The sequence below is a fragment of the Martinezella tropici genome (assembly GCF_003287875.1).
In the GTDB taxonomy this organism is placed as follows: domain Bacteria; phylum Pseudomonadota; class Alphaproteobacteria; order Rhizobiales; family Rhizobiaceae; genus Rhizobium; species Rhizobium tropici_C.
Window position 1 is genome coordinate 234,023 of record NZ_QMKK01000025.1, and the last position, 115,343, is coordinate 349,365.

Here is a 115,343-nt window from a genome sequence, read left to right on the forward strand (position 1 = left end):
GATGACCAGATGTGGTCGAGGCGGCGGCCGCGATCGGCAGCCTCCCAATCCTTGGCGCGGTAGCTCCACCACGTATAGAGCTTTTCGTTTTCCGGCACGTGCTGGCGCATGAGATCGAGCCAGGCGCCGCGCTTCATCACCTCGATCAGCCCGTCGGTTTCCACTGGCGTATGGCTGACGATCTTCAGCAGCTGCTTATGCGACCAGACGTCATGCTCCAGCGGCGCGATATTGAGATCGCCGACGAGGATCGCGGAGGTATTCTGTTCGGCATTGGCATGCAGCCGCTTCATTTCCTCGATGAAATCGAGCTTGTGGCCGAACTTCGGATTGATGGTCCGATCCGGCTCGTCGCCACCGGCCGGGACGTAGAAATTATGCAGGCGCACGCGCCGGCCGCCACGCTCGAAGATCGCCGAGATATGCCTGCTGTCACCGACATTGCAATAATCCTGCCGATGATCCTCGCTCAACGGGATGCGCGAGGCGATCGCGACGCCATGATAGCCCTTCTGGCCGTGGACGATGATGTGTTCATAGCCGAGGGCGCGTAAGGGAGCATAGGGGAAAAGCTCGTTCGGAACCTTGGTTTCCTGCAGGCAGAGGATGTCGGGCCGGGCCTGCATGACGAACTGCTCGACGATGGGCATGCGCAGCCGCACCGAGTTGATGTTCCACGTCGCAATCGACAATCCCATGCCCGAACCTTTCCCCAAGAACAATTCCAGGAAAAGTGCGCAGCGGTTTTCCGTCCGGAATTGCGTCAAAACAGACAGCCGGAACAGCCGGGCGATTCGGTGAAACGCTAGGCCCTCCAGTCAGGTCTAAGGCTTTAGACCGGCCGCCACGGAAAGGAAAGCGCCATTCGGCACTTACCCTGCGGCCGAATGTGGAGAGGGCGATCAGCGGGTATAATCGATGCGGAAAACACTGTCGTCGAAGGCGACATTGGTCTTCACATTGTTGATGATGACGTCGGTCGTCTTGCCCTGCGGATCGATCACGGTCCATTGGCGCAGATCGTAGCTCTTCGAATCGAAAATCATCGTGATGGTGGAATCACCGAAGACGGTACGGTTGCCGAGCGTGATCTTGGTGAGATCCGGTTTGGAATCGACATCGCGCACCATATCGGCGGAAAGGTCGATCTTATTGGCCAGCAGCAGGCTCAGCGGCGTCTTCGACAGCTGATACATGTTTCTGGTTTGCGTCTGGTCGTTGATGACCTGCACGTTATTGCCATCGCAGATGACGCGCATGCGGGACGGCGGATCGTAGTTGAAACGCATCTTGCCGGGGCGCTGGATGAAAAAAGAGCCGCTCATCTGATCGCCGCGCGGGCCGATCTGCAGGAAACCGCCCTTCATCGTCTTGATGGACGAGAAGTGATCGGCAATGGCCTGGGCGATACCGGGATTGAGGGCGGCTGTCGCCGGCTGTGCCTGTGTTTGCGCCTGCGCCTGTGCAAAAGCCGAAACCGGCAGCGTGCCCGCCGCGCCGACCGCGACCACGACGCCGAGGAAATGCCGGCGGGTCAGGGAAAGTCGGCTGGACGGCTGCGCATCAAACTTGGTCATCGAATTCTCCTTCATGCTTTGTCCATGGCGCGCAAAATCGGCGTCTTCATGGCGCGGCGGCCCATGTGCGGTTGTTGGGCCACAATCAAATTTTCCTGAGCATAGCCCGGATATGCGACGCGGAAAGGGCCTGCGGCCCTCAGCGATCCAGAATATCGGCTTTAGTGGGAACGAGAATCTCGCGCTTGCCGGCATGATTGGCCGGGCCGATCACGCCCTCCTCCTCCATCCGCTCGATAAGCGAGGCGGCACGGTTGTAGCCGATGCCGAGACGGCGCTGGATGTATGAGGTCGAAGCCTTGCCGTCGTTGAGAACAATCGCGACCGCCTGATCGTAGGGGTCTTCCGAATCGGCAAGATTGGATGTGCCCGCCGGACCATGGCCGTCATCGTCATCCTCGTCGTCATCGGCAGTGATCGCATCGAGATATTGCGGTGCGCCCTGCGTCTTCAGATAGGCGACGATATCTTCCACCTCGCCATCGGAGACGAAGGGGCCGTGGACGCGCTGGATGCGTCCGCCGCCGGCCATGTAGAGCATGTCGCCCATGCCGAGCAGCTGTTCCGCTCCCTGTTCGCCGAGAATGGTGCGGCTGTCGATCTTCGAGGTCACCTGGAAGGAAATGCGGGTCGGGAAGTTCGCCTTGATCGTGCCGGTGATGACGTCGACGGAGGGACGCTGCGTCGCCATGATGACGTGGATGCCGGCGGCACGCGCCATCTGCGCCAAGCGCTGCACCGCGCCTTCGATATCCTTGCCGGCGACCATCATCAGATCGGCCATCTCGTCGATGATGACGACGATATAGGGCATCGGCTTCAGGTCGAATTCTTCCGTCTCATAGATCGCCTCGCCGGTTTGGCGGTCGAAGCCGGTCTGCACCGTGCGGCTGATCGCCTCGCCCTTGGCGACGGCCTGCTCGACGCGGCTGTTGAAGCCGTCGATGTTGCGCACGCCGATCTTCGACATCTTCTTATAGCGCTCTTCCATCTCGCGGACGGTCCATTTGAGCGCGACGACAGCCTTCTTGGGGTCGGTGACGACAGGCGACAGGAGGTGCGGGATACCGTCATAGACGGAGAGTTCGAGCATCTTGGGATCGATCATGATCAGGCGGCATTGCTCGGGCGTCATGCGGTAGAGCAGCGACAGGATCATGGTATTGATGGCAACGGATTTACCCGAGCCGGTGGTGCCGGCAACAAGCAGATGCGGCATCTTGGCGAGATCGGCAATCACGGGCTCGCCGCCGATCGTCTTGCCGAGCGACATGGCAAGCTTGGCCTTGGAGGTCTCGAAATCGCGGCTGGCGATGAGCTCGCGCAGATAGACCGTCTCGCGCGTCGAATTCGGCAGCTCGATGCCGATCGCATTGCGACCGGGAACGACGGCGACGCGGGCGGCGATCGCGCTCATCGAGCGGGCGATATCGTCGGCAAGGCCGATGACGCGAGACGACTTGATGCCGGGCGCCGGCTCCAGCTCGTAAAGTGTTACGACGGGGCCGGGACGGACATGGATAATTTCGCCTTTGACGCCGAAATCCTCCAGCACCCCTTCGAGCATGCGGGCATTCTGCTCCAGCGCATCGGCGGAGAGCGTCGCATCGCGGGCGACCGCCTTCGGCTCGGCGAGCAGATGGACGGCCGGAAGCTGGAAGCCATAGGGGCGGATGAAGGAGGTCTGTGCCTCGCGCTCGGCCCGCGCGCCGGGCTTCGGGCGCGGCGCGGCCGGCGTGACGCGGTGGCCGGCAGCAGCTCCCCTCGGTGAGGCCGGGGTCAACGGCCAGTCCTCGTCATCGTCATCGGGCAGGATGCCGGCCGGACGCGGCGGATCACGATCATAGATCGAATCATCGTCCTCATCCTCATCATCGCCGAGGCTGATCGACGGCGCGGATACGACCCGGCGTGCTGCTGGACCATCCATGGACGGCTCAAGGCGATCGCCGCGGGCAACCGGCGCCTTGGCGCGCACGGGTTCGTTCAGGGTGCCGAATTCGTCGTCGTTGAAATCATAAGGCGCATCGAAGGCGTGGTCGCGACGCTTGCGCGGACCCATGCCGAACAGACGGCGAAGGCGGGCCTGGGCATTGTACCATGCATGCATGACGGCACCGAAGGCGAGGAAATTGCCAAGGAAACCGCCGCGGTCGTCATCCTCGTCTTCATCGCCCACCCGGCGGGCGCGGCTGCGCGTTTCTTCGTAATCCTCGTCGCCCTCCTCATCCTCGACCAGGCTTTCGCCGATCACGCCGGAGGCAAAGAGCATGAGCCAGATGGCCGGAATGGCGAGAAGCGAGCCGATGATGGTGGCGACGACGCCGCTCGGATAGGTGCCGATGAACAAGGCGGGAAAGCGCAGGAGAAGGTCGCCGACCACGCCGCCGATGCCGTTCGGGATCGGCCAGGTCGGCGGCGCCGGAAAGCAGGCGATGGAGCCGGCCGCAACAATGCAGCCGCCGAACCAGGCGCCGAGCCGCGAGGGTACGCGATGAAGCTTGCGATTGGAAATCAAAGCGAAGGCCCAGGCGACGATCGGCAGCAGCGCCAGCACCGAGGCAAGGCCGAGCGACTGCATCATGATGTCGGCAAAGGCAGCACCAGGAAAACCGAGAAGATTGGTCGGCGCATTGGCCGTTGCGTAGGAATAGCTGGGATCCATGACGTTCCACGTCGCCAGCGCTGCCACGGCGAGCGCCAACAGGAACAGCAATGCGAAGCCCGTCAGGCCCTTGACTTGACGCCAAACGACACTCGATAGCGATAAACGGTCTGGCCGACCGCTCAACGCCGCCGAATTGCTTCTGCCCATGATATCCAGCCCCGTTCCTTGTCGATAGCGCAAGCGAATCGGTCTATGCCCACTCGCCGGCAGGTTAGCCCTACCTAATCAGAGGAGGGTTAATGGCATGTTAACCATGCGCCGCAGCCCCACGAATCGCCGATTTTACAGCCCGCTCAGTTGTACAAACAAAAAGGGCCCGAACCGGGGTTCGGGCCAAAAGCGGCCTATTTGCAATGAAACAGGTCGCGACGGGACGTTCAGCGATGCCGGAGGTCTTGCCCCGGCATCGCAAGCTCCAATCAGGAATTGTGGTATGCGGCTTCGCCGTGGGAGGCGAGGTCGAGACCTTCGCGCTCGGCTTCCGGAGCAACCCGCAGGCCGATGATGACGTCGACGACCTTGTAGAGGATGGCGGAGCCGATGCCGCACCACAGGATGGTGGTGACGACGGCGGTCAGCTGCACGACGACCTGGCTGCTCATGGTGACGCCTTCGGCATAGCCGACACCGCCGAGCGAGGCGCTGGCGAAGATGCCGGTTGCAATGGCGCCAAAGATACCGCCGATGCAGTGTACGCCGAAGACGTCGGCCGTATCGTCGTAGCCGAACTTGTTCTTCACGACCGAGACGAAGAAGTAGCACAGCGGCGAAACAATGAGGCCCATGACGATCGCGCCCATCGGGCCGGCGATACCGGCGGCAGGCGTGATGGCGACGAGACCGGCGACCATGCCCGAGGCGCCGCCGAGCATGGAAGCCTTGCCGCGGGTGAAGGTTTCAACCAGCGACCAGGAGATGATGGCGGCTGCCGTTGCGATGAAGGTGTTGACGGTTGCGAGCATTGCGCCGCCGGATGCTTCAAGGTTCGAACCGGCATTAAAGCCGAACCAGCCAACCCAGAGCATGGATGCGCCGACCATGGTCAGCGTCATGGAATGCGGAGCCATCATGTCCTTGCCGAAACCGACGCGCTTGCCGACGAGAATGGCGCCGACGATGCCCGCGACACCGGCATTGATGTGAACGACGGTACCGCCAGCGAAGTCGAGAGCGCCCATCTTGAAGAGCATGCCGTTGGAATCCCAGACCATGTGAGCGATCGGGAAGTAGACGAAGGTCGCCCACAGCGCGCAGAAGAGCACGGCCGCGCCGAACTTGATGCGCTCGGCAAAGGCGCCGATGATCAGGGCCGGCGTGATGGCGGCAAAGGTCATCTGGAACAGCATGAAGATGAATTCAGGGATGACCACGCCCTTGGAGAAGGTTGCAGCCGTCGTCGAGGTCGAAACGCCCGAGAGGAACATCTTGGCCGTGCCGCCCCAATAGGGGCTGGTGCCGCCGCCGAAGGCGAAAGAATAGCCGTAGAGAACCCAGAGGATCATCACGACCGCGCCGATCATCGTGCACTGCATCAGAACCGAGAGCATGTTCTTGGCGCGGACGAGACCGCCGTAGAACAGCGCAAGACCCGGCACGAGCATGAAGAGCACGAGAATGGTGGAGATGAACATGAAGGCGGTATCGCCCTTGTCCGGAACCGGAGCTGCAGCGGTCGCAGCGGCGGCGGCCGGCGCGGCCTCCTGCGCGAGAGCGATCGCCGGCGCAAGCAGCGCCGCAGAAAGCGCGCCCACCCGTGCAAAGGTGGAGGAAAGCTTGGAAAATGACATGCAAATAACTCCCTGATCGGCCGTGTCTTACAGCGCTTCTGAATCGGTTTCGCCAGTACGGATGCGCACGGCATGGTCAATGGAATAGACAAAGATCTTGCCGTCGCCGATCTGGCCGGTCTTGGCGGCAGACGCGATTGCCTCGACGGCCTTGTCGACGATTTCGGATGCGACTGCGACTTCGATCTTCAGCTTCGGCAGGAAGCTGACGGCATATTCGGTGCCGCGATAGATTTCAGTGTGCCCCTTCTGGCGCCCGTAGCCCTTCACTTCGGTCACAGTCAGGCCCTGGATGCCGACAGCCGTGAGGGCCTCACGGACCTCATCGAGCTTGAACGGCTTGATAATGGCCATCACAATTTTCATCTGGTTTCCCATCCTTTGTTTACCCTCGGCACGGAGCCGACTCTCCTTGCCGCCGACGAGTGTTTCTGCAGCGACTGGCCATACACATTCAAAGGACGTGCCAGATTCGTGACACATTTATAACTTATTGAAATTTAAAGGATTTATCGCACAAAGCCAATAAAGCGGCAATTTATGCCGCGCGGGTTGCGCAAATAAAGTGCAAATTTATAAATTTGCACTTTATTTAATCATTTGCCTTTTTACGAATCAGGCCTTCCTGCGCCACGGACGCAATCAGAACACCGGATCGCGTAAACAGACTGCCGCGGGTAAAGCCGCGCGCGCCGGATGCGCTGGGGCTTTCCTGGCTGTAGAGCAGCCAGTCATCGAGCTGGAACGGACGATGGAACCACATGGCGTGGTCGAGGCTCGCCACCTGGACGTTCGGGTCGAGAACCGACGTGCCATGCGCATTCAGGGAGACATCGAGCAGCGTCATGTCGGAGAGATAGGCGAGCACGGCGTTCCGGTAGAGCCGGTCGTCGGGAACAGGCCCGGTCAGACGGATCCAGATATTCTGCCGCTGGCTTGGCTGCGCGCGCGAGAAATAGCTCTCGATCGAGACGGGCCGAATCTCGATCGCCCGCTTGCGCTCCCAGTAGCGGCGCACATTCTCGGGCGCATGCGCGAGATAGCGCTGTTTCACCTGCTCCTCGTCCATCAGCTCCTCCGGCATCGGCACGTCAGGCATGCCGCCCTGATGATCGAAGCCGGGCTCATCGACCTGGAAGGATGCGGTCAGCGCAAAGATCGCCTTACCATGTTGGACGGCTAGCACGCGCCGCGTATTGAAGCTCGAACCATCGCGCAGGCGGTCGACCTGATAGAGGATCGGAACGGAAGGGTCGCCCGGCAGCATGAAATAGGCATGCAGCGAATGCGCGAAGCGATCGCCATCCACGGTCCTCTGCGCCGCCATCAGCGCCTGGCCGATGACCTGCCCGCCGAAAACGCGCTGCCAGCCGACCTGCGGGCTGTTGCCGCGAAACAGGTTCATCTCGATCGTTTCCAGATCGAGCGTCGCAAGCACGGTTTCCATCGGGGTGGGCTTCTCGGTCTCTCGCGACATTTTGCTTGAACTCCAATGGTAGGAACCACGAACGGGATGTTCTATATAGAGCAGGAAGTGACAGTAAGACACGGGGAAGCGTTATGTTGGACATGCTGGTAGTGGGTGGCGGATATGTAGGTCTTGCCGCAGCGGTCGCAGTCAAGCAGGCAGCGCCACACCTCGAGGTCATGATCGTGGAAGCGGCCCCCGAAACCGCCTGGAAGAAGGATATGCGGGCCTCGGCGATCATCGCGGCTGCCTCGAAGATGCTTGAAGTCCTCGGCGTCTGGAACGAGATCGCGCCGGAGGCCGAGCCGATCACCCGCATGATCGTCACCGATTCGCGCACCAGCGACCCGGTCCGCCCGGTCTTCCTCACCTTCGACAGCGAAGTCGCCGAAGGCCAGCCCTTCGCCCATATGGTGCCGAACCTGACCATGGTCGGGGCGCTCCGCGGCGCCTGCGAGCGTCTCGGCATCACGATCAAGCATGGGCTCAGCGCCACCGGCTTCGTCACAGACGATGCCAAGACCACCCTCACCCTCTCGGATGGCAGCACGCTGGAAACGCGGCTCCTGGTCGCCTGTGACGGCGTGCGCTCCAAGCTGCGCGACATGGCTGGCATCAAGACGGTCAATTGGGAGTACGGCCAGTCCGGCATCGTCGTCACCGTTGAGCATGAGCGGCCGCATGGCGGCTGCGCCGAGGAGCATTTCCTTCCCTCCGGCCCCTTCGCCATCCTGCCGCTGAAGAACAACCGCTCCTCGCTCGTCTGGACGGAGCGCACCTCCGACGCCGAGCGGCTGGTCGCCTCCGACGACCTGCTCTTCGAAGAGGAACTGGAGCGCCGCTTCGGCCATAAGCTCGGTGCGCTGCGCGCGGTCGGCGAGCGCCGCGCCTTCCCGCTCGGCCTGACGCTTGCCCGCGCCTTCGTCGCGCCGCGCTTCGCGCTGGCGGGCGACGCCGCCCACGGCATCCATCCGATCTCCGGCCAGGGACTCAATCTTGGTTTCAAGGATGTGGCGGCCCTGGCCGAAACCATCGTCGAGGCCGACCGTCTCGGCCTCGATATCGGCTCGATCAATATCCTCGAGCGCTACCAGACCTGGCGTCGCTTCGACACCTTCCGCATGGGGGTGACAACCGACGTGCTGAACCGGCTGTTCTCCAACGATATCTCGCCGCTTCGCATCGCCCGCGACTTCGGGCTAGGGATCGTCGACCGCCTGCCGAACCTCAAATCCTTCTTCATCGGCCAGGCGGCTGGCACCACGGCAAAGCACAATCCGCGGCTGCTGGCTGGCGAGGCGATTTGAGCGCGGGAAATTGGAAGGGGTGTAATTCGTCGCAGATGTCTGCCAAGGGGCGGGCATCAGACGGCCCCGTTTCAGCGTACATCTGCGATTAGCGGCCGCTCCGCAGTCGACCTACAGTGAACAACGTGTTGGTAGAAGTCGCTGCGGCGTACGGCCAATTATGGCTGCGGTCAGTAAGTTTCTCCATCCCTCCTCCGCAACAGCAATAAAAAAACGCAAATGCCTCAGTTCCACCGGGGTCCTCGCTATACCTTTAGGGCATAGCTCGAACGTACAAGGTATTTGTCCCTGATAAAAGGGAGATTTAGTGTCCAAAATTGGGGTATGATCAAACGCGCCTCACCGGAGGTATTTCCCAAGTAACTGTGTCCAATCGAAGAAGGAGCGACCGATGCCTACAATTACTACCGCGGACGGCGTAAACATCTTCTACAAGGACTGGGGCTCGGGCCAGCCGATCGTTTTCAGCCACGGCTGGCCGCTGTCGGCGGACGACTGGGACGCCCAGATGACCTTCTTCCTTCGCCACGGCTACCGGGTGATCGCCCACGACCGGCGCGGCCATGGCCGGTCCGACCAGCCCGCCACCGGCAACGACATGGACCACTGGGTTGCCGACCTCGCGGCCCTGACCGAGCACCTCAACCTACGCGACGCAATCCACATCGGCCACTCCACAGGTGGCGGTGAGGTAGCTCGCTATGTCGCGCGCCACCCAGAGCGCGTCGCGAAGGCGGTACTGGTCGCTTCCCTGACGCCGAACATGTACCGGAGCGAGGAAAACCCGTCCGGTCAGTCGCCGGAGTGGTTCGAGGTGATCCGCGCGGGCGTGCTGGGCAACCGGTCGGAATTCTACCGTTTCGTCCCTGAGAACCCGTTCTACGGCTACAACCTCGATGGGGCGAACCCTTCGGAGGCGATCATTGCGAACTGGTGGCGCCAAGGCATGGCCGGCGGTGCCCTCGCTCATTACGCAACCGTCGACTCTTGGCTGGAGGATTATACCGAAGACCTCAAGAAAATCACCGTGCCGGTGCTGGTAATGCATGGCGAGGCCGATCAAGTCGTCCCGTTTGCAAGTTCCGTGCCGCGTGCGGTCGACCTGCTCGAGAACGGGTCGCTGAAAACCTATCCGGGCTACCCCCATGGTATGTTGACCACGCATGCGGATGTCCTCAACCCCGACCTGCTCTCGTTCATCAAGTCTTAACCACATCGACCGGACCGCGGGCGTCACCCAGCGTCGGCCGGACGATCTGTCACCCGGCAGTGCCGGGTGACACCTGTTGGTGCTGGTCCGTGGAGCGTTCCCGGAGGGTGCTCCGATAGTGACAATTTGCTTGGTGCGTAGTGAAAGACGCAATTTGTCGCGCTTAAATTTTTCGTTGCGGTGGCCGATTACTCCACCGGCCGAAATGGCTCGGCGTCTCGGCTTCAACATCTAGGAATTAAGAGCGGGGGATGTCCGTCCATTTAATGTCGGAAGTACCACCAGCTTTCGAAGTGCTTATTATAGGTTCGTTTTTCGGCTTCTCGCCTTTAGGTAACTTTAGGCTGGCGTTGCTGTCGTCTTTGAGTTTTATGGCGCTCAGCTCGATGGCAGCTTTTAGGACACTGACCATAGTGTTTGAACGGCCGACATGGTGAAGGCGCAAAGCTGCCATTCCATTGATCCCTGAGAGGAACGGCCGGCCTCTAATCCACAATCCCGAAAGAAATAGACCTCAATCCTCGATTCGTCTTGCTTCCGAGATCAGCATGATCGGAATGCCGTCGCGGATCGGATAGGCGAGGCGTCCCGTTTCCGAGACCAGTTCGTTCTTTTCCCGGTCATAGCTCAACCGCCCCTTGGTGAGCGGGCAGACGAGCAGGTCGAGCAGTTTCGGATCCACCTTGCTGACCGTGACATCCATCGGCAGGCTCCTATTGCATCATGGAATCGGTGTCGCCGGCGCCGGCCAGCACGATCTTGACGATGGCGATGAAGGTTTCGGCGCGGGTCTTCAGATCAGGCGCCTCCAGAAGAGCCTGCTTCTCGGCCGGATCGAAGGGCGCCATGATCGACAGCGAATTGACCAGCATCATGTTGTCGGCACGCTCAACGCTTTCCCAATCCGCTTCGAGCTTGTTGGCCTCTAGATAGGCGCGGAAAGCCGAAAGCAGCGCCGCGCGATCGACCGTGCCTTCCTCATGATGGGACTTGAGGTCGGAGATGAAGGGCGTGATGCGGAATGTGCGATAGGGCTGATGTCCGGTGATTTCATCCATCAGCCGGAAGCGGCATATGCCGGTCAGCGCGGCGATGTAGCGCCCGTCTCCGGTCTCGGCGATGGACGTGATGCGCCCGAGACAACCGACATGCGAGAGATTGGTGGATTCGGCCGGTTCGGAAAGAGCGGGCTGCACGATGCCGATCAGCCTGTTGCCGGCGATGGCGTCATCGAACATGGCAAGATAGCGCGGCTCGAAGACATTGAGGGGAAGCTGCGCACCTGGCAGCAAAAGCGCGCCGGAAAGCGGAAATATAGCCACCGATTCAGGTAGATCGCCCGGCTTCAAATATCTGGCATTACCGACTTGCATCTCTTCCATCCCGCTAGATCACTGCGCTGCCGGCCGCAGTGGGCCGCACAGGAACGACACACTCGCGGTCGCGCCATCCCGCGCCGCGTTATCAGACAATGTGGGCTCATCTGCCGAAAACACAAGGACATTCTAGCCGCCGTGCGACCGGCTGCGTCTCCCGGTCGCCTTCGTCTAACAAACGACCGCGCGAAAGGTTTCGCGCGACCGTCCTCGCGCGACCGTCGCGGCCATCAGGAGAAAAGGATCGAAGACAGCTTACGGCGAGCCGCGATCGTGGCCGCATCCTTCGGCCCCCACACTTCGAAAAACTCCAGGAGCTGGCGGCGTGCGCCATCATCATCGTAGCTGCGGTCCTTACGCATGACGGTCAGAAGGTGATCGGCCGCCTCTTCCCGCTTGCCTTCGACATTGCGGATCTTGGCGAGCTTGATGCGCTGCTCATGATTGTCGGGATTGGCGGCCAGTTCTCGCTCGATCGCAACGGGATCGCCGAGCTTGCGGGCCTCGTCGATCTGGTCGAGCTTCTTGACCACGGCCAGGATGCCGGCATCGTTGGCGAGCGTTTCCGGCAGGTCGGCAAGCGCCTCGCGGGCGCGCTGGCTCTGGCCGGCGGCGATCATGCATTCCGCCATGCCGGCGAGCGCTTTGGCATTTTCGGGGTCGGCCTGCAGCACCGCACCGAAGAGTTCGGCAGCGCCATTGACGTCACCGGCGGCCAGCAGACCACTTGCCTCTTCGAGAACGGCGGCAATTTCAGCCGCCTGATCGTCCGCACCGCCGGCAGGACCGCCGAGACGATCGATGAACTGGCGGACCTGGCTCTCGGGAACCGCACCCATGAAGCCATCGGCCGGGCGGCCATCGACAAAGGCGATGACGGCCGGGATCGACTGGATGCCGAGCTGGCCGGCGATCGACGGATGGTCATCGATGTTCATTTTGACCAGCTTGACGCGGCCCTGGGCTTCCGTGACCACCTTTTCGAGAACCGGCGTCAGCTGCTTGCACGGGCCGCACCACGGCGCCCAGAAATCGACCAGCACCGGCTGCTTGCGCGACTCTTCGATAACATCCTTGGCGAAGTTGGCAGTCGTCGTATCCTTGATCGGCGAGGCGGTGCCCGCAGCCGGCGCGCCGCCGTAGGATGCCGTGGCCGACATCTGTCCGCCGAAGGAAGCGTTGTAGGGATTGTTCGAACCGCTCATGAGTGTCTCCCGCCTGCCGGCATCCTTGATTTTATGAGGAGCATGATTTCCAAACGAACCTATGAAATTCGTCTGGCAGCACGCCGAATGAAATGTTCAAAGCACGCGGACAGCTCGAAGAGAAACCGCCTGCCATATCTTAGCGCTAAAATCGTACGTTAGCTCGTGACTTTCAAGACTAGCGGCGCATGACCCGTCGCCTCCATGAAGCGCAGGAGGTCGCCGCTGCCGATCGATGTCGTCGCATCGTTCGACAGCGGATGGCAATTGACGATGTCATGCGCCATCAGATCGGCATCGAGGACGAAGGTGACATTCTTGCCCGCGTCGTTGATCGCTCCGAAAGCAGTGACCGAACCGGGAATGACGCCGAGATATTCCATCAGCTTTTCCGGCTTGCCGAAGGAGACCTTGCTCGCTGCACCGATCAGCGTGTGCACGGTCTTCAGATCGACGGTCGCGTTTTCCTCGACGGTCAGCAGGAAGAAATTGTCCTTCTTGTCCTTCACGAACAGGTTCTTCGTATGGCCGCCGGGAATCTCGTCGCGCAGCGACACCGATTCGGCAACGGTGAAGACGGGAGCGTGGTCCTTGGTCGTATGGGCAATGCCGAGCCCATCCAGGAATCGGAAAAGATCGTCGCGGGTTTTCGGTCTGGTCTCGGTCATGACGTCTCGCAATCGAAAATGGTTCGCCCCTGATACGTCGCCCACAATTTCATTGCAATCTTCGAGACGACAAAGCCCGGCGTTTCCGGGGTTTCCGCCAATCGCGGCAAGGGTATTGAAATTTTTCTTCGCGAACTCGTCATTTCCCTGTTGCATTTGAAAAATGGTTAGGCCATATAGCGCCCGTCGCCGCAAGACGACGCCCAGCGGTCCAACACACTACCCCGGATCGCGACGGGAATGAGCGGGTGTAGCTCAGGGGTAGAGCACAACCTTGCCAAGGTTGGGGTCGAGGGTTCGAATCCCTTCGCCCGCTCCAGTTTTCCAAATTTTTCTCCGATGAGATGAAGTCACGGCGTACGCCGAGGCTGGTATTTTGCCGAAAAGGCAAGTTTCCTTATTTCCGTTTCCTTCCCTTGTATCTATGCCTTGCCCACGCGCCCAGGGTCTCAAATCAGTCCCATTTGACGTGCAGGTCTGCGCGTCGGATAGACGGACGGAACGCGGTATTGCTCGCATGAAAACAAAGATTTCCCTGCCGATTGCGATGCTGTCGCTTCTGCCGGTTCCCGCATTGGCCCATCCGCACATCTTCATCGACGCCAAATTCGAGGTCGTCTCGGCGCCCGACGGCTCCATCAGCGAATTGCGCAATGTCTGGAGCTTCGACGAGGTCTTCACCTCCTCCGTGCTCATGGACTACGGCAAGGGAGACAACCAGTCGCTGACGCCGGGCGAGCTGAAGGCCGTGGGCAAGACGGTCCGGGATTCCCTGGCGCAATACGGTTACTACACGAACGTCACCAGCAACGGCAAACCGGTGCCGATGGCCAAGCCGGATACGATAGAGGCGAATTACAAGGACGGCTCCCTGACCCTGACCTTTTCGCTGAAGCCGGAGCAGAAGACCTTCCTCAAGGGAACGACGATCTTCGGGATTTACGACAAGACGCTCTATACAGCGGTCGATTTCGCCACCGATAACGATTTGAGCACATCGGGACCGGCCTTTGGCCGCTGCAAGCGCAAGGTGATCAGGCCTAATCCCAAGGAAGTCATGGCGGAGAATCAGGCCGCTCTGACAAGTATGTTCTTCAGCGATCCGAAGGGCACGGATTATTCGCTGCTCGTGGCGACGCGGCTGGAGGTCGATTGCTGATTCCGTGCTGGGCGCGCCCGAATCGACGCCGTCCTTCACTGTCCTTCACTCTGGCGGCGGAGCGTCGTTTCGCACACCCTCATCGTTTCGCGAGGGCGATATATAGCGCCGGGCGATGATCCAGCAGCCGAGCGCCCAGGTCGCGCCGGCGCACCAGCCACCGAGAACGTCGGTCGGATAATGCACGCCGAGATAGACCCGGCTCGCGCCGATCATCAATGTCAGCAGGATGCCGCCCGCGACGGTGAAGACGCGCGTCGAGCGATAGGTGCGCGTGCTTGAGATCAGCGCGGCGAGGGTCAGATAGGTCACCGCCGAAACCATCGCATGGCCGCTCGGAAAACTCAGATCCTGCACCTCGACCAGATGCGGCACGATATCGGGCCGAGGCCGTGCGACGCCGATCTTCAAGGCCGTGCTCAATGCCCATCCGCCAAGCACCGAAACGAGGATGAAAATGGCGATCGCCCGCTGGCGGTCCAGCAGCAGGTAGATCGTCACCAAAGCGGTCATCAGCGCGAGCACGGTTGTGCCGCCGAGGCTCGTGATGTCTCTGACGGCATGGGTCAGCCATCCCGGCCCGAGCGGCACGGAGAGGCTCGCAGGCTGGCGAAGCGCCAGCAATATCGCCTCGTCGAACCCCCTCGTGCTTCCTTCGAGAACCTCGCCCGTCAGATAGATGAACAGGAGAATTCCGCCCGAAAGGGCAGCGAACATAAACAGCAGGAAAGGCTCGTAGCGGTTCAACCATCCAGGGATACCCGACGTGTCAATCGGCCGATTCTTCATGCGCTGAAACCTGCCTGTCGTGCGTTCACATCGCCTCTTTCACTGATCGAAGCGGAAAATGAGATAAAGCCTATCTAGGGATAAATTCGCCGCTTCCAACCGTGGTGAGAGCGACCGTCGTGCGTTTGGCGCGCCAAGCGCTTCAGGTTCATGACATGTTTTTCATCTATTCCAGAGCGTATTTCTCGCTCACGCAGCAGCGGGTCGAAGGCGCACTGCACCACGCTTGCACAAGCGGTGCAAGAGCCCTCGGGCCGTAAGCTGAGCGCAATAATTACTCGTTAATTTTCTGCTGTTTTCGGAAGCTTGAGCTATGCTAGTAATACGGCAAAGGCGATCAGAGATCGGGTGTTATCAGAGTGTTAAGTGTTGGGACATCTTTCTCCGCCCGCTTATCGATGCTGGCTGGAATCGGGCTTCTGGCCGCCTTCGCAGCCGGCGCTTTTCCCACATCGTCCAGGGCGGAAGACGCCGCGAAATCCTCATCCGATACATGGGTCGTCACCCTTGGGGCAACGGTGGAATACGGCCCCAGCTATGAGGGATCGAAGCGCTATTCCTTCAGCGCCCTGCCTTCCTTCGATATTCATCGCCTCGGAGAAGCCCAGGAATACAGCGCTCCGGATGATAATTTCGATTATCAGCTGCTCGATCTCGGTGGCCTCGAACTCGGTCCCGTGGTGGGCCTGCGCGATGACCGTTTCGATATCAACGACCTGCACCTGCAGAGCCAGCGCAAAGTGCGCTGGAATTTCGATGCGGGCGGCTTTGCCCAATATTGGCTGGCGGAAAACAAGCTGCGGTTTCGCACCGAGCTGCGCCAGTCGCTTTGGGGCGGAGACGGCCTGGTCGGTGATTTCGCGCTCGACTGGTTTCAGCCTGTCGGCGACAAATGGCTCTTGTCGGCCGGACCGCGCCTGTCGATGGCAAACGACATCTATATGCGCACCAATTTCGGCATCTCGGAGAGCGAGGCCGCAAGACATGGCCATATCGGTGCCTTCGATGCCGGCGCCGGTGTGAAGTCGCTCGGCTTCACGGTGGCCGCGACCTACACCATCTCGCCTGAATGGAACGTGCAGGTCTATGAGAAATACAATCGCCTGGTCGGCGATGCCGCTGATAGCCCGATCACCTCGCGCTTCGGCTCACCCAATCAGAACATCATCGGCTTCACGCTGAACCGAAGCTTCAACGTCAATTTCTAAGGCGCTGCGCGCTTCGCTTTCGGCAATGTAGTTGCGCGTCAGCGGAATGATGTCGTTTCGCTTGGTCATCTGGATCTGGAAGACGACGAGATCCTCATAGCGGAAGGCAGCCTCCGCCGTCGAAAGATAATATTCCCACATCCGGCAAAAGCGTTCGTCGTAAAGCCTGACGGCATCGTCCCAGCGCGCCATGAAGCGGGCCCGCCAGTGCTCCAGCGTCATCGCGTAATGCAGCCTGAGCACCTCGACATCGGTGATGGCGAGCCCCGCCGCTTCGATCTCCGGCACGATTTCGGACAGTGCCGGAATATAGCCGCCGGGAAAGATATATTTGTCGAGCCACGGCGTCGTGAAGCCGGGCGTCGCCGAACAGCCGATCGTATGCAGCACCATGATGCCGTCATCCTCGAGCAATTCAGCGCATTTGCGGAAGAAGGTGCGATAGGACGCCAGCCCGACATGCTCGAACATGCCGACGGAAACAATCCTGTCGAAGCGACCGGTGAGGCTGCGATAATCCCTCAGCGCGAACTGAACCTCCGCCGGCGTTCCCCCGGCCTTGTCGGCAACCCGCTTCGAGGCATAGTCGTGCTGTTCCTCGGAAAGGGTGACGCCAAGCACATAGCCGCCCGGCGCCTGCTCGGCCATATGCAGCGCCAGTCCGCCCCAGCCGCAGCCGATGTCGAGGATGCTGTTGTTCGGCTTAATCTGGAGCTTAGCGGCGAGATGCCGCTTCTTGGCAACCTGCGCATCATCGAGCGATTGGCCGGCATGCTCGAAATAGGCGCAGGAATATTGCCGGTCCGGATCGAGAAATAGCTCATAGAGCCGGCCATCGAGATCATAGTGATGGGCGACATTGGCCTTGGAACGTCCCGGCAGATTGCGGTGGCGAAAAATCCGCAGCTTCGTTCGGGCATGATCGATGATGCGGGCGATCAGCGGGTGAGTGCTGTTCTGCGCCTCGCGCAGCATCATCGCCACAAAATCGTAGAGCGTGCCCCGCTCGACGATGAAGCGCTCGTCCATATAGAGCTCACCGAGCCGCATATCGGCATCGATGAGGAATGCCCATTGCGCGCGGTCGTCGGCAAAGCGGACTCGAACAGGCTCGCCGGTGCCGTCACCGAATGCCAGCACCCGGCCGCTCGCCGTCATCACGGTCAGATTGCCCCGCGTGACGATCGACGACAGCGCGCGCTTTACGCACCAGTCCGCCAGGCCGGAGAAAACAGCATTACCCCTGGGGCGTTTTTCAGCGTGAGAACCGGGCATCATCCATCCTTGCCGACGCTACTGCGCAGACCATCGCGCTTGACGTGCCAGTCATCCTGCTCTCCCGGCGCCACATTGGCACCCGCAATCAGCCAGACCCCCAGCAGGATCAAGCCGCTGCCGATCACCTGCAGGGCGACGATCCGCTCGCCAAAGACGAACCATCCCGTCGCGATGATCAGCACATAGCTGACGCCGGAAAGTGGAAAGGCACGGCTGAGGTCGAGCTCCGCAAGCACGTTCATCCAGATGAAAAAGCAGGCGATCTCGACGGCGATAGCCGCCAGAATCCAATAGGACGAGAGCGCCTGCCAGAGCCAGCCCTCGATGCTGCCGTCGCTAAGTTGCTCCGCCCCATGCTTGATGAAGAATTGAAACAGGGTGTTGAGCACCGGCACAGCAAGCCAGGAAAAGCGCATCGGCATCACGCATCCGCCTCGTCTGTCGAGAACATCGGTGACACCAGCCGCAGCAATCCCTGGAGGAAGGGATTGCGATGGCGGAAATACATCGCATTGGCGGTCAGCTTGCTGCCGAGACGCACCTTGTTCTCATAATAGGCCTGGCCGCTCTGGTAGCGGCTGAGGCCGTTGTCCAGGCAATATCGCAGATTGGTGAACCAACTCAGGAAATAGAGATTGTAAGGCCGGCCTTTTTCTCCATCCATGCAGAAGAACTTGTCGATTGCCACCTGCTCATCATGCACGATCAGATTGGCGGCCAGCAGTCTGTCTTCGACGAAGTAAAAGGCGCAGAAGGAACGACCGCTCATGCCGCGGAGAATGCCCTGGAAATAGTCCTGCGTCAGCTCTTCGAACTGCCATTCGCTGCGATTGCGGGTGTCGTGATAAAGCGCCATAACCTCAGGCAGGAACTCGCCGAAATCCGTGCGGATCTCCACCCGCACCTGCTCGAAGGATTTCATCTTGCGGCGCATATCCTTGCGGGTGCCGGAGGAGAGCCTGGCGAGGTATTCGTCGATCGTCTTGAAATCGATATCGAGCCAGGCCGTCGGAAGGCTGCCGATCGAGGCATAGCCGCGGGCGGCGAACAGCGCGTCGAATTCGGCAGAGGTCGGTTCGGGAATATCCTTGAGGCCGATCAGCCCGCAATGCTCCGTCGCGGCGACCTGCTCGAAAAAGGACAGCAACTCCGCCAGCAAGGCGCTGCGGCGCTCGCCTTCGACATCGGGATGAAAGCCGATCGAGCCGGTTTCGGTGCACGGCGACCCGAGGCAGGCAAGGCGCAGCTTCAGGAACTTCGGAAAATAGCGCTGGACCTTGCGCACGGATCTGCGCAGAAGTCCCTCCTCCAGCGTCGTATCGAGCGCATAGAGGCAGAGAAAGGCCGGCATAGCGGCACTGACCCGTCCGTCTTCGGCGATGGTGATATAGCGCCATTCGAAGCCTTCGAGGCCAGCCTCTTCGATGGCGAGCAGGCAATCATAATCCTCGACCTGGCCTTGGAAGCAGGCATTCCATGCATCCCGGCCGATGGCGCGGATGCTGAAATGAACCTCGGCCACCGGCTTGCCGGCCGGCTGCGGCATCACTTTAAGCAGCGGCTGCGACATGGCGCGCCTCGAAGAAATCTGCGGTGTAATCGGCCACCTGGCGATGCTGCCGGTCGACATGGATCATGTGATAGCTGTCCGTGATCCACTTCAACTCGTGCGGAGCGCCGATATGCTCCGAAATGTAACGGGCATGTTTCGGACTGGCGAGATCGTCCTCCTCGGCATGCAGGATCAGCGTCGGCGTCTGCATCTTCGGCAGCATGCCGCGAAGGGTCTGACCCAGCCGATGCATCTCGACCAGGCCCTTGCCGGGGAACTTTTCCAACACGCCTTCGCTCGCCATGCCTTCGATCAGCCGGCGCATGCGCTCGTCCTTGATCCCGAGCGAGGTCGTTTCGCTGAAGCTCAGTCGGTCGAGGAAGGGAATGCGCGACAGCCAGCCGATCTGGGAGGCCAGCAGCGGATAGTAGAAGGGAACATCCCACCCGTCATAACTGAAGCAGGGAGAGTAGATCGCTACGGCACTGATCGCCTGCTTCCGTTCGGCAGCGAGCATCGCCAGCTTGCCGCCGACGCAGATACCGGCGGCAAAGACCTCCTGCGTTCTCGCCCCGAGAAACTCCGATGCGCTGACGACGGAGTCCAGCCAGTCTTCCCAGCGTGTCCCGCGCAGCGTTTTCGCATCCGCGCCATGGCCGGCGAGCAACGGCGCATAGATGCTGTAGCCCCTGCGGTTGAGGTGACGGGCAACCAGCTTCATCTCGGCCGGCGCGCCCGTCAGGCCGTGAATCAGAAGAACGCCTTTACCGTTTGAGCCCTCCATGAAGAAGCTCAATTCGTCATGCTTCATGAGTGAGCTCCGACGGCCGGTTTTCCTTGGCCATGAAGCCAAGCGCATGGCAGGTGCTGATCACATGCGTGCCGTTCTTCTCCTGCTCGTCCTTGATCTGTTCGTGCAGCGCCTGCAGCTTTGTCCAATGCGTACGCGGGCGATAATGGTGCTCCGCATGATAGCCGTTGCCGAACCAGAGCCAGTTGTAGAAGGATTTATGGCTCGAAACGCCCCAGGCAATCGGCTCGTCGGGATCGCCGTTCAGATGCTCGTAATAGCCGTTCAGCGACGACAGGCAGTTGCCGATATAGTAGAACGGCACGAAGAACAGCACCGCCTTCCAGTCGTAAAGCAGCGCAAGCGCCGCAAGCCCCAGGAAGAAATAGAGCTCGAATCGGCCCCAGGCCGCATCGAACGGACGGTTGCGGGCAATGGCCTTGTGAATGTCGCCGAGGCTATCGCGGAAGAAGCTGAGGAACGTGTAGGACCAGACGTTTTCCGGTTCGCCGTCACGCCCATAGCGATAGATCGACAGGAGATCGACGGTCTCGCCCTTTTCGTTGGGACGGTCGCTGTTGCCGGAGTGATGGCGCATATGCACCCAATGATAATAGGTCTGCGAAAAGCCGATCGCGACCGACTCCAGCAGGCTGAAACCGTAGTTCATCCAGCGCGGTTTGAAATAGGGCGTATGGATGAAATTGTGCGATATGCTGTTGATGTTCCAGGAGATCGAAACGGCATAAAGGCAGCCGAGAACGGCCGAGAGCCAAAGCGGCCGGCTTTCGAAGCCGATGATCAGATAGACATCGAAGGCGAGATGAGCGACGGCCGCCAGAACCGGCGCGAGATCCCATCGGGTGTGCGCAAAGATTTTCATAGTCCGGTAACTCCCACACAAGCCACGCCGGCGGTCACGAGAAACACGCCGGTCGCATGGCGCAGGTTGATGTTTTCCTTGAAGATGACAGCGCCGGCGAGCACGATGACGACATAGCTCAGCGCCATCAGCGGGAAGGCGATGGTCAAGGGGACGCGCTCCAGAACGGCCGTCCAGGCGAAAAGCTCCACGGCCCAGAACAGAATGCCGAGCCAGGCGATCGGCTTGGCCAGCGCCGAAAGCAGAGCGCTCTCGCTGGCCGATTGCTTGAAGCAGACCTCACGGGCGGTCTCCGCGAGCACGCAAAACAGGATGAGCCCAAGCATGGGAAACGTCAGGCTGCCGGTCATTGCATATACTCCGCCAGCACTTCCAGCAGCGCATGGTTGGCGGCGCTGTTGATGTTCCTCGTCGTTTCCGCGCCCTGACGCATGCGCGGCTGATCGATCAAGATCTCGGCGCGCTTCATGAACTGGGTCCGCAGGCTGCCAGCATAGCTCGGGGTCGAATAATCCCCGATGACATCGGCGCCGATGATGCGGTGACGGCTGCCGATTTCGCTGATCAGGGAGAGGAGATAGGGTAACCGCATGCGGCCCTGATCCCAATTGGTCACGGCGTCGTCGGCCGCCAGCACATCCTTGTCGATGGTGACGTAGACGGCCTCGGTGCGAATGCGGCTGAGCATGCGGTCGATGAAGTTCTCCTCGCCGATCTCGGCGATCGATTTCCAATGCAGCGCGCCCTTTTCCTGCTGGTAGCTGGCGCCGTTGCCGTAATCGGCCAGCACACGGCTCGGTGGATGTTCGTAAGGGTAGAGTTCCAGCTTGCCTTCACCGAGCCAGTGCAGGTTCGCTCCCTTGCGCTCCGGGCTGCGAAGATCGCTGCTGCAGACGCCGATCGTGATGACCTTCTGGATATTGCGATTGGCAAGCGCCCTGTTGACCCAGGAGCCGCAATGCATGCCGCCATCGAATTTCACCCAATCCGGATGGTTGTCGAAATGGATCAGCGTCGCCGGGCCGGGGTGACGCTCCAGCGCACCTTCGAGCAGCAGTGCCGTGATGTGATGGAAATCACCGGACCCCATGAAGCATAGCTGCGGATCCTTGCTCATCGCCGGCCCGTTCCTGACGATCTCTCGGCTGAGGTCGTCAAGGGCGCCCTGCTTGCCCCACAGCCGAACGAGCTGCCCCGCATCCTTGCCGAAATACTGGTGCGCGCCCGCGAATTTGCAGGCACGCACGAAGTCTGGCTGCAACTCCAATGCATCGTCGAGATGGAGAAGCAGGAGCTGCACCGTCTTATCTCCGGGCAGCGCGCGTCAGGAGCTGGTCGAGAAGCGCAAGCGCCAGATCGATCTCCTCGCGGGTGATGAGTAGGTTGGGCGCGAAGGTGATGACGTTCTTGTGATAGCCGCCGACGTCGAGTACGAGGCCGTAGGTCTTGGAGCCGACCTGCATATCGCCCTTCATGCCTTCGTCGCACATCCAGTCCATCGTCGCCTTGTCGGGCGTATAGCTGTCGTCCTTGCAGATTTCCATGCGCAGCGCCAGGCCGAGACCATCGACTTCGCCGACAATGGCATGGCGCTTCTGCAGCTGCTTCAGCCCGTCGAGGAAATGCGCGCCCTTTTCCATGATCGCAGCGCCAAAATCCTGCTCTTCCAGCATCTTCATCGTTTCGAGCGCAACGGCGGTTCCCATCGGGTTGCTGGCGAAGGTCGAATGCGTGGAGCCGGGCGGGAAGATCTCCGGATTGATCATCTCTTCGCGGGCCCAGACGCCGGAAAGCGGATTGAGGCCATTGGTGATCGCCTTGCCGAAGATCAGCGCATCCGGCGAAACGCCGAAATGCTCGATCGACCAGAGCTTGCCGGTGCGGTAGACGCCCATCTGGATTTCATCGACGATGAGAAGGATACCGTGATCGTCTAGCACCTTCTTCAGTTCGACAAAGAAGTTCATCGGCGGAATGACGTAGCCACCGGTGCCCTGGATCGGCTCGATATAGAAAGCGGCATATTCGGACTTGCCGGCCTTCGGATCCCAGACGCCGTTGTATTCGCTTTCGAACAGGCGGGCGAACTTCTGGACGCAATAGTGCCCGTATTCTTCCTTCGACATCCCCTTCGGGCCGCGGAAATAGTAGGGAAATTCGACGAACTGAGCGCGGTCGCCGAAATGGCCATAGCGGCGGCGGTAGCGATAGCTCGATGTGATCGCCGAGGCGCCGAGCGTGCGGCCGTGATAGCCGCCCTCGAAGGCGAACATCAGGCTCTTGCCACCTGTGTAATTGCGCACGAGCTTCAGGGAATCCTCGACAGCCTGAGAACCGCCGACGTTGAAGTGAACGCGGCCCTTGCGGCCGAACTTGCGCTCGGCGTCCTGGGCGATCATCGCGGCAAGCTCCACCTTTTCACGGTGTAGATACTGCGAGGCGACCTGCGGGAGACGGTCGAGCTGGCGATGAGCCGCCTCGTTCAGGCGCTCGTTGCGATAGCCGAAATTGACAGCGGAGTACCACATCTGCAGATCGAGGAACGGCGTGCCGGTCCGGTCGTAGACGAAGGAGCCTTCGCATTCCTCGAAGAATTTGGGCTTGTCCGTATAGTGAACCGTATCGCCATGGGAGCAATAGAGCTCTTCGAGGGCGCGCAGTTCCTCTTCCGAGCGGACGGACTCGGTCTCGCCGTTGAAGGCTTCGGCTAGATTCGTTTTCATTCAATGCCTCTTGGTCTGGTTCACGCCGTCTTGACTTGCGGCAGTGTACGGGAGCGTCGCTCGACGCTCGGGAGAACGGCTTCCATCTTTGGAAGCAGGTCGGAAAAATCGTTGAAACCGACATAGGGGATGCCGTTTTCCTCGCAGTAATCGACAAGCTTGGCCTTGGCGAAAACGAGGTCGACCTTGTCGGAAACACAGAAGTCGCTGCGCCCGTCGCCGATGTAGACCTGCAGGCCGTGGCTATCGACGACGCGGCATTTGCAGACACCGGCACCCGATACGCAGCCGATTGCCGTAAATGGTGGAAACAGCGAATAGGATTCGCGGCCCTGGGAGACGCTGCAGGTGAGCACATTGGCAATGATCGGCAGGCCGTCCATGCCGTGGCGTGCCAGAATGCGGCGGATGAAATAGTCGACACCATCGCTGACGATGGTGACGGGCAGATCGCCACGGCGGCAGAAGGACAGGAAGGCTTCGAAGCCCGGATCGATCGCCAGCGTATCGAGAAACCGGTCAAGCTCGCCCCGGCTTGCCTGGATGAGAGCGATCTGCCGGCGCATGCATTCGCCGGAGCCGATCAGCCCCTGCTTCCATAGCCGCTCGATATCTTCCCACTCGGGGCCGGCGAAACGGGACAGCACCATATCCGTCGCGTCTTCGATGGATATGGTTCCATCAAAATCGCAAAACACCCGCATGAAATACCCTTTCGCCTTATCGTGAGTTGCGTCTAACAACCTCAGATGAGCCGTGCATGAGGGGAAAATGATGCGAAAATGAAAACCGGGGTTGTGTTGGCTTTTAGCTCAAGGGCAATCTTAGATCGACCTGAAGGCCATTTCCCCAACGCGGCGTGGAAAGCTCCACGGCGGCCGCAAGGCGGTCGGCGGTATCCGCGACAATCGCAAGGCCGAGTCCTGCCCCTTCCGTATGAAGCGTGTTGAGGCGATAGAAGCGCTGGAACACCGCCTCCCTCTCATGGGGTGGAATGCCAGGTCCGCTGTCGCTGATCGAGATGCGGCCGAAGCTTTCCTCCGACGAAATCGAAACTCTGATCTCACCGCCGACCGGCGTATACTTGATGGCATTATCAAGCAGATTCGTCACCATCATGCGCATCAGCGATTCATCTGTCCTGATCTGGATCTTTTCGTCGCCTTCCAACACCACGTCGAGGTCGCGATCGGTGATGATATTGCCGAATTCGGCGATCAGCGACGCGACCCAATGATAAAGCGTCACGGAGGTCAGATTAAGGGGATGATGGCTGACCCTGGCAAGCCGCAGCAACTGCTCGATCAGGTGGATGGTGCGGTTGTTGCTGGCGACGAGATCCGAAATGATCGCCTGCCGTTCATGGTCGCTATCGCTGTTTTCTAGCATGCGCAGCAGAAGCTTCACGCTTGCCTGCGGGGTGCGCAGCTGATGCGCGGCAAGATCGGAAAAACGGCGCTCCAGTGTCAGCGACTGGCCGAGTTTTTCCAATAGCTGGTTGATCGAGCGGCCGAGCGGCAGCAGATCGCGCGGCAGGCCTTCCACGGGAATGGCCGAGAGATCGTCCGGCGACCGCGTGCGGATCTGCCGCACCAGGCCGTGAATCGTGCGCAGGCCGCTATTGATGCCGAGCCAGATGAGAAAGCCGATGACAGGCACCAGCATCAGCAGCGGAAAGAAGAGATTTAGCAGGATGTTGGAGACGAGCGTTTCGCGAAGCGCGATCTTCTCGCCAAGCTCGATAACGATGGTGGTGTTCGGGATCGGCAGCGAATAGACGCGCCATTCGTCGCCGCCATAGGTCAGCGTCGTAAATCCCACCTTCTGCTGCGGAACATCGGACAGGAAGGCCGTGCTGCTGTAGAAGCGGATCTTGCCGTCGACCCAGGCGCGGAACATATGCGCATCGGCATAATCGTCGGCGTCTTCGTTGAAGGCCAGCTGATTGTCCATGTTGAAGTCGATATCGTCGATCTGCTTGGCACTATGGTCCGGATTCTTCTCCAGCGGCCGGCGCAGCAGGCTCCAGATCACATTGGCATCATCGATCAGCTGGGCATCGTAGATATTGTTGATTTCCCGCGTCGCGCTGTTGAAGGCGAAGGCGGCGATCACGACGATCGTCACCACGACGACAGGCGCGATGCGCAGGAACAGTTTGCGGGTCAGCGTGGAATTGTTCATCGCTCGATCATGTAGCCGACGCCGCGGATCGACTTGATGAAATCGGTGCCGAGTTTCTTACGCAGATTGTAGATTGTCACTTCGATTGTGTTGCTCTCGACAGTATTTTCGGCATCGTAAAGCGCATATTCGATGTCATTCTTCGTCACGTAGCGGCCGCTGCGCTCCATCAGCAGCTTCAGCAGATGGAATTCCTTCGCCGTGGTATGCACCTGAACACTGCCCTTGCGGGCGACCATGGCGGACGGATCGACCTCGACCTCGCCGCAGCGAATGACGCTCTCGGTGCGTCCGTCCCGCCGACGGATGAGCGCGCGCAGCCGCGCCAGCAGCTCATCGAGATCGAAGGGCTTCACCAGATAATCATCGGCGCCTTCATCGAGACCTTCGACCTTCTGGCGTACGGAATCCATCGCCGTCAGCAAAAGCACGGGCACGGAATTTCCCCGCTGCCGGATGCGCCGCAAAACTTCCATGCCGCTCAGTTGCGGCAGATTGATATCGAGGACGATCGCCGCGAAATGCGAATTCTCCGCCGCCTCCAGACCGGATTCGCCGTCGCGCATCCAGTCGACGCCGTAGGCATGCTTTTCCAAGGCCTTCTTGAGCGATGATCCGAGGATATTGTCGTCTTCAACAAGCAGAACCCGCACGACCAACCTCACTTAGCCGAATTTATAGCCGATGTGAGCCGCAATGAAGCGGCCATGTGGCAAAGCTATGACGGATCATTTCCACCTGGCAAGAGCTGTGAGAAAAGCCCACCGGCCCGTCGGTCAACGCGCCGGCAAGCCGGAGGGACGAGACCAACCGGCCGGCAGCGTCAAAGCCGTGCATCGATCAGGCATTCGGCAAGGTGCTTTTTGGCAGGATTTCGATCGGGCGACTGCAATATCCCGATCTCGCGATAGAAGGTTTCCTCGGCGAGCGACACCATACGCACCGGCGCAGCGGTAGGCGGGCTGCCATCGACGATCGGCAGCAGCGCCACGCCCAACCCGCATGCGACGAGGGCCGACATCCCCGCTACGTCGTCGATCTCGATTGCCTCGTTGGGCTCGATCGAATGTGCCCGCAGAAACCGGTCGACCTGCCGTCCTCCGAAGGAGCCACGGTCATAACGGATGAACGGCTGTTCGCGCAGCAATATCCGCCAATCGTCGCCCTCCAGCCATTCGGGAACGGCCAGCGCATAAGGCTCACGCAGCAGCGGCTGCCATACGAGGTTCTTCGGCAGGCCGAAAGGAGGCTCGATGAGTACCGCGAGATCGAGCTCGCCTGCATCGATCAAATCGAGCAGATGAAGAGAGACGCCGGGAACGATACGAACGCGGGTGTTCCCAAACCGCTGCCGAAACGGCGCGAGCGCACGCGCCAGTATCGCCGACTGAACCGAGGCGATGGCGCCGATGCGGAGCTGGCCGCCCGATGCGTCATCGGCGGGATCGGCGATATGGTCGAACATCGCGATGATGGTCTTGGCGCGCTCGAGCGTTCTCAAGCCGGCGGCGTTCAACACTGCGGAACGGCCCGTCCGCTCGAACAGCGCTGTCCCGAGCCTTTCCTCCAGCCGTTTCATCTGGCCGCTGACCGCAGCCTGGGTAAGCCCGATCCGCTCTCCCGCGGCGGCAAATGTCCCAAAGCGGGCGACTGCGACCAAGGTTTTAAGTTCAGGAATCATGATTCATAATTTTTCCTATGTCTCAGCATCATGATATCCAGTTTTTCATAGAAAAAAATGTACCTTATCCATGACTGCATCGAGTTCGCACGTCAGGAGACGATCATGAGCGCAGCACCCCTCCATCCGTTTCATCTCGCATTCCCCGTCAACGATCTTGCCGCGGCGCGTACTTTCTATGGCGGCCTTCTCGGCTGCCCCGAGGGTCGAAGCTCACCCGACTGGATCGATTTCAATTTCTACGGCCATCAGATCGTCGCCCATCTGGCGCCGGACGAAACCGGGGAAGTGGCCGCCAATGCCGTCGATGGCCACGGCGTCCCCGTCCGCCATTTCGGCGTGGTTCTGTCGATGGAGGAATGGGAGGCAGCGGCCGAGAAGCTGACGAAGGCCAACATCGATTTCGTCATCAAGCCATATATCCGCTTCCGCGGCGAGCCAGGGGAACAGGCGACCATGTTCTTCAAGGACCCCAGCGGCAACGCCATCGAGATGAAGGCCTTTGCCGACATCAACAACTTGTTTGCCAAATAGACGCACAGCGCTCGCGATATGAGCATCCGCGGCCTTGGCATAGTGCGATGCTCATATCCTTCGCCAGTCGCCTAGACTGCGGTCGAACCAATGGCATCGACCGCCCGATCACGCATCCCCAGCTTGCCCATGGCCGCCTCCAGCACAGCGAAGATCCGTGCATCGGTCGCCTGCGCCACATTGAAGCGCATGAAACGGCCTGCTGTGTCGGAAACGCTGAAGGCATTGCCAGGCGCTAGAATAATGCCCTCGGCAAGGCAGGCACGGGCGACATCGGCCGCATCCAGCCCTTCGGGCAGCCGGCACCAGAGAAACATGCCTGCCTGCGGCTTGAGCCAGGGCACGATGCCGATAGCCTCGAGACGTGCCGCCACCTCGGCCATGGTCTTTGCAAGCCGCACGCGCAGCGCTTCGACATGCTTGCGATAGCCGCCGTCCTTCAATGCCAGATAAACGAGCTCCGCCGACAATTGCCCGCAGCTGAAACTGCTTGCGACCTTGAGATCGACGAGACCGTCGATCCAGTCGGGCTTGGTGGCAATGAAGCCGCAGCGCACGGAGGCCGAGAGCGTCTTCGAAAAACTGCCGATATGAATCACCCGGTCGAGCCCGTCATAGGCGGCGAGACGCGGGGCTGGAACAGTCTCGAAATCGGCGAAGATATCGTCCTCGATGATGATCAGCCCGAAAGCATCCGCAAGCTTCAGCAGCCGATGCGCCGTCACGGGCGAAATCGCGGCGCCGGTCGGGTTATGAATGGCCGAATTGGTGATGTAGAGCCGCGGCTTATGCCGTTCGAGGGCCTGACCGAACAGCTCGATATCCGGCCCCGTGGGCGTGAATGGCACCGAGACGACATTGGCGCGGTGCGCCCGCAGCAGCGCATGGAAATTGAAATAGCAGGGATCGTCCACCAGTACGGTATCGCCGGGCTCGAGCAGAAAGCGGCAAAGGAGGTCAATCGCCTGCGTGCCGGACTCCGTCAACATAATCTGGTCCGGAGGCGCATTGATGCCATGTTCGCCAAGACGCCTGGCAAGCAGCTGCCGCAGAGGCGGCAGGCCGAGCGGCGTCCCATAATTGGCGAGCGTCCCGATATCGCCGCGCGCCAATGTCCGCATCGCGCGGCGCAAGGCCGTCTGCGGCAGCCAGGACGGGGGGAGCCAGCCGCAGCCGGGCTTCAAGACATCGTCGCTGACCTCTAGGGATTGCCGCGAGATCCACAGCGGATCGACATTGCGGTCCGATCTCGCTCCAGTCTCGGTGAGCGACAACGGCGGCAATGATCCGCAGACGTAAAAACCCGAGCCGGGGCGCGAACGGATCATACCCTCGGCAGCGAGCCGCTCATAGGCCTCGACCACGGTGGAAACCGAAACCTGCATCGTCTTGGCAAAACCGCGCACGGAGGGGAGCCGCGCACCCGGCACCAGGCTGCGGCTGGCGATCCGATCGGAAATCGCCGCCATCACCCCTTCGATCCGCGTATTTCCGCCAATGCCGGCTGTCGAGATATTATCCATCCGTACTGCACCTTCAACCATAACAGTTCGCATAAATTGTACTGTACCGTCTCTGGCTTGAGCAGGCAAATGCGCCGATACCCGCGAATATCAAGAAGGAGCATGTGCAATGGACAAGACGACGACAGGATGGATCTGCGGTTTGACGGGAGTGGTCATCTTTAGCGGCTCGCTACCGGCGACGCGGGTGGCCGTGATGGATTTCGATCCGCTGTTCCTGACCGTTGCCCGAGCCGTAATTGCCGGCCTGCTGGGTCTTGGCCTATTGCTCGCCTTTCGCGAAAAGCGCCCTAGCCGCGGCGATATCACCGCGCTTGCCATCGTTGCTCTCGGCTGCGTGGTCGGATTTCCGCTCTTGACGGCGCTGGCGCTGAAGCACGTCACCTCGGCGCATTCGATCGTCTTCATCGGCCTGCTGCCGCTGGCAACGGCAATCTTCGGCGTGCTGCGCGGCGGCGAGCGGCCACGCCCGGCCTTCTGGATCTTCTCCGCTGTCGGCAGCGCACTGGTCAGCGGCTATGCCCTGGCACAGGGCGTATCGGCCTCGCCGGTCGGAGATCTCCTGATGCTTGCAGCCGTTCTCGTCTGCGGACTTGGCTATGCCGAGGGTGCGGTGCTCTCGCGCCGGCTCGGCGGCTGGCAGGTCATCTGCTGGGCTCTCGTCCTGTCGCTGCCCGTCACCATTGCGCTCTGCCTCATGACCATGCCGCACAGCATCGACGGCATTGGCCGCCCGGCCTGGCTCGGCCTTACCTATGTCTCGCTCTTCAGCATGCTGATCGGCTTCATCTTCTGGTATCGGGGGCTCGCGCAGGGCGGCATCGCAGCCGTCGGCCAGCTGCAATTCCTCCAGCCCTTCTTCGGCTTCGCGCTTGCAGCGGCGCTGCTCAAGGAAAGCGTCAGCTGGTCGATGCTCGTTGTGACGATCGCCGTTGTCGGCTGTGTCGCCGGTGCCCGAAAATTCGCGCGCTGAACCATCGAGCCGAGCAAAGTCTTGCCGCTTGACCCTCTAAACCAAACAGTCTACTAAAAACATATCGGTTTAGAAGGAGCCAATCATGTCAACCCTACTGGTCCCGCCTTTCACCCGCGAAACCGCCATCGCCAAGGTCCGCATGGCCGAAGACGGCTGGAACAGCCGTGATCCGGAGCGCGTCTCCAAAGTCTATACGGAAGACAGCCAATGGCGGAACCGCGCCGAATTTCCGCGCGGCCGCAAGGAGATCGTCGAGTTCCTGACGCGCAAATGGGCAAAAGAACTCGACTATCGGTTGATCAAGGAACTCTGGGCCTTCGAGGGTAATCACATCGCCGTGCGCTTTGCCTATGAATGGCATGACGACAGCGGCCACTGGTTCCGCTCCTACGGTAACGAGAATTGGGAATTCGATGCCGACGGCTTGATGCAGCGCCGTTTTGCTTCCATCAACGACATGCCGATCAGGCAAGAAGACCGGAAGTTCCACTGGCCACTCGGTCGGCGGCCGGACGATCATCCGGGTCTTTCCGACCTCGGCCTTTGAGATGGTGCGTATTGTCTTCGAAAAACCCGACGCCATCGCCCTCGTCGCCGAAGTCTTTCGCGAACTCGGCTACGAAGGGGCGTCGATGAGTGAGATCACCGCCCGCACGAAACTGTCGAAAGGCAGCCTCTATCACTTCTTCCCCGGCGGTAAGGAGCAGATGGCGGCCGAGATCATGGCCCATATCGACGCCTGGTTCGTCAAGGAAATGTTCGAACCGCTCGAAGGGGGTGAGCCGCGCGCTGCCATTGGCCGCATGTGGGAGACGACGGACAGCTATTTCCGTTCCGGCCGCCGCGTCTGCCTGATCGGCGCTTTTGCATTGGATGAAACACGCGACCGTTTTTCCACCACCATCCGAGGTTATTTCCAGCGCTGGATCGAAGCGCTCGCCGGCGCTCTGCGCAAGGCGGGGCTGCCGGGCGCAGAGGCAAAAGCGCTTGCAGAAGAAGCCGTCGTCGGCATTCAGGGCGCATTGACACTTGCTAGGGCACTTGGCGATGAGACGATTTTCGGCAGGTCCCTTGCGCGGCTGAAGCAAAGACTGGAAACTGCAACCGATTAGCCCGTTCGGCCGATGCGAATCGCCGGCGGCCGCCCCGGCGGCACCAACGGGGTGATTCGTTTGCCTCGACGACGGAAAGTCGCCGAAACCGAACTTCGGAATCGCGGGAGTGTGGACAACCGGCATCATAAGGCCCTGATCTTAAACAATCCTCCATAAATGCATGGCAATATTAACCATGTTTGATTTGCAACTATCCAGGCTCCTGTGCTCAGCAGGGAACGGGAGCGCCGAGGAGACGGATAGAAGATGCTGCAACAGGTACACGACATCGACGATGCGCTGATCGATCAACTGCAACGTTCGGCGTTCGACTATTTCATGCTCTACACCAATCCGGAAAACGGACTGGTGGCGGATACCTCCATCAAGACGAGCCATTGCAGCATCGCCGCGGTCGGCTTTGCGCTATCGAGCTATCCGGTCGCTGTCGAGCGCGGCTGGATCAGCCGCGCCGATGCGGCCAAACGGGTGCTGGCCGCTCTGGATTTCTTCGCCAATAGCGATCAGGGCACCGAGCGTGGCGCGACCGGCCATCGCGGCTTCTACTATCACTTCCTCTATATGGAGACCGGCAACCGCGCCTGGAACAGCGAGCTTTCGACCATCGATACCGGTCTGTTGCTACTCGGCGTCCTGACGGCTGCCGCCTATTTCAATGGTGCCAACCAGGCCGAACGCGATATCCGCAAGCAGGCGAAATTCCTTTACGAACGGTGCGACTGGCACTGGGCGCTGAACAAGGGCCAGACCATCAGCATGGGCTGGAAGCCCGCAAGCGGCTTCCTGCGCTGGCGCTACCAGGGCTATGACGAGGCGATTTTCCTCTATGTGCTGGCGCTCGCCTCGCCCACGCATGCGATCCCGCCCTCGAGCTATGATGCCTTCGCCTCGACCTATACCTGGATGATGTTCAAGGACACGCCCTTCCTCTATGCGGGGCCGCTCTTCATCCACCTCTTCTCGCATGCCTGGATCGATTTCCGCGGCATCCGCGACAAGCATGTGGCCGACAAGGACACTGATTACTTCCGCAACACGCAGACGGCGATATCAGTGCAGCGCGATTACACGGAACGTAATCCCGGCCATTTTACCGGCTATACGAAGGATGTCTGGGGTCTTTCGGCCTGCGATGGTCCGAACCCCACCGGCACCAAACATAGCCTCCGCTATGCTCCAAAGGTCTTCGGCTATGCTGCGCGCGGCGCTCCGCTCGGCCCAGATGACGGCACCATCGCCCCTTGGGGACCCTTGTCCTGCCTGGCATTCGATCGTCAGGCCGCTCTCGACGGCACAAGGGCGCTGCTGTCATCCTACCCAAACCTTCTGCTCGACGGCCGTTTTCCCGGCGGCTTCAATCCGAGCGTCATGGGATCCGGCCCGGAAGGCTGGGTGGACGACCGTTCGGTCGCCATCGACCAGGGCCTGCTGGTCATGATGATCGAAAACGCCCGCACGGGCATGATCTGGGACCTGATGCGAAAATCGCCGATTCTCCGCCGCGGCCTGGAACGCGCCGGCTTCACCGGCGGATGGCTTGATGAAAAGCCGGCCGTCGCGTGATCTGTAAATCGTGAGCGGCCGTGTTTGAAAGCGCGGCAAATACACACTCATCTGACCTGCGCCTTTGACACCTCAAAGCCTCTCGATCGCCGCAATCACTTCATCCTCGACGATAATCCCCTCCGTCAGCGCGAGGCGCCGTGACGTCTGTCCGCGCCGGCCCGGCAGGCGGACATTGGGATCCCGCGTGATCTCGCTTGCCAGCAGTGCCAAGCGCCGCGCCGTATCGGCGGCACTCATCGCTGCCGGGTTGATCGCAATGATTGTGTGGCCAAGTGCCGGCGGCGCGCCCTTGTCGTCGAAGAGCGAGGAAGACTCGAAGGCATAATTGGCGCCAGTCAGGCCCGCGGCCAGGATTTCGACCATGAGAGCCAGCGCCGCACCCTTTGAATCGCCGGCGGGAACCATCGTGCCGGCCAGAGCCTCCTCGGCGTTTGTCGTCGGCCTTCCCTCGCGGTCGAAAGCCCAGTCGGCGGGGATCGAAGCGCCTTGCTGCCGCGCCGCCATCACCTTGCCGCGTGCCACTTTCGAAAGAGCCAGATCGATCACCATCGGCTCCTCATCGGGAAGCGGCGCAGCGAAAGCGATGGGGTTGGTGCCGAAAACAGGCGTCTTTCCGCCCCAAGGCGCCATGGAAGCCGGCGCATTGGCCACCATCAGCGCCACCAGCCCCTGATCGGCAAAACGCTCCACCGTCAGACCCATGACGCCAGCATGATGGGAACGGCTGATGGCGGCAAGCGCGATACCCTGCTCGCGGGCGACAGCCGAAAGCTCGGCAACTGCAAGGTCGAGCGCCGGATAGGCATAGCCGTTGCCGGCATCGATGCGCAGCACGGCAGGAAAGGGCCGGCTCAGCTGCGGCGAGGCAAAACCATCGACCTTGCCGACCTTGGCCTGTCCGGCATAGGCGGGCACGCGGCGCAAGCCGTGACCACCCTGCCCTGCCGCTTCCGCCTCGACGAGTGCGACCGCCACCGAGCGGGCATTCGCATCACTCACCTTGCTTCGCTGCAGCGCCTCCACGACCAGCGTTTCGGCTTCGGCGAGCGACAGGTGCATGAGACAAGATCCTGAACAACATGAGGCAGATAAAGACCTTCTACGCCCTCATCTGCCCTATCGCAATGCAGCAAGGCTCTCGCACTACGCCACGTCGAACTTGACGCCCTGGGCAAGCGGCAGGGTACGGCCGTAATTGATCGTGTTGGTCGCCCGGCGCATATAGGCTTTCCAGGCATCCGAACCGGATTCGCGGCCGCCCCCGGTTTCCTTCTCGCCGCCGAATGCGCCACCGATCTCGGCGCCGGAGGGACCGAGATTGACGTTGGCGATGCCGCAATCCGAACCGCGCGCGGACACGAAGGTCTCAGCTTCGCGCATGTCATTGGTGAAGATCGACGACGACAGGCCTTGCGACACGGCATTATGCAGCGCCAGCGCCTTATCGAAATCACTGTACCTCATCACATAAAGGATCGGCGCGAAGGTTTCCTGCTCGACTGGGCCGGTCTGCTCCGGCATTTCGACGAGAGCAGGACGGACATAGAAGGCGTCGGCAGAGCCGCTTTCGATGCGTTCGCCGCCCGTCACCGTGCCGCCGGCCGCCTTCGCAGCCGCAAGCGCTGCCTGCATGCGGTCGAAGGCCTGTTTGTCGATCAGCGGGCCAACCAGAGTACCGGCTTCGAGCGGATTGCCGATCGTCACCGAACCATAGGCCTTCTGCAGGCGCGGAATGAGCTGGTCATAGACGCTGTCATGAACGAAAAGCCGACGTAGCGTCGTGCAGCGCTGGCCGGCCGTGCCCATGGCGGAAAAGGCAACGCCACGCAGGGTGAGATCTAGATCGGCCGTCGGGCAGACGATGGCGGCATTGTTGCCGCCGAGCTCGAGGATGGCGCGGGCGAAGCGGCCGGCAAGACGCGGGCCGACCGCTCGGCCCATGGCCGTCGATCCGGTTGCCGAAACCAACGGCACTTGGCGATGATCGACCAGCAACTCGCCAAGATCGCGGCCGCCGATCAGCAGCGTCGAAAGATTGGCCGGCGCTTGGCCGCCTTCGGCAACGTAGCGCTTCAAGGCCTTTTCGAACAGCGCCTGCACGGCAAGCGCCGTCAGCGGCGTCTTCTCCGACGGTTTCCAGATGGTGGAATTGCCGCAGACGATGGCAAGTGCTGCATTCCACGACCAGACGGCAACGGGGAAGTTGAAGGCCGAGATGATGCCGATCGCCCCCAGCGGATGCCAGCTTTCCATCATCCGGTGCTCGGAGCGCTCCGTGGCGATGGTGAGGCCATAAAGCTGGCGCGAGAGTCCCACAGCGAAATCGCAGATATCGATCATCTCCTGCACTTCGCCGAGGCCCTCGGAGGTGATCTTGCCCACTTCAATGGAAACGAGACGGCCAAGGGCCATCTTGCCGGCGCGCAGCTCCTCACCAAGCAGGCGGATCAGCTCGCCGCGCTTCGGCGCCGGCACGTTGCGCCAGGACAGAAACGCCTCGTGCGCCAACGCGATCGCAGCCTTCGCCTCATCCGTCGAATGCTCCTTGAGCCGGCCGATTTCGGCGCCGGTCACAGGAGAAGTGACGGCAAGCGTTCCGCCGGTATAGCGATCGGCCGACACACCGATTTCAGTCAGAATGGCCTTGGTTTCGGCAGCAAGATCCGATGTCGCGCTCATCTTGTTTCCTCTTCCCGTAATCCTCGTTCCCGGAATTGCCCTAGAGCCGGATGATTTCAGGTCGAGTCGACCTAAAATCTGAATCCGCTCTAGAATCAGAGTGTGATGTCGTCCGAAAACCGCCTACACTTTTCGGCATCACGCTCTAGACTCTGGCCCCGACGAAATGCGCGGCCTGAGCACCGGCCTCGTACCACATTTCCTTTGCCGCCCTGAAGCTCGGCTCGACGATATCGGTCACCGGCAGCGGCAGATCGGCCTCGGAAATCTGCCCAAGAATATGGCCGGCAAGCACCTTGCCGAACACGGTGCCGGGCGCGATGCCGCGGCCATTGTAGCCGGAGAAGCCGACAACGTTCTGATCCAGCTTATGGAAACGCGGCAGCGCATTGTCGGTCATGCCGATCTTGCCATACCATTCGCATTCGAAGGGAATATCGCCCAACTGCGGAAAGAGCTTTCTGATCGAGCGCCGAGCCCAGTTCTTGTGAATGGCGAGACCGGTGTTGCGCAGCGCCCCGACGCTGCCGAAGACGAGCCGGCCGGCCTGATCCATGCGGAAGGACGAGAGCACTTCCTTCGTATCCCAGGCCCCCTCGCGCCCCGGCAGCACGGACTTGCGCAAGTTGTCGCCAAGCGGCACGGTGGCGAAATTGAAATAGGGCAGGTGCACCTGCTCGTTCCGAACCTTTTCCCAGGGGCCAGTGCTATAGGCGTCCGTCGCCACCACGATCCAGTCGGCGCTCACCTTGCCGCGCTCGGTCGAAACCACCCATTTCGCACCGCTTCTTTCCGTCGATGTCACGCGGCTGCCGGTGTGGATTGTAACGCCCGCTTTCACTACGACATGGGCAAGGCCGCGCGCATAGGCAAGCGGCTGCAGCGTACCGGCGCGCATGTCGAGCAGCGCTCCGGCATAGGCCGAGCTGCCGACCCGACGCTCCGTCTCGCGCGCATCGAGCACCGTGACCGGCGCACCGCGCTTTTCCCATTGCCGGGCGCGCTCCTCGATTTCCTTCAACCCTTCGGGACCGACGGCGCAATGCAGCGTACCGTTGCGCTCGAGTTCGCAGGCGATGCCATGCTTGTCGATCAGCTCCATGACCAGTTTTGGGCCATTGCCGAGCAGATCGAGAAGCCGTTCGCCATGGACGGCACCGAGTTCACCCGGCAGATCATCCGGCATCACCCACATGCCGGCATTAATGAGGCCAACATTGCGGCCGGCGCCGCCGAAGCCGATTTCATTGGCTTCCAGCAGCACGACATTCGTGCCGGCTTCGGCCAGATGCAGCGCCGTCGAAAGACCGGTATAGCCACCGCCAACCACCACGACATCGGCGGACACTTCACCCGAAAGCAGCTTCGTTGCCGGCGGTGGCGGGGCGGTCTTTTCCCAAAGACCATGGGAGCGTGGGTCATTCAGCATGAAATCGGTCCAATCGAGAGAGCTAATGGCGCCAATCTAGCGCCATGCTCGAAATTGCGGAAGCGGCAAGAGCGACATCCGATGGACATGGCATGATGCCAAAAAATCATCGGCTCTGGAGAAAAACTTGCATGGCGGCGGCGCTTTCGACCATGATAGAGAAAAGCCGGCCGCTATGGCGGCGGCAGACAGAAGCAGGACATTCTCATGAAGCCCATTTTCGTTCAGCTCCAATGCGCCCCTGGCAAGACCTATGAGGTCGCCGATGCGATCTACCAGACGGAGCTGGTTTCGGAACTGTATTCCACTAGCGGCGACTACGATCTGCTGATGAAGGTCTACATTGCCGAAGAGCAGGATATCGGCAAGTTCATCAACGACCACATCGCCAATATCCCCGGCATCGTCCGCTCGCTGACGACGCTGACCTTCCGAGCGTTCTGAGAGATCTGGATTTCGGGTCGGTACTTATTGTGATTCGGGCTGTTTTCAAAAAACGCCCCTCACCCCCCTGCCAGACGCCTCACCATTAACCCTCTTGCCCGAAACATGACGCACGCCAACCGGCGATTAAGCCTTTTTTAACCGACCCGATGATCTGTTTTGCCGACTGATCAACGGGCGGCGCGCTGCAGCGCCGGATTGCCGGTGCATAGCGCGGCATAGGGGTCGAGGGTGGATCGATGACATCGGCTGTTGCGGATATTCAGGCAAACAAGCAGGCCGGGCCGCTGATCGTGCATGTCGTGCGCCAGTTCCTGCCGAACAAGGGCGGCCTGGAAGATGTCGTTGCCAATCTCTGCCGCCAGCTGGTTTCCCGCGGCTATCGCGTGCGCGTCGTTACCTGCAACAGCCTGTTTTCCGATCCCGGCCGGGAACTTGCCGAAAGCGAAACCATCGATGGCATCGAGATCGTGCGCATCCCCTGGTCCGGCTCCAGCCGCTATCCGCTCGCGCCCAAGGTCTTCCGCCATCTGGCCGATGCCGACCTCGTTCATGTTCACGCCGTCGATTTCTTCTTCGATGCACTCGCCTGGGGCAAACTGATGCATGGGCGTCCCATGGTCGCCACCACGCATGGCGGTTTCTTCCACACGCAGAAATATGCCGCGATCAAGAAGGTCTGGTTCAATACGGCAACACGGCTTTCGGCTCTCGGCTACAACTATCTGATCTGTTGCAGCCAGTCCGACGCGCGGCTCTTTTCACAGATCGCCGACAGCCGCGTGCGCCTGATCGAAAACGGCGCCGATGTCAGCAAGTTCTCCAACTGCGCTGCCCTGGAGGCCCGCCGCCGCATCGTCACCATCGGCCGCTTCTCGGTCAACAAGCGGCTCGACCACCTGCTCGATGTCATGACGGTGCTGGCCGCCCGCGACGCAGAGTGGCATCTCGATATCATCGGCGCCGAATCGGATCTCGATCGCGCGACGCTGGAAAAGGAAATCGCCGCCCGCGACCTCGAACGCAATGTTGCGCTGCATGTCTCGATCGACGACGGCTCTATCCGCAATATTATCGCACGCGCCTCGCTCTTTACCTCGGCCTCTGAATATGAAGGCTTCGGCCTGGTGGCGATCGAGGCCATGAGCGCTGGCCTGCTGCCGGTGCTGAACGCCAACGAGGCCTACAAGGCGATGGCGGAGACGCATCCTGCCCTGATGCTGTCGGATTTCTCCGATCCGGAAGTGGCCGCCGATACCCTGACCGCAGCGTTCGAGCGCCTGGAGGCTGACGACCTGACCTTGCGGCAGGAGCTGCTGCGCGATGCCCGCGCTTACGCGTGGGACGAAGTGGCCCAGCGCTACATGGATGTCTATGCCGAAACCCTAACCCCGAAGGGCAAGTCGCCTCAGTTCCTGCGCCACCGTGGCCAGGTGGCATAACCTTCCAGAATGCCCATCAGCCAGGCCCGCTTGTAGCGGGCGGCATCGCGGTTGAAGCGCACCAGTGCCGCCAGCCAGCCGGCAACCGGCCGCAGCAGACGATAACAGACATAGGGGAGGGGAAAGGCCTGCTTGCGCATCAGCGCGCCGAAGCCGCGCCCATATTTGCGTGCCCGCTCCACCTGCCGCGGGCCATATTCGCTGGTGACCTGATCGTGATGGACGATGAGGTCGGGAAAGAACATCGCTCGTCTGCCGGCAGCAAGGGCGCGCAGCAGAAAATCCGCCTCTTCGCCGCTCTGGAACGGTGATTCCGAACCGACGCCGAGATCCTCGTCGAAGCCACCGATATCGGTTAATGCGGCGCGGCACACGAAGATGCCGTTGGAATTGCCGCATTTCAGATAATTCCAGCGCGTCAGCGCCAACCGCCTCTCGCCCGTCGGGCTGACCGAGGCGAGACCTTCGGCATCAAGCGTGCGTCCCGTGACGATCGCGAGGTCCGGATGGGCTGAAAACAGCGCCGCAGCCGTCGAAAGCGTATCAGACTCGTACCAGCAATCGTCGTCGGGAAAGCAGACGTAATCGCCCTCCGCGACCGCCATGCCGTTGTTGCGTGCCCGCGAAAGTCCCTTCGGCGAACGGACGTGCCGAATGAGGAAAGAGGAGGAAAAGCGGTGGATGAGCTCGTGCAGCCGGTCGTCGAGGTTCTGATCGACGACGACGACCTCGAAATCGCGGTGACGCTGTTCGACAAGCGAGCGGAACAGCCGCTCCAGCTGATCGAACCGATCGATCGTGCAGACGATGAGGCTGAACAATGAAACCCTCCGGACAAGCCCCAGGCGGCCAATATCAGAAGGAATGAATATTAGCCGAAGTAAAAAATGAACTTAGCGCAGCATTAAACCCTAAATATTAAGGCATATGAAATAGAGCTGACGGTATCCCCACGAAGAGCCGGATATATGCGGTTAGTTCCGGCAATTTGAGGAACGGTCTATCTTCATGACCAAGGGCATAATGGCAAATTCGGTGTTGAACGCGGCGGCGGGATTGACCCTGCTCGCGACCGGTTTTGCCTGTTCGATCATCGCGGCCCGCCTGCTCGGCCCGGAAGCCAACGGTGTGATCGCCTTTTCCCTGTGGCTGACGACAACCGGCGCGCTGATCGCCGAGCTTGGCGCCGGCGTCACGCTGCTGCGCATCCTGCCGCAGTTGAAGGGGAACGGCTATTCGGCCGAAGAACGGCGTGGCTTTGCCGCCTATCTCCTGCAGCCGACGATCCTCGCAACCGTGATCCTGCTTGCCGGCTATGCCACCTATTACTGGGATGCGGAGCGGCTGCATTGGGCGGGCGATGCATCTGAAGTCATTGCCATAACAGGCGTGTTCTTCGTACTTCAGTCTCTCGGCGCCTACAGCAAGAACTATCTGATCGGCGAGCAGCAGGTCGGCGCCTTCCTGCGCATCACCGTGGCAAGTTCGGTGCTGCAGCTTGCGACCGTCCTCGTGGGCGCCATTGTCTTCGGCGTCAGCGGCGCGCTTGCCGGCTATGCGATCGGCCAGCTGCCTATGTTTATCGCGACACTCCGGATCGCGATTGCCCGCAAGAACAGCTGCGGCGTCGGCCTTTCCGCGCTCATCAGCTCATCGCTCATTCTTTCGATCGAACTCATCAACAGCTCGATCTTCCTCAACCGCATCGAGCTTTTGTTCCTGCAGCGCTACTGGGGCATCGAAGCGGTAGGCTTTTATGCCGTCGGCCTGTCGCTCGCCAATCTGGCGCTGCAGCTGCCCGTGCAACTGAGCGGCAGCCTGCTGCCCTATTACTCCGAACAGATGCATGCGCGCGCATCGGACAAGCTGCCCGTCGAGGTCTTCGCCGGCGTGGCGCGCAGCATCGCTTATATCACGCTGCCGATGAGCTTCGGCCTCGCGGCGATCGCGCCCGAGCTTGTCGTGACGATCTTTGGCCAGCCCTTCGCTCCGAGCGGCGGCATGGTTGCGTTGCTGTCGCTGACGGCGGCACCATACGTCTTTATGCAGATCTGCACGCAATATCTCTATTCGCTCGATCGCGTGCGCGAGCGCACTGTCATCGGAGTCATTGCCAGCTTTGTCATGGTCATCGGCTGCCTGGCCGCAGTGCCCTTTTACGGCGGTGAAGGGGCAGCGCTGGTGCGCTTCCTGGCCTTTACGGCCATGTGCCTTCTGATGGTGCGCCGGATGGAATTCGAAGGCTCGACGCGCGGTATGCTCATCAACCTTGCAAAAGTCACGGTTGCTGCCATTCTCTGCGCGATTGCAGCCTATGGTTTCGTTCAGGCGTTGACCGGCGTTGCGGGCCTCGCAAGCGCCATCATTGCCGGCGCCCTGGCCTACGGTGTCGCGCTCAGACTGCTGAAAGCCGTTCCAGCCGAGGATATCGAGGTCATGCAGAAGATCGCGGCGCGGCTGCCTGCCCGTGTCAATCCGATTGCCACGCAGGCTCTGGCTCTATTGGCGCCACGCCGAATGTGAGGAGACTATCATGGCTGGTTGGGGAGCCGCCGAAAAACAGGACAAGGAAGGGCAGACAAGATCAGCAGCCATCCCGGTAACCTTCGCCGGCACGGTCGGCCTGTTTACTCCGGCCGTTGCATCTTCGCGCGACACCGCCGTGCTGTTTCTCAGCCCCTGGGGTTTCGAGGAAATGTGCGTCCGCAAGTTCTGGCGCATTCTGGCGGAAGATCTCGCCGATATCGGGATATCAAGTCTTCGTTTCGACTATGCCGGCACGGGCGACGCGCTTGACATCGCCGACAAAGGCAATGGCCTGACACCGTGGCAGGAAACCGCGCTTGCCGCTGCCGCCAAACTGAGAGCGCTTTCCGGCTGCGAGCGCCTGATCCTCGTCAGCCAAGGGCTTGGCGGCACCATTGCCGCCACGCTCGCCGAACACCTGTCCAACATCGACGGCATCGCCTTCCTTGCGCCCGTCATCTCCGGCCGGGCCTATCTGCGCGAACTGACCGTCTGGTCCAAGATGATCGATGAAAGCATGGGGCTCGCCGAAGCGCAGCGCCAGACCGAAGGCGTCACGGTCGCCAGCCTGCGCATGCCCGATAGCGCCGCCGACGCAGTCAGGAAACTGAACCTGATGACGCTCGACCGGATCGCCGCGCCGAACTGCCTTGTGCTGGCGCGACCCGGCCGCCCGGGAGATGCAGACTTCGCGCGTCATCTCGAAACGCTCGGTCCTCATGTCGAACAGTCCGCCTATGAGGGCTATGACGATCTCGTATCGAACCCCACCATCGCCATCATGCCGACCGCGGCCGGCCGAAAAATCATCGCCTGGGTGCAATCGATCGCCGCCCGGCCTGGCACGGCTGCATCGGCGGGGCTCGTCTCCCCCGTTGCGGAACCCCTCGCCGGCGACGGTTTTCAGGAAACGCCGCTGCGTTTCGGCACGGGAAACCGTTTGTTCGGCATTCTCTGCGAACCCGAAGGTGCCCGCACCGGCGCAACCGCGCTGCTGCTGACGACCGCTTATGACAGACACGCCGGCTGGGGCCGGATGTCTGTCATCATGGCGCGGGCGCTCGCTCGCGATGGCATCGCGTCACTGCGCTTCGATACGGCCAATGTCGGCGACAGCCCGCCGCTTTCCGGCGCTCCCGAGCAGGTGCTCTATTCCCGCGAACAGCATCGGGATGTCGAAGAGGCATTGACCCTTCTGGAGCAGCGGAATCTGCTGCCGGCCTATATCGTGGGACGTTGCAGCGGCGGCTATCTTGCCTTCCAGGCGGCACTGCGCGATGCGCGCTGCAGCGGCCTCATCACGGTCAATCCCTACAGCTTTCATTGGGATGAGAGCCGATCGGTCGATGAGGCGCTACGCTTTGCTCCCCGTTCGCTGGAAACCTATGGGCGCAAACTCCTGCAGATGGAGACGCTGAAGCGGCTCTTCAGCGGCCAGATCGATGCGAAGAGCGCCATCCTCAACATGGCGACGGGCATCGGCCGGCGCGCAGCGCGAGCGGGCCGCCGGCTGCTTGGTGCGTTCCCCATCTTCGCTGCGGCTCAGGGACCCGTGTTGGGTGGCTTCCGCACACTCGCCAAGCGCGGTGTCGATATGTCGCTGATCTACAGCGCCCACGATATCGGCCTGGATCATCTGCATGACCAGTTCGGGGAGAACGGCGCCGGCTTGAAGCACTTCCCGGACATACGCCTGACCATCATTCCGGAAGCGGACCATAACCTGACCCCGCCCTATGCGCGCAAGGTGTATCTCCGAGAGGTCAGGGAGATGGGTATGAGGCTCGCCAACCGATGACGCACTGGCCGGAAAGCCGCCGGAAATGTTCGCCCCATCCGATACTTGCTGTATAGTTGCTTCATGAGGCTCCTGATCGTCGAAGACAATCGCGAACTGGCGTCCTGGCTCGGCAAGGCGCTGCGTCAGGCGCAATATGCCGTCGACATCGCCTATGATGGCGAGGATGCCGAGCATATGCTGAAGGTTGCCGGCTATGCCGTCGTCATTCTGGATCTGTCGCTGCCGAAGATGGATGGTTTGACGCTGCTGAAACGCCTGCGCCAGAGCGGCAATAAGGTGCCGGTCATCATTCTGACGGCCAATGCCAGCCTCGACGGGCGGGTCGCCGGGCTCGACAGCGGCGCTGACGATTATCTCGCCAAGCCTTTCGAGATCGCCGAACTCGAGGCGCGCATTCGGGCCGCCGTCCGCCGCGGCCATGACCGTGCCGCTCCCGAAATCGCCGTTGGCGATCTGCTGTTCGATGGCGGAACGCGGCAGTTCTATCTGGCCGGCGAATCCCTGGCGCTGACGCCGCGCGAACATGCCGTGCTCGAACATCTCATCATGAAGGCGGGCACGACCGTCACCAAGACGACGCTGTCGGAGAGCGTCTTCGGTTTCGACGATCTCGCCGATACCAGCGCCATCGAAATCTATGTGCATCGCGTGCGCAAGAAGCTCGAAGGCAGCACGGTACAGATCGCGACACTGCGCGGCCTGGGTTATCTCCTTCGCCATGCGCAGTGAAGCCTCCCCACCGACAGGGCTCCCGGGCCGCCTTGTCGGCGCGCTGACAACAAGCCTCCGGGCGCAATTGTTCGCCTGGGTGGTGCTGACGCTGATCGGCGCGATCTGCATCAACCTTTATCTCAGTTTCCGCTCAGCGGATGCGACGGCCGATCTCGTCACCGATCGCACGCTGCTTGCCTCGGCCCGTGTGATCGCCGAGGCCGTGCATGTCGATGCCAGCGGCACGGTGCAGATCGACATTCCGCCCGCTGCCTTGGAAATGTTCGACACGGGCTATGGCGACCGCGTCTTCTATCAGGTCGTTACCGCATGGGGAAATCTCGTCGCCGGTTTCCCGGACCTGCCGCGGCCGAAGCGGGATCTGATCGGCGAAGACAGGACGTTTCGCTCGGACGGCGTCCGCGTGCTCATGTTGAGCCATCCCGTCGTCGGCCTCGATCAGGACAGCACGATCTCCGTGGCGGTCGCCGTCACACACAACAGCCAATACGCCATGCGTCGCAGGCTGTGGCTCTCGGATTTCACCAAGCAGCTCGCCCTCGTCCTTCTTGCCGGCGTCGTGACCATTATCGGCCTGCAGCGGGGCCTGGCGCCCGTACTCCGGCTGCGTGACGCGGTGCGCGCACGCGGCCGTCAGCGCCTGGATCCGCTGGATCCCCATATGGTGCAGAACGAGCTTCGCCCGCTCGTCCATGCGCTGAACGATCACATGGAGCGGGTGCAGAACCAGATGGCGGCGCAACGCCGCTTCGTCTCGAACGCCGCCCATCAGCTGCGCACGCCGCTGGCGCTGATTTCGACGCAGGCGAGCGTGGCCGCGCGTGAAGCCGATACCGCCAGGCGCGACGAGGCGCTGACGGCATTGCGTTCCAGCACGCGGCAGGTGACGCGCCTTGCAAGCCAGCTTCTGACGCTTTCGCGCGCCGAGCCCGGCAGCCGCCGGCCGCGCAACGACACCATCGATCTCGCGGAAACCGCCCGGCGCGTGCTGGAAACGCTCGCCGAAGAAGCCTTGCGTCGCGACATCGATCTCGGTCTGGAAGCGGACGAAAAGCCGGTACATATCGAAGGCGACGGCACCATGCTGCGCGAGATGCTGGTTAATCTCGTCGACAATGCGCTGCGCTACACGCAGGCGGGCGGCCGCGTGACGGTCGGCGTCGGCCGCGAAGGCGATACGGCCCTGCTATGGGTCGAGGACAACGGCCCGGGCATCCCGGAGGCCGAACGCTCGCAAGTCTTCGAACGCTTCTATCGCATCATGGGCACGGAGCCGGAGGGCAGCGGCCTCGGCCTCGCCATCGTCCGCGAAGTGGTCGATGGCGCCGGCGGCTCGGTCACGCTTGGCGAAGCGACGGGCGGCGGCCTGTTGGTCCGCGTGCGGCTGCCGGCCGTTTGAGAGTGTGGACGGCGCTGATGGAGGGATAGTCCCCTCTCCCGCCCGCGCAGTAGGACAATCGCATATGGGGTGGATCAGCACGGGAAATTCCTTCTCCCCAGCGGGGAGAAGGTGGCCCGAAGGGTCGGATGAGGGGGCTGGCTGAGTTGAATTCATTGATTTTCGTAGTCGTGGTGGACACCCCCTCATCCGCCTGACGGCACCTTCTCCCTGAGGGGAGAAGGAGGGCGGCGACGACTTCAGTTCATATGCGATACCCCTGACCTGCGGTGAAAAAGCCTTCGACACGAAAAAAGGCCGGGCGAAACGCCCGGCCCCTGGCCTTGGGAGGTGCCAGTAATTGGCTGCTTAATGCGTGTCGAGGCTCTGCTGCGGACGCCAGCGGGTGATGCGGTTCTCGATGAGCGTCATCACATATTCGGCGCCGAGCGTGACAATCATCACCAGGATGATCGCGGCATAGAGGCCGGCGGCATCATAGGTGCCCTTGGCGATCGAGATCAGGTAGCCGATACCGGCCAGCGACCCGACGAACTCGCCGACGATGGCGCCGATGATGGCGAAGGAGAAGGAAATGTGCAGGCTTGCAAAAATCCAGCTCATCGCCGAGGGCAGGATGACGTTGCGGGTGACCCGCCAGTTCGAAGCGCCAAGAATGCGGGCATTGGCAATCATGTTGCGGTCGGCTTCGCGAACGCCCTGGAAGGCATTGGCGAACACGACGAAGAATACCATGATGAAGGCGAGCGCCACCTTCGACGCCAGGCCGAGACCCATGATCATGACGAAGATCGGCGCGAGAACGACGCGCGGGATCGAATTGATGGCCTTGATGTAGATCGAGAGGATGTCGGAAGCGAGCTTGTTGCGGCCAAGGGCGACACCGACAAGGACACCGGTCACCGAGCCGATGATAAAGCCGATCAGGGCTTCTTCCATGGTGACGCCGAGATGATACCAGAGCGAGCCGCTCTCGGTGCCATCGACGATCCACTCCCAGAGGCGCAGTGCGATGCCGTAAGGGCTCGAATAGAAGAACGGATCGATCCAGTGCAGGTCGGAGGCGAGCTGCCAGAGGCCGAGGATGGCAAGCAGAATGCCGACCTGCCATGCCTTGACGACATACTTGCGACGAGCGAGCGCCTTCAACGCTGCGGCTTCGATTTCCGCGTCCGAGGTGCCGGCGCGGAAGATCGGGGCATTGCCTGCTTCGAGAGCTGTGTTTGCCATGATCAATCCTCCCTTATGCCGCTTCCGCGGCACGGCGATAGCTGGTTTCGACCTCTTCGCGCAGGTCGTCCCAGATCGTCTTGCAATAATCGATGAAGTTCTGCTCGTAACGGATTTCCGAGACGATGCGCGGGCGCGGCAGGTCGATCGTATAGACCGATTTGACCGTCGCGGGGCCGGCCGTCAGGACATAGACCTTGTCGGCCAGCGCGACGGCTTCCTCGAGATCATGTGTCACGAAGACAACGGACGCCTGGCGCTCGGCCCAGAGCTTCAGCAGTTCTTCGTGCATCACCGTGCGGGTCTGTACGTCGAGCGCCGAGAAAGGCTCGTCCATCAGCAGGATTTCCGGCTCGTTGATAAAGGTCTGCGCCAGCGAGACGCGCTTGCGCATGCCGCCCGACAGCTGATGCGGATAGTGATGCAGGAACTTCGAAAGGCCGACGCGGGCAAGCCAGTCCTTGGCCATCTTCTCAGCCTCGGCCTTCGACTTGCCGCGAAACAGCGGGCCGGCCATGACGTTTTCAATGACATTCTGCCAGGGGAATAGCGCATCCGTCTGGAAGGCGAAGCCGACGCGCCGGTCGATGCCGTCGACCGGGCCGCCCATCAGGCGGACCTCGCCGGCGCTCGGCTTGGCAAGGCCGGTGACGAGATTGAGCGTCGTCGACTTGCCGCAGCCCGTCGGCCCGACAACGGCGACGAATTCGCCGCGCTCGACGGTCATGTTGAAATCGCGCAGTGCGGTCAGCGACTTTCCGGTCGGCGATACGAAACGGCGGCTGACATTGATGAGTTCGATCGCCGGGGTACGGCGTTCATCCTGTTGCATGGTGCTGATCCTGACGCGTGCCTTCAGGGCGTGCACGCAAAGCCCAGTGAACTGCAAAGTCTCTTGAACCGCCGCTTCCGGAACCTGTCGGAAAACTGGCCGGAAGCGGCGTCATGACTGCTTACTTGACGTTCTTCACGAATTCCGTCGTGTAGGTCTTCGACAGATCGATCGTCTTGCCCTTCACATTCTTGGAGAACTGCGAGAGCACGGCGAGAACCGTCTTCGGACCATCTTCCGGCATCACGCCGTCGGCCGTGAACATTTCCTTGCCGGCGTCGAGAGCCTTGATGTAGCCCTCCTTGTCGCCGACGTAGAAGTCCTTCGGCATCTTGTCCGCGATCTCGGCGCCGGAGTGGGTATTGATGAAGCGCAGCGTCTTGACGAAGGCGTTCGCAAGCTTCTGCACTTCTTCCTTATGGGCGTCGACCCATGCGGCATCCATATAGAGAGAAGCGGCCGGATAGGTACCGCCGAGCGCTTCCTCGGTGCCCTTCAGCGTGCGCAGATCGACGAGAATCTTGGCTTCGCCGGTCTTTAGCAGGCGCGAGATCGTCGGCTCGGTGGTCATGCCCACCTGGATGGCATCCTGCTGCATGGCGGCGATGAAGGTCTGGCCGGCGCCGACCGGAACCGGCGTGATGTCGGCCGGGGAGAGGCCCGCCTTCGACGCCATGTAGAGCGTCAGGAAGTTCGTCGACGAGCCGAGGCCGGTGACGCCGGCGCGCTTGCCCTTCAGGTCAGCGAAGGACTTGATATCCGGATATTTGGCCGAAACGAGCTCGACTTCGCCCGGTGCCTGGCTGAACTGCACGACGGACTTGATGAACTTGCCCTTGGCCTGCAGGTCGACGCAGTGGTCGTAGAAGCCGACGACACCCTGAACGGCGCCGGCCAGCAGCTGGTTTTCGGCGTCGACGCCGGCGGATTCGTTGAGAAGCTCGACCTCGAGGCCTTCATCCTTGAAGTAGCCGAGGGATTCGGCGAGCTTGGCCGGCAGGTAGATCTGCTTTTCGTAGCCGCCCACCATGATGGAAATCTTGTCGGCAGCATTGGCGGCCGTGGCTGCAAGCGAAGCAGCTGTCATGACGAGGGAAAGGGCTACGGTATGAAAAAAGGTGCGCGATGGACGCATCAATGTCTCCTCCTGTTTTATTCTTGCGCCATACGACGCGCGGGAAAGGCGCTTCCTCCACGAAGCTCAGCAAACCTAGCCTGGGCAACCTTTCAGTCAGCTTTCAGTCCGGAATCTTCCAATACAAAGCTCGACTTTTGTTTCAGCGCCGCCGGCAAGGCAAATCGGGTGGGCGATGCCCGCTTACGCAACCAGGATGGATGTGAAGGGAAAACAGGCCTTCCTGGAATGTCGCCGGCAACTGGCGTACCTTTCAGAAAGGCACCGTTTTCAGCCTGCATCCGTCGAAAGCACTCGCGCGACCTTGGCGATTCCCTTCAGGCAACTACTTATGATTGATCGTCGCAAGGAGGTGCGATCCATGAAAGCAGCAGCCGCAGTCCTGATTCTGACAACGATAGCGACAGCCGAGCCGGCAACGGCCATCTCGCGCTACGAGTCGTCGAGCAAAACGTGCGCGTCCGTGCAGCAACTGATCGCCAGCGAGCGCGCCGCAATATTTCGCTATCCTTCCCGAGGCGGCCGTATCGTGCTGTATGACCGGTACGTTGCCGATGACGGCCAATGTGGTTCGGGAGACTATGCCGCTCGCGCCTACGTCCCGACGAAAGACAATCCGCTCTGCCCGGTGCATAACTGCAAATCGTCTTCCATTTTCAATCCGCATTAGCGCGCTGATACGCATTGATGCTTCGGATTTTCTGTGGGTATGTGACGATGGGATTACAAAATATTACAGAAAATGACTCTCGGTTGAATTCTACCCATATTTAACGCACATTTTGCGGGCAGATAGAGCACCCGAATCCTACTTCCGGGTCTCGCGAAGTAAGGTGATATCCGCTAGGTCCCCTGTTTGATAAGGAGATTGCGCAGTGAGTGCAAAAGTACCAAACCCGATCGATGCCTATGTTGGCTCTCGCGTGCGCACGCGTCGACTTATGCTCGGCATGAGTCAGGAGCGGCTCGCTGAGCAAATTGGCGTTACCTTTCAGCAGGTCCAGAAATACGAAAAGGGCACCAATCGCATCGGTGCCAGCCGGCTGCAGGCGATAGCTGGCGTGCTGGCCGTGCCGGTTGCCTTCTTCTTCCAGCAGGACAATACGCAGCCGCTGAACACGGACGGCCTCGGCGCGATCAACGGCCTTGAGGATCTGTCGGAGTTCCTGACCTCGAAAGAGGGCCTGAATCTCAACAAGGCATTCATGAAGATCAACGATCCCAGCGTCCGCCAGTCGGTGCTGACGTTGATCAAGTCGCTGGCGAATGCGTCCGATTCCCTGACGGACCATGTGCCTCGGACGGCGAACATGTCGGCAAGCCTTCGCAACTGACCTCCGGCCTCCCGGCAAACGGGCCGCGGGCATGTGCCTGCGCCAGCCTGAAACATGCTGTGAGACCTCGCATCCAGGCCCGCTGCCGAACCGTCCCGTGGACGGCGGCGGCGGCCGAGGTCATGCCGCATTAGGCTTCCGGCACCAGGATATTGCTTGCCGTGCTTTTCGCCGGTCCGCGCTTCAAACCGTTTCACTCCCTGAAATTGCAAAGTCAAGATTTTGCCGCAATCAGGCCTCGTGTCACGCTGCGTGTCACGCGCCAAGCTGCAAAACATCCGTTACGCTTTGCTCATGTTCCCGGACCAGACACGATTCGTCTGCCGGGAACGGCGGCAATAGAGGGCATGAAATGACAGCATTACTTCCGATCGGAGCAGCGCAGCAGGATCCAGACTCGCTCAAGGAACTGGCATCAATCGCTCGGCTCATCACCTATGCAAGGCAGAGCGCCAAGAACCTGAATGCGGAATTCCCGGTCTGGTGCCTGGATTTGGCACTGGGGGCCGTGTTGCAGGAAATGTATGCAAATGGCTTGCCGAATCCCTTGTTCGACGAGGGTACGGAGACAGCAAACGTGGTGGCACACTGAGCTGATCGATTCCGGCTTCCACCGGGATCTCGAACAATGCCGATATGGTTTCAACCAGCCATATCGGCATTGTTGCTTTGAGCAGGAAGGCTGCCGGGCGGACGGGATAAAACAACACCAGAAAAATGCGCAGCGGCTTTCCGTCCGGAATTGCGATAAATTGATGAGATGGAACGGCTCGGAAATTCCGTGAAAAACTGAACCGCTCTAACGAGCATCCTTGCGCGGCTGCACGCCCGCGACGAAAATCGAAATGCATTGGCGCAAATGGCGCAGCCGCGTTTCGCGGTCCGGCCAGTCGCTCGGATGGCCAGGTTTGGAAATCATGGCACCGAAGATCATGTTCATCAGCATGCGCGCGCCGCTGGCCACATCGGCAATCTCGATCAGGCCGCGTCTTTGCTGCTGACTGAGCCAGTCGGCAAGCATCTGCTGCGATTGCTTGGCGCCATACGTGTGCAACAGCGTCGCAATCTCCGGGAATTGCTGCGCTTCGCTGATGGAAAGATGGATGAAAGCCTCGCGTTCGCGCTCCTGGGCTTCATCCATATCGATCATGAAGATCTGCTCGAGCGCCTCGACGAGGGGTAGATTCTCGTCGGGATCGCGCGGAAGGGCCAGCATGGATGCCCGGTGTTCGGCAATGATCGCCTTGAACAAGTCAGCCTTGCTCGGAAACAACTTGTAGAGGGTCTGTTTTGAAATCCTGCATCTGGCGGCAACGAGATCCATCGTCGTACTGCCGTAACCAAGTTCATAGAAGGTGGCACGCGCCACCCCGACGATCTCCGCGCGGCGCGCGTCGTCATTTGCGGTTTTCGGGCGGCCGCGCGGTCGTCGCCTGGCGGCCTGATCTGCCTTGCCTGCTCGTTCTTTTGTCAGCACTTCCGTCTTGGCCCCAACAGCCGAATGCGATTGACATTTGAAGCAGTATAAATATTTTCGGTACGACTTGGTACTGTAAATAAGGCAACAGGAAATAGCAACGTGCGAAAGCCCGCCAATCCCACTTCTGCGCCCACATATGCGATGGTATCCAACCGCTTTTCAGCCGGCCGCACCTCGACGACCGTCGCGGGGATTGCCCTCGCGATGTTGCTGGCCGGCTGCAACCAGCAGAATACGGCCCAAAACAACGCACCGGCCGTCAAGACGGAAGTCAGCGCGATGTCGCTGCATCCGCAATCCGTCGCAATCACCGCCGAGCTGCCTGGCCGCACCAGCGCCTATCTCGTTGCCGAAGTGCGGCCGCAGGTCGGCGGCATCATTCGCAGCCGCAATTTCAAGGAAGGCAGCGAGGTCAAGGCGGGCGATGTGCTCTATGAAATCGATCCCGCCTCGTATCAGGCATCCTATGACAGCGCCACCGCCGCCTTGCAGAAAGCGGAAGGGGCCGTGCCGAGCGCGCAGTCGAAAGTGGATCGTTATAAGAGCCTCACCGCACAGGACGCCGTCAGCAAACAAAATCTGGACGATGCACTTTCCGCTTTGGCTCAGGCGAACGCCGACGTGGCATCGGCGAAAGCGGCCCTCGAAACGGCACGCATCAATCTAGACTACACCAAGATGCGCGCGCCGATCGGCGGCCGCGTCGATGCGTCCGCGGTAACGGTCGGCGCTCTCGTCACAGCCGAGCAAACGACTGCGCTGACCACCATTCGCCAGCTCGATCCCATCAATGTCGACGTTACCCAGTCGAGCACGAACCTGCTCGAATTCCGGCGTGCCGTCGCCGAGGGCCGATTGAAGACCAGCGGCGACAACGTTTCCGTGCATCTCACGCTCGAAGATGGCAGCCAGTATAAGGAAACCGGCAAGCTGGAATTCGCCGAATCCTCCGTCGCGGAAACCGTCGGCACAATTACGGTGCGCGCCGTCTTCCCCAATCCGGATCGCGTGCTGCTGCCCGGCATGTATGTTCGCGCGACCATTCAGGAAGGCATCGCCGAAAACAGCTTCCTGGTGCCGCAACGCGCTGTGACGCGCAACACCAAGGGCGAACCGATCGCCATGTTCGTAACCGCCGACGGCAAGGTGCACCAGCGGGTTCTGAAGGTGCAGCGCAGCATCGGCAACAGCTGGCTGGTGAACGAAGGTTTGGCCGATGGCGATCGCGTGATCGTGGAAGGCACGCAGCGTGTCCGCGACGGCCAGGAGGTCACCGTCTCGCCAGTGACCATCGACGATGCGACCGGTGAAGTGAAGCAGGCCGCCGCCGACAGCAAGCCTGCCGAACAGGCCGCATTGGAAAAGACCGACACCAAGAACGCCTCCGGCGCTCAGAAGTGAGGTAGATGATGTCTCGTTTTTTCATCGACAGGCCGATCTTTGCCTGGGTCATCGCCATCGTCATCATGCTCGCCGGCGCGCTTTCGATCCTCACCTTGTCGATCTCGCAATATCCGCAGATCGCGCCGACCACGGTCAGCATTTCCGCCACCTATTCCGGTGCCGATGCCGCAACCGTCGAAAACTCGGTGACCAAGGTCATCGAACAGGGCATGACCGGTATCGACAATCTCGACTATATGACATCGACATCGACATCGACCGGCCAGGCGTCGATCTCGCTGACCTTCACCAACAAGGCCGATCCCGACGTCGCGCAGATGCAGGTGCAGAACAAGCTGCAGCTCGTCACCGCCCAGCTGCCGACGACCGTGCAGTCGACCGGGATCATCGTTTCCAAGTCGACATCGAACTTCCTGATGGTTGTCGGTTTCGTGTCGACCGACGGCAAGCTCAACTCCAATGACCTCGCCGACTATGTTTCCAGCACGCTCAACGATACGCTCAAGCGCATCGAAGGCGTCGGCAACACACAGATTTTCGGCTCCGGCTATGCGATGCGCATATGGGTGGATCCGGACAAGCTTGCCAAATATCAGCTGATGGTGAGCGACGTCACCAGCGCGATCCAGTCGCAGAATTCGCAGGTTTCGGCTGGTCAGATCGGTGCCCTGCCGCAGCGCAAGGGTCAGCAGCTCAACGCGACCGTAACGGCCAAGAGCCGCCTGCAGACGCCGGAGCAGTTCGAAAACATCATCCTCAAGAGCCAGCCCAATGGCTCGCTGGTCCGTCTCAACGATGTCGCCACCGTCGAGCTCGGAGCTGAAAGCTATACGACCTCGAGCACCTATAACGGCCATCCCTCGGCCGGTCTTGCCGTCATGCTCGCGTCCGGCGCCAATGCCATCAATACGGCGGAAGCCGTGCGGACGACCATCGACAATCTGAAGCAGACGCTGCCGCCGAATGTCGAGGTGGTCTATCCTTACGACACGACGCCCTTCGTGAAGCTGTCGATCGAGGACGTGGTCAAGACGCTGTTCGAGGCCATCGTGCTCGTCTTCATCGTCATGTTCGTCTTCCTGCAGAACATCCGCGCCACGCTGATCCCGACACTCGCTGTTCCGGTCGTCCTGCTCGGTACTTTCGGCGTGCTCTCGCTCTTCGGCTATTCCATCAACACATTGACCATGTTCGGCATGGTGCTCGCCATCGGCCTTCTGGTCGACGACGCCATCGTCGTCGTCGAAAACGTCGAGCGCGTGATGGAGGAAGAAGGATTGTCGCCGCGCGAGGCGACAATCAAATCGATGCAGGAGATCACCGGTGCCTTGATCGGCATCGCCACGGTATTGTCGGCCGTGTTCATCCCGATGGCCTTCTTCTCCGGTTCGGTCGGCGTCATCTACCGCCAGTTCTCGGTGACGATCGTCTCGGCGATGATCCTCTCGGTCATCGTCGCCCTGATCCTGACGCCGGCCCTTTGCGCCACCATCCTGAAAAAACCCAAACACGGGGCGAAGGAAAAGGGCGTCTTCGGCTGGTTCAACCGCAATTTCGAGCGCGCGACGCATCGCTACCAACGCAGCGTCCACGGCATGATCCGCCTCACCATCGTCTTCCTGCTGGTATTCGTCGCAATCGGCGGTGCGGTGGCTTACCTGTTCAACCGGCTGCCGAGCTCCTTCCTTCCGGATGAGGATCAAGGCATCCTGCTGACAGCCATCCAGCTCCCCCCAGGCGCTACGAATTCGCGCACATGGACCGTGCTCGATCGGGTGAAGGACTATTATCTCAACAACGAGAAAGACTATGTCGAAGGTGCATTCGCGGTCGCCGGTTTCGGCTTCAGCGGCCAGGGCCAGAATGTCGGTATCGTCTTCGTCCGGTTGAAGGACTTCGACCAGCGCAAGACGCCGCAGTCGAAGGCGCAGGCAATTGCCGGCCGCGCCATGGGTGCCTTCTCGAAGATCAAGGACGGCAACGTCTTCGCGCTGGCGCCTCCGGCGATCCCCGGTTTCGGCAGTTCGAGCGGCTTCGACTTCTTCATCAAGGATATCAACGGTGCCGGCCATGCCGCATTGATCCAGGCCCGCAACCAGTTGCTCGGCGCCGCGGCAAAGAACCCAAAGCTGTTCGGCACCCGTCCGAACGGCCAGGAAGATACGCCGCAATATTCCTTGAACATCGATCAGGAAAAGGCGAGTGCGCTCAATATCGCCCTTTCCGACATCGACACGACCTTGTCGACGGCTTGGGGCGGCACCTATGTCAACGACTTCATCGACCGCGGTCGCGTGAAGAAGGTTTACGTACAGGCCGACAAGAATTTCCGCATGCAGCCGGAGGATTTCGGCCGCTGGTACGTGCGCAACTCCGGTGGCGACATGGTACCCTTCTCGGCCTTCTCGAACGGCCAATGGAACTATGGTTCGCCGCGCCTCGAGCGTTATAACGGCTCGTCCGCCGTCGAAATCCAGGGGTCAGCAGCGCCGGGCGTTTCCTCGGGAGACGCCATGAACGAGATCGACAAGATCATGGCCAGCCTGCCGCCGGGCTTCAGCCACGAATGGACCAGCCTCTCCGCCCAGGAAAAGCTCTCCGGCAACCAGGCAAGCCAGCTTTATGCCATCTCCATCCTGGTCGTCTTCCTGGCGCTCGCCGCCCTTTATGAGAGCTGGTCGATCCCGCTTGCCGTCATGCTGTCGGTGCCGATCGGCATCTTCGGCGCCTTGTTGGCTGCAACCCTGTTCGGTCAGTCGAATGACGTCTACTTCAAGGTCGGCCTGCTGACGACCATCGGTCTGGCGGCCAAGAACGCCATCCTGATCGTCGAATTCGCCATCGAGCAGCAGAACCAGGGCAAGAACCTGATCGATGCGACGCTGGTGGCAGCCCGCCAGCGCCTGCGGCCGATCCTGATGACCTCGCTCGCCTTCATCCTCGGCGTCATGCCGCTGGCGATCGCCAACGGTGCCGGCTCAGGCAGCCAGAACTCGATCGGCATCGGCGTCATGGGCGGCATGATCTCGGCGACCGTGCTCGGCATCTTCTTCATCCCGCTGCTCTTCGTCTCGGTGCGCCGCATCTTCAAGGGCAAAGTCGTGCCGACGGCAGCGGACACTCCCGCGACCGATACCGGGAGCACGCACTAACGAAACATAGCTCGCCATCGGTATCGAGAAGCGGCTTGAACCAAAAAGGGCTCCCGTCGGCAATGCGGGAGCCCTTTTATTTTGATAGCACGTACTCCGAAAGAGTTTCCTGCTGTGCGTGAGGAGCGTGGGCACCATAGATCCTTCTCTCTCGGAGAGAATGGGCAAGAACTATATGTCTGGCCTCAAAGCCCTACACGGGCATCCTCTATCTCCACCAATGATCAGTGAAACAGCGCCCGTCAGTTCGACGAAGCCGGAACCGCCGCCGCAGTCTGCGGCTTCGGAGACCATCTCGCATGCAGCTTGGCAAGCATCAGGTAGATGATCGGCGTGGTATAGAGCGTCAGCACCTGCGACACGACAAGACCGCCGACGATGGTGATGCCGAGCGGCCGGCGCAGCTCCGAGCCTGGGCCGGTGGCGATGATCAGCGGGATCGCGCCCATCAGCGCCGCCAGCGTCGTCATCAGGATCGGCCGGAAACGCTTGAGGCACGCCTGATAGATGGCCTCCTCCGAAGACAGGCCGAGCGTTCGCTCGCCCTGCAGGGCGAAATCCACCATCATGATGCCGTTCTTCTTGACGATGCCGATCAGGAGGATGATGCCGATGAAGGCGATCAGCGTCAGCTCCGTACCGCTGACGGCGAGCGCCAGCAGCGCACCGAGACCGGCCGACGGCAACGTCGAGATGATCGTCAGCGGATGCGCCAGGCTCTCATAGAGGATACCGAGGACGATATAGACCGTCAGCAAAGCTGCCAGCAGCAAGAGCGGCTGGCTGCCGGACGATTGTGTGACGCTCGCGGCATCGCCGGCAAAATCCGCATGCAGCGTATCGGGCAGATGCATGTCGAGCACGGCTTTCTGTATGGCATCGTTGGCCACCTGCAGCGGGATATTGAGCGCCAGATTGTAGGAGATCGTCACGGCAGGATACTGTCCCTGGTGGTTGACCACCAGCGGCGCGAGCGTTCGATCGATCGATGCGACGGCGCTCAGCGGTACTTGCGTGCCGCCGGAGGCCGGCACATAGAGCTTAGAAATATCATGTGGGTCGAGCGCATAATTCGGATCCGCTTCCAGCACGACGCGATACTGGTTGCGCTGCGTGTAGATTGTCGAGATCTGCCGCTGCGCGAAAGCGTTGTTCAGCGCGGCATCGATGGACTGGATGTTGACGCCGAGCTGCGAGGCCATGCTGCGGTCGATATTGACGGTCGCCTGCAAGCCGTTGGGCTGCCTGTCGGTCGCGACATCGGTCAGTTCGTGAAGGGCCTGGAGGCGCTGCAACACCTTGGGTGCCCATTCGACCAGCTCGTCATAATTCGCGCCCCAGACGGTGAATTGATACTGCGATTGCGACTGGCGCGCCCCGGCGCGGATATCGCCGGGCGAAAACAGGAAGGTGCTGAGGCCTGGAACGGCCATCAACTGCTTACGGAGCCGGTCTATGACGTCGGCCGTTGGCGCACGCTCCGATTCCGGCTTCAGCGAGATAAAGAGCTGCCCGCGATTGATGGAGCTGGAGAAGCCTCCACCACCCACGGAGGAGCCAATACCGGAAACGGCGGGGTCCTTCGAGGCGATATCGGCGGCCTGCTGCTGCAGCTTCACCATGGCCGGATAGGAAATATCGGTCGCCGCCTGCGTTCCGCCCTGGATGAAACCGTTATCGTCCTGCGGAATAAAGCCCTTGGGAACCTTGACGTAGAGATAGCCCGACATGACCACGCAGGCGATGATGACAAGTACGGAAAGAACTCGATGGTGCAGCACGGCCTTCAGCGTGCGGCCGTAAAATCCGATAATCGCAGCCAACGTGCCCTCGACGAGGCGGCCGAACGGACCGGGCCGTGCATCGATATCATGCGGACGCAGGCGATGGCCGCAGATCATCGGCGTCAGCGTCAGCGATACCAACGTCGAAACGACGATCGTAAAGCCGAGCGTCAGCGAAAAGGTCTGAAAGAAGCGGCCGACGATGCCGCCCATGAAGAACAGCGGTATGAAGGCGGCAAGCAGCGATAGGCTGATCGAGATGACAGTGAAGCCGATCTGCTTGGCGCCCTCGAGCGCCGCCCGCATGGGCTTCATGCCGGTTTCCAGATTGGCATAGATGTTCTCGATCATGACGATGGCGTCGTCGACGACGAAGCCGACGGAGACGGCGAGCGCCATGAGGGAGAGATTGTCGATCGACAGCCCGAAGAGCCACATCGCGGCAAAGGTCCCGGCAAGCGACAGCGGCACGGTGACGCCGGCGGCAAAGGTCGGCGTGGCGCGCCGCAGGAAGATAAAGACCACGGCCATGACAAGGCAGATCGTGGCAAGCAGCGTCCATTGCATGTCGTTGACGCTGGCATGGATCGTCGTGGTGCGGTCGGAAAGAATGGAGACGTTCACCCCGGCGGGGATGAGCCGCTGCAGCTCGGGGATCAGTTGCTTGACGCCATCGACAGTGGCGATGACATTCGCATCCGCCTGCTTGGTGATGTTGAGCAGCACGGCCGGCTTGCCATCATACCAGGCATCGGAGCGACTGTTGCGCACGCCCGGCTCGACTGTGGCGATATCGGAGAGACGAACGGCTGTGCCGTCGCCGCTCTGCACGATGATCCTTCCATAGGCTTCCGGCGTGCGCAGCTGGCTGTTCATGGCAACGGAAAACGCGCCGCCTGCTCCATCGATGGAGCCGAAGGGACCGAGCACATTGGCGTTGACGATTGCCGTGCGCACGGCATCGAGCGATAGGCCCATGGCCGCGAGCCTGTCGGGATCCAGGCGAACACGTATCGCCGGCTGATCGGCACCGCTCACCGTTACACCGCCGACGCCATCCACCTGCGAGATGCGCTGCACCACCACGGTATCCGCCGCATCATAGATGGCGCTCGGAGAGACGTTGTCTGAAGTCAGCGCCAGAATAAGAACGGGGGCCGCAGCCGGATTGATCTTGCGGAAGGACGGCAAGGTCGGCAGATCGCCCGGCAGGTCGGTCGCCGCCGCGTTCAGCGCCGCCTGCACGTCTTGGGCGGCGCCATCAACGCTGCGCGAGAGGTCGAATTGGGCAATGATGGTGCTCGATCCGAGCGAGCTCACCGATGTCAGCTGCGTCACGCCGGCGATCGTGCCGAGATGGCGCTCAAGCGGGGCTGCAACGCTCGCCGCCATGCTGGCGGGATCGGCGCCGGGACGGCTGGCGGAGACGACGATGGTGGGAAGGTCGACGGTCGGCAGGCTTGCGACGGGCAAAAAGCGATAGGCAACGATGCCGAGGATCACCAACCCGATCGCCAGAAGCGTCGTCCCGACCGGGCGTTTGACGAACGGCTCGGAGATATTCATGTCTCGTCACCCGCCAATTCGTTCATTTCGGTGCTTGGCATGCCGCTGGTGCGGCCGACGATCCGGGCGCGCAGGCGCTCGAAAGCCAGATAGATCACCGGCGTCGTATAAAGCGTCAGGAGCTGCGAAAGCACGAGCCCGCCGATGATGGTGATCCCGAGCGGAATGCGCAGCTCGGCACCCGTGCCCTGCGCCAGCGCCAGCGGCAGGGCGCCGAAGAGCGCTGCCAGCGTCGTCATCATGATCGGCCGGAAACGCAGGATCGAGGCCTTGAGGATGGCCTCGCGCGGCTCGAGACCTTCCTTGCGCTCCGCTTCCAGCGCAAAGTCGATCATCATGATCGCGTTCTTCTTGACGATGCCCATCAGGAGCACGATGCCGATCAGCGCGATGATCGACAGATCCTGCCCGAACAGCATCAGCGCCAGTAGGGCGCCGACACCGGCCGAAGGCAGCGTCGAAAGGATCGTAACGGGATGAACGGCACTCTCATAGAGCAGGCCGAGCACGATGTAGATCGTCACGACCGCCGCCAGGATCAGCCAGGGCTCGCCGGCGAGTGACGAGGCGAATTCCTCGGCATCGCCGGAATATTTGCGCTGAATATTGTCGGGCATGCCGATATTCAGCTCCGCCGCCTTGATCTCGGCGACGGCATCGCTGAGCGACGCACTCTTGGCGAGATCGAAGCTGAGCGTCACGGCCGGAAACTGCTCATCATGGCTGATGACCAGCGGCGCTGTCGTGAAGCTCGCCGTCGTGAAGGCGTTGAGCGGCACCTGCGTGTCGCTGGCGCCGGCGACATATAGCTTGTCGAGCGATTTCGGATCCGACTGGTATTCTGGTGCAGCCTCCAGAATGACGCGATACTGATTGGCCTGGCCGTAGATCGTCGCGATCTGACGCTGACCGAAGGCATCATTCAAAGTATCGCCGACGGCCTGCATCGAAACGCCGAGCCGCGAGGCGGTCTCACGGTCGACATCGACGAAGATGCGGCCGCCGCCCATTTCGACTTCGGAGGCGACATCGATGAGCTTCGGGCTTTGCTGCAGACGCTGCGCCAGCTTTGCGGCCCAACCGACCACAGTCGCCGTATCCGTCGCCGTCAACGTGTACTGATAGGGCGCGCGGCTCGCCCGGGTGCTGATCGAGATGTCACGCACGCTCTGGAAGGTGACATGGATGCCCGGCATGCCGGCGACCTCTTCGCGCATGCGGTCGATAATCTGATCGGCGGAAGCGTCACGCTGGTTCCTCGGCTTCAGCACAAGGCTGAGATTGCCCGTGTTCAGTGTCAGATTGCTGGCGCTGGTGCCGATGACGGAGACGACGCCACTGACATCGGGATCCTTGCGCAGCCGGCCGGCGACATCGGCCTGTATCTGCTTCATCGTTTCGAAAGACGTGGTTGGCTCGGCCTCGATGACGGCGGTGATCAACCCCGTATCCTGAGCCGGCAGAAAACCCTTGGGGATGACGACATAGAGCGCGATCGTCGCGGCCAGCGTCACGACCGTGATCATGAGCATCAGGGCGCTGCGATCCACCGTCCAGACGAGGCTGCGGCGATAGCCTTCGATCAGCCACTCCGTAAAGCGATCGGCGCCGGCCAGGAAACCGCCCTGCCGCTCCTTGGGTTTGCGCAGGATACGCGCGCACATCATCGGGGTCAGCGTCAGCGAAACGACGGCCGACACGACGACGGCAATGGTCAGAGTCAGCGCGAATTCGCGGAACATGCGACCGACGATCCCGGTCATGAACAGCAGCGGGATAAAAACAGCAACCAGCGAGACGGTCAGCGAAATGATGGTGAAACCGATCTCGCCGGCGCCCTTCAGCGCCGCCTGCATCGGGTTTTCACCTTCTTCTATGTGGCGAGCGATGTTCTCGATCATCACGATGGCGTCGTCGACGACGAAGCCGGTGCCGATCGTCAGCGCCATCAGCGAGAGATTGTCGAGGCTGAAGCCGGCAAACCACATGACGCCGAAAGTGGCAATCAGCGACAGCGGCAGCGCGACGCCTGCAATGAAGGTCGCAGTCATCGTTCGTAAGAACAGCAGAACCACCAAGATGACGAGGCCGATACTGATGACCAGCGTCCATTGTACATCATGGATCGAAGCCCGGATGGTCTCGGTGCGGTCATTGACGATATCGAGCGAAATGCCGGCCGGCATCGCCTGCTTCAGCTTCGGAAGCTGCTTCAGCACGTTCTCGACCGTCTGGATGACATTGGCGCCCGGCTGGCGCATGATGTCGAGAATGACCGCGGGCTGTCCCTGATACCAGGCACCGACGCGGTTGTTTTCCAGTCCTTCGACGACGGTTGCCACGTCCTTCAACTGCACGGGCGCGCTGTTGCGATAGGCGACGATGACCGATTTGTAGACGTTCGGATCGACGATCTGGTCGTTGGCGGCAAGCGTGAAACTCTGCTGCGTGCCGTCGAGCGCACCCTTGGCGCCGGCGACGCTGGCATTGGTGATGGCGGTACGGATATCTTCAAGGGCCAGGCCATAGGAAGCGAGACGCGGCAGGTCCACCTGGATGCGGATGGCAGGCTTGACGCCGCCCTGGATGTTGACGTCGCCGACGCCTGAGACTTCGCTCAGGCGCTGCGCCATCATCGTATCGGCGAAATCGCTGAGCTCACGGATCGAATAGCTGTTGGAGCGTAGCGCCAGCGTCACGATCGGCGTATCCGCCGGGTTCACTTTCGAATAGGTCGGCGGATAGGGAAGCGTACGCGGCAAGGTCGAGCCGGCGGCATTGATCGCCGCCTGCACATCCTGCGCGGCGCCATCGATATCCCGGCCGAGATCGAATTGCAGCGTGATCTGGCTGATGCCGAAGGCACTCGACGAAGTCATGGAGGCGAGCGACGGGATCTGGCCGAGCGGCCGCTCCAGGGGCGCGGTCACCAGCGCCGCCATCGTATCGGGATCGGCGCCTGGAAGCTGCGTCGTCACCTGGATCGTCGGAAAATCGACTTGCGGCAGCGGCGCGACTGGCAGGAAGAGAAAGCCGAGAATGCCGCCCAGCAGCACGGCTACCCCGAGGAGCGAGGTGGCAATGGGCCTGGAGATGAAGAGCGACGAAACGTTCATTGTTGCTGCGTCGGCGCGGCGGATGAATTGTTGGATACGGAGTTGCCACCCGTATCCGCGCCCTGCCCCTCACTCGCGGCAGGCTGACCGTCCTGACCGCGATGGCCACCTTGGCCGTTGTGCCGACGGTGCGGCCGCTCGCCGCCATTGCCGTTGTCCTGGCTCGTCTGCGGATCGTTCTCCGCAACGGGCTGTCCCTGATCCTTCGATGCAGGGGCATTTGGCGCCACTTCATCCGGATTGGCCGAAATCTGAACTTTCGACCCGTCCTGCAGCCGCGCGAAACCCGTGGTCACCACCTTGTCGCCGGGGGATACGCCCTCGGCGATGACGGCCTGCGTGTCGTCCTGCTGGCGTACCTTCACCGGCTTCATGGCAACGGTCTGGTCCTGGCTGACGATATAGACGAAGGTGCCGTTCGGCCCGCGCTGCACGGCGCCGCTTGGAATGACAGTGACGCCCTTCAGCGTCTCCACTAGCAGGCGGGCATTGACGAAAGCGCCCGGCCACAGCGCCAGCTTCTCGTTGGGGAAATTCGCCTTCAGCTTGACCGTGCCCGTGGTCGGGTCGACCTGGTTGTCGACCACCGCCAGCGTGCCATTGTCGACCACCGTCTGGCCATCGCTTCCCATGGCCTGCACAGCAAGCGTTCCGGCCGCGCTTGCCGCATTGATGCGGGCTAGCTGCTGCTGCGGAATGGAAAACAGTACGGAGATCGGCCGGATCTGCGACAGCGTCACGATGCCGGTCGCATCCGACGAGCTGACGAGGTTGCCGACATCGACGTTGCGGATGCCTGTGCGCCCGTCGATGGGCGCCTTGATCGTCGTATAGTCCAGCGTTGCCTGCGCGCTTTCGATGGCTGCCACATCGACCTGGACCTGTGCCGTATACTGCGCCACCAGCGAGGTCTGGGTGTCGACCTGCTGCTGCGTGCCAGACGCGCTCTTCACCATCAGCTGAAAGCGGGCGAGATCGCGTTGAGCGCCGGCAAGCAGCGCTTCGTCCTGTGCCTTCTTGGCAACCGCCTGATCACGCTGGGCCTTGTAGACTCCATCGTCGATGCGGGCGATGACATCGCCCTTCTTGATATCCTGGCCTTCCACGAAATCAATTTCGACGATCTTGCCGCTGACCTGCGCCCGCACGGTGACGGTGTTCAACGCCTTTACCGAACCCACGCCATCGATATAGACGGGCACATCGGCGGTCTTAGCGTCGGCGGCCAGCACCGGAACAGGGCCGCTGAACTGTGAAAGGCTACGCCGCCCTCCGCCACCGCCTTGACTTCGTCCGCCGCCCCGGCGTTCGCCTTGCGCCTGCTCGGCTGGCGCTGCGGCATTCTGATAGCCGAGCAGCTTCTCCGCCGGGCCAAGCCAGCGATCGCGGGTCGCATAGGCGCCGTATCCAACCGCGCCGATGATCGCCAACCATACCGCGACCCGAAATGTCCGAGCCATCAACACACCTTCCTTCAAAACCTTCGGCGATCTGCGATCGCCGATAAGATGGCGCGACTCTAGCTTGCATCGAGCCGCTTAGGAATTTGGTATGGCCATTAAATTTTGTCCATTTTAGCGCGACTTAGCGTAACAAACTGTTACATTAGACAAAAACCAGGGTTGTAGTTGCAAGGACGAGATATGCCCACGTGTTGGCCGGTTGAACCGGTCAAAGCACGCCCCAGCCGCGATAACGCCCGCGACCTGTCATCTCGCGCAAGCCGAGTTCGGCCACCAGATTGAGCGCGCCTCTCGAGGTAACACCGACATGCCGTGCGATCATCTTCGCCGAAACAATCGGTCGCGACAGCACGATATCGATGACCTCCGGCAGGCTGCTGTTCGAGCGCCGGTCCTTGAGCCTCAATTCCATCTGCAGCTTGGCGAGCGACAGACGGTCGAGCTCCTTCAGGCCCGATTCGGCCGAAAGCGCCATGGCCTCCAGAAAGGCCGTCAGGCGCGTGATGCGGTCCGACGCGCGCCGCCGATCGTGCCGGACCGCTTTCAGGCCGACATTCAGGCAGAAGAGATGTGAGGTGATCTTGCCGCGGCTGCGCAGATAGGCACTCGCCAGCAAGCCGCCAAGCCAGTGCTGCCGGCGCAGCGGTTCGATCCGCTCCCAGGCGTCGAAAAGCACGGCAGCACCAAGAACCGGCGGCAGCCGATCCGCATCGCGAAGGGTGGCGCGCCAGTGCTCCAGTCGCTCGTCTTCATCCCAATCCTCGTCGCGAACGAGCGCAAGCGGATCATGGACATCGACCGTCGCCGGCCGGGCTTCCGGGACACCGCCATTTAGGACCTTGTCAGATCGGGCGAGAATGGCGTCGATCTCGGCAAAATCGACGCCGAAATCGTCATCCTCATCCTCCGACACCTCGGGCTCCGATGCTTCGGCAAGTGTCGGACGCACCACGATCGCCTCGTCGGCCTCCCCCGCGTCACCACGCAGGACCGCAAGGCCGGTCGCCTCAAGTCCCCAGGAAGGATCGGCGGTCCAAAGACGGCGTCTCGTCCGCAGCACGGCGTGAGCGATGGTCAATTCATGGGTCGGCGTGCGTGTATCCATGCGCGCATCGTGCAGGACCAGATCCTCCACATGCACCAGCTCACCGCTAACCCAGAGGGCACCCGCGGCATCGAAAAAATGCCCGCGCTCGCGAAAACCGTCCGCCACGGCATGCCGCAGAACGCGCTCGTCCAGACGCGCCAGCATGTCTTCCGCCTTGATGATGGCGGGCAGAAGTGTCGGAATCGGGAGCGTGGTCAAATCATATCGCATTGGAATCGCTTTATTGAATCGGCCTTACGGAACTTATCACCGCCCTGTGTGATGCGATAGGAAAGGAGTTCTGTGAACTGTGGACGACAATCACTATTTTTCATCTTGACCTTCCAGTAACAGGAAGGTTCATAAACCTATCCAACGTCCGATTCCGGGCAATGGAGTTTGATATGACATTGCATGACGAACATGATCACAGCCATCACGGCCATGGTCATCACCATCATCACGATCACCCGCAAGAGGCGGTGACACGCGATCCCGTCTGCGGCATGACGGTCGATCCGAACGCTGGCAAACCATCGCTGGACTATCAAGGCCGCACCTTCCATTTCTGCTGCAATGGCTGCCGCGCGAAGTTCGAGGCTGCGCCGGAAAGCTATCTCACCGCCAACGATCCCGTCTGCGGCATGACGGTCGACCGCGCCACGGCGCCCCATTTCCTGAAGCACGAGGGCGAGAAATTCTATTTCTGCTCGGCCGGCTGCAGGACAAAGTTCGAGGCGGATCCATCGGCCTACCTCAACGGCAACAAGCCTGCACCGAAGCCGGTACCGAAGGGCACGCTCTATACCTGCCCGATGCACCCCGAAGTCGTCAGCGACCATCCCGGCGATTGCCCGAAATGCGGCATGGCCCTGGAGCCCATGGGCGTGCCCTCGGTCGATGAAGGCCCGAACCCGGAATTGATCGATTTCACGCGCCGTCTCTGGATCAGTGCCGCGCTGTCGCTGCCGCTGCTCATCATCAGCATGGGTCCGATGATCGGCCTACCCATCCGTGATTGGATCGGAGAACCGATCGCCACATGGTTCGAACTCGTGCTTGCGACGCCGGTCGTGCTGTGGGCGGCCCTGCCCTTCTTCCGCCGTGCCTGGAACTCGCTCGTCAACAGAAGCCCGAATATGTGGACGCTAATCGGCCTCGGCGTCGGCACCGCCTATGTTTATAGCGTCATCGCCACGCTTGCCCCCGGCCTGTTTCCGATGAGCTTCCGCGGGCATAGCGAGAGCGTGCCCGTCTATTTCGAGGCAGCTTCCGTCATCGTTGCGCTGGTCTTCGTCGGTCAGGTGCTGGAACTAAAGGCCCGCGAACGCACCGGCTCGGCCATCCGCGCGCTTCTCGACCTCGCGCCGAAAACGGCGAGGCGCATCGGCGCCGACGGCAGCGAAACCGATGTGCCCGTCGACGAAATCCAGGCCGGCGACCGGCTGCGTGTGCGCCCCGGCGAGCGCATCCCCGTGGACGGCTCCGTCATCGAGGGCCAATCCACCGTCGATGAATCGATGATCACAGGCGAGCCCCTGCCGGTCGAAAAGGCTAAGGGTGATGCTTTGACCGGCGGGACGATCAACAGGAACGGCACGCTCATCATGCAGGCCGAGAAGGTCGGCGCCGAGACGACGCTGTCACGCATCGTCGAGCTCGTTGCCAAGGCGCAGCGCTCGCGCGCACCGATCCAGACGATGGTCGACCGCGTCTCCGCCGTCTTCGTGCCAGCCGTCGTCGCGGCCGCTATCATCGCCTTCGCCGTATGGGCCTTTGTCGGGCCGGAGCCGCGGCTGGCGCATGCGCTGCTTGCCGCCGTCGCCGTGCTGATCATCGCCTGCCCCTGCGCGCTAGGCCTGGCAACGCCGATGTCCATCATGATCGCCACCGGGCGCGGCGCCCATGAGGGCGTGCTGGTGCGCGATGCCGAGGCGCTGGAACGCTTTGCGAAAGTGGACACATTGATCGTCGACAAGACCGGCACGCTGACCGAGGGCAAGCCGAACCTGACCGACATCGTCACCGCGCCAGGTACCGATGAAGCCAGCCTCCTCTCGCTCGCCGCCAGCCTGGAGCGCGGCTCCGAGCACCCGCTGGCGGAGGCGATCGTTGCCGGCGCCGAGGCGCGGGGAGCGCATTTCGTCGACATTTCCGGCTTCTCGGCAGTGACCGGCAAGGGCGTCGAGGGCCGCACCGGCGAAACCGCGATCGCGCTCGGCAATGCCGCGATGATGACCGATCTTGGCGTTTCGGCTAACTCCCTGAAGGCCGAGACCGAACGCCTGCGCGGCGAAGGCAAGACCGTGATGTTCGTCGCCATCGACAGGAAGCTGGCCGGCCTTGTCGCTGTCGCCGATCGGATCAAGCCGACCACGGCCGCCGCGATCAAGGCGCTGCATGAGAGTGGCTTGAAGATCGTCATGGCGACGGGCGATAACGGCAAGACCGCCGCCGCCGTCGCGAAGCAGCTTGGCATCGACGAGGTGCGCGCCGACATGCTGCCGGAAGGCAAGAAGGCGCTGATCGACGAACTGCGGGCCAAGGGCAGCATCGTTGCCATGGCCGGCGACGGCGTCAATGATGCTCCGGCACTTGCATCAGCCGATGTCGGCATCGCCATGGGCACCGGCGCCGACGTCGCCATGGAAAGCGCCGGCATTACGCTGGTGAAGGGCGATCTCAACGGCATCGTGCGGGCGCGCCATCTGTCGGAGGCGACCATCCGTAACATCAAGCAGAACCTTGCCTTCGCCTTCGGTTACAACGCGCTCGGCGTGCCGCTGGCAGCCGGCGTGCTCTACCCGGTCTTCGGCCTGCTTCTGTCGCCGATGATCGCGGCAGCCGCCATGAGCCTGTCCTCGGTCTCAGTCATCGGCAATGCGCTGAGGCTGCGGCTGGCGAAATAGGAGAACAAAAATGAATATCGGCGAAGCATCGGGCCGCTCCGGCCTGCCGGCCAAGACCATCCGCTACTACGAGGATATCGGCCTTATCCGCCCCGACCGCGGCGACAATGGCTACCGCGATTATGGCGCCGATGACGTGCACAAGCTGCGCTTCCTGCACCGCTCGCGCAGCCTCGGCTTCTCGGTGGAGGAGTGCCGGCAGCTGCTGGCGCTCTACGAGGACAAGAGCCGCGCCAGCGCCGACGTCAAGGACATCGCCACCGCAAAACTCATCGAGATCGACCGCAAGATCCGGGAACTGACGGAGCTACGCCGCACGCTGGAACATCTCGTCCACGCCTGCCACGGCAATGAGCGGCCGGACTGCCCGATTTTGGAAGAGTTGTCGGAGGAGTGAGGATGCCGCCTCGGCAGGTCAATCGAATGGCTTGATGTCGGAATGATGTGCCTGGCCCCTCACCCCAGCCCTCTCCCCGCAAGCGGGGCGAGGGAGCTCTTAAAGCACCCTGCGCGGCTCGACCCAAATGAGGAGGCTGGCTGTTTGCACGGTCGTCGCTTCTCCCCGCATCAGCGGGGAGAAGGTTGGGATGAGGGGCCATGCCCACGGCGGCGGCATCAATAGGCATGCCTGACCAGTCTCCATATCACTCCAGTCAGCCAACGCGCTCTACCGCAATCGCCGTCGCCTCGCCGCCGCCGATGCAGAGCGCCGCGATGCCTTTTCTCGCACCCTGACGCTCCAGCGCATGCAGCAGCGTCACGATCAACCGTGCCCCGGTGGCACCGATCGGATGGCCGAGGGCGCAGGCGCCACCATTGATATTGAGCCGATCGCGCGCAATGCCGAGCTCTTTCGCGGCCGCCATGGCGACGACGGCGAAGGCCTCGTTGATCTCGAAAAGATCGACATCGCCGATCTTCCACCCGGTCTTGTCGAGCACCTTGCGGATCGCCGGGATCGGCGCGGTGGTATACCAGGCCGGCTCCTGGGAGTGCGTGGCATGCGCCTTGATTTCGGCGAGGATGGGCAATCCCTCACGCTCGGCGAGCGAGCGGCGCGTCAGGATCAGGGCGGCAGCGCCATCGGCGTTGGCCGACGCACTGGCAGCGGTAATCGTGCCATCCTTGCGGAAGGCGGGCTTGAGCGTCGGGATCTTTTCAGGTGAAACCTTCTGCGGATGCTCATCCTTGGCGACTGTTACCGGACCGCCTTTCGCCATCACTGACACCGGGGTGATTTCGGCTTCGAAAGCGCCGGTTTCGAGCGCCTTGCGAGCGCGAGACAGGGTCTCCACTGCATAGGCATCCTGATCGTCGCGGCTGAACTGATAGGCCTCGACCGCCATCTCGCCGAAATCGCCCATCGAGCGGCCTTTCTCATAGGCGTCCTCGAGCCCGTCGAGCATCATATGGTCGAAGATGCGGTCATGGCCCATGCGATAGCCGCCGCGGGCCTTGGCGAGCAGATAGGGCGCATTCGACATGGATTCCATGCCGCCGGCAACCGCGATGGAGGCCGAACCGGCGAGAAGCAGGTCATGCGCGAGCATGGTCGCCTTCATGCCGGAGCCGCATACCTTGTTGACGGTGGTGGCACCGACGGCATCCGGCAAGCCAGCCCCGCGAGCAGCCTGGCGAGCGGGTGCCTGTCCCTGCCCTGCGGGCAGGACGCAGCCGAAGAGAACCTCATCCACCCTTTCTGCCGAAAGACCGGCACGCTCCAAAGCCGCGCGAATGACATGCGCGCCGAGTTCCGGCGCCTGCAATGACGAGAGTTCGCCCTGGAAACGACCAAGCGGCGTGCGCGTGGCGGAAACGATAACGACGGGATCGATAGCGGGCATGACATCTCCTCACGGTCAGCAAACGGTATCTTCAGTTGTCATTGCTAGCACGTTAGATGATGTCCGTCATCTAAATATCGCAAGAGGAGGAGCGCAAAGTGATCCGCAAGACGCGATTGCCCTGGAGACTGATACACCCTAAGGATATCCAGAAAACTGAGAAGGATATTCCATGCCGCTTTACATCAAGGACGATGCCATCGATAGGCTGGCACGGCGCTACCAGGCGCTGACCAAGGCTTCCACCAAGACCGAGGCAGTGCGGCTCGCGCTGCAGAAGGCGCTGGATGAAGAGCTGACCAAGCCGGCCTTGGCCGATGTCGCCGTCGCCTTCTGCCGCAATCTCAAGCAGAAAGCCACTGGCAAAGGTGCAAGTGCCGGCACCGCGGGAGAGGCCTGATGTTTATCGACGCGACGGTACTGTCGGCGATGATGACCGACGAAGAGGAGGCGCGTGCCTTTGCCATCCGCATGCAGCCGGCAACGGCGCGAATGACCTCGCCGCTTTCCGCAGCGAATGCCGCTATCCTGGTCTCAGATATTTTGGGATTGTCGCCGACCGAGGCCGGCGAAGCTGTCCGCACATTTCTGCAGCTCATGAACATTCAGTTGCTTGCGGTGCCGCCCCGCGCCGCCGCCTTGGCGACGGAAGCTTATCAGCGTTATGGCCAAGGCGACCATCGGGCGCGCCTCAGCCTTGACGATTGCATGACCTATGCCTGCGCCCGCTATTATCGCCAGCCGCTATTGTCGAAAAGCGACCGATTCAGCCAAACGGATATCGAGCTGGCCTAAGGCCAGCGCGAGCCATCACGCCATTACGGGCAAAGAGAAGCGGAGCCTGCACTATAGGTGCTCGAACGAGCGCCGACGGAGTTCGGGGCAGCGGCGCATTGCAGGCGGGAAATGGAGTCGCCGGCGCGGATCGGGCCGGTTACCGACGGGTCGGTGTTGATGGTGCCGTCCGGGAGAATTGCGTCCTTGGAATGGTCGACATTGCCGACATCCGCCTGGAACGCCTCGACATTGACGCGCTTGGGATGATGCTTATGAGCTTGTTCCGCCATGGCGGCGCTGGACATGCCGAGGACGAGAGCGGAGATGGCGAGGGTTCTGAGCAGCATAAGACTGCCTCCTATGGGAGTTGAAGCAACATTGATATGGGAACGGACGAGCCATTTTTACAGCGGCTTGCGTCTCAATATCGTTAAGAATTCTAAGGTTTTGATCAGGTCTTCACTTTATGGCGGGACACCTCTGCGCCGGCATCGTGCGGCAGGCTGATAAAGCGCAATGCGGAGATGGCACCGATAAGCCCAACGACAAGGAAAGCCCAGCGAAAATCGACAAGCGAGAGCGTTTCCCCACCATGAATCATGCGCGAGAGATTAAGAACGGCGGCAGCGACGGCAACGCCGAGCAGCAGCGAAACCTGCTGCAGCATGCTCGACAATGTCGAGGCCGAACTGCGCTGCGCGGCATGGATATCGGCAAAGCCAAGCGTATTCAGCGCCGTGAAGTTCATAGACCGCGAAAGGCCGGCGATGAATAGCAGGCAATATATCAGTGGGTCCGGCGTCGCCGGCGACAGGAACGCACAGCCGCCGATGCTGGCCGACGAGATCAGGCCATTGACGACGAGCACATTGCGGAAGCCAAAGACTCTCAACGTCTGCGTGGTGATCGCCTTCATGCCGAGATTGCCGGCAAAGTAGAACAGCAGATAGGTGCCGGCATCGATCGCCGTGCGCCCGAACCCGACCTGGAAGAGCAAGGGAATTAGAAAGGGCGTGGCGTTGATCGCGACCCGGCTCGCCGTACCGGCCGAAAGCGTGGACATGGCGAAGGTCTGCACCTTGAAGGCGGAGAGATCGAGCAGGGGCGCATCGACCGTCATGAAATGCCGGGTGGCGATGACGGAGAAGACCACGCCCACGGCAATGAGCCCGATGCTGGGTGCCAAGCCCGCGGTTCCCTGGACCACGAATTCCAGACCGGCGAGCAGGAAGGTCAACCCCGCCGCCGATTGCAGGAAACCGATGAAATCGAGCCGCGCAGCCTTTTCCTCCCGTTGATCCGGCACAAAGCGCAGGACGAGACCGAGCCCGATGATGCCGATCGGGATATTGATCAGGAAGTTCCAGTGCCAGCTGAGATAGGTGGTGATGAAGCTGCCGAGCACCGGACCGATGACGGGAGCCGTCAGCGCCGGCCAGGTGATCATCGAGATGGCATGCACCAGATCGGACTTGCGCGCGTTTTTCAGGACGATGATGCGTCCCACGGGCGTCATCAGCGCGCTGCCGACGCCCTGTATGGCGCGGGCAGTGATGAACTCGGTCAGACGGCCCGAAAGACCGCAGAACAGTGATGCCACGGTGAAGATGATGATCGATGCCAGGAATACACGCCGCGCGCCATAGCGATCGCCGGCCCAGCCGGCCAGCGGGACGAAGGCCGCCATGGTTAGCAGATAGACCGTGATGCCGATGCTCATCGACACCGGCTCGACGCCGAAGGTCATCGCCATCTGCGGCAGCGACGTGGTGACGATGGTGCCATCCAGGATTTGCATGAAGAAGGAGACGGCGACCACCAAGGCGATGATACGGGACTGCCGGCCGAAGCTTGCTTCGGAAGGTTCTTCTGTGGTCCGGGCAACGGTCATGGGATGAAATTTCGGAGATTGGCGTTCAAGGAGGCCGTGCATTACCGGCAGCAATCATATGATCATTGAATACGCCCATCATGGTGGCTTGCAAAGTCACAAATCCAAGCTGTTGCCATTAAAAATTGACAGGGTGACATAGAACCGCGGTTCGAGAGAGCCAATCCAAAGACATCCCACCCGCAAGATTCATCAATCGTCCGAATAGCGCTGCTCGCGCCAGGGATCGCCATACATGTGATAGCCGTTCTTCTCCCAGAAACCGGCCCTGTCCGCACCGATGAACTCAATACGGTTCAGCCACTTGGCGCTCTTCCAGAAGTAAAGATGCGGCACGACGAGGCGCATTGGGCCGCCATGCTCGCCGGTCAACGGCTGGCCCTCCCAAGCGGTGGCCAGAATCGCATCTTCGGCAGCGAAATCCGCAAGCGGCAAGTTTGTGGTGTAGCCGTCATAGCTCGTCAGCAGCACATGCTGCGTCTCCGCTGTCGGCATGGCAAGATCGAGGAGATCGCGCGTCGAAACCCCTTCCCAGCGATTGTCATAGCGCGACCAGGTCGTCACGCAGTGAATATCGCTGACGCGGGTGCTTTGCTCGATCGCCCGGAAAGCGGCCCAATCGAGGCTGAGTCGATTTTCCACGAAGCCGATCACATCGAGCCGCCAACTCGGCAAAGAAATCTGCGGCTGCACGCCGAGATCGAGCACCGGCCAGTTCTTGACAAGATGCTGCCCGGGCGGCAGCCGCTCTGTTTCGGGCCGGCTGACGCGCCCCGTCAGAAACTTGCCTTCCGCCGCCCAGCGGCGCTTGGAAGTCGTAAGCTTGCTATCGGCGGGGATCTGGTCGTCGCTCATGCCGGTATCCTCTTTCTAGTAGATAGAAATAGGATGACCGAGCTGGGCAGGTGTCAAGTCAAGGAACAGCAGATAGCTGGCTATATTGCCGCAATGGCGATATGGAATAGCTGCGCCTTGCCCGAGATCGAGTGCCGCCCGGCGCTGTCGTCGGAAATCAAAAGGCAATCGCCCGCATCAAGCGCCATGCCATCGATTTCGGCATTGCCGCGATGGCAAAGAACAAGAATGGTCCCGTCCCCGAAAGCGACTTCGCTAGGTCCATCGACCAAAACGCGCCGCACGGAATGCGTAAAACGGCCCCGCCGCGTCATGACATTGAGATCGGTAATCGTCCCGTCGATCAATGTCGCCGAAGTCGGCGCGTCGGCAGCGAAGGCCAGCGGCTCGCTTGCCTGTGTGAGGCGTTTGGGTGAGCGCCCCTCGATGAAAAGGGTCATGCCCTCACCATTGAGAATGGATAGCGTACGATCGATGCCGGGAAAGACCGAGAACGGCCCGTCCGTGGCAACGGTCGCCATGCTGACGCGCCAGTCGAAGTCGGCAAGCCCGGCGCCCTCAGGCGAAACGGCGATCTCCACCGTTTCCCCGCCGCCGTTTTTCCAAGGCATGCGCTTATGGTCACTGGCGCGCAGCAGCTTCATCTCAGTTCCCCAGGATGGCCGGCAGGCGCAGGCCCTGCTTCTTGGCCCAGTCGAGGGCGATGTCGTAGCCGGCATCGGCATGGCGCATGACGCCAGTCGCCGGGTCGTTCCAGAGAACGCGCTCCAGGCGCTTGGCCGCATCATCCGTGCCGTCGGCGCAGATGACCATGCCGGAGTGCTGGGAAAAGCCCATGCCGACGCCGCCGCCGTGATGCAGCGATACCCAGGTGGCGCCCGATGCTGTGTTGAGCAGGGCATTCAAGAGCGGCCAGTCGGACACGGCATCCGAGCCGTCCTTCATGGCTTCCGTTTCGCGGTTCGGCGAAGCGACCGAGCCGGAGTCGAGATGATCGCGGCCGATGACGACGGGCGCTTTCAGCTCGCCGTTCCTGACCATTTCGTTGAAGGCAAGTCCGAGGCGGTGGCGATCGCCGAGACCGACCCAGCAAATGCGCGCCGGCAGGCCCTGGAAGGCGATGCGCTCGCGTGCCATGTCGAGCCAGTTGTGCAGGTGCTTGTTGTCGGGCAGCAGCTCCTTCACCTTGGCGTCGGTCTTGTAGATATCTTCCGGATCGCCCGAGAGGGCAGCCCAGCGGAACGGACCGATACCGCGGCAGAAGAGCGGGCGGATATAGGCCGGCACGAAGCCCGGGAAAGCGAAGGCGTTTTCGAAACCCTCTTCCTTGGCAACCTGGCGGATATTGTTGCCATAGTCGAGCGTCGGCACGCCGGCATCCCAGAAGGCGACCATGGCTTCGACATGCACCTTCATGGAGGTACGGGCGGCGGCTTCGACGGCCTTCGGATCGCTCTCGCGCTTGGCCCGGTGTTCGGCCACCGTCCAGCCGATCGGCAGATAGCCGTTCAGCGGGTCGTGGGCGGAGGTCTGGTCGGTGACGATATCCGGACGCAGTCCGCCGGCCTTCATGCGCTTTACGAGTTCCGGGAAGATTTCTGCAGCGTTGCCGAGCAGGCCGACGGACTTGGCTTCGCCAGCCTTCGTCCACTTGTCGATCAAAGCAAGCGCTTCATCGAGCGTCTTTGCTTTCTCGTCGACATAACGGGTGCGCAGGCGGAAATCGATGCGGGTTTCGTCGCTTTCGACGGCGAGGCAGCAGGCGCCGGCCATGACAGCCGCCAGCGGCTGTGCGCCGCCCATGCCGCCGAGACCGCCGGTCAGGATCCACTTGCCCTTGAGGTTGCCGTTGTAGTGCTGTCGACCGGCTTCGACGAAGGTCTCGTAGGTGCCCTGCACGATACCCTGCGTGCCGATGTAGATCCACGAGCCGGCCGTCATCTGGCCGTACATGGCAAGACCCTTCTTATCCAGCTCATTGAAGTGATCCCAGGTTGCCCAATGCGGCACGAGGTTGGAGTTGGCGATCAGCACGCGCGGCGCATCCTTGTGGGTGCGGAACACGGCGACCGGCTTGCCGGACTGCACAAGCAGCGTCTCGTCTTCGTTGAGCGTCTTCAGCGTCGCGGCGATACGGTCGAAATCATCCCAGGTGCGGGCGGCGCGACCAATGCCGCCATAAACGACCAGCTCGTTCGGGTTCTCGGCAACGTCCGGGTCGAGGTTGTTCATCAGCATGCGCAGCGGCGCTTCAGTCAGCCAGCTCTTGGCATTGAGCTCCGGACCACGAGGCGCGCGGATCTCGCGGATATTATGGCGTGGGTTGGTCATGTCACATCTCCAAGGAGGGCAGGATGTTGGTTGAAATCGAGGCATTGAGCGCGCCGGAGCCGATAAGCTCGCTGGCGGCTTTCAGGTCGTTCGCCATGTAGCGGTCCTCTTCCAGCGACGGCACGGCGGCGCGGATCGAAGCAATGGCAAGGGTCAGTTCCGGGCTGGTCGTCAGCGGCGCGCGCAGCTCGACGCCCTGGGCAGCCGTCAGCGCCTCAATGCCGATGATACCGAAGAGGTTTTCGGTCATTTGCAGCAGGCGGCGGGCGCCATGGCAGGCCATAGAAACATGGTCTTCCTGGTTGGCCGAGGTCGGCGTCGAATCGACAGAGGCCGGGTGCGACATCTGCTTGTTTTCCGACATCAGCGCAGCCGAGGTCACTTCGGCAATCATTAGGCCGGAGTTCAGGCCGGGCTTCTTGGCGAGGAAGGCCGGCAGGCCGTAGCTGAGCGCAGGATCGACGAGCAGCGCGATGCGGCGCTGGGCGATTGCGCCGATTTCGCAGACAGCGATGGCAATCTGGTCGGCGGCGAAAGCGACAGGCTCGGCATGGAAATTGCCGCCGGAAACGACGGAATTATCCGAAAGTACCAGCGGATTGTCGGTGACGGCATTGGCCTCGATTTCAAGGGTACGGCCGACGGAGCGCAGAAGGTCGAGGCAGGCGCCATCCACCTGCGGCTGGCAACGAATGCAATAAGGGTCCTGCACGCGCTCGTCGCCTTCGATATGGCTTTCGCGGATCACGGAACCGGCCAATAGGCCGCGAAGGGCGGCGGCGGTATCGATCTGACCCTTATGGCCGCGCAGAGTATGAATATCGGGATGGAACGGGGCGGAGGAACCCATCGCCGCATCCGTCGACATCGCGCCGGTAATGAGCGCGGCCTGGGCGGCACGATGAGCACGGAAGAGGCCCGCAAGCGCAAGACCGGTCGAGACCTGCGTGCCGTTGATCAGCGCCAGCCCTTCCTTTGCAGCGAGCACGACCGGCTTCAAACCAGCCTTTTCGAGCGCTGCCGCGCCGGAAAGCCGCTCGCCGGCATAGAAGGCCTCGCCGTGCCCCATCATGACCGCAGTCATATGCGCCAGCGGCGCAAGATCGCCCGAAGCGCCGACCGAACCCTTTTCGGGAATGACGGGCACGACGCCCCCTTCGAGCATGCCTTCGATCAGCCGCACCAGCTCCAGCCGCACGCCGGACGCGCCGCGTCCGAGCGAAACCAGCTTCAGCGACATGATGAGGCGAACGACATTCTCAGGCAGCGGCTGGCCGACGCCGCAGCAATGCGAGAGAATGAGATTGCGCTGCAGCGTTGCGACATCCGCACTGTCGATCTTGATCGATGCGAGTTTGCCGAAGCCGGTGTTGATGCCGTAAACCGGCGCATTGCCGGCAGCGATTTCGGCAATACGGGCGGCCGCCTTGGCGATGCCGGCATCGAAGGACGCATCGAGCTTAGCCGGCTCACCGCTCCAATAGATCGTCGCCAGCTGCTGCAGCGAGACGGAACCCGGATGGAGAACGACAGTCATCGGTTGAACCTCTTTCCCTTGAAAACATGTGCATGGAGGGGATTGAAGCCGATGCGGTAGACAAGCTCCGCCAGGCTTTCGACATCCCAAATGGCAAAATCGGCCGACTTGCCGGCTTCGAGCGTCCCCGTCTCGGAGAGCAGCCCAAGGGCGCGAGCGCCTTCGCGCGTCGCGCCGGCAATGCATTCTTCGACCGTCAGGCGGAAAAGGGTGGCCGCCATGTTCATGGTCAGCAGCAGCGAGGTCAGCGGTGAGGTACCGGGATTGGAGTCCGTGGCAATGGCGATCGAGACGCCTGCATCACGCAGGGCCTGAACCGGCGGCTTCTGCTTCTCGTTGATGGCATAGAAGGCGCCTGGCAGCAGCACGGCAACCGTGCCAGCCGCAGCCATCGCCTTGACGCCGTCCTCATCGAGATATTCGACGTGATCGGCTGATAAAGCACCATAGGAAGCGGCAAGCTTGGCACCGCCGAGATTGGAAAGTTGTTCGGCATGCAGCTTCACCGGAATACCGAGCGACTTGGCAAGATCGAAGACGCGGGCGATTTCGGCCGTCGAAAAGGCAATGCCCTCGCAGAAGCCGTCGACGGCATCGACAAGGCCTTCGGCCTGGGCTTGCTTCAAACCGGGCAGCACGACATCATCGATATAATCGCCGTTACGCCCCTTGTATTCAGCCGGGGTCGCGTGCGCACCGAGATAAGAAGTCACGACGCGAACCGGGCGGACTGTCTCCAGCTTGCGCGCGGCCCGCAGCATCTTCAATTCGGATTCAATATTGAGGCCGTAGCCCGATTTCACCTCGATTGTCGTTACGCCTTCGGACAACAGCGTATCGAGACGCGGCAAGGCGACGGCGACAAGCTCATCCACCGACAGTGCCCGCGTTGCGTTGACGGAGGAAACGATGCCGCCGCCGGCACGCGCGATCTCTTCGTAGCTCGCGCCTTCCAGCCGCATCTCGAATTCGCGGGCGCGGTTGCCGCCATAGACGATATGTGTGTGGCAATCGACGAGGCCAGGGGTCACCCAGCGCCCTTCGAGATCGACGATTTCTGCACCTGACGTATCGGGCAGATCGGCTTCGCTGCCGGCAAAGACGATGCGGCCGCCCTTGGTCAGGATCGCGCCTTTCTCGATCGTGCCGAGCCGGGCCTCACCCTCTTTCAAGGTTGCAAGGCGAGCATTGCGCCAGACGCGGCTTGCCCCGCAGTTTTCCTTGCCATCGTTGGGGCCGTCTTCGGAAAAATTGTTCCCACCCATCAGCTTTACGCCTTTCCTCGTTGGCTCATAATGTATATACATAATCGAAAGGCTGACAAGAGGGATTTTGGACTCCATGTCCGAAAGGAAAGGGTGAGACCATGACGAGACTTCATGCACGCGCCGCACTGCTTGGCGACGGATGGCACGAGAATGTGCGACTGACCCTCGAAGGCGGCCGCATCGCCGAGATCGTCACCGATGCCGCTCCCGAAGCCGGTGACGACAGGCAGGATGTTCTGGTGCCTGCCATGCCGAACCTGCACAGCCATGCCTTCCAGCGCGCCATGGCCGGCCTTGCCGAAGTCCGCGGCCCGGCCAACGACAGCTTCTGGAGTTGGCGCACCGTCATGTACAAATTCGCTTTGTCGATGACCCCGGATCATGTCGAGGCCGTTGCCGCGCAGCTCTATATGGAAATGCTGGAAGCAGGCTTCTCCCGGGTCGGCGAGTTCCACTATCTGCATCATGACAAGGACGGCAGCCACTATGCCAACATCGCCGAACTGGCCGAGCGCATCGGCGCCGCCAGCACTGAGACCGGCATTGCGCTGACGCTGCTGCCCGTCTTCTATGCCCATTCCGGCTTCGGCGGCGCCGCTCCCATCGACGGCCAGCGCCGCTTCATCAATTCGATCGAGAGCTTCGAAGCGCTGATCGTCGGCTGCCGCGCGGTCACAAGCCGCCTGCCCGGCGCCGAACTTGGCATTGCCCCGCACAGCCTGCGCGCCGTCACTCCGGAGGAACTGGCCAAGCTCGTGCCGATCGCCGGCGACGGGCCGATCCACATCCATGTCGCCGAGCAGGTGAAAGAAGTGGAGGATTGCATCGCCTGGTCGGGTGCCCGGCCGGTGCAGTGGCTGCTCGACAATGCGCTCGTCAATGAGCGTTGGTGCCTGATCCATGCCACACACATGACCGAGGATGAGACGCGGCGCATGGCTAGGAGCGGCGCGATCGCCGGCCTTTGCCCGATCACCGAAGCCAATCTCGGCGATGGCGTGTTCCCGGCACCGCTATTCTTGGAAGAAGGTGGCCACTACGGCGTCGGTTCCGATTCCAATATTCTCATCTCCGTGCCGGAGGAGTTGCGGCAGCTCGAATACTCGCAGCGCTTGGCGCTGCGCGCCCGCAACGTCATCGCAACATCAGGCGGTTCGACCGCCCGCATGCTGTTCGACGGCGCTCTGGCGGGCGGCGGCGCGGCTCTCAAGGCAGCGGCAGGCCTTGCCGTCGGCAACCATGCCGACATCGTTTCGCTCGATGTGAGCGCGGCACCCTATCTCTCCGGCGACCGCATTCTCGATCACTGGACGTTTGCCGGCGGCGTCAAGGTCGATGGCGTCTGGGCGCTGGGCCGCAAGCAGGTCGAAGGCGGCCATCATATCAAGCGGGAGGCAATCTCGGCGCGATTCCGCAAGGCGATGGCTGAACTCATTGCTTAAATACCGCTTTTCCTCCCATTGATTGACCCCTAAATAACTTGCGGGAAATTCCATGTCTTTCACGGAACAGATGGGCGGTATGACCACGAGCAAAGATGCGACCCTGCATCAGCGTATCCTCACCGATATCGAGGGCCGGATCGTCTCCGGCGCCTGGCCGCCGGGCCACCGCATTCCATTCGAGATGGAATTGGCGGATCAATATGATTGCTCGCGCATGACGGTGAACAAGGCGCTGACCCAGCTTGCGCGCGCGGGTCTGATCGAACGGCGGAAACGCTCGGGCAGTTTCGTCACGCATCCGCAGGCGCAATCCGCCGTGCTCGAGATCCACGACATCAAGTCAGAGGTCCAGTCGCTCAATCTGCCTTATTCACACAGGCTGATAAGACTTGCGGAACGGCGCGGACGACCTGAGGATGCGCACCGGCTGCAATTCGTCGGTTCGGTCTCGGTGGTGGAGATCACCTGCATCCATTACGCCGGCCCGCGCCCCTTTTGCCTGGAAGATCGCGTCATCAATCTCGATGCCGTGCCGGAGGCGGCCACGGCCGATTTCGAGACCTTGCCGCCCGGCCCCTGGCTGCTCAACCAAGTGCCGTGGAGCACCGCCGAACACCAAATCCGCGCCATATCCGTCGAGGGTGACGCTGCCGCCAACCTCGACGTTCAGAAAGGCACGGCCTGCCTGGTAGTCGAACGGCGCACCTGGAGCACGGCCGGCCCGATCACGCATGTCCGCCTGACCTATCCTGGGGATCGCCATAGCCTCGTGGCGCGATTTACACCGGCAAGCTGACCACTTCTCCGCATCACTTTAAGGGCGCTGCGGGGACTCTGTCGGCGGCGGAATAAGGCTTTCGGATTGACGGACTGGCTGGGCGGGATCGACCAGCAGAATACTGAGCGCAATCAGAACCAATGCCAGAATCAGGAGGATTCCGATCAGAAGCGGACGAATCGCGGTCATTTCGTTCTCCAATCTCCCCAGCCCAGCGCAAAGCGCGATAGGGAATTCGAGATAACCGGCGCAGTCTAGCGGTAAATGTTAAGCAATGCTTGATGTTCCGGGAAATATCCGGCCTTTTCCAGGAATTTCTCACCGCGTCGGGCGAGACGCCCGTCTCACGCTTGTTTGAGTGGCGAGTGATGAAAGCGGCGCCTAGGATCAGGATGCAGATGGCGCAAACCCGTTGCGCGGCCTGCTGCCGATCAATTTAGCCCTCCATATCCTCCAGATCAAAGATGACCGACAGATCGCTCGGCCTGTATATCAAGGGAGTTAATGCCCATGCATCGCAAACGTCTGATCACGGCTGCGCTGACGCTTTCCGTCGCCATGCTTGCCGCGCTGCAAAGCGCTGATGCCGCCGAGCTCGTCAAAGTGCGCGGCACCGTGGAAAGCCTCAATGGCGATACGCTCAAGGTCAAGTCCCGAGATGGCAGCGACGTGACTGTCGCGCTGAAATCCGGCGGCAACGTCGGCGGCGTCGTCCAGGCTGCCGTCGGCGACATCAAGCCGGGCGATTTTGTCGGCATCGCCTCGCAGCCGACCAACAGCGGCATCAACGGCGCTCTAGAAGTGGTCATCTTTCCGGCCTCGATGAAGGGAACCGGCGAAGGCGATCGCCCCTGGGATTCGGCGCCGAACAGCTCGATGACCAACGCCACGGTCGCCAACGCCGTGACCTCCGTCGACGGTCCGACATTGACGCTTACCTACAAGGGCGGCGAACGCAAGATCAGCATCCCCAAGGGCACTCCCGTCGTTACGCTGACATCGGCGACGAAAACCGACCTGAAACCGGGCGCCGGCGTCTTTATCACAGGCGAACGCAACGCCGATTCCACAGTCTCTGCCAACCGCGTCGCCGTCGGCCTCAACGGCACCGTGCCACCGATGTGATTGCTGCGAAAACCGCAGGCAGCCGGACAATCTTGAATTCGATCGCCAAAAGTAATACCTCTTTTCAAGAAAGTATTACCGAGGAAGAGATGAGCACGACCGTAACAGCGAAAGGACAGGTGACGATTCCCAAGGCCGTCCGCGACATGCTTGGGATCGGACCCGGAAGCCAGGTCGATTTTCGCCGCATGTCCGATGGCAACGTCGTTCTTGTCCCGGTGGATACACAGGAGCAGGCTAGCCGATTCGCCAAGTTCCGTGGTCATGCCGGCAAAGGTATGAGCACGGACGAAATCATGGCTTTGACGCGCGGCGAAGATTGAGGTGATTTTCGTCGATTCCAACGTGCTGCTCGATATCATCACGAACGATCCCGTGTGGTATGGCTGGTCGCTCGCGCAACTCGATGCTGCAAGCCTTCTCGGCCCTTTGTGCATCAACGATGTCGTCTATGCCGAAATATCCGTGCGTTACGATAGGATCGAAGATCTCAACGAAATGCTTGCTGAGACTGGGCTTCGTATCGAGCCGATCCCGCGGGAGGCGCTCTTCCTCGCTGCCAAGGTTTTCGCTCAATATAGAAAATCGGGCGGAACGCGCGGCGGCGTCCTGCCAGATTTCTTCATCGGTGCTCATGCAGCCATCGGCGGCCTGTCTCTTCTGACACGCAATACGAAGCGCTTCCAGACCTATTTCAGATCGGTCAAGCTCATTAGCCCGCAGGAAACATAAGGCGGGATGGAACAGGAAAACCTGTTCCGTCGCCTGCTGTATGACCTTGGTCGCATCGCCTTTCATCGGCTCGATGCGATACGAAACGGCCGAAAGTTATTCGCCGACATGCCGCATGGCCTCGGCCAGCGAAATGTCCGACTTGATTTCCCGCGTCGACATCGATGTCACCGTGTGCCTGACGCCCGGCAGCCGGTTCAGCTCCTGCCGCAACAAGCGGTCGAGGGCAGCCATGTCGGTCGCCAGGATATGGAGGAGATAGTCCGCCTCCCCCGTCGTCGCATGGCAGCGCCAGATCAGCGGATGCCGGCGTACGGCCGCTTCGAAGGCGTCGAAGCGCTCGACATCGATGGAGACCTGCACGAAAGCTTCCAGGCCGAAGCCGAGGCGGGCGGGATCGAGAAGCGTCCTGTATCCGCGGATCACGCCAGCCTCCTCCAGCGCCTTCACCCGCTTCCAGCATGGCGTCTTGCTGAGGCCGGCGAGTTCGGCAAGTGCGGCAAACGAGATGCGGGCATCGGCCTCGAGGGCTGCGACGATCTTGTGATCCAAAGCGTCCAATTCCATCGTTCTCTCCGCGGTGTCAATATTCATCGATCGTACTCTATTTATCCGATTCTGGATGACAAATAGGAACAATGTTCAAGCCGAGATTTCGTATTCTGCAGGAAGAGCAAACATGCTTGGCGGCCGAGGGCCGGAACAAAGGGAACGAGGATGCAGAAGAAAGACTACTACGCGCGCATCGAAGCGCCCGAAATGCGCGACTACGGCGTTTACCTGCAATGCGACAAGCTGCTCGCCTGTCAGAAGCCACTTGACGGCATGGTCAATGGCGACGAATTGCAGTTCCAGATCGTGCATCAGGTGGAAGAGCTCTGGATGAAGCTCATGGCCTACACGCTGGTCGACGTCATCGCTTTCATGGAGGAGCGCAACACGCATCGCGTCGTCACGCTGATGGGCCGCGTGCACCGGATCATGCGTATGATGACGGCGCAGCTCGACCTCCTGGAAACCATGTCGCCGAAGGAATATCAACAGATCCGCCTGCAGCTCGGCAATGGCAGCGGCCAGGAATCGCCCGGCTTCAAATTCCTGCTGCGCATGCCGCCGGACATCTGGCATGCCTTCAAGGCCAACTATCTCGATGCCGCCGGGCTGACGGTCGAGGATATTTATGACGGCAAATATGATCACGGCGACAGCTACGTGGTCGCCGAGGCGCTGGTGGAATATGACGAGCTGTTCCAGAAGTTCCGGGCCAATCACATCTACCTGATCCAGCGCTCCATCGGGCTCGGCTCGAAATCCCTGAAAGGCCGCCCGGTCGAACTGCTGCAGGCCGGCACCCGCCATCGCTTCTTTCCCGACCTCTGGGACATCCGCGCCGAAATGACCGATCGCTGGGGCAGCGAATATGGCGTCGTCCGCGATTCCATCTCCAGCCACGACGCCGCTGAATAGGCGCTGACCGAAACCGCCTTCCGCTGCCACTGATTTCAGCGGAGGCCTTTCTGGGCGAGACCTGGCCTCTGGATAGGCTCCACCCGCTCGGCAAACGCCGCAAGGGCGTCACGACCGCAGTCTTTTCGAGGCATTCAGTCCGCAATCGGCGGACGCACAGGCCGACAGGGACATCTTCTGCCTGATCGCAGCGGTCAAATCGCCACGCTCCTTCCCCATCGAGCAAACTACCCGATTTCCGCCTTGCGGGAAACTGATGGCGCCTTCCCCCAAGGCGGTACGCAGCCTGATTTCAGCCCACGAAATGCAAAAACCATGAAATATAGCCTATTGCATAAATTTGTTCCCTAGCATATTTAATTAGTAACTTCAAAATCCGATCCTCCCCGGAGCCCCGCATGACGCAATTTCAGGAAGCCGCCGCGCAAGAACGCGCATGGAAGTTCGCGAGCCGCGACGAGGACGACCGCCCCAGCCTTCCGGAAGTCAATTCGACTGTTAAGGTTCCCCATGCCGGCAGCTGGATCCGGCGCCTGATCGCCTTCCTCGGCCCAGGCTATATGATCTCAGTCGGATACATGGATCCCGGCAACTGGGCGACGGATATCGCCGGTGGAGCGCAGTTCGGCTATACGCTGCTTGCCGTCATCATGCTGTCAAACCTGATGGCGATCCTGCTGCAGGCGCTGTCGGCAAGGCTCGGCATCGCGACCGGCCGCGACCTCGCCCAGGCCTGTCGCGATACCTATTCCCGACCCGTCAATCTGGCGCTCTGGTTCGCCTGCGAGCTCGCGATCATCGCCTGCGACCTTGCCGAAGTCATCGGCACCGCAATCGCGCTGCAACTGCTTTTCGGAATTCCGCTGATCGGCGGCGCGCTGATTACCGCGCTTGACGCTTTCCTGCTGCTGCTTCTGATGAGCAAGGGTTTCCGCTACCTCGAAGCCTTCGTCATCGCGCTGCTCATCGTCATCGCCACTTGTTTCGCCGTCCAGATCGCCGCCGCCGCCCCGCCGGTCGCAGCGATCCTCGGCGGCTTCATCCCATCGCCCCAAATCGTCACCAATCACGAAATGCTCTATATTGCCATGGGCATCATCGGCGCGACGGTCATGCCGCATAATCTCTACTTGCACTCCTCGATCGTCCAGACACGGGCCTACAAGCGCACGGAAGAAGGACGCCGCGACGCCATCAAATGGGCAACCATCGACAGCACTGTCGCACTGATGCTGGCGCTGTTCGTCAACGCCGCGATCCTTATCGTCGCAGCCGCCGCCTTCCACACCAGCGGCCACTCCGATGTCGCCGAAATCGGCCAGGCCTACGAGCTGCTGTCGCCGTTGCTCGGCCTCGGTATCGCCTCGACGCTGTTTGCAGTGGCGCTGCTCGCCTCCGGCCTCAATTCGACGGTTACGGCGACGCTTGCCGGCCAGATCGTGATGGAAGGCTTTCTCCGGCTCAGGATTCCGCACTGGGCAAGGCGACTTTTGACCCGCGGCCTCGCAATTATCCCGGTTGTGTTCGTAACTGCCATCTATGGTGAAAAAGGCACGGCGGATCTGCTGGTGCTGAGCCAGGTCATCCTGTCCATGCAGCTGCCTTTCGCGGTTATCCCGCTGGTCCAGTTCGTGACGAATCGCGAGAAAATGGGCAACTTCACCGTCTCCAGAAACATTGCCGTTCTTTCCTGGGTGATTGCGGCAATCATTCTGTTGCTGAACTTTAAACTCCTCTACGATACCATCTTCGGTTGACGAATCATCTTGAACGCGCGAATCTCGTCCTGTGGACGATCACGGCAGTTAACCGACTCGTAATATTTGCCTATATTTCGCCATGATTTGCCCTAGTTTGGGCCCACCGCAATCTGCAGGGTTCCTCAATTCATGGCCGAAAGTCCATTGCGCGTTCAATTTCCTGCAGAGGCTGCCATCCAGGCACGGACGCATCATGATTTTCACATTCCGTTTCTGCCGCGCTCAGCGCATCTGCGTCATCTGATCGCCATCGGCCTGGCGGGCACTGCATCCTTCGGCCTTCTGGCAACTGTGCTCTATCCGCTGCTGGCGCACCATACGATCGAACAGGCCGTGCCTGTGCGCACGGCCGAGCTGGCGCGACCGCAGCCTGCAATGCACAAGAGCAACCGGCTGGCGGCAAAGCAGCGTTTCGACGGCGCTCGCTTCGCTCAGGTCGCGGAAAAGCTCTCCAGCGGGGAAACCCGCATCTTCACCTATCACCGCACGACACTGGTCTTCAAATCCGACCAGTCCGGAACTGCGCGCACCAATGCCGAAGCCATCAATGTCGCCTATGGCGACGAGCGCGCCGACAACATGCTGTTCTCGCCACCGTCGCTTTCGGATATCCGCAACGGCATCTATCCGCAAACTGCCCATTATGATGCCGTCAGACGTTCCCGCTTCCCCACTCGCGGCGTACCGCTGAACGTCAGCGTGTCGAGGGCGACGACCGGCGAGCAAGGCCGGGAATTCCACCGGCTGGTCTCCATGCCGAAGGACAAGCAGGAACTGCAGGATATCCTGGCGTCCGCGGGCCTCGGCAGCGACGCCGGCGACGAGCTGCAACGCGCCCTGGAGACCGATACGGTTTCGCCCGGCGACAGCCTGGAACTGCTGCTTGAGAAGACGGGTCCGAACGCCCGCCCGAAACTGATCATGGCCCGCCTCAGCGGCGACAAGACGCCGGAGCGGGTCGTTGCCCGCGACGATGCCAACGGCTTCGTGCCGATGGCCAACGACAGGCTGTTTTCGACGCTCTATAGCGAAAGCCAGGCCGATGCGCCGTCCTCTTCGGAAGTTGCCGCGGTCGATCTCAGGAACGTCGACGGCAATGACGAGGCTGCGGTCAGCGCCAAGCTGGAGAAATCCGGCCTGAGCAAGGAATATGCCCTGCAGCTCATCAAGCTCGCCAAGGCCAAAGGCGTGTCGCTGACCAGCCTCGAGGATGCTCCCGACAGCGTCGACCTTCTCTTCCGAAAGTCCGATGACGGCCGCAACGAGCTGATGTTCATCGAATTCCATGCCGATGGCGACACGCATCGCTTCTATCTGCATAAGGACGGCAGCGACGGTTCCTCGGAATTCTATGATGAAAGCGGCCATTCGATCGCCAAGTCGCTGGTACATCGCCCCGTGCCGAACGGCACGCTCGGTGACGGTTTTGCCTGGCGTGTCCATCCCATTCTCGGCGTGAAGAAATTCCACAACGGCGTCGATTTCCGCGCACCGATGGGTAGCCCTATCCAGGCGGCCGGCGACGGCGTCGTCGAAAAGATTTCCTGGGAAACCGGCTACGGCAAATATGTCCGCATTCGTCATGACGGCGGTTACGAGACCACCTATGCCCATATCTCCGCAACGCCGCAGTCCCTGCGCGTCGGCCAGCGTGTCACGCAGGGGCAGGTCATCGCCTATGTCGGATCGACCGGCTATTCCACCGGCCCGCATCTCTATTATGAACTGCGCGTAAACGGCCGCTATGAAAACCCGCTGACTGCGCAATTGCCGGCTGGCACGAATCTGACCGGCAAGTCGCTCGACAGCCTGCGCTCGCAGGTCAGCCACGTCGAGAACATCATGAGCTATCTCGACGTTCCGCCAGCCCGCGGCAATCAGCCCGGCCCCTTCGCCAGCTTCAATCAGGGATCGAATTCGATCCCGAGCCTCGGACCAAGCTTCGGGCCGAACCATTTCGGCGCGCCGTCGCCGTAAACCGGTCAAAAGCCGGTACCTGCGCGGTCATTTTGCATTCCGCCCGGGCTGCTGGTCATGGCGCCTCCGTGCCGAATGCGATAACAATCCCCCGATACATCGCCAATGGAGACGATATCGCCGCGCTATGTGAATAGGCGCGCCGAAATCGTCCCACGGCAATCCGCGAGGAGCAGACATTGGCGCGCAAGCCGTTGCCGGGACCGAAGGACACGCTGCCAAGCGAAAGCAGGCGCCTGCGCGCCGATGCGCAGCGCAACCGCGACACGCTGATCGAAGTCGCGGCGCAGGCCTTCGCCAGCCACGGCACCGCCGCCTCGCTCGAGGATATAGCCCGGCGGGCGAATGTCGGGATCGGAACGCTCTATCGCCATTTCCCCAGCCGGGAACATCTCGTGGAAGTGGTTTATCGTCATGAAGTCGAGGCGCTATGTGCTGCGGCCGAGACGCTCTCCGGCGAACTCGCCCCCGATCAGGCCCTGGAGGAATGGATGCACCGCTTTGTCGGATATCTCGCCACCAAGCGTGGCATGGCCGACAGCCTGCGCATTCTCGTCAACAGCAACTCCAAGCTCTTCGCCGACAGCTACGGCAAGGTGCCCGTCGCGCTTGCCGGCCTGATCGAAAGAGCGGTCGCGGCCGGCTCGATCCGCGCCGATGTCGACAGCACGGACGTGCTGCATGCCCTGTCGGGCGCCTATTCCATGCCCAATTCGCCGGAATGGCACGATCGTGCCCGGCGTCTCGTGCGCCTGCTGATGGATGGGTTGCGCTGGGGCGCCCGGAAAACGCCCGGGCCGCAAGGGACCTGATAATCGGCAGGATTCTTCCTATATCCCTTTGAACTGAAATCGTCAGGCGAGTTTGGTTTTGCTGACATTCACCAGAGCTGAGGAGAGCAAGAATGTCCGAAAGAGCAGTCAAGATCCCCGGTCCCGATCATCCGATCACGATCGAGGAAAAGCAGGCCCATGTTACCGTCTCCGTCGCCGGCAAGGTGATTGCCGACACGCATGAGGCGCTATCGCTCAAGGAAGCATCCTATCCGGCCGTGCTCTACATCCCCCGCAAGGATGTCGACATGTCCTTGCTGCAAAAGACCAATCACGAGACCTATTGTCCCTACAAGGGCGCATGCTCCTACTACAGCATTCCGGCTGGCGGCGAGCGTTCGGTGAACGCCATCTGGACTTACGAAAATCCCTATGCATCCGTCAGCCAGATCAAGGATCACATGGCCTTCTATCCCGACCGCGTCGATTCGATCGACGTGAAGGCTTAAAGAGCAAGGCCGCTCGACGCGTCGAAGACGTAGACCTGCTCCGGGCTCACCGAGACATTCAGCGGCTGCCCATAGCGCACCGGCGCCTCGCCATCGACAACGGCCGTCACCTGCTCGCCGGCAAGGTCGAAGAGCACATGCGTCTGCGCGCCTGTCGGCTCCACGAGCAACGTCTGGCCAGTCAGTGGCGAACCGCCGCTGGCAAGGCTGAGATGCTCGGGCCTCAAACCAACCTTAACGCTCTGCCCCGCCTTCACCTTACGCTCCCCGGCGATGCGGATCGGCGTGCTGTCCTTTAGCCGCACGGCAGGGACGCCCTCGACGCCTTCGATCACGCCGTCAAGGAAATTCATGGCCGGCGAGCCGATGAAGCCGGCGACGAAGAGATTGGCCGGCTTGCGGTAGAGTTCGATCGGCGTGCCCTGCTGCTCGATCCTACCCTGGTTCAGCACCACGATCCGGTCGGCGAGCGTCATTGCTTCGATCTGATCGTGGGTGACATAGATCGAGGTCGTCTGCACCTTCTGATGCAGCGCCTTGATTTCCGAACGCATCTGCACGCGCAGCTTCGCATCGAGGTTGGAAAGCGGCTCGTCGAACAGGAAGACGGCCGGATTGCGCACGATGGCGCGGCCCATGGCGACGCGCTGGCGCTGGCCGCCGGAAAGCTGCGCCGGCTTGCGGTCGAGCAGCTTGGTGAGATCGAGCATGCGCGCGGCCTCGTTGACCCGCTGCTCGATCACCTGCTTGGTCTCGCCCGAGAGCTTCAGGTTGAAGCCCATATTCTCGGCGACCGTCATATGCGGATAGAGCGCGTAGGACTGGAAAACCATAGCAATGTTGCGCTCGCGCGGCGTCATGGCGTTGACCACCTGGCCACCGATCGAAACGTCGCCATCGGTGATTTCCTCAAGGCCGGCGATCATCCGCAGCAGCGTGGACTTGCCGCAGCCCGAGGGGCCGACGAGCGCGATGAACTCGCCGTCCTCGATCGACAGCGAGATGTCGTGGATGACGGTCAGCGCGCCATAGGCCTTGTGGATGTTGTGCAGTTCGACGGATGCCATGCTTTTTACTCCAGTAAGGCTCAGGATTTCACGGCGCCGGCGGTGAGGCCGGCAATGATGTGCTTCTGCGCCAGGAAGAAGACGATGACGGTGGGCAGGATAGTGAGTGTGATGAAAGCGAGTACCAGCTCCCACTCCGTGCCGAATTCGCCGCTATAAACCATCATGCCGAGCGGCCAGGGATAGATCGAATCCGAGTTCAGCATGATCAGCGGCAGGATGTAACTGTTCCAGCTGCCGACGAAAGAGATGATGCTGACGGTCGCGATGATCGGCCGCGAGAGCGGCAATGAGATGTGCCAGAAGAAGCGGATATAGCCGCAACCGTCGACAAAGGCCGCCTGGAACAATTCTTCCGGAAGGTTTCGAAAATAATTTCGGAAGAGCAAAATGCTCATGCCCAAGCCGAACGCCACCTGCGGCAGCACCACGCCCCAGTAGGTGTTGAGCAGACCGAGATCGCGGATGCGGATGAAGAGCGGCAGGATGGCGGTGGCGGCTGGGAACATCAGGCCGATCAGGAAATAGTTCAGCAGGAAGTTCGAGCCGAAGAATTTCACATGCGCGAAGGCGAAGGCAGCCATGGCCGAGACCGACAGCGTCAGGAACACGGTCAGCACTGCGATGATCAGGGAATTCATCATCTGCCGCCAGTAGCGGTCGCCGAACAGGATGCCGGTATAATTCTCGAAATGCCATTCCGCCGGCAGGCCGAAGGGATTGGTGCGAAGATCGCCGAGCGTCTTGAAGCCGCCAAGCGCGGTCGTCAGCAGCGGGATCAGCACGATCGCGGCAATAATGGTCAGCGACACGTAGAGATAGATCTTCGTGCCGGTGGTCAGTCGAACGGATGAGGCGAGGTCAGTCATTGCGCATAAATATCCGTTTGTAGCCGAAGGCGAGGGTGACGCAGATCACGAACAGCACGACGCCGACGGCGCTGCCGAGGCCGACCTGCATGCGGGTGACACCGAAATTGTAGAGGAAGGTCACCATCGTCTGGGTCGAATTGAACGGGCCGCCTCCGGTGAGCGGCATGATCATGTCGAAAAGCTGCAGCGATCCGACCACGGCGAAGAAGACCGAGAGACGCAGCGTCGAGCCGAGCAGCGGCAGCGTCACATAGCGGAATTTCTGCCAGCCGGTGGCGCCGTCGATTTCGGCCGCCTCAAGCACGCTCTTGTCCAGCGACTGCATGCCGGCGATGAACAGCATCATGTGAAAGCCGAAATATTTCCAGACGATCACGCCGAGCACGGCGTACATCGCGAGATCCTTATCGGCGAGCACATAGGGCGTCGGCGTGCCGAGGAAATGCGCGATTGCTGCAAACAGGCCGTAGTCGCCGTCATAGACGAAGCGCCAGATCAGGCCGGCGGCAACTTCGGCCAGCACATAGGGCAGGAAGAAGATCAGCCGGAAAAGCACGACGCCGCGAATGCGGTGCGCCAGCATCGTCGCGAGCCAAATGGCAAGCGGCACTTGGACCGCGATCGACACCAGGATGATCAGCGCATTGTTCTTCAGCGACGTCAGGAAGGCGCCGTTCTTGAAGAGAACCTGGAAATTGCGCAGCCCCACGAACTCCGTCGGCGGGCCGTAGCCGTTCCAACGATAAAGGCTGTACCAGGCAGCTTCCCCCATCGGCAGGATGACGAAGATGGTGAAAAGCAGCAGCGCCGGCGGCAGGAACAGCAGAATAACGGGGAGGCGGCCACGGGCAGCCGGCGATTTTCGCTTCGTTGCGGGTCTCGCTCTTGCGACGGAAGGTATGACGGTCGTGGCGCTGACATCGGTCATGGGCAGTCTCGACAATTGCAATTCAAAGAAAAGCCGGCGCCGGCACAAGGGAGAGGCCGGCGCCGGAGGGCGCTAGAACTGGTCCTGTTCGAAGGCGTCCTGGACCTGCTGTGCGCCATCCTTCGGCGAAATCTGGCCGGACACGATGCCGACAGCCACATCGTTGACGACGCGGCCGACCGAGGGTCCAAGATCCTGGTCGAAGAAATTCTGGTGCCAGGTCGAATGCGCCAGCTGGTCGGCGGCTTCGTGCATCAGCGGACCTTTGACGCCGTCTTCGGCGCCGACGGCGACCGGGATGATCATGCCGGCCTGCGCCATGGCGCGCTCGTTTTCGGCATTGGTGAGATAGGCGAGGAAATCGAGCGCCTCGGGTGGGGCCTTCTTGGTGACGGCCCAGCCGTTCAGTCCGCCGAGCGTATCTGTGGGAAGGCCGGCACCGCCGGTCACGGCCGGGAAGGCGAAGCGGCCGATATTGTCATCCGCCAGGCCCTTGCCGTTCCCGGAATTGGTACGCTGGTTGGCAACGGTATTTTCGAAGCCGAGGATCATCGCAGCCTTGCCATCGCCGAAGACGCCGAGCGCCTGCGGCCATGTGGTGCCGAGATAACCGGGCTGGAAGGGTTCGAGCTTGCCGAGCTCGGCAAGCTGTTCGCCGGCCTTGATGATCGCCGGATCGTTGAAGCCGTTGCCCTTGCCGTTCTTGGCGTCGTTGAAGACCTGCTGACCGCCGTCGCGCATCACCAGATAGCTCCAGTAGAAATGGATCGGCCATTTCTCCCCGCCGCCACCGGCGATCGGCGCAATACCGGCAGCCTTGATCTTCTTGACCGCGGCCAGATAATCGTCCCATGTCTTGATGACACTGGCATCGACGCCGGCCTTGGCGAACAAGGCCTTGTTGTAGAAGAAGGAAACCGTCCCGAGCTTATAAGGTACGGCGCTGATTTTGCCGTCGAAGGTCAAGCCCTTGACGGCTGCCTGATTGTAGCTCTTAAGCCAGGCGCCGTCCTTGGCGTTCATCGCCGCAGTCAGGTCCATCAGCGTGCCCGTCGCCTGCTGCTGCTTGAGCACCCCGCCGCCCCAGCTGAAGAAGAAATCGGGAGCGTCCTTCGATTGCAGCAGCGTCGGCAGCTTTGCCTTGAAGGCTTCATTGGCCAGGAACTGCATCTCGATCTTCGTGCCGGGATGCTTGGCCTCGTACTGATCCGCGATCTTGCGCCAGACGGCGACATAGTTCGGATCGGTTTCCAGATGCAGCCATTTGACGACGGTGTCGGCGGCAGCCCCCGTCGCACCGGCGAGAATGGCCAGTCCGGTCGTGGCGGCGACAGCTGCGATGCGAAGGGCTTTAGCCCCACGTAAATGGATCATGATTTTCTCCTCCCAAGGGAACAAAGAGCCTCAATATTTTTTCCCTTATGCGGAATAATTCAACGGAGCTTTGCTGAAATGTCAACCGCCGTCGCTAAATTTTCGGCAGATTGCCCGTGAAATGGCTTGACATTGGGCAAAGGCCATAGGTTATTTAATTCGCACCCCGTTAAAAATACCAGGCCGCAGCCGAGCGGGTTCGTCATTCGGCGCCAATTTCATGAAAACAGCAGATCCCGAGCTTATGCGGGCGATAAACCGCTTCAATGTCCTGGATACGATCCGGCGGGCGGGCTCCATCGCACGCATCGAAATCAGTGACCGCACCCAGCTTTCGACGACCACAGTTTCGGCGATCACCGCGTCGCTGCTGGATGACGGGCTGATCCTGGCCCGCACCGAAGGCGACCTGCGCGAGGCGGCCGCTCGAGGGCGGCCCCGCGTCATGTTGGAGCTCAATCCGGATGCCGCCCGCGTCGTCGGCGCGAAAATCGCCGCCAACCGCATGGTCTTCGTCGTGACGGATTTTCGCGGCGAGGTTCTGTCGACGCTGACGCTGGCGCTACGCGTCGACCGACAGCCGATCGGCGTCATTGCAGATTTGATTGAGGATGGCGTGCGCCGCTGCGTCGTCGATGCCAACCTGGCCCTCGATGAGATCGATTCCGTCTGCCTCGGCCTGCCCGGCGTCGTCGAGCACCGCACCGGCCATGTCCGCACCAGCCCGATCTTCCGCGAGACGGGCGTCGATTTCGCCAAGGAAATGTCGGAGCGACTGGGCGTGACCACCATCGTCGAAAGCGATGCGCATGCCATCACGCTGGCCCATCACTGGTTCGGCAAGGCCAGGGATCTGGACGATATGGTGCTGGTGTCGCTGGAACAGACGTTGGGGCTTGGCGTGCTGCATGGCGGCCAGCTGTTTCGCGGCGCCGGCGGCCTCAGCCACAATCTCGGCGACCTCGTTCTCGGCATGGGACCGCAGGGCATCATTCGTCTGGCAAGCCTTGCCGGCGAAAGCGCCATTCTCGGCGACCAGCCGAGCGGCCGTTTTGCCGAAGCCATCCGCCTCGGACGCGGAATGGCACATGCCAAGACGCTGATAGACGCCGAGGATAACACGTTGATCAGCGCGGCCATCCGCGCTGGCGAGGCCTGCGGCATGGCACTCGCCAATATCGTCACGCTGTTTGCCCCGCCACGCGTCATTCTTGTGGGTTCGAGCCTGGCGCTCGGCCAGCCCTTCCTCGACAGCCTGCGGGAGGCCTATTCGCTGGCCATCCCGCCATCGATCAGGGGCGTGACCGAACTCGTTTTCGACCAGTCCACCGATGAGACCTGGGCGCAGGGCGCCGCCGTCGTGGCACTGCGCGAACTCTACGAATCGCCCTGGGGAACGACGGGGCCGGCACCGGCCCTGTGATTTTGCAGGACAGCAAAGATAATTCATCTGGAGGAATCTATGAACAAGGTCGGCATCGGCATCATCGGCTGCGGAAATATTTCCGGCGCCTATCTCACCGCCATGAAATCCTTTCCCATCCTCGACATCAAAGGTGTCGCCGACCTCAATCGCGAGCTCGCCGAGGCGAAAGCCGCCGAATTCGGCCTGAAGGCGGTCGACATAGCCGCCTTGCTGGCGGACCCGTCGATCGAGATCATCGTCAACCTGACCATTCCGAAGGCGCATGTCGCCGTCGGTCTGCAGGCGCTCGATGCCGGCAAGCACACCTATTCGGAAAAGCCGCTCGGCATCAATTTCGCCGAGGGCAAGACGCTTGCGGATGCTGCTGCCGCCAAGGGGCTGCGGATCGGCGCTGCGCCCGACACCTTCCTCGGCGGCGGCCACCAGACGGCGCGTGCCATCATCGACGAGGGCGCGATCGGCATCCCGGTCGGCGGCACCGCCACCTTCATGTGCCCGGGGCACGAACGCTGGCATCCGAATCCAGCTTTCTATTATGAGGTCGGCGGCGGCCCCATGCTCGATATGGGTCCCTATTACATCACCGATCTCGTTAATCTGCTCGGCCCGGTCTCGCAGGTCGCCGGCTTTGCGGTGACGCCGCGTAAGGAGCGCATCATCACCAGCGAACCCCGTAATGGCGAGCGCATCCCCGTGCATGTGCCGACGCATGTTGCCGGTGTCATGGCCTTTGCCAATGGCGCGGTCGTCCAGATCGGCATGAGCTTCGATGTCGCCGGCCACAAGCATGTACCGCTCGAAGTTTACGGCACCGAAGGCACGCTGATCGTGCCTGATCCGAACCGGTTCGGCGGCCCGGTGGAATTCTTGAAGAAGGGCGGCGAATTTGCCGAGCGCGAGATCACCGCGCCCTATGCCGATGGCAATTACCGCTCGCTCGGCGTCGCCGACATGGCGCATGCCATTCGCTCGAACCGTCCGCACCGGGCCAATGGCAGCCTGGCGCTGCATGTGCTCGAGGTTATGGAAGCATTCCAGACGGCTTCCGATACGGGTCGTACGGTCACCATCACGACGCAAACGGAGCGTCCCGCTCCTCTGTCCGAATCCCTGGTGGATGGACAGATCGGCCGCTAACAGCACAATTTCAGGAGGAATACCATGCGTGAAGCACTTATCGTCTGGGGCGGCTGGAGCGGCCACGAACCGCAGGAATGCGCCCATATCATCCGCGACATGCTGCAGGAGGACGGCTTCAAGGTCTATCTCGAAAACAGCACCGAGGCCTTCGCCGACCCCTCGATCCACGATCTCAGCCTGATCGTGCCGATCGTCACCATGTCGAAGATCGAGAAGGAAGAGGTTAAGAACCTCGCCGATGCGATCGAAAGCGGTGTCGGCATAGCCGGCTATCATGGCGGCGCTGGCGATAGTTTCCGCGAAAGCGTCGAATATCAGTTCATCATCGGCGGCCAGTGGGTCGCCCATCCCGGCAATATCATCGACTATACGGTCAATATCACCCGCCCGGACGATCCGATCATGGAGGGGATCACCGATTTCCCCTACACGTCGGAGCAATATTACATGCATGTCGATCCGTCGAACGAGGTGCTGGCGACCACGACTTTCACCGGCGACCATGCCTACTGGATCGACGGCGTCGTCATGCCCGTCGCCTGGAAGCGCAAATACGGCAAGGGCCGCGTCTTCTATTCCTCGCTCGGTCACCAGGCCAAGGAATTCGATGTGCCGCAGATGAAAACCATCTTCCGCCGCGGCGCCAATTGGGCGGCACGCTGAGCCCTACCTCTTTCGAAAAAACCGCTCCTCATATTCATTTGAGGGGCGGCCTTTCGCAATCATCCTTATGAGGCTCGGCCGGCTACAGCCTCATTGCTTCGAGCAAACCGCAGTCGGAGCAGACCGGACAAGCGCCGCGATAATCGTCCGCGTAAATACCGTGCGGCATTTCTTCTTTAAGGCCTTCTTTCCAGCCCATTCCCAGACATTCCAATTTGTCAGTCTCGCATCCAGCGGCTAACTCGGAGCCAGATCGTACGCGCCGCGGACGCCGAGGAGCAGTCATGCGCCTCGACTGGCGCGAACGGCAGGGCCGCGACGAAAGGCTCGTCGGGCTTCATTTCCAATGCCGATCAATCGGTTAACGGTTTTGTTATCTATCCCTAAAATAGACCTCCAACGAGATTCATGATGCGAAACTGAAACGCGACCAGTTTTCGTTTGACATTCCTTTATCTTCATTTATCGTCATTATTGTTTCGGTTTTCGCGTGAGGGATGCAAATCGAAACAAAGGGAGGAATAATTGTCCGAAAATCAGATCAAAACGGAAAACGGCATGGTTTGCGGCGTCGGCCGCACTGCCACTGACATCGTGCGGTGCAACTCTCGCCGGCGCGATATTTCCGCAGACAGCTCGGCACAATCCACCTCCCGACAACCATAATCTCAGCAACAGACACCGCCCGGCGATGGCATTTCCGGACGGATCAGTCTCTTCGCGATCCTCGCGGCAGCATCGATATGCGACGCATGGAAGGAATTTATCGTGCTTGAACTTAGAGGCGTATCGAAGTCGGTCGGCGGCGAGACGCATATCGCAGAAACGAACCTGACGCTGCAGCGCGGCACGTTGAATGTGCTGCTAGGACCGACTCTGTCGGGCAAGACGTCGTTAATGCGGCTGATGGCCGGGCTCGACAAGCCGACCACAGGGACGATCCATGTCGACGGCGCCGACGTCACCGGCCAGCCGGTGCAGCGCCGCAACGTCGCGATGGTCTACCAGCAATTCATCAACTATCCCGCCATGACCGTCTACGACAATATCGCCTCACCGATGCGGCTGAGCGGCAAAAGTGCTGCGAGTATCGACAAGGAAGTGAAGAAGGCAGCCGATCTTCTGCGTCTCGGCCCCTTTCTCGACCGCCTCCCCTTGAGCCTCTCCGGCGGTCAGCAGCAGCGCACGGCGCTCGCCCGCGCCATCGTCAAGAATGCGGGGCTGGTGCTGCTCGACGAGCCGCTCGCCAATCTTGACTACAAGCTGCGCGAGGAACTGCGCGCCGAACTGCCGAAGATCTTTGCCGAATCCGGCGCGATTTTCGTTTATGCCACCACCGAACCTTCCGAAGCCCTGCTCCTCGGCGGCAATACCGCAACCCTGGCGGAAGGCCGCATCACGCAATTCGGGCCGACGATTGATGTCTTCCGTAATCCTCGCGACCTGATTACCGCCACGACCTTTGCCGATCCGCCGCTGAACACGATCGCGCTCGATAAGCACGGCAGGGAATTCGTGCTCGACAGCAATATTCGCCTGCCCGTACCGAGGGGCTTAGAGGATCGGCCGGATGGCCGCTATACGATCGCCTTCCAGCCGCATCATCTCGCGCTCGCGCCGCAGACGCCGGAGGCGGTCGCCGCCCCGGCACGGGTCATGGTGACCGAGATCACCGGCTCGGAGAGTTTTATCCATATCGATTTTGCCGGTCAGCGCTGGGTAATGCTGACCCAGGGCGTGCAGGATATCGATGTCGACGATGCGATCGATGTCTACATCGATCCGCGCCACATCATGGTCTTCGACACCGAAGGCGCCGCCGTCACTCCCGCCCTGCAACAAGCCGCCTGAGGAGAGACAATGGCCCGCATCGACCTTGACCACATCAGGCACGCTTACAACGACCATCCCAAATCCGACGCCGATTACGCGTTGAAGGAGGTCAATCACAGCTGGGAAGACGGCAGCGCCTATGCACTGCTCGGCCCCTCCGGCTGCGGCAAGACCACGCTTCTCAACATCGTTTCCGGTCTGGTGCAGGCCTCCGAGGGTCGCATCCTCTTCGACGGCAAGGACGTGACCCGGCTGTCGACCCAGGAGCGCAACATCGCCCAGGTCTTCCAGTTCCCGGTCGTCTACGACACGATGACCGTCTACGACAATCTCGCCTTCCCGCTGCGCAACCGGCACGTTCCGGAAGGCGAGGTCAAGCGCAAGGTCGATGAGATCATCGAGATGATCGGCCTTTCCGACAGTGCCCATCGCAAGGCCCGCGGCTTGACGGCCGATGCCAAGCAGAAGATTTCGCTCGGCCGCGGTCTCGTGCGCTCGGACGTCAATGCCATCCTGTTCGATGAGCCTCTGACCGTCATCGACCCGCATATGAAGTGGGTACTGCGCTCGCAGCTGAAGCAGCTTCACCGCCGCTTCGGCTTCACCATGGTCTATGTCACCCACGACCAGACGGAGGCGCTGACCTTCGCCGACAAGGTGGTTGTCATGTACAATGGCGAAGTGGTGCAGATCGGCACGTCGAACGACCTTTTCGAACGCCCGCGCCACACTTTCGTCGGTTATTTTATCGGTTCGCCCGGCATGAACGTCATGCCTGTCGAAATCGAAGGCAGCAGCGCGCGCATCGGCAACCGCACGATCGCGCTGCCCGGCGCGCCTAGGGAAAAGCGGACCGGCCGTTCCGAACTCGGCATCCGCCCCGAATTCGTCCGCATCGGCCGCGAGGGCATGCCCGCCACCGTCACCAAGGTCGAGGATCTCGGCCGCCGCAAGGTGGTCCGCGCCAAGCTCGACGGCCAGGAGATCGTCGCCGTCATCGGCGAAGACCAGGTGGTGCCAGCCGAGCCGCACATCGCCTTCGATCCGGCCGGCATCAATATCTACGCCGACTCCTGGCGCATCGAGATGGGAGCCTGACGATGGACAAGACCTGGAACAACAAAGCCTGGTTCATGCTCATTCCGGTTCTGCTGCTCGTCGGCTTTTCCGCCGTCATTCCGCTGATGACCGTCGTGAACTATTCGGTACAGGACACGTTCGGCAACAACGTCTTCTTCTGGGCGGGCACGCAGTGGTTCGAAGAGATCCTTCATTCCGGTCGTTTCTGGGATTCGATGATCCGCAACCTGATCTTCTCCTTCGTCATCCTGGCGATCGAAGTGCCGCTCGGCATCTTCATCGCGCTTAACATGCCGAAGAAAGGCATCGGCGTTCCCGTCTGCCTCGTGCTGATGGCCTTGCCGCTGCTGATCCCGTGGAACGTCGTCGGAACGATCTGGCAGGTCTTCGGCCGCAGCGACATCGGCTTGATGGGTTATGTGCTGGTCAATCTCGGCATCGACTACAACTATGTCTCCGATCCGGCGGACGCCTGGGCGACGATCATCATCATGGACGTCTGGCATTGGACGAGCCTCGTCGTGCTGCTCTGCTATGCCGGCCTCGCCTCCATTCCCGACGCCTTCTACCAGGCCGCCAAGATCGACGGCGCCTCGCGCTGGTCCGTCTTCCGCTATATCCAGCTGCCGAAGATGAACCGCGTCCTGCTGATCGCCGTGCTGCTGCGCTTCATGGATAGCTTCATGATCTATACCGAACCCTTCGTCGTGACAGGCGGCGGCCCAGGCAATTCCACGACCTTCCTGTCGATCGATCTCGTGAAGGTGGCGCTCGGCCAGTTCGACCTCGGCCCGGCAGCAGCCATGTCGCTGATCTACTTCCTGATCGTGCTGCTGCTCTCCTGGGTCTTCTACACCGTCATGACCAATTACGATGCAGGAGCGAGCCGATGAGCGGCAAACCTCTATCCACCACGGCCGATGCCGCCGCGATGCACAAGATGGCCGCTTCCGATGCCGCCGCAAATGCCGTTACGGCGACGGGCGCGCGGGTCAGCCGCCGCCAAGTCGAGAAAGGGCGCTGGTCCTGGCTGGTGCCGACGCTCTATATCGTCTTCCTGCTGCTGCCGATCTATTGGCTCGTCAATATGAGCTTCAAGACCAATGAGGAAATCGTCAGCGGCCTGACGCTCTATCCGCATCAGCCGACGCTGCGCAACTACGCGATCATTTTCACCGATCCGTCCTGGTACAGGGGCTACATCAACTCGATCACCTACGTCGTCATGAACATGGTGATCTCGGTTGCCTGTGCGCTTCCCGCCGCCTACGCTTTCTCGCGCTACCGCTTCCTCGGCGACAAGCATGTCTTCTTCTGGCTGCTGACCAACCGCATGGCGCCGCCGGCGGTCTTCGCGCTCCCCTTCTTCCAGCTCTATTCGGCCTTCGGCCTGATCGACACCCATATCGCCGTCGCGCTGGCGCACTGCCTGTTCAACGTGCCGCTGGCGGTCTGGATTCTCGAAGGCTTCATGTCCGGCGTGCCGAAGGAGATCGACGAGACGGCTTATATCGATGGCTATTCATTCCCGCGCTTCTTTATCAAGATCTTCATTCCGCTGATCGCAAGCGGTATCGGCGTCGCCGCCTTCTTCTGCTTCATGTTCTCCTGGGTGGAACTGCTGATCGCCCGCACCTTGACCACGACTGATGCCAAGCCGATCGCCGCCATCATGACACGCACGGTCTCCGCCGCCGGCATGGACTGGGGCCTGCTTGCCGCCGCAGGCGTGCTGACCTTGGTTCCCGGTGCGCTCGTCATCTATTTCGTCCGCAACTACATCGCCAAGGGCTTCGCGCTCGGCCGCGTCTGAAGGAAAACCGCCATGAATACAGACTTTTCCTGGATGGCCTGGACGCTGCCGACGGTGCTGTTCTTTGCGACGATCCTGCTCTTGCTGATCGGCATGGCGGTCTGGGAATATTTTTCGCCGGGCGGCAATCCGCGCCTCGGCATCCTGCGCTTCGAAACGACACGCGGCGACCGGCTGTTCATCTCGCTGCTCGGCGCCGCCTTCATCCATCTCGCTTGGCTGGGCCTGGGAGGCCCCAGCCTCTGGTGGGCTCTTGCTCTTTCCGTGGTCTACGCCGTCGGCGTCTTCCGTCTGGTCTGAAGCAAACCGATAAGGCGGCCGGCGGTCCGGCCGTCCCGAAATGCACTCGCAACCTGTAGGGAGGAATATATGCGAAGACATCTCTTGACGACGACGGCTGTCGCCCTGCTGGCCCTGGCCGGCACGGCCAACGCCGGCATGAACGAAGCCAAAGCGTTCCTGGACAAGGAGATCGGCGATCTTTCGACACTCTCGCGCGCCGACCAGGAAAAGGAAATGCAATGGTTCGTCGATGCAGCCAAGCCTTTCCAGGGCATGGAAATCAAGGTCGTTTCGGAAACGCTGACGACCCACCAGTATGAATCGCAGGTTCTGGCACCCGCCTTCACCGCCATCACCGGCATCAAGGTCACCCACGACGTCATCCAGGAAGGCGACGTTGTCGAAAAGATCCAGACACAGATGCAGACCGGCCAGAACCTCTATGACGGCTGGGTCAACGATTCCGACCTGATCGGCACCCATTGGCGCTACAAGCAGGTGCGCAATCTGACGGATTGGATGGCGGGCGAGGGCAAGGACGTCACCAATCCCAATCTCGATGTCGCTGATTTCATCGGCACCAGCTTCACCACCGCTCCGGACAAGAAGCTTTATCAGCTTCCCGACCAGCAGTTCGCCAACCTCTACTGGTTCCGCTACGACTGGTTCAACGACCCGAAGAACAAGGCCGACTTCAAGGCCAAATACGGTTACGAGCTCGGCGTACCGGTCAACTGGTCGGCCTACGAGGATATCGCCCAGTTCTTCACCGGCCGCGATGTCGATGGCAAGAAGGTCTTCGGCCATATGGACTACGGCAAGAAGGACCCGTCGCTCGGCTGGCGCTTCACCGACGCCTGGCTTTCCATGGCCGGCAACGGCGACAAGGGCCTGCCGAACGGTCTGCCGGTTGACGAATGGGGGATCAAGGTCGATGCCAATTCGCGTCCTGTCGGCTCCTGCGTCGCGCGTGGCGGCGACACCAACGGACCGGCCGCCGTCTATTCGATCCAGAAATATCTCGATTGGCTGAAGGCCTATGCTCCGGCGGAAGCGCAGGGCATGACCTTCTCGGAATCCGGTCCGGTTCCGTCACAGGGCAATATCGCCCAGCAGATCTTCTGGTACACGGCCTTCACCGCCGATATGGTCAAGCCCGGCCTGCCGGTCATGAATTCGGATGGCACGCCGAAGTGGCGCATGGCGCCGTCTCCGCACGGCGTCTACTGGAAGGACGGCATGAAGCTCGGCTATCAGGACGTCGGTTCCTGGACGCTGATGAAGTCGACCCCGGTCGACCGCGCCAAGGCCGCATGGCTCTATGCGCAGTTCGTAACCTCGAAGACGGTGGATGTGAAGAAAAGCCATGTCGGCCTCACCTTCATCCGCGAATCCACCATCCGCGACAAGAGCTTCACCAAGCGTGCGCCGGAACTCGGCGGCCTGATCGAGTTCTATCGCTCGCCAGCCCGCGTGCAATGGTCGCCGACCGGCACGAACGTTCCTGACTATCCGAAGCTCGCGCAGCTCTGGTGGCAGGCGATCGGCGATGCCGCATCGGGTGCCAAGGATGCGCAAGGAGCCATGGATGCGCTCTGCGCCGATCAGGAAAAGGTGATGCAGCGCATCGAACGCGCGGGCGTTCAGGGCGATATCGGTCCGAAACTCGCTGAAGAGCACGATCTTGCCTACTGGAACGCCGATGCCGTGAAGAACGGTCATCTCGCTCCGCAGCTGAAGGTCGCCAACGAGAAGGAAAAGCCGATCACCGTCAACTACGACGAGCTGGTCAAGAGCTGGGCCGACGCGAAGAAATAAATCGGGTTCATGATGCTATAGTGGATGCCGGGGCTCGAAAGAGCTCCGGCATTTTTCGTTTGGTCTTACAAAAATAACGCTGCGATGACTGTCACAGGCTTGACACATTTCCCGCGAGCACGAACTATCCCTATCCGGATCATGATGTCGACATACATCAGAACCCATTGATATATTTCATGGATTTCTGCACAAGGAGAACAGCGTGAGAAACGGATATTTTGGGCGCAGGACGCTCATCACCGCCATTGGCCTTGCGTCCGCCTTGCCGGCTTTGGCCGCCGATCTGCCGGCACCATCGCCCGACGACAATCTCAATGCCGTTCTTTGGGACCAGACCTCGGTGGAGGCGCAGGCCAACGCGCTGGGTGCCTATGCGCTCGGCCGTATCAGGCTCGATGAAGCGCTGGCCGACAAGAACTGGACCGCAGCTCCGGTCGAGCAAACAGGTAATTTCCAGGACTTTCCGCCGGCCATCATCCTCGATGTCGACGACACCGTGCTCAATACATCGCCCTACCAGGCGCGTAACGTCACGGCGGGTACGAGCTTCAAGCCGGAAACCTGGACGCAATATGTGAATGCCCAGCAGGACAAGCCGATTCCCGGCGCGGTGGAATTCACCCAATATGCCGCTTCAAAAGGCGTGAAGGTCTTCTACGTCACCAATCGCACTGCCGATGAGGAAGGCCCGACCGTTGAAGAAATGAAGCGCTTCGGTTTTCCGATGGGTGACAATGTCGACACTTTCCTGAGCGCCAAGGAACAGCCGGACTGGGGTTCTGCCAAGGGCACGCGCCGCGCCTTCATCGCCAAGAACTACCGCATTCTCCTGATGTTCGGCGATAATTTCGGCGACTTCACCGACGACTACAAGGGTACGGTCGAAGAGCGTCAGAAAGCCTTCGAGGCCAACAAGGCGCATTTCGGCCACGACTGGATCGCCATCGCAAACCCGACCTATGGCTCGTTCGAAAGCGCACCCTACAAGGGTGACTACAAGCTCGCGCCGGAAGAACAGCGCCGGATGAAGCAGGATGCACTGAAGCCCTGGGATGGGAAGTAACGGCAGACTTTGAGGAGAGTGCGATACCCCCTCTGTCACTTCGTGACATCTCCCCCATAAGGGGAGATTATTAGGGTTTGCCGCTTGTCACTCGTAAAACAATAAACAGCAATTTGAGCGGATTCGATGTTTCCTTGAGGTACGGCATGCCCGCGAGTTACCGATCTCCCCTTGTGGGGAGATGTCACGAAGTGACAGAGGGGGGTGACGGCGGCGCGGCATATAACAAAGCCCGGATAAACTCCGCTCAACCCTTCCGCTTCAGTTTCGTCGCACCTTCCTCCACCAGCCGCTTCGCTGCCTCGGCAACCGTGATCTTTCCGAAGGCGAGCTGGTCGGCGACGGGGCGGGCGACGTTTACGTCGAATTCCTGCGAACCGAGCGGTGCCGGCACGGGATAGGTGCCGACCTGATCTTTCAACAGCTCGATATAGTGCACCGTCTGCTGCTCCACCGGATTGAGCGTCGGCAGGATGGCGGCGCGTACGGTGGGCGACATCGGCACGCCGCGTTCGACGCCGAGGATCTTGCCAGCCTCTACATCGTTAACGAAGAAATTGATGAATTTCGCCGCCGCTTCGCCGTTCTTGCTGGTGGCGCCGACGCTCCAGATCAGCGCCGGGCGATAGTAGTGGCCAGATGGACCATCCTTCTTCTCGCGCGGCAGCATGGTGACGGCAAGCTTACTTTTGACGACAAGCTGGTAGCCAACGAGCTGGTTGGAATAGGCCATGCCGATGGCCGATTTGCCGAGCGCCAGGCAGTTGCTCTCGATGACGTTCTGGTCGAGCGTCTGGACATCGGCAGAGACCGTGCCGCCGCGTTTGCGCAGGTCTTCCCAGTAGCTGTACCATTCCTTGGCATCATCGACGCCGAAGCCGAGCCCGCCCTCCTCCGTAAAGAGGCTTTTGCCGCGCTGGCGCAGCCAGACATCGAGCACGTAATTGTAACGTGCGCCATAAGGGCCGCCCCAATAGCCGCGCTTACCGGCAGCCTTGGTCATTTCCACCGCGAGATCGGCATATTCGGCCCATGTGGTTGTCGGACCCGGCGGCGTCAGGCCGGTCTTCTTGAACATCTCCTCGTCATAGAACATTGCGAAGGAATTCAGCCCGAGACCGACGCCGTAAAGCTTGTCGTCGATCGTGGTCAGCTTCAGCACGTCCTTGCCGAAACTGTCGACATTCAGCGTCGAAGGTACGAAGTGGTCGAGCGGCATGCAGGCGCCGCGCTTGGAATAGTCGGAGATCGTGCTTGGCTCGAGCTGGAAGACATCGGCGATGTTCTGGCTGGCCATGCCAGTGGCAAGCTTCGCCCAATAGCCGTCGCCGCTGATGCTCTCGCCGATGACGGACAGATCGGGGTTCTTGCTATGGAACAGCTCGGCAACGGCGACCGTGCGCTTGCCGCGATCGGGCGAACCCCACCACATGGCTCGGAGCTGCGTCGTATCGGCAAAGGCGGGCATTGCGCTTCCCCCGACGGCAAGGCCAGCTGCGGTTCCGGCAGCTCCGATCATGAAAGAACGACGATTCATGCGCATGAGATTCCTCCTTCTCTTGCGTATCATCCGCAGCGATCTCCCCGACGCCTTCAGCGGACAAGTCGGTGCGACGATATGCAACTTCATTGCACTGTGCAATAAAAAATCTTTCTGTTGCAAATTTGCATAATTTTGCATAGCGTTTGCGGCATGAACGATATACGCTCCAAACGCATCAGGCAGGCCGACATCGCCACTGCCGCCGGCGTCTCCGTCTCGACGGTATCGCGGGTCCTCACCAATGAACCCGGCATCAGCGAGATGATCCGTCAGCACATCTTCAAGGTGGCGAGCGATCTCGGCTATCCGCTGAAGACAGCAGCCGAGACGGCAGCCGGCGGCCTGGCATTGATCGCCAGCGACAGCGTCACCGGCGGCCTGAGCGTCTTCTATGAAGGCATACTGGAGGGCCTTCGCGCAGGCGCTGCCGAGCGCGGCATGCGCTTCGACATCCGCCTCATCCGCGAGGCAAGGACGGAACCGGAACTGGTGAGGGAATATCTGCAGGTCGCCGGCGCCGAAGGCCTCTTCCTCGTCGGCATCGACCCCTCGGAAGAGCTCTGCCGGTGGCTCGACGCCAGCGGCACCCCGACTGTGCTTGTCAACGGCACAGACCCGAAGCTGCGCTTCGACGGTGTTTCACCCTCGAATTTCTTTGGCGCCTATAACGCAACCCGACGCCTGCTCGATGCCGGTCACCGTCGCATCCTGCATTTGACCGGCTCACATCGCCAGACGATCCGCGAGCGCATCCGCGGCTTTGAGGCGGCGATCGCTTCGGTGGAAGGCGCTGAAGGCCGCATCGTGCCGATGAATTTTCGCGGTAGCTCCAGCCAGGAAGCTCATGACAAAACCGCCGAGATCCTTGCAGCAGGCGAAGGCTATACCGCCGCCTTCTGCATGAACGATTTCATCGCCGTCGGCGTGCTCGACGCCGTCGTTGAAGCCGGCCTTCGGGTGCCGGAGGATTTTGCCATCGTCGGCTTCGATGATCTTCCCTGTGCCCTGATGACCAATCCCCGGCTGGCAACCATGCGCGTCGACCGCGCAGCCCTTGGCCGGGAAGCCATCGGCCTGATGATCGCACGCTTCCGCGACCGCGATGCGCCGGCCCGCCACATCTGCCACGGCGTTCCGCCGATCGCCGGCGGCACGCTGCCACCCGAAACCTGAAGCTCAATCCCGCCGCGGAAACGATCGAGAAGGCCGAACCGATGATCTATGACCCCGTCAGCGCCAATCCGCTTGCCGGCAATCCGCTGAAGACCCTTACGGACATGCGCCGCGCGCTGACTGACCTGTTCGATCCGCTGCTGCCCTATTTTTCCGAAGGCAATGCACGCGTTCGCATCGATGGTGCAGGCGCCCATTTCGACCGCGCAGCCGCCGATCTCGAAGGTTTCGCCCGCCCCCTCTGGGGCTTGGCTCCGCTCGGCGCCGGCGGTGGCGACTTCAGTCACTGGGATCGCTACACAGAGGGCCTCGCCAATGGCGTCGACCCGAAGCATCCGGAATATTGGGGCACGGTCAACGGCCGCGATCAGCGCATGGTCGAGCTGGCCGCCCTCAGCTTTGCGCTGGCGCTCGTGCCCGAAAAGATCTGGGAGCCGCTCGATCGGCGCGCCCGCGACAATCTGATTGCCTACCTCAAGCACGCCCGCACCTTCGACTACGCCGACAACAATTGGAAATTCTTCCGCATCTTCGTGGATGTGGCACTCGACCGGCTCGGCGCCACCTTCGACCGCAGCCTGACGGAAACCTATCTGAACGAGCTGGACGGCTTCTACATCGGCGATGGTTGGTATCGCGACGGCAATGTCCGCCGCATCGATCATTATATTCCCTTCGCTATGCACTTTTACGGGCTGATCTATTCCAAGCTCGTCAATGACGACCGCGCCAAGCACTATCGTGAGCGTGCCATCCTCTTCGCCAAGGATTTCCGTCACTGGTTCGCGCCCGATGGCGCCACGATCCCTTTCGGCCGCAGCCTCACCTATCGCTTCGCCTGCGCCGGCTTCTGGTCGGCATTGGCCTTTGCCGATGTAGAAGCGCTGCCTTGGGGCGAGATCAAGGGCCTGTGCCTCCGACACCTGCGCTGGTGGGCCGACAAGCCGATTGCCCACCGCGACGGCACTCTGCCGATCGGCTTTGCCTATCCCAACCTGCTGATGTCGGAGAACTATAATTCTGCCGGCTCACCCTATTGGGCCTTCAAGGCCTTCCTGCCGCTGGCGCTGCCCGAAACACATCCATTCTGGACTGCAGAAGAAAAGCCACCGGAGAGTGAGCCGGCTATCATCCCGCAAAAACATCCCGGCATGGTCCTGATGCGCAGCAAGGATGACGTCGTTGCACTCTCCTCCGGCCAGGAAAACCAGCAGATGCGCTTCGGCGCGGAGAAATACTCGAAATTCGCCTATTCTGCCCGCTACGGCTTCAGCGTCGAGAGCGACGAGCGTATCTTTGCCGGCGGCGCCTTCGACAGCATGCTCGCCTTCAGTGACGACGGCCTGCACTATCGCGTACGCGAGACCAATGAAGAAGCGAAGCTCGCCGGGTATACGCTTTACGCCAAATGGTCCCCTTATCTGGACGTGACGGTAGAGACATGGTTGGTGCCGGCCTCGCCCTGGCACATCCGCCTGCACAGGATCACCACGCCGCGGCCGCTGCAGACGGCCGAAGGCGGCTTTGCCATTGCACGGCGCGACTTCGAGGCCGACACGCTCTTCTCCGCGACCGGCTCCGCCTATGCGATCGGCCAAGAGGATTTCAGCGGCATTCTCGACCTCAGCTCGACGATCGCACGCGAAGGCGTTGCGCAAAAAGCGCCGCCGAATACCAATCTTATCGTTTCCAAAACGCTGGTGCCGCAATTGCGGGGCACGATTCCGGCTGGAGAGACCATTCTCGTCTCCGCCGTGCTTGCGGCGAAAGACCCATCCGCCGTCCAGTATGCCTGGAGCAACCCGCCGGCCAAACCCGATATCGATACGCTGCGCACACTCGTCAAGGACAAGGGCATTATGGTCAGCGCCATCGAGGCGCCGGGTCGCCTGCCATGAGGCCATTCCCCTCCAGCCGCCCCGCCATCGCCCTCGCCATGCAGCCATCGCGCACGCAGCATGTGCTGCCGGACGCACTCATCCGGCGCCTCGATGCCGTCGGCCGCGTGCTCGATGCCGCACCGATGCAGCGCTTCGACGATGAACGTGCGGCCAAGCTGCTCTCGGAAACCGAAATCCTAATCACCGGCTGGGGAGCGCCGACAATTGATGTTGCTGCGCTCGCACAGGCGCCGCATCTGAAGCTGGTGGTCCACGCCGCCGGTACGGTGAAGGGCCTGCTGGGGGACAGCCTCTTCGACCGCGGCGTCCTGGTGAGCCATGCCGCCCAAGCCAATGCGCTGCCGGTCGCCGAATTCACGCTGGCCGCCATCATCTTCGCCGGTAAGAAGGTCTTTCAGTTTCGTGATCTCTACGTTGCCGATCGCAACCGCAATCGGACGATATCGATGCACGCCGAGGCCATCGGCAACTACGGCCGCACCATCGGCATCATCGGCGCTTCTCGCATAGGAAGGCGCGTGATCGAGCTGCTTTCGCCCTTCGACTACCGAATCCTGCTCCACGACCCCATGATCGGTGACGCCGAGGCGGCCACACTGGGCGTGGAGAAAACCGAGCTGGACGCACTCATGGCATCAGCCGATATCGTCTCGCTGCATGCGCCTTCGCTGCCGGCGACGCGGCACATGATCGATGCTCGCCGACTCTCGCTAATGAAGAACGGGGCGACGTTCATCAATACGGCACGCGGCGCACTGGTCGATGAAGCGGCCCTGATCGCCGTGCTGAAAACCGGCCATATCGACGCGATCATCGACGTCACCGACCCGGAAATTCCGGAGGCCACCTCGGCGTTTTACGAGCTGCCGAACGTCTTCCTGACACCGCATATTGCCGGTGCCGTCGGGCTGGAGCGAACCCGCCTCGGTGAGATGGCGATCGATGAAGCCATCCGCTTCATCGAAGGCAAGCCGCTGCTCTACGAAATCCGCCGCGAGGATATGGCACTGATGGCATGATGCGGCGCAGCAAATCCATGAAAACACCCTGAAATCGCCCCATTTCGGCACAGGCAAACAACCCGTTTTTAATCATTCCGCGCTAGCAATCTCATAAGCGTAGGTCCGCCAAAGGCTCGGTCTCGAATTTTCGGAAAGGATCATACGCCGGCAGGTTGTTGCTGCGTATCTCGTGCCTTTGAAAGACGCACGGCGCAGCAATGAAGAGGTTCTAGTAATGCGTACCCGCGTCCTTTCCATTCTGGCCGTAATGCTGCTCGGCGTGCTAGCGGGCTGCGCCACCGCACCCCGACATACCCGCAACATCTGCGCGATCTTCGACCAGCGCGATGGCTGGTTCAACAATTGGCAGCGCGCAGCCGAACGCACGGAACGCAAATACGGCGTGCCGGTGCCGATCCTGATGGCGACGATCTATACCGAATCCGGCTTCCGGCCGCGCGCCCGCCCGCCGCGGCGCTATTTGCTCGGCTTCATTCCCTGGAAGCGTCCGACGACGGCTTACGGCTATTCGCAGGCACTCGACGGCACCTGGGACAAGTACAAGCGCGAAACCGGCAACTGGACGGCAAGCCGTACCAACTTCGCCGACGCCATCGACTTTGTCGGATGGTATCACTACCAGACGCATTTGCAGACGGGCGTTGCGCTGAATAACTCCTACGATCTCTATCTCGCTTATTACTCAGGCCCGAAGGGCTACTTACAGGGATCGTGGCGCGGCAATTCGACCGCACTTGCAGGGGCCAGACGCTTCAACGGCATGACGCGAATTTACGCGCAGCAGCTGCCGAGCTGCAGCTGATTTCGAAACGCGAAAGCTCAATACCGCGGCCCTAAGGCCGCGGCTCCAGCAGATTGAGACCGCCATCTTCGCCCCAGATATCGGCGACCGACACCTGCTGGCCGGTGCGGCTGCTCTGCAGCGCGGCAATGCCACAAAGAACCGACATCGCCCCTGCCCGCGAACCTGCTCGCTGCTTGAGTTCGTCATTCGGGCCGGAGCGAAGCAGCATGTTGCGCAGTCGATCGTCGCCGCCATAGTGCCCACCGGACGAATGCGGCACCCATATGCGCTCGACATCGCCGGAATTCTTCATGACGACGATCTCGTCGGCCGGCGGTGTCGTCCAGTTCTGCTTCTCATATTGCCGGAGCTCGATGCGCCCCTTGTGTCCGTTGAAGGCGATGTGATGACCTTCGATCGGCATATAGGTATTCAGGGAATAAGAGACGTTGATGCCGTTGCGATAGCGGATGGATGCCACCATCGTATCGGGGATATCGATATCCTCGCGGAAGACGCAGGCATCGCGTACATAGCCGTCGACGGTCGATGGATCCTCATAGAGACTTTCGAGCAGTGGCGTCGCGCTGATGTCGAGATAATAGTCGCATTCGCCCTTGTAACGACAGGTGCGACAGCGCTCGCCGCGGAACGGGCCTTTGCGGCCATAATGCTTGAGATCGGCAAAAGCGGCGACCGTTTCCGGATCGGAACCCAGATACCAGTTCAGAAGGTCGAAATGATGCGTCGCCTTATGAACGAAGAGACTGCCGGAATTTTCGACATAAGCATGCCAGCGGCGGAAGTAATCGGCGCCATGGCTTGTATCGAGATACCAATGGAAGTCGACCGAGGTGACATTGCCGACGACGTCGGAATTGATCAGCTCCTTGATCTTCGCAGCGGTCGGCGCGAAGCGGTAGTTGAAGGAGATATCCAACCGTTTGCCGGTGCGCGCCTCGGCATTGAGAATGCGTTTGATCTTCTCGACCGTCGTCGTCATCGGCTTCTCGCTGATGACATCGGCGCCCGCCTCCATCGCCTTGACGATCAGGTCGTCATGGGTGGAATCGCGGGTGCAGACGATGACGAGATCCGGCTTTTCCGTCCGCAGCAGCTCGTCGAAGTCGGTATAGATAGGCACCGATGCGCCGATATACTGCAGCGCCCGCTTCGCGCGCATGGCATTGAGATCGCACACCGCCACGAGTTCGACCTCGTTGCTCCAGCGCTCGACCAGATCCTTGCCCCACATGGTCGTGCCACGATGGCCAGTGCCGACGAGGGCGTAACGTTTTTTCGATGGCTGCATCTGCTCCTCCACAATCTGCGAACAGCGATAATGAGGCCTGGGCGGCCTGAACTTACCTCAGCGAAGTGCCCCTCACCCGACCCTCTCCCTGCTTGCGGGGAGAGAGGGCTTTCCCACCAAATCAGCACCCAACCCGCGCCCTGAACTTGAATGTCTTACCCTAGCCCTCTCCCCGGTCGCGGGAAGTGGGCTAGGGTAAGGGGCCAGGCACGGGGGCAAGACGCCAACGCAGACCCTCATTACTTTGACTAACGTCCTATGCCGGCGACCTCTCCATCGCCGTCCAATCCGGCTCCACCGATGAACCAAGTCCGATAGCACCGATAACGGAGCTGATCGCGAGTTGCCCCGCCTCGATCCGCAGCCGCGTGCGGTCATTGCTGACGCGGTAGAGATCGGAATGCGCCTCGGCGAAAGCTGCCTGCTCCGCCTCGGGCGCACCTGCCATGCCGTCGACATAGTGATGACCGTTGCGTTCGATATGTGTCATGCCGATGAGGGAAGCGAGCGCCAGATCCTGCTGCACGGCAAGGCCGCCCTGCGTGGTCAGATCCTCGGCCGACATGAAATAGGGAATGCCGTCCTCAGCGCTCCATTTGGCGACACGCGCCCGGTTCAATAGCGAGCGATAGAAGCCCTTGCAGGATTTGGAGGATATGCCGGTATAGCCGAGTCGCCTCGCCGTGACGAACGCACCGATACCGGCATCGGATTCATCGATCTCCACCGGCCTGAAGGCGGCTAGCGCGTTGACCGGCTTCTCGAAGGCATGCGCGCGGGCGATCGGCTGCTCGACGAACAGGATCGAAGAGGCGAAACGCGCAAGCCTCGGCTCCTCCTTCACACGGGAAAGCAGATCGGCAACGGCTTCGGCGGAGGAAAATTGTTCGTTGCCATCGAGCGTCACCGAATAGTTCGGCACCTTGGCGTCGATGACGGCAGCGACGCGGCAAAGGCGGTCGATATCCGCATCGGGAACGCCCGACACCTTCACTTTGAAGAAGGTCAGCCCATAGGCGTCGATCGCCTCTTCGAAACTTTCCGGCAGGCCGTCGTTCAGCCGCTCGCTTGCCGGAATATCATCGGGCACGATGGCATCGACCAGGCCGACAGTATGGCGGGCGGCAAGGCTTACGGATGGCTGCAAAGTTGCAAGGAAACCTGAGAGATCGAAACCCGAGAGATCGTGCGCGGTGGAAGCATCGATGGCGGGACGGTTCGCCTTGATCGCTTGCGCGACGGTCAGCCCTTCCAGCCGGCAGAGTGCATCGAGAATAGCCCGGTTGGCTAGTGCCAGGCCGAAGGATGCGACAAGCCCGTTCAGCTTCTCGGCTGCCGCTTGCGCATGATGCGAGGCCTCGACGGCGGCATGCAGGCCAAAAGCCGTTCCCACACCCGCACCTCTCAGCGAATCGAGCGCCAGAGCCAGCGAACGCCGCAGCTGGTTTTCATTGTCGGCATTGGAAAGCTCGGGCGATTTGTCGAACCATTTCGGCACCATCAACTCGGCGGCCATCCCCTCGGCCGAGCGCCCTTGCGCATTCTCGATGCGTACGCGCAGAAAAATCTGCCGCGCCTCGCGCAAGGTTGCTGCACCGAAACGGAAGGGCAGCCGCAGCTTGACCGGACGCTCAAATGTCTCGGCCTCGACAAGCCTGATGGTCAATGGTTCGATCATGATGCTGGTCGGCTCCTGTGATTGTCAGGCAAGTCTATTCGTGTACGCATTGCGTTGCATTGCCCCTCACCCCAGTCCTCTCCCCGCCCCTTCGACAAGCTCAGGGCGGGGAGAGGGAATCTTCCAGCCGATATCCAGCTCGAAATAGGGATAGCTAGTCGGCTTGCTCTGTCGCCCCTCTCCCAGTTTCAGCGGGGAGAGGGCTGGGGTGCGGGGCTATTCAGTTCATTGCAGAAACAGTTGTACCGTCAGCCGGTCGCATCACCTTGTGGCAGGCGATGGATCATGTCGATACGACAGGCTTCATGATTATCCTCCATGCCTGGTTCCCTCCAGAACCAGGAAAAGCAAATGCTTGGTCACCCAAGCAATGTAACCATATAGTTACAAGATCGCGCGTTGCCGTCAACCTTGTCAATCGCCTTTTGAAAATTTCTCCAAACCATCACGGTAGGATCACCTACGCCCGGATTGAAGCGAGCGTGACGGCAACGATATGCTCACCCCAGTCATTCAGCGCATCCGGCGACGTTAGCTTCCGCGCGAAAATTGTCGACAGCGTATGGCGGTTCGACAGATAGAAAAAGCCGAGTGCCGCGATCGTGAGATAGACGGATATGGGATCGACCGCCGGCCGGAAAATACCAAGTACCTCCCCACGGCGCAGCACGTCCGCGAGTTCGTCGATCAGATGCGAATGCATGGCCGACACTTTGTCGGAGCGCTGCAGATAATGCGCATGATGTAGGTTCTCGGTGGCAAGCAGGCTCAGAAACTCAGGATGCGCGAGAAAATGCCGCCATGTGAACAAGGCGAGTTCGCGCATTCCCTCCTCCGGATGGCGACGGGCGAGATCGAGCTGCTTTTCTGCATTACGGATCGTCGCATAGCTCGCCTCCAGCACGGCGAGATAGAGCCCCTCCTTGTCGCCGAAATAATGATAGAGCATCCGCTTGTTGGTCTGCGCCCGTGCGGCGATCGCATCCATGCGAGCGCCGCCGAAACCATGGGCGGCAAATTCTTCCGTCGCCGCGTCCAGGATTGTGGCATGGGTGCGTTGCGGATTGCGTGAGACCTTCGTCGTTTGCGTCTTTACAGTCTTGCCGGCGTCGGCTTCTGCTTTATTTTCAGTCTGTTGCCGCGCCTTGGCCGCCATGGACGATCTCCTTCCCGATCGGGGCTGCAGCAATGGACGCCCACCGCCGCGCATAGGCCCGTTTTGATTGTGACGCGATTGGCGCTTGACAGCGGTCGCGTTTCTATCCAACTTGTAACCAAATAGTTATATCATGCAAAGCAGTTCGTAAATCATCGGTTCACTGGGGAGG

At 61.0% G+C, this 115,343-nt stretch carries 103 protein-coding genes and 1 tRNA gene (1 of these 104 cut by a window edge); 49 read left to right on the forward strand and 55 right to left on the reverse strand.

Translation table 11 applies throughout. The annotated features are described in order from the left end of the window. From DQ393_RS09200 to tesB, 6 genes are all read right to left on the reverse strand, one after another. Positions 1-698: the 5' portion of an exodeoxyribonuclease III gene (locus DQ393_RS09200; RefSeq protein ID WP_112341436.1), read on the reverse strand. It extends 106 nt beyond the left edge of the window; the window shows 698 of its 804 coding nt (coding positions 1-698); it begins with the start codon at positions 696-698; its stop codon lies beyond the left edge, outside the window. A gap of 204 nt (positions 699-902) precedes the next feature. After that, on the reverse strand, positions 903-1,577 hold the full coding sequence (locus tag DQ393_RS09205; RefSeq protein WP_112341722.1) for an outer-membrane lipoprotein carrier protein LolA: 675 nt from the start codon (positions 1,575-1,577) through the stop codon (positions 903-905). 139 nt (positions 1,578-1,716) lie between these two features. Continuing rightward, positions 1,717-4,392, reverse strand: a complete 2,676-nt coding sequence (locus tag DQ393_RS09210) for an FtsK/SpoIIIE family DNA translocase (protein ID WP_112341437.1) — start codon at positions 4,390-4,392, stop codon at positions 1,717-1,719. A gap of 272 nt (positions 4,393-4,664) precedes the next feature. Continuing rightward, positions 4,665-6,032 (reverse strand): ammonium transporter, encoded by a 1,368-nt coding sequence (locus DQ393_RS09215; protein ID WP_112341438.1) that lies wholly within the window; start codon positions 6,030-6,032, stop codon positions 4,665-4,667. A gap of 27 nt (positions 6,033-6,059) precedes the next feature. Then, positions 6,060-6,410: a P-II family nitrogen regulator gene (locus DQ393_RS09220; protein WP_034509110.1), complete on the reverse strand. Its 351-nt coding sequence runs from the start codon at positions 6,408-6,410 to the stop codon at positions 6,060-6,062. Positions 6,411-6,624: 214 nt separating this feature from the next. Beyond that, positions 6,625-7,509 carry an acyl-CoA thioesterase II gene (gene tesB / locus DQ393_RS09225; protein WP_162736950.1) on the reverse strand — a complete coding sequence of 295 codons (885 nt, stop codon included), beginning with the start codon at positions 7,507-7,509 and terminating at the stop codon, positions 6,625-6,627. A gap of 83 nt (positions 7,510-7,592) precedes the next feature. Between tesB and DQ393_RS09230 the strand changes: the two genes are divergently transcribed. Both DQ393_RS09230 and DQ393_RS09235 read left to right on the forward strand, forming a co-directional pair. Further along, positions 7,593-8,807: a ubiquinone biosynthesis hydroxylase gene (locus DQ393_RS09230; protein WP_112341439.1), complete on the forward strand. Its 1,215-nt coding sequence runs from the start codon at positions 7,593-7,595 to the stop codon at positions 8,805-8,807. Positions 8,808-9,198: 391 nt separating this feature from the next. Next, positions 9,199-10,017 (forward strand): alpha/beta fold hydrolase, encoded by an 819-nt coding sequence (locus DQ393_RS09235; protein WP_112341440.1) that lies wholly within the window; start codon positions 9,199-9,201, stop codon positions 10,015-10,017. Between the two features lie 238 nt (positions 10,018-10,255). Here the strand turns inward: DQ393_RS09235 and DQ393_RS09240 are convergent, their stop codons facing one another. The 5 genes from DQ393_RS09240 to DQ393_RS09260 all read right to left on the reverse strand — a co-directional run bounded on the left by DQ393_RS09240 (position 10,256) and on the right by DQ393_RS09260 (position 13,266). Next, positions 10,256-10,471: a hypothetical protein gene (locus tag DQ393_RS09240; RefSeq protein WP_112341441.1), complete on the reverse strand. Its 216-nt coding sequence runs from the start codon at positions 10,469-10,471 to the stop codon at positions 10,256-10,258. Positions 10,472-10,531: 60 nt separating this feature from the next. Then, a complete protein-coding gene (locus tag DQ393_RS09245; RefSeq protein ID WP_112341442.1) occupies positions 10,532-10,720 on the reverse strand; it encodes a Trm112 family protein in 189 nt (62 codons plus the stop codon). 10 nt (positions 10,721-10,730) lie between these two features. Beyond that, positions 10,731-11,390, reverse strand: a complete 660-nt coding sequence (locus tag DQ393_RS09250) for an LON peptidase substrate-binding domain-containing protein (RefSeq protein WP_112341443.1) — start codon at positions 11,388-11,390, stop codon at positions 10,731-10,733. Positions 11,391-11,623: 233 nt separating this feature from the next. Continuing rightward, positions 11,624-12,598, reverse strand: a complete 975-nt coding sequence (gene trxA / locus DQ393_RS09255; RefSeq protein WP_112341444.1) for a thioredoxin — start codon at positions 12,596-12,598, stop codon at positions 11,624-11,626. A 158-nt stretch (positions 12,599-12,756) separates the two neighbouring features. Continuing rightward, positions 12,757-13,266 carry a prolyl-tRNA synthetase associated domain-containing protein gene (locus DQ393_RS09260; RefSeq protein ID WP_112341724.1) on the reverse strand — a complete coding sequence of 170 codons (510 nt, stop codon included), beginning with the start codon at positions 13,264-13,266 and terminating at the stop codon, positions 12,757-12,759. Positions 13,267-13,510: 244 nt separating this feature from the next. Here DQ393_RS09260 and DQ393_RS09265 point away from each other — a divergent pair. Beyond that, positions 13,511-13,585: transfer RNA gene (locus DQ393_RS09265), tRNA-Gly, on the forward strand. 198 nt (positions 13,586-13,783) lie between these two features. Then, positions 13,784-14,425: a DUF1007 family protein gene (locus tag DQ393_RS09270; protein WP_112341445.1), complete on the forward strand. Its 642-nt coding sequence runs from the start codon at positions 13,784-13,786 to the stop codon at positions 14,423-14,425. A 45-nt stretch (positions 14,426-14,470) separates the two neighbouring features. On the opposite strand, the gene DQ393_RS09275 is transcribed toward DQ393_RS09270, so the two are convergent. Further along, complete coding sequence (locus tag DQ393_RS09275) at positions 14,471-15,214, reverse strand: phosphatase PAP2 family protein (RefSeq protein ID WP_112341446.1); 744 nt, start codon at positions 15,212-15,214, stop codon at positions 14,471-14,473. 398 nt (positions 15,215-15,612) lie between these two features. Between DQ393_RS09275 and DQ393_RS09280 the strand changes: the two genes are divergently transcribed. Then, a complete protein-coding gene (locus tag DQ393_RS09280; RefSeq protein ID WP_169645183.1) occupies positions 15,613-16,422 on the forward strand; it encodes a MipA/OmpV family protein in 810 nt (269 codons plus the stop codon). On the opposite strand, the gene DQ393_RS09285 is transcribed toward DQ393_RS09280, so the two are convergent. The 12 genes from DQ393_RS09285 to DQ393_RS09340 form a co-directional block, all read right to left on the reverse strand. Beyond that, on the reverse strand, positions 16,363-17,697 hold the full coding sequence (locus DQ393_RS09285) for an SAM-dependent methyltransferase (protein WP_112341448.1): 1,335 nt from the start codon (positions 17,695-17,697) through the stop codon (positions 16,363-16,365). The two genes, DQ393_RS09280 and DQ393_RS09285, sit on opposite strands and share 60 nt — an antisense overlap. Then, positions 17,697-18,122 (reverse strand): EamA family transporter, encoded by a 426-nt coding sequence (locus tag DQ393_RS09290; RefSeq protein ID WP_181592304.1) that lies wholly within the window; start codon positions 18,120-18,122, stop codon positions 17,697-17,699. Before DQ393_RS09290 ends, DQ393_RS09285 begins: the two co-directional genes overlap by 1 nt. Continuing rightward, on the reverse strand, positions 18,122-19,270 hold the full coding sequence (locus tag DQ393_RS09295; RefSeq protein ID WP_112341450.1) for a GNAT family N-acetyltransferase: 1,149 nt from the start codon (positions 19,268-19,270) through the stop codon (positions 18,122-18,124). The genes DQ393_RS09290 and DQ393_RS09295 overlap by 1 nt, the downstream gene beginning before the upstream one ends. Beyond that, on the reverse strand, positions 19,251-20,063 hold the full coding sequence (locus DQ393_RS09300) for an alpha/beta hydrolase (RefSeq protein ID WP_112341451.1): 813 nt from the start codon (positions 20,061-20,063) through the stop codon (positions 19,251-19,253). Before DQ393_RS09300 ends, DQ393_RS09295 begins: the two co-directional genes overlap by 20 nt. Continuing rightward, a complete protein-coding gene (locus DQ393_RS09305) occupies positions 20,053-20,925 on the reverse strand; it encodes a fatty acid desaturase family protein (RefSeq protein ID WP_112341452.1) in 873 nt (290 codons plus the stop codon). Before DQ393_RS09305 ends, DQ393_RS09300 begins: the two co-directional genes overlap by 11 nt. Further along, a complete protein-coding gene (locus DQ393_RS09310; RefSeq protein ID WP_112341453.1) occupies positions 20,922-21,275 on the reverse strand; it encodes an EamA family transporter in 354 nt (117 codons plus the stop codon). Before DQ393_RS09310 ends, DQ393_RS09305 begins: the two co-directional genes overlap by 4 nt. Continuing rightward, on the reverse strand, positions 21,272-22,225 hold the full coding sequence (locus DQ393_RS09315; protein ID WP_112341454.1) for an arginase family protein: 954 nt from the start codon (positions 22,223-22,225) through the stop codon (positions 21,272-21,274). Before DQ393_RS09315 ends, DQ393_RS09310 begins: the two co-directional genes overlap by 4 nt. 4 nt (positions 22,226-22,229) lie before the next feature. Beyond that, entirely contained in the window at positions 22,230-23,648 is a 1,419-nt protein-coding gene (locus DQ393_RS09320; RefSeq protein WP_112341455.1) for an aspartate aminotransferase family protein, read from the reverse strand. Positions 23,649-23,668: 20 nt separating this feature from the next. Continuing rightward, positions 23,669-24,352 (reverse strand): MtnX-like HAD-IB family phosphatase, encoded by a 684-nt coding sequence (locus DQ393_RS09325; protein WP_112341456.1) that lies wholly within the window; start codon positions 24,350-24,352, stop codon positions 23,669-23,671. 103 nt (positions 24,353-24,455) lie between these two features. Beyond that, positions 24,456-25,832 carry a sensor histidine kinase gene (locus tag DQ393_RS09330; protein ID WP_112341457.1) on the reverse strand — a complete coding sequence of 459 codons (1,377 nt, stop codon included), beginning with the start codon at positions 25,830-25,832 and terminating at the stop codon, positions 24,456-24,458. After that, positions 25,829-26,485: a response regulator transcription factor gene (locus DQ393_RS09335; RefSeq protein ID WP_112341725.1), complete on the reverse strand. Its 657-nt coding sequence runs from the start codon at positions 26,483-26,485 to the stop codon at positions 25,829-25,831. Before DQ393_RS09335 ends, DQ393_RS09330 begins: the two co-directional genes overlap by 4 nt. Before the next feature lie 170 nt (positions 26,486-26,655). Further along, positions 26,656-27,513: a LysR family transcriptional regulator gene (locus tag DQ393_RS09340; protein WP_112341458.1), complete on the reverse strand. Its 858-nt coding sequence runs from the start codon at positions 27,511-27,513 to the stop codon at positions 26,656-26,658. Positions 27,514-27,618: 105 nt separating this feature from the next. Between DQ393_RS09340 and DQ393_RS09345 the strand changes: the two genes are divergently transcribed. Further along, positions 27,619-28,047, forward strand: a complete 429-nt coding sequence (locus DQ393_RS09345) for a VOC family protein (RefSeq protein ID WP_112341726.1) — start codon at positions 27,619-27,621, stop codon at positions 28,045-28,047. 71 nt (positions 28,048-28,118) lie between these two features. Here DQ393_RS09345 and DQ393_RS09350 read toward each other — a convergent pair whose 3' ends face one another. Further along, positions 28,119-29,570 carry a PLP-dependent aminotransferase family protein gene (locus DQ393_RS09350; RefSeq protein WP_112341459.1) on the reverse strand — a complete coding sequence of 484 codons (1,452 nt, stop codon included), beginning with the start codon at positions 29,568-29,570 and terminating at the stop codon, positions 28,119-28,121. A gap of 109 nt (positions 29,571-29,679) precedes the next feature. Between DQ393_RS09350 and DQ393_RS09355 the strand changes: the two genes are divergently transcribed. The 4 genes from DQ393_RS09355 (at position 29,680) to DQ393_RS09370 (ending at position 33,224) form a co-directional block, all read left to right on the forward strand. Then, positions 29,680-30,543, forward strand: a complete 864-nt coding sequence (locus DQ393_RS09355) for a DMT family transporter (protein WP_112341460.1) — start codon at positions 29,680-29,682, stop codon at positions 30,541-30,543. An 85-nt stretch (positions 30,544-30,628) separates the two neighbouring features. After that, complete coding sequence (locus DQ393_RS09360; RefSeq protein WP_112341461.1) at positions 30,629-31,093, forward strand: DUF1348 family protein; 465 nt, start codon at positions 30,629-30,631, stop codon at positions 31,091-31,093. Position 31,094: 1 nt separating this feature from the next. Next, positions 31,095-31,658, forward strand: a complete 564-nt coding sequence (locus tag DQ393_RS09365) for a TetR/AcrR family transcriptional regulator (RefSeq protein ID WP_112341462.1) — start codon at positions 31,095-31,097, stop codon at positions 31,656-31,658. 249 nt (positions 31,659-31,907) lie between these two features. Further along, positions 31,908-33,224 carry a glucoamylase family protein gene (locus tag DQ393_RS09370; protein ID WP_112341463.1) on the forward strand — a complete coding sequence of 439 codons (1,317 nt, stop codon included), beginning with the start codon at positions 31,908-31,910 and terminating at the stop codon, positions 33,222-33,224. Positions 33,225-33,296: 72 nt separating this feature from the next. Here the strand turns inward: DQ393_RS09370 and DQ393_RS09375 are convergent, their stop codons facing one another. The 3 genes from DQ393_RS09375 to DQ393_RS09385 all read right to left on the reverse strand — a co-directional run bounded on the left by DQ393_RS09375 (position 33,297) and on the right by DQ393_RS09385 (position 37,335). Further along, positions 33,297-34,286 carry an Ldh family oxidoreductase gene (locus DQ393_RS09375; protein WP_112341464.1) on the reverse strand — a complete coding sequence of 330 codons (990 nt, stop codon included), beginning with the start codon at positions 34,284-34,286 and terminating at the stop codon, positions 33,297-33,299. Between the two features lie 84 nt (positions 34,287-34,370). Further along, entirely contained in the window at positions 34,371-35,906 is a 1,536-nt protein-coding gene (gene amaB, locus DQ393_RS09380; protein WP_112341465.1) for an L-piperidine-6-carboxylate dehydrogenase, read from the reverse strand. Positions 35,907-36,051: 145 nt separating this feature from the next. Then, positions 36,052-37,335 carry an NAD(P)/FAD-dependent oxidoreductase gene (locus DQ393_RS09385; protein ID WP_112341466.1) on the reverse strand — a complete coding sequence of 428 codons (1,284 nt, stop codon included), beginning with the start codon at positions 37,333-37,335 and terminating at the stop codon, positions 36,052-36,054. 207 nt (positions 37,336-37,542) lie between these two features. On the opposite strand from DQ393_RS09385, the gene DQ393_RS09390 reads away from it, so the two are divergent. Together DQ393_RS09390 and DQ393_RS09395 are read left to right on the forward strand one after the other, a co-directional pair. Beyond that, positions 37,543-37,779 carry an Lrp/AsnC ligand binding domain-containing protein gene (locus DQ393_RS09390; protein ID WP_015341532.1) on the forward strand — a complete coding sequence of 79 codons (237 nt, stop codon included), beginning with the start codon at positions 37,543-37,545 and terminating at the stop codon, positions 37,777-37,779. A gap of 239 nt (positions 37,780-38,018) precedes the next feature. Then, the gene (locus tag DQ393_RS09395; RefSeq protein ID WP_112341467.1) at positions 38,019-39,221 is read left to right on the forward strand and encodes a glycosyltransferase family 4 protein; all 1,203 of its coding nucleotides are present in this window, start codon (positions 38,019-38,021) and stop codon (positions 39,219-39,221) included. Here the strand turns inward: DQ393_RS09395 and DQ393_RS09400 are convergent. Then, entirely contained in the window at positions 39,188-40,042 is an 855-nt protein-coding gene (locus tag DQ393_RS09400) for a glycosyltransferase family 2 protein (RefSeq protein WP_112341468.1), read from the reverse strand. The two genes, DQ393_RS09395 and DQ393_RS09400, sit on opposite strands and share 34 nt — an antisense overlap. A gap of 187 nt (positions 40,043-40,229) precedes the next feature. On the opposite strand from DQ393_RS09400, the gene DQ393_RS09405 reads away from it, so the two are divergent. The 4 genes from DQ393_RS09405 to DQ393_RS09420 all read left to right on the forward strand — a co-directional run bounded on the left by DQ393_RS09405 (position 40,230) and on the right by DQ393_RS09420 (position 45,679). After that, positions 40,230-41,744, forward strand: a complete 1,515-nt coding sequence (locus DQ393_RS09405) for a lipopolysaccharide biosynthesis protein (RefSeq protein WP_112341469.1) — start codon at positions 40,230-40,232, stop codon at positions 41,742-41,744. 10 nt (positions 41,745-41,754) lie between these two features. After that, on the forward strand, positions 41,755-43,545 hold the full coding sequence (locus DQ393_RS09410; protein WP_112341470.1) for an alpha/beta fold hydrolase: 1,791 nt from the start codon (positions 41,755-41,757) through the stop codon (positions 43,543-43,545). A 63-nt stretch (positions 43,546-43,608) separates the two neighbouring features. After that, positions 43,609-44,277: a response regulator gene (locus DQ393_RS09415; protein WP_112341471.1), complete on the forward strand. Its 669-nt coding sequence runs from the start codon at positions 43,609-43,611 to the stop codon at positions 44,275-44,277. Beyond that, complete coding sequence (locus DQ393_RS09420; protein WP_112341472.1) at positions 44,267-45,679, forward strand: sensor histidine kinase; 1,413 nt, start codon at positions 44,267-44,269, stop codon at positions 45,677-45,679. Before DQ393_RS09415 ends, DQ393_RS09420 begins: the two co-directional genes overlap by 11 nt. Positions 45,680-46,027: 348 nt before the next feature. Here DQ393_RS09420 and DQ393_RS09425 read toward each other — a convergent pair whose 3' ends face one another. The 3 genes from DQ393_RS09425 to DQ393_RS09435 all read right to left on the reverse strand — a co-directional run bounded on the left by DQ393_RS09425 (position 46,028) and on the right by DQ393_RS09435 (position 48,876). Continuing rightward, positions 46,028-46,909 (reverse strand): ABC transporter permease, encoded by an 882-nt coding sequence (locus DQ393_RS09425; protein WP_112341473.1) that lies wholly within the window; start codon positions 46,907-46,909, stop codon positions 46,028-46,030. Positions 46,910-46,922: 13 nt separating this feature from the next. Beyond that, positions 46,923-47,741, reverse strand: coding sequence for an ABC transporter ATP-binding protein (locus DQ393_RS09430; protein ID WP_112341474.1), 819 nt, complete (start codon positions 47,739-47,741; stop codon positions 46,923-46,925). Between the two features lie 121 nt (positions 47,742-47,862). Continuing rightward, a complete protein-coding gene (locus DQ393_RS09435; RefSeq protein ID WP_112341475.1) occupies positions 47,863-48,876 on the reverse strand; it encodes an ABC transporter substrate-binding protein in 1,014 nt (337 codons plus the stop codon). Between the two features lie 196 nt (positions 48,877-49,072). On the opposite strand from DQ393_RS09435, the gene DQ393_RS09440 reads away from it, so the two are divergent. From DQ393_RS09440 to DQ393_RS09450, 3 genes are all read left to right on the forward strand, one after another. After that, positions 49,073-49,546 carry a hypothetical protein gene (locus DQ393_RS09440; protein ID WP_348628005.1) on the forward strand — a complete coding sequence of 158 codons (474 nt, stop codon included), beginning with the start codon at positions 49,073-49,075 and terminating at the stop codon, positions 49,544-49,546. Between the two features lie 205 nt (positions 49,547-49,751). Further along, positions 49,752-50,210, forward strand: a complete 459-nt coding sequence (locus DQ393_RS09445) for a helix-turn-helix domain-containing protein (RefSeq protein WP_112341476.1) — start codon at positions 49,752-49,754, stop codon at positions 50,208-50,210. A 352-nt stretch (positions 50,211-50,562) separates the two neighbouring features. Next, on the forward strand, positions 50,563-50,802 hold the full coding sequence (locus DQ393_RS09450) for a hypothetical protein (RefSeq protein ID WP_112341477.1): 240 nt from the start codon (positions 50,563-50,565) through the stop codon (positions 50,800-50,802). A gap of 207 nt (positions 50,803-51,009) precedes the next feature. Here DQ393_RS09450 and DQ393_RS09455 read toward each other — a convergent pair whose 3' ends face one another. After that, positions 51,010-51,687 (reverse strand): TetR/AcrR family transcriptional regulator, encoded by a 678-nt coding sequence (locus DQ393_RS09455; protein ID WP_112341478.1) that lies wholly within the window; start codon positions 51,685-51,687, stop codon positions 51,010-51,012. Between the two features lie 144 nt (positions 51,688-51,831). Between DQ393_RS09455 and DQ393_RS09460 the strand changes: the two genes are divergently transcribed. Both DQ393_RS09460 and DQ393_RS09465 read left to right on the forward strand, forming a co-directional pair. Further along, on the forward strand, positions 51,832-53,091 hold the full coding sequence (locus DQ393_RS09460) for an efflux RND transporter periplasmic adaptor subunit (protein ID WP_146758972.1): 1,260 nt from the start codon (positions 51,832-51,834) through the stop codon (positions 53,089-53,091). A gap of 8 nt (positions 53,092-53,099) precedes the next feature. After that, positions 53,100-56,246, forward strand: coding sequence for an efflux RND transporter permease subunit (locus tag DQ393_RS09465; RefSeq protein WP_112341480.1), 3,147 nt, complete (start codon positions 53,100-53,102; stop codon positions 56,244-56,246). A gap of 242 nt (positions 56,247-56,488) precedes the next feature. Here DQ393_RS09465 and DQ393_RS09470 read toward each other — a convergent pair whose 3' ends face one another. The 4 genes from DQ393_RS09470 to DQ393_RS09485 form a co-directional block, all read right to left on the reverse strand. Then, positions 56,489-59,596: an efflux RND transporter permease subunit gene (locus DQ393_RS09470; RefSeq protein WP_112341481.1), complete on the reverse strand. Its 3,108-nt coding sequence runs from the start codon at positions 59,594-59,596 to the stop codon at positions 56,489-56,491. Further along, the gene (locus tag DQ393_RS09475; protein WP_112341482.1) at positions 59,593-62,712 is read right to left on the reverse strand and encodes an efflux RND transporter permease subunit; all 3,120 of its coding nucleotides are present in this window, start codon (positions 62,710-62,712) and stop codon (positions 59,593-59,595) included. Before DQ393_RS09475 ends, DQ393_RS09470 begins: the two co-directional genes overlap by 4 nt. Further along, positions 62,709-64,172 (reverse strand): efflux RND transporter periplasmic adaptor subunit, encoded by a 1,464-nt coding sequence (locus DQ393_RS09480; RefSeq protein WP_112341483.1) that lies wholly within the window; start codon positions 64,170-64,172, stop codon positions 62,709-62,711. The genes DQ393_RS09475 and DQ393_RS09480 overlap by 4 nt, the downstream gene beginning before the upstream one ends. A 211-nt stretch (positions 64,173-64,383) precedes the next feature. Beyond that, positions 64,384-65,493 (reverse strand): RHE_PE00001 family protein, encoded by a 1,110-nt coding sequence (locus tag DQ393_RS09485; RefSeq protein ID WP_112341484.1) that lies wholly within the window; start codon positions 65,491-65,493, stop codon positions 64,384-64,386. A gap of 173 nt (positions 65,494-65,666) precedes the next feature. Here DQ393_RS09485 and DQ393_RS09490 point away from each other — a divergent pair, with 173 nt between their 5' ends. After that, entirely contained in the window at positions 65,667-68,171 is a 2,505-nt protein-coding gene (locus DQ393_RS09490; protein ID WP_112341728.1) for a heavy metal translocating P-type ATPase, read from the forward strand. Between the two features lie 10 nt (positions 68,172-68,181). Then, positions 68,182-68,568, forward strand: coding sequence for a Cu(I)-responsive transcriptional regulator (gene cueR / locus DQ393_RS09495; RefSeq protein WP_112341485.1), 387 nt, complete (start codon positions 68,182-68,184; stop codon positions 68,566-68,568). Positions 68,569-68,824: 256 nt separating this feature from the next. Here cueR and DQ393_RS09500 read toward each other — a convergent pair whose 3' ends face one another. Continuing rightward, positions 68,825-70,015: an acetyl-CoA C-acyltransferase gene (locus DQ393_RS09500; protein WP_112341486.1), complete on the reverse strand. Its 1,191-nt coding sequence runs from the start codon at positions 70,013-70,015 to the stop codon at positions 68,825-68,827. Between the two features lie 172 nt (positions 70,016-70,187). Between DQ393_RS09500 and DQ393_RS09505 the strand changes: the two genes are divergently transcribed. After that, entirely contained in the window at positions 70,188-70,415 is a 228-nt protein-coding gene (locus DQ393_RS09505; RefSeq protein ID WP_112341487.1) for a type II toxin-antitoxin system VapB family antitoxin, read from the forward strand. After that, positions 70,415-70,810, forward strand: a complete 396-nt coding sequence (locus tag DQ393_RS09510) for a type II toxin-antitoxin system VapC family toxin (protein ID WP_112341488.1) — start codon at positions 70,415-70,417, stop codon at positions 70,808-70,810. Before DQ393_RS09505 ends, DQ393_RS09510 begins: the two co-directional genes overlap by 1 nt. A gap of 23 nt (positions 70,811-70,833) precedes the next feature. Here the strand turns inward: DQ393_RS09510 and DQ393_RS09515 are convergent, their stop codons facing one another. The 7 genes from DQ393_RS09515 to hutI all read right to left on the reverse strand — a co-directional run bounded on the left by DQ393_RS09515 (position 70,834) and on the right by hutI (position 78,671). After that, positions 70,834-71,139, reverse strand: coding sequence for a hypothetical protein (locus DQ393_RS09515; RefSeq protein WP_112341489.1), 306 nt, complete (start codon positions 71,137-71,139; stop codon positions 70,834-70,836). 104 nt (positions 71,140-71,243) lie between these two features. Continuing rightward, the gene (locus tag DQ393_RS09520) at positions 71,244-72,683 is read right to left on the reverse strand and encodes an MFS transporter (RefSeq protein ID WP_112341490.1); all 1,440 of its coding nucleotides are present in this window, start codon (positions 72,681-72,683) and stop codon (positions 71,244-71,246) included. 192 nt (positions 72,684-72,875) lie between these two features. Continuing rightward, on the reverse strand, positions 72,876-73,538 hold the full coding sequence (locus DQ393_RS09525) for a sulfite oxidase-like oxidoreductase (RefSeq protein WP_112341491.1): 663 nt from the start codon (positions 73,536-73,538) through the stop codon (positions 72,876-72,878). 80 nt (positions 73,539-73,618) lie between these two features. Next, positions 73,619-74,182, reverse strand: a complete 564-nt coding sequence (locus DQ393_RS09530) for a HutD/Ves family protein (protein WP_112341492.1) — start codon at positions 74,180-74,182, stop codon at positions 73,619-73,621. A 1-nt stretch (position 74,183) separates the two neighbouring features. Then, positions 74,184-75,869, reverse strand: coding sequence for a urocanate hydratase (gene hutU / locus DQ393_RS09535; protein ID WP_112341493.1), 1,686 nt, complete (start codon positions 75,867-75,869; stop codon positions 74,184-74,186). Between the two features lies 1 nt (position 75,870). Continuing rightward, positions 75,871-77,406 (reverse strand): histidine ammonia-lyase, encoded by a 1,536-nt coding sequence (gene hutH / locus DQ393_RS09540; RefSeq protein ID WP_112341494.1) that lies wholly within the window; start codon positions 77,404-77,406, stop codon positions 75,871-75,873. After that, positions 77,403-78,671, reverse strand: coding sequence for an imidazolonepropionase (gene hutI, locus DQ393_RS09545; RefSeq protein WP_112341495.1), 1,269 nt, complete (start codon positions 78,669-78,671; stop codon positions 77,403-77,405). Before hutI ends, hutH begins: the two co-directional genes overlap by 4 nt. A 101-nt stretch (positions 78,672-78,772) precedes the next feature. On the opposite strand from hutI, the gene DQ393_RS09550 reads away from it, so the two are divergent. Next, complete coding sequence (locus DQ393_RS09550; RefSeq protein ID WP_112341496.1) at positions 78,773-80,116, forward strand: formimidoylglutamate deiminase; 1,344 nt, start codon at positions 78,773-78,775, stop codon at positions 80,114-80,116. A 79-nt stretch (positions 80,117-80,195) separates the two neighbouring features. After that, on the forward strand, positions 80,196-80,915 hold the full coding sequence (gene hutC / locus DQ393_RS09555; protein WP_112341729.1) for a histidine utilization repressor: 720 nt from the start codon (positions 80,196-80,198) through the stop codon (positions 80,913-80,915). Positions 80,916-80,933: 18 nt separating this feature from the next. On the opposite strand, the gene DQ393_RS33380 is transcribed toward hutC, so the two are convergent. After that, positions 80,934-81,086, reverse strand: a complete 153-nt coding sequence (locus tag DQ393_RS33380; RefSeq protein WP_167376678.1) for a hypothetical protein — start codon at positions 81,084-81,086, stop codon at positions 80,934-80,936. A 321-nt stretch (positions 81,087-81,407) separates the two neighbouring features. Here DQ393_RS33380 and DQ393_RS09560 point away from each other — a divergent pair, with 321 nt between their 5' ends. The 3 genes from DQ393_RS09560 (at position 81,408) to DQ393_RS09570 (ending at position 82,754) form a co-directional block, all read left to right on the forward strand. Then, a complete protein-coding gene (locus DQ393_RS09560; RefSeq protein ID WP_112341497.1) occupies positions 81,408-82,022 on the forward strand; it encodes a hypothetical protein in 615 nt (204 codons plus the stop codon). Positions 82,023-82,111: 89 nt separating this feature from the next. Then, a complete protein-coding gene (locus tag DQ393_RS09565; protein WP_112341498.1) occupies positions 82,112-82,345 on the forward strand; it encodes an AbrB/MazE/SpoVT family DNA-binding domain-containing protein in 234 nt (77 codons plus the stop codon). Position 82,346: 1 nt separating this feature from the next. Next, on the forward strand, positions 82,347-82,754 hold the full coding sequence (locus DQ393_RS09570; protein WP_112341500.1) for a type II toxin-antitoxin system VapC family toxin: 408 nt from the start codon (positions 82,347-82,349) through the stop codon (positions 82,752-82,754). A 96-nt stretch (positions 82,755-82,850) separates the two neighbouring features. On the opposite strand, the gene DQ393_RS09575 is transcribed toward DQ393_RS09570, so the two are convergent. Further along, positions 82,851-83,321: an Lrp/AsnC family transcriptional regulator gene (locus tag DQ393_RS09575; protein ID WP_112341502.1), complete on the reverse strand. Its 471-nt coding sequence runs from the start codon at positions 83,319-83,321 to the stop codon at positions 82,851-82,853. A gap of 150 nt (positions 83,322-83,471) precedes the next feature. Between DQ393_RS09575 and DQ393_RS09580 the strand changes: the two genes are divergently transcribed. The 5 genes from DQ393_RS09580 (at position 83,472) to DQ393_RS09600 (ending at position 89,240) form a co-directional block, all read left to right on the forward strand. Next, entirely contained in the window at positions 83,472-84,221 is a 750-nt protein-coding gene (locus tag DQ393_RS09580; RefSeq protein WP_112341504.1) for a tryptophan 2,3-dioxygenase family protein, read from the forward strand. Between the two features lie 398 nt (positions 84,222-84,619). Further along, entirely contained in the window at positions 84,620-85,978 is a 1,359-nt protein-coding gene (locus DQ393_RS09585) for an Nramp family divalent metal transporter (RefSeq protein ID WP_112341506.1), read from the forward strand. A 132-nt stretch (positions 85,979-86,110) separates the two neighbouring features. Then, the gene (locus DQ393_RS09590; protein ID WP_112341508.1) at positions 86,111-87,958 is read left to right on the forward strand and encodes a M23 family metallopeptidase; all 1,848 of its coding nucleotides are present in this window, start codon (positions 86,111-86,113) and stop codon (positions 87,956-87,958) included. Positions 87,959-88,137: 179 nt separating this feature from the next. Beyond that, on the forward strand, positions 88,138-88,770 hold the full coding sequence (locus DQ393_RS09595) for a TetR/AcrR family transcriptional regulator (RefSeq protein WP_112341511.1): 633 nt from the start codon (positions 88,138-88,140) through the stop codon (positions 88,768-88,770). Between the two features lie 92 nt (positions 88,771-88,862). After that, complete coding sequence (locus DQ393_RS09600) at positions 88,863-89,240, forward strand: DUF427 domain-containing protein (RefSeq protein WP_112341513.1); 378 nt, start codon at positions 88,863-88,865, stop codon at positions 89,238-89,240. Here DQ393_RS09600 and DQ393_RS09605 read toward each other — a convergent pair. The 4 genes from DQ393_RS09605 to DQ393_RS09620 all read right to left on the reverse strand — a co-directional run bounded on the left by DQ393_RS09605 (position 89,237) and on the right by DQ393_RS09620 (position 93,481). Continuing rightward, positions 89,237-90,307: an ABC transporter ATP-binding protein gene (locus DQ393_RS09605; protein WP_112341514.1), complete on the reverse strand. Its 1,071-nt coding sequence runs from the start codon at positions 90,305-90,307 to the stop codon at positions 89,237-89,239. The genes DQ393_RS09600 and DQ393_RS09605 overlap by 4 nt on opposite strands. A gap of 20 nt (positions 90,308-90,327) precedes the next feature. Continuing rightward, positions 90,328-91,176, reverse strand: a complete 849-nt coding sequence (locus DQ393_RS09610; protein ID WP_015341575.1) for a carbohydrate ABC transporter permease — start codon at positions 91,174-91,176, stop codon at positions 90,328-90,330. Continuing rightward, the gene (locus DQ393_RS09615) at positions 91,169-92,107 is read right to left on the reverse strand and encodes a carbohydrate ABC transporter permease (protein ID WP_112341516.1); all 939 of its coding nucleotides are present in this window, start codon (positions 92,105-92,107) and stop codon (positions 91,169-91,171) included. The genes DQ393_RS09610 and DQ393_RS09615 overlap by 8 nt, the downstream gene beginning before the upstream one ends. Positions 92,108-92,179: 72 nt before the next feature. Continuing rightward, entirely contained in the window at positions 92,180-93,481 is a 1,302-nt protein-coding gene (locus tag DQ393_RS09620; protein WP_112341517.1) for an ABC transporter substrate-binding protein, read from the reverse strand. 220 nt (positions 93,482-93,701) lie between these two features. Between DQ393_RS09620 and DQ393_RS09625 the strand changes: the two genes are divergently transcribed. The 10 genes from DQ393_RS09625 to DQ393_RS09670 all read left to right on the forward strand — a co-directional run bounded on the left by DQ393_RS09625 (position 93,702) and on the right by DQ393_RS09670 (position 104,602). Next, complete coding sequence (locus tag DQ393_RS09625) at positions 93,702-94,904, forward strand: ROK family transcriptional regulator (RefSeq protein ID WP_112341519.1); 1,203 nt, start codon at positions 93,702-93,704, stop codon at positions 94,902-94,904. A 39-nt stretch (positions 94,905-94,943) separates the two neighbouring features. Then, entirely contained in the window at positions 94,944-96,044 is a 1,101-nt protein-coding gene (locus DQ393_RS09630; protein ID WP_112341520.1) for a Gfo/Idh/MocA family protein, read from the forward strand. A 24-nt stretch (positions 96,045-96,068) separates the two neighbouring features. Continuing rightward, a complete protein-coding gene (locus DQ393_RS09635) occupies positions 96,069-96,710 on the forward strand; it encodes a ThuA domain-containing protein (protein WP_112341522.1) in 642 nt (213 codons plus the stop codon). A 768-nt stretch (positions 96,711-97,478) separates the two neighbouring features. Next, complete coding sequence (locus DQ393_RS09640; RefSeq protein ID WP_112341523.1) at positions 97,479-98,561, forward strand: ABC transporter ATP-binding protein; 1,083 nt, start codon at positions 97,479-97,481, stop codon at positions 98,559-98,561. A gap of 9 nt (positions 98,562-98,570) precedes the next feature. Beyond that, positions 98,571-99,641, forward strand: coding sequence for an ABC transporter ATP-binding protein (locus DQ393_RS09645; protein WP_112341525.1), 1,071 nt, complete (start codon positions 98,571-98,573; stop codon positions 99,639-99,641). A 2-nt stretch (positions 99,642-99,643) separates the two neighbouring features. Further along, the gene (locus DQ393_RS09650; RefSeq protein WP_112341526.1) at positions 99,644-100,516 is read left to right on the forward strand and encodes a carbohydrate ABC transporter permease; all 873 of its coding nucleotides are present in this window, start codon (positions 99,644-99,646) and stop codon (positions 100,514-100,516) included. 47 nt (positions 100,517-100,563) lie between these two features. Continuing rightward, positions 100,564-101,436: a carbohydrate ABC transporter permease gene (locus tag DQ393_RS09655; protein ID WP_245430301.1), complete on the forward strand. Its 873-nt coding sequence runs from the start codon at positions 100,564-100,566 to the stop codon at positions 101,434-101,436. Between the two features lie 12 nt (positions 101,437-101,448). Continuing rightward, positions 101,449-101,736, forward strand: a complete 288-nt coding sequence (locus DQ393_RS09660) for a DUF2160 domain-containing protein (RefSeq protein WP_112341527.1) — start codon at positions 101,449-101,451, stop codon at positions 101,734-101,736. A gap of 69 nt (positions 101,737-101,805) precedes the next feature. Further along, positions 101,806-103,536: an ABC transporter substrate-binding protein gene (locus DQ393_RS09665; RefSeq protein WP_112341529.1), complete on the forward strand. Its 1,731-nt coding sequence runs from the start codon at positions 101,806-101,808 to the stop codon at positions 103,534-103,536. 205 nt (positions 103,537-103,741) lie between these two features. After that, a complete protein-coding gene (locus tag DQ393_RS09670) occupies positions 103,742-104,602 on the forward strand; it encodes a 5'-nucleotidase, lipoprotein e(P4) family (RefSeq protein WP_112341530.1) in 861 nt (286 codons plus the stop codon). 247 nt (positions 104,603-104,849) lie between these two features. On the opposite strand, the gene DQ393_RS09675 is transcribed toward DQ393_RS09670, so the two are convergent. Further along, positions 104,850-106,145: an ABC transporter substrate-binding protein gene (locus DQ393_RS09675; RefSeq protein WP_112341532.1), complete on the reverse strand. Its 1,296-nt coding sequence runs from the start codon at positions 106,143-106,145 to the stop codon at positions 104,850-104,852. A 150-nt stretch (positions 106,146-106,295) separates the two neighbouring features. Here DQ393_RS09675 and DQ393_RS09680 point away from each other — a divergent pair, with 150 nt between their 5' ends. From DQ393_RS09680 to DQ393_RS09695, 4 genes are all read left to right on the forward strand, one after another. After that, positions 106,296-107,318 (forward strand): LacI family DNA-binding transcriptional regulator, encoded by a 1,023-nt coding sequence (locus tag DQ393_RS09680; protein WP_112341533.1) that lies wholly within the window; start codon positions 106,296-106,298, stop codon positions 107,316-107,318. 41 nt (positions 107,319-107,359) lie between these two features. Next, the gene (locus DQ393_RS09685; protein ID WP_112341534.1) at positions 107,360-109,216 is read left to right on the forward strand and encodes a DUF2264 domain-containing protein; all 1,857 of its coding nucleotides are present in this window, start codon (positions 107,360-107,362) and stop codon (positions 109,214-109,216) included. Continuing rightward, complete coding sequence (locus DQ393_RS09690; protein WP_112341536.1) at positions 109,213-110,238, forward strand: hydroxyacid dehydrogenase; 1,026 nt, start codon at positions 109,213-109,215, stop codon at positions 110,236-110,238. Before DQ393_RS09685 ends, DQ393_RS09690 begins: the two co-directional genes overlap by 4 nt. Positions 110,239-110,455: 217 nt before the next feature. Continuing rightward, on the forward strand, positions 110,456-111,043 hold the full coding sequence (locus DQ393_RS09695) for a transglycosylase SLT domain-containing protein (protein WP_112341537.1): 588 nt from the start codon (positions 110,456-110,458) through the stop codon (positions 111,041-111,043). Between the two features lie 31 nt (positions 111,044-111,074). Here DQ393_RS09695 and DQ393_RS09700 read toward each other — a convergent pair whose 3' ends face one another. The 3 genes from DQ393_RS09700 to DQ393_RS09710 all read right to left on the reverse strand — a co-directional run bounded on the left by DQ393_RS09700 (position 111,075) and on the right by DQ393_RS09710 (position 115,171). Further along, positions 111,075-112,337 carry a Gfo/Idh/MocA family protein gene (locus DQ393_RS09700; RefSeq protein WP_112341539.1) on the reverse strand — a complete coding sequence of 421 codons (1,263 nt, stop codon included), beginning with the start codon at positions 112,335-112,337 and terminating at the stop codon, positions 111,075-111,077. A gap of 256 nt (positions 112,338-112,593) precedes the next feature. Next, complete coding sequence (locus DQ393_RS09705) at positions 112,594-114,015, reverse strand: mandelate racemase (protein WP_112341540.1); 1,422 nt, start codon at positions 114,013-114,015, stop codon at positions 112,594-112,596. A gap of 460 nt (positions 114,016-114,475) precedes the next feature. Continuing rightward, positions 114,476-115,171 carry a TetR/AcrR family transcriptional regulator gene (locus DQ393_RS09710; protein WP_112341541.1) on the reverse strand — a complete coding sequence of 232 codons (696 nt, stop codon included), beginning with the start codon at positions 115,169-115,171 and terminating at the stop codon, positions 114,476-114,478. Positions 115,172-115,343 lie beyond the last annotated feature (172 nt).

Coding starts and splice junctions, on each gene's coding strand:
- DQ393_RS09365 (WP_112341462.1), top strand. CDS start 31,095: ATGGTGCGTATTGTCTTCGAAAAACCCGACGCCATCGCCCTCGTCGCC.
- cueR (WP_112341485.1), top strand. CDS start 68,182: ATGAATATCGGCGAAGCATCGGGCCGCTCCGGCCTGCCGGCCAAGACC.
- DQ393_RS09375 (WP_112341464.1), bottom strand. CDS start 34,286: ATGCACCTGTCGCTCGCCGAAGCCGAAACGCTGGTCGTGGAGGCGCTG.
- DQ393_RS09710 (WP_112341541.1), bottom strand. CDS start 115,171: ATGGCGGCCAAGGCGCGGCAACAGACTGAAAATAAAGCAGAAGCCGAC.
- DQ393_RS09465 (WP_112341480.1), top strand. CDS start 53,100: ATGTCTCGTTTTTTCATCGACAGGCCGATCTTTGCCTGGGTCATCGCC.
- DQ393_RS09450 (WP_112341477.1), top strand. CDS start 50,563: ATGACAGCATTACTTCCGATCGGAGCAGCGCAGCAGGATCCAGACTCG.
- DQ393_RS09235 (WP_112341440.1), top strand. CDS start 9,199: ATGCCTACAATTACTACCGCGGACGGCGTAAACATCTTCTACAAGGAC.
- DQ393_RS09510 (WP_112341488.1), top strand. CDS start 70,415: ATGTTTATCGACGCGACGGTACTGTCGGCGATGATGACCGACGAAGAG.
- DQ393_RS09395 (WP_112341467.1), top strand. CDS start 38,019: ATGACATCGGCTGTTGCGGATATTCAGGCAAACAAGCAGGCCGGGCCG.
- DQ393_RS09580 (WP_112341504.1), top strand. CDS start 83,472: ATGCAGAAGAAAGACTACTACGCGCGCATCGAAGCGCCCGAAATGCGC.
- DQ393_RS09305 (WP_112341452.1), bottom strand. CDS start 20,925: ATGAAAATCTTTGCGCACACCCGATGGGATCTCGCGCCGGTTCTGGCG.
- DQ393_RS09300 (WP_112341451.1), bottom strand. CDS start 20,063: ATGAAGCATGACGAATTGAGCTTCTTCATGGAGGGCTCAAACGGTAAA.
- DQ393_RS09460 (WP_146758972.1), top strand. CDS start 51,832: ATGGTATCCAACCGCTTTTCAGCCGGCCGCACCTCGACGACCGTCGCG.
- DQ393_RS09520 (WP_112341490.1), bottom strand. CDS start 72,683: ATGACCGTTGCCCGGACCACAGAAGAACCTTCCGAAGCAAGCTTCGGC.
- DQ393_RS09205 (WP_112341722.1), bottom strand. CDS start 1,577: ATGACCAAGTTTGATGCGCAGCCGTCCAGCCGACTTTCCCTGACCCGC.
- DQ393_RS09330 (WP_112341457.1), bottom strand. CDS start 25,832: ATGAACAATTCCACGCTGACCCGCAAACTGTTCCTGCGCATCGCGCCT.
- DQ393_RS09500 (WP_112341486.1), bottom strand. CDS start 70,015: ATGCCCGCTATCGATCCCGTCGTTATCGTTTCCGCCACGCGCACGCCG.
- DQ393_RS09600 (WP_112341513.1), top strand. CDS start 88,863: ATGTCCGAAAGAGCAGTCAAGATCCCCGGTCCCGATCATCCGATCACG.
- DQ393_RS09650 (WP_112341526.1), top strand. CDS start 99,644: ATGGACAAGACCTGGAACAACAAAGCCTGGTTCATGCTCATTCCGGTT.
- DQ393_RS09210 (WP_112341437.1), bottom strand. CDS start 4,392: ATGGGCAGAAGCAATTCGGCGGCGTTGAGCGGTCGGCCAGACCGTTTA.
- DQ393_RS09550 (WP_112341496.1), top strand. CDS start 78,773: ATGACGAGACTTCATGCACGCGCCGCACTGCTTGGCGACGGATGGCAC.
- DQ393_RS09390 (WP_015341532.1), top strand. CDS start 37,543: ATGAAGCCCATTTTCGTTCAGCTCCAATGCGCCCCTGGCAAGACCTAT.
- DQ393_RS09220 (WP_034509110.1), bottom strand. CDS start 6,410: ATGGGAAACCAGATGAAAATTGTGATGGCCATTATCAAGCCGTTCAAG.
- DQ393_RS09290 (WP_181592304.1), bottom strand. CDS start 18,122: ATGCCGATGCGCTTTTCCTGGCTTGCTGTGCCGGTGCTCAACACCCTG.
- DQ393_RS09350 (WP_112341459.1), bottom strand. CDS start 29,570: ATGGATAATATCTCGACAGCCGGCATTGGCGGAAATACGCGGATCGAA.
- DQ393_RS09285 (WP_112341448.1), bottom strand. CDS start 17,697: ATGCCCGGTTCTCACGCTGAAAAACGCCCCAGGGGTAATGCTGTTTTC.
- DQ393_RS09420 (WP_112341472.1), top strand. CDS start 44,267: ATGCGCAGTGAAGCCTCCCCACCGACAGGGCTCCCGGGCCGCCTTGTC.
- DQ393_RS09325 (WP_112341456.1), bottom strand. CDS start 24,352: ATGCGGGTGTTTTGCGATTTTGATGGAACCATATCCATCGAAGACGCG.
- trxA (WP_112341444.1), bottom strand. CDS start 12,598: ATGAGCGGTTCGAACAATCCCTACAACGCTTCCTTCGGCGGACAGATG.
- DQ393_RS09695 (WP_112341537.1), top strand. CDS start 110,456: ATGCGTACCCGCGTCCTTTCCATTCTGGCCGTAATGCTGCTCGGCGTG.
- DQ393_RS09490 (WP_112341728.1), top strand. CDS start 65,667: ATGACATTGCATGACGAACATGATCACAGCCATCACGGCCATGGTCAT.
- DQ393_RS09415 (WP_112341471.1), top strand. CDS start 43,609: ATGAGGCTCCTGATCGTCGAAGACAATCGCGAACTGGCGTCCTGGCTC.
- DQ393_RS09590 (WP_112341508.1), top strand. CDS start 86,111: ATGGCCGAAAGTCCATTGCGCGTTCAATTTCCTGCAGAGGCTGCCATC.
- DQ393_RS09690 (WP_112341536.1), top strand. CDS start 109,213: ATGAGGCCATTCCCCTCCAGCCGCCCCGCCATCGCCCTCGCCATGCAG.
- DQ393_RS09405 (WP_112341469.1), top strand. CDS start 40,230: ATGACCAAGGGCATAATGGCAAATTCGGTGTTGAACGCGGCGGCGGGA.
- DQ393_RS09615 (WP_112341516.1), bottom strand. CDS start 92,107: ATGACCGATGTCAGCGCCACGACCGTCATACCTTCCGTCGCAAGAGCG.
- hutH (WP_112341494.1), bottom strand. CDS start 77,406: ATGACTGTCGTTCTCCATCCGGGTTCCGTCTCGCTGCAGCAGCTGGCG.
- DQ393_RS09480 (WP_112341483.1), bottom strand. CDS start 64,172: ATGGCTCGGACATTTCGGGTCGCGGTATGGTTGGCGATCATCGGCGCG.
- DQ393_RS09280 (WP_169645183.1), top strand. CDS start 15,613: ATGCTGGCTGGAATCGGGCTTCTGGCCGCCTTCGCAGCCGGCGCTTTT.
- DQ393_RS09680 (WP_112341533.1), top strand. CDS start 106,296: ATGAACGATATACGCTCCAAACGCATCAGGCAGGCCGACATCGCCACT.
- DQ393_RS09610 (WP_015341575.1), bottom strand. CDS start 91,176: ATGACTGACCTCGCCTCATCCGTTCGACTGACCACCGGCACGAAGATC.
- DQ393_RS09425 (WP_112341473.1), bottom strand. CDS start 46,909: ATGGCAAACACAGCTCTCGAAGCAGGCAATGCCCCGATCTTCCGCGCC.
- hutU (WP_112341493.1), bottom strand. CDS start 75,869: ATGACCAACCCACGCCATAATATCCGCGAGATCCGCGCGCCTCGTGGT.
- DQ393_RS09675 (WP_112341532.1), bottom strand. CDS start 106,145: ATGCGCATGAATCGTCGTTCTTTCATGATCGGAGCTGCCGGAACCGCA.
- DQ393_RS09360 (WP_112341461.1), top strand. CDS start 30,629: ATGTCAACCCTACTGGTCCCGCCTTTCACCCGCGAAACCGCCATCGCC.
- DQ393_RS09410 (WP_112341470.1), top strand. CDS start 41,755: ATGGCTGGTTGGGGAGCCGCCGAAAAACAGGACAAGGAAGGGCAGACA.
- DQ393_RS09485 (WP_112341484.1), bottom strand. CDS start 65,493: ATGCGATATGATTTGACCACGCTCCCGATTCCGACACTTCTGCCCGCC.
- DQ393_RS09260 (WP_112341724.1), bottom strand. CDS start 13,266: ATGACCGAGACCAGACCGAAAACCCGCGACGATCTTTTCCGATTCCTG.
- amaB (WP_112341465.1), bottom strand. CDS start 35,906: ATGAGCGCGACATCGGATCTTGCTGCCGAAACCAAGGCCATTCTGACT.
- DQ393_RS09230 (WP_112341439.1), top strand. CDS start 7,593: ATGTTGGACATGCTGGTAGTGGGTGGCGGATATGTAGGTCTTGCCGCA.
- tesB (WP_162736950.1), bottom strand. CDS start 7,509: ATGTCGCGAGAGACCGAGAAGCCCACCCCGATGGAAACCGTGCTTGCG.
- DQ393_RS09665 (WP_112341529.1), top strand. CDS start 101,806: ATGCGAAGACATCTCTTGACGACGACGGCTGTCGCCCTGCTGGCCCTG.
- DQ393_RS09700 (WP_112341539.1), bottom strand. CDS start 112,337: ATGCAGCCATCGAAAAAACGTTACGCCCTCGTCGGCACTGGCCATCGT.
- DQ393_RS09245 (WP_112341442.1), bottom strand. CDS start 10,720: ATGGATGTCACGGTCAGCAAGGTGGATCCGAAACTGCTCGACCTGCTC.
- DQ393_RS09630 (WP_112341520.1), top strand. CDS start 94,944: ATGAACAAGGTCGGCATCGGCATCATCGGCTGCGGAAATATTTCCGGC.
- DQ393_RS09525 (WP_112341491.1), bottom strand. CDS start 73,538: ATGAGCGACGACCAGATCCCCGCCGATAGCAAGCTTACGACTTCCAAG.
- DQ393_RS09240 (WP_112341441.1), bottom strand. CDS start 10,471: ATGGCAGCTTTGCGCCTTCACCATGTCGGCCGTTCAAACACTATGGTC.
- DQ393_RS09250 (WP_112341443.1), bottom strand. CDS start 11,390: ATGCAAGTCGGTAATGCCAGATATTTGAAGCCGGGCGATCTACCTGAA.
- hutC (WP_112341729.1), top strand. CDS start 80,196: ATGACCACGAGCAAAGATGCGACCCTGCATCAGCGTATCCTCACCGAT.
- DQ393_RS09530 (WP_112341492.1), bottom strand. CDS start 74,182: ATGAAGCTGCTGCGCGCCAGTGACCATAAGCGCATGCCTTGGAAAAAC.
- DQ393_RS09435 (WP_112341475.1), bottom strand. CDS start 48,876: ATGCGTCCATCGCGCACCTTTTTTCATACCGTAGCCCTTTCCCTCGTC.
- DQ393_RS09440 (WP_348628005.1), top strand. CDS start 49,073: ATGGATGTGAAGGGAAAACAGGCCTTCCTGGAATGTCGCCGGCAACTG.
- DQ393_RS09355 (WP_112341460.1), top strand. CDS start 29,680: ATGGACAAGACGACGACAGGATGGATCTGCGGTTTGACGGGAGTGGTC.
- DQ393_RS09560 (WP_112341497.1), top strand. CDS start 81,408: ATGCATCGCAAACGTCTGATCACGGCTGCGCTGACGCTTTCCGTCGCC.
- DQ393_RS09620 (WP_112341517.1), bottom strand. CDS start 93,481: ATGATCCATTTACGTGGGGCTAAAGCCCTTCGCATCGCAGCTGTCGCC.
- DQ393_RS09655 (WP_245430301.1), top strand. CDS start 100,564: ATGGCCGCTTCCGATGCCGCCGCAAATGCCGTTACGGCGACGGGCGCG.
- DQ393_RS09645 (WP_112341525.1), top strand. CDS start 98,571: ATGGCCCGCATCGACCTTGACCACATCAGGCACGCTTACAACGACCAT.
- DQ393_RS09685 (WP_112341534.1), top strand. CDS start 107,360: ATGATCTATGACCCCGTCAGCGCCAATCCGCTTGCCGGCAATCCGCTG.
- DQ393_RS09635 (WP_112341522.1), top strand. CDS start 96,069: ATGCGTGAAGCACTTATCGTCTGGGGCGGCTGGAGCGGCCACGAACCG.
- DQ393_RS09475 (WP_112341482.1), bottom strand. CDS start 62,712: ATGAACGTTTCGTCGCTCTTCATCTCCAGGCCCATTGCCACCTCGCTC.
- DQ393_RS09505 (WP_112341487.1), top strand. CDS start 70,188: ATGCCGCTTTACATCAAGGACGATGCCATCGATAGGCTGGCACGGCGC.
- DQ393_RS09270 (WP_112341445.1), top strand. CDS start 13,784: ATGAAAACAAAGATTTCCCTGCCGATTGCGATGCTGTCGCTTCTGCCG.
- DQ393_RS09215 (WP_112341438.1), bottom strand. CDS start 6,032: ATGTCATTTTCCAAGCTTTCCTCCACCTTTGCACGGGTGGGCGCGCTT.
- DQ393_RS09385 (WP_112341466.1), bottom strand. CDS start 37,335: ATGCTGAATGACCCACGCTCCCATGGTCTTTGGGAAAAGACCGCCCCG.
- DQ393_RS09705 (WP_112341540.1), bottom strand. CDS start 114,015: ATGATCGAACCATTGACCATCAGGCTTGTCGAGGCCGAGACATTTGAG.
- DQ393_RS09605 (WP_112341514.1), bottom strand. CDS start 90,307: ATGGCATCCGTCGAACTGCACAACATCCACAAGGCCTATGGCGCGCTG.
- DQ393_RS09340 (WP_112341458.1), bottom strand. CDS start 27,513: ATGATTCCTGAACTTAAAACCTTGGTCGCAGTCGCCCGCTTTGGGACA.
- DQ393_RS09310 (WP_112341453.1), bottom strand. CDS start 21,275: ATGACCGGCAGCCTGACGTTTCCCATGCTTGGGCTCATCCTGTTTTGC.
- DQ393_RS33380 (WP_167376678.1), bottom strand. CDS start 81,086: ATGACCGCGATTCGTCCGCTTCTGATCGGAATCCTCCTGATTCTGGCA.
- DQ393_RS09585 (WP_112341506.1), top strand. CDS start 84,620: ATGACGCAATTTCAGGAAGCCGCCGCGCAAGAACGCGCATGGAAGTTC.
- DQ393_RS09320 (WP_112341455.1), bottom strand. CDS start 23,648: ATGAAAACGAATCTAGCCGAAGCCTTCAACGGCGAGACCGAGTCCGTC.
- DQ393_RS09565 (WP_112341498.1), top strand. CDS start 82,112: ATGAGCACGACCGTAACAGCGAAAGGACAGGTGACGATTCCCAAGGCC.
- DQ393_RS09515 (WP_112341489.1), bottom strand. CDS start 71,139: ATGCTGCTCAGAACCCTCGCCATCTCCGCTCTCGTCCTCGGCATGTCC.
- DQ393_RS09470 (WP_112341481.1), bottom strand. CDS start 59,596: ATGAATATCTCCGAGCCGTTCGTCAAACGCCCGGTCGGGACGACGCTT.
- DQ393_RS09295 (WP_112341450.1), bottom strand. CDS start 19,270: ATGTCGCAGCCGCTGCTTAAAGTGATGCCGCAGCCGGCCGGCAAGCCG.
- DQ393_RS09370 (WP_112341463.1), top strand. CDS start 31,908: ATGCTGCAACAGGTACACGACATCGACGATGCGCTGATCGATCAACTG.
- DQ393_RS09345 (WP_112341726.1), top strand. CDS start 27,619: ATGAGCGCAGCACCCCTCCATCCGTTTCATCTCGCATTCCCCGTCAAC.
- DQ393_RS09625 (WP_112341519.1), top strand. CDS start 93,702: ATGAAAACAGCAGATCCCGAGCTTATGCGGGCGATAAACCGCTTCAAT.
- DQ393_RS09430 (WP_112341474.1), bottom strand. CDS start 47,741: ATGCAACAGGATGAACGCCGTACCCCGGCGATCGAACTCATCAATGTC.
- DQ393_RS09660 (WP_112341527.1), top strand. CDS start 101,449: ATGAATACAGACTTTTCCTGGATGGCCTGGACGCTGCCGACGGTGCTG.
- hutI (WP_112341495.1), bottom strand. CDS start 78,671: ATGGGTGGGAACAATTTTTCCGAAGACGGCCCCAACGATGGCAAGGAA.
- DQ393_RS09575 (WP_112341502.1), bottom strand. CDS start 83,321: ATGGAATTGGACGCTTTGGATCACAAGATCGTCGCAGCCCTCGAGGCC.
- DQ393_RS09275 (WP_112341446.1), bottom strand. CDS start 15,214: ATGAAGAATCGGCCGATTGACACGTCGGGTATCCCTGGATGGTTGAAC.